At 66.2% G+C, this 113,653-nt stretch carries 105 protein-coding genes (2 of these 105 cut by a window edge); 80 read left to right on the top strand and 25 right to left on the bottom strand.

Annotated features, from left to right (window positions below):
• The 5 genes in view from SR870_RS15840 to SR870_RS15820 are tightly spaced (at most 60 nt apart) and all read left to right on the top strand, a layout consistent with a single transcriptional unit that may run on beyond the window.
• Positions 1 to 772, top strand: the 3' portion of a protein-coding gene (locus tag SR870_RS15840; RefSeq protein WP_322514497.1) for an ABC transporter permease. Its footprint begins 14 nt before the window's first position; 772 of the gene's 786 nt are visible here — the last part of the coding sequence; the start codon falls outside the window, past its left edge; it ends in the stop codon at positions 770 to 772.
• Positions 773 to 807: 35 nt separating this feature from the next.
• Positions 808 to 1,800, top strand: coding sequence for an ABC transporter substrate-binding protein (locus tag SR870_RS15835; protein ID WP_322514496.1), 993 nt, complete (start codon positions 808 to 810; stop codon positions 1,798 to 1,800).
• Positions 1,797 to 2,633 carry an ABC transporter ATP-binding protein gene (locus SR870_RS15830; protein ID WP_322514495.1) on the top strand — a complete coding sequence of 279 codons (837 nt, stop codon included), beginning with the start codon at positions 1,797 to 1,799 and terminating at the stop codon, positions 2,631 to 2,633. Before SR870_RS15835 ends, SR870_RS15830 begins: the two co-directional genes overlap by 4 nt.
• 60 nt (positions 2,634 to 2,693) lie before the next feature.
• Positions 2,694 to 4,367: a carbon-nitrogen hydrolase family protein gene (locus SR870_RS15825; RefSeq protein WP_322514494.1), complete on the top strand. Its 1,674-nt coding sequence runs from the start codon at positions 2,694 to 2,696 to the stop codon at positions 4,365 to 4,367.
• Positions 4,283 to 5,389: a LysR family transcriptional regulator gene (locus SR870_RS15820; RefSeq protein WP_322514493.1), complete on the top strand. Its 1,107-nt coding sequence runs from the start codon at positions 4,283 to 4,285 to the stop codon at positions 5,387 to 5,389. Before SR870_RS15825 ends, SR870_RS15820 begins: the two co-directional genes overlap by 85 nt.
• 34 nt (positions 5,390 to 5,423) lie before the next feature.
• Here SR870_RS15820 and SR870_RS15815 read toward each other — a convergent pair whose 3' ends face one another.
• Positions 5,424 to 5,921 carry a MarR family winged helix-turn-helix transcriptional regulator gene (locus tag SR870_RS15815; protein ID WP_416221088.1) on the bottom strand — a complete coding sequence of 166 codons (498 nt, stop codon included), beginning with the start codon at positions 5,919 to 5,921 and terminating at the stop codon, positions 5,424 to 5,426.
• Positions 5,922 to 6,014: 93 nt separating this feature from the next.
• Here SR870_RS15815 and SR870_RS15810 point away from each other — a divergent pair, with 93 nt between their 5' ends.
• From SR870_RS15810 to SR870_RS15755, 12 genes are all read left to right on the top strand, one after another.
• Positions 6,015 to 7,214 (top strand): substrate-binding domain-containing protein, encoded by a 1,200-nt coding sequence (locus SR870_RS15810; protein WP_416221168.1) that lies wholly within the window; start codon positions 6,015 to 6,017, stop codon positions 7,212 to 7,214.
• Positions 7,215 to 7,367: 153 nt separating this feature from the next.
• Positions 7,368 to 8,882, top strand: coding sequence for an amidase (locus tag SR870_RS15805; protein ID WP_322514490.1), 1,515 nt, complete (start codon positions 7,368 to 7,370; stop codon positions 8,880 to 8,882).
• A 32-nt stretch (positions 8,883 to 8,914) separates the two neighbouring features.
• Positions 8,915 to 9,772, top strand: a complete 858-nt coding sequence (locus tag SR870_RS15800) for a branched-chain amino acid ABC transporter permease (protein WP_322514489.1) — start codon at positions 8,915 to 8,917, stop codon at positions 9,770 to 9,772.
• Between the two features lie 4 nt (positions 9,773 to 9,776).
• The gene (locus tag SR870_RS15795) at positions 9,777 to 11,000 is read left to right on the top strand and encodes a substrate-binding protein (RefSeq protein WP_322514488.1); all 1,224 of its coding nucleotides are present in this window, start codon (positions 9,777 to 9,779) and stop codon (positions 10,998 to 11,000) included.
• A gap of 304 nt (positions 11,001 to 11,304) precedes the next feature.
• A complete protein-coding gene (locus SR870_RS15790) occupies positions 11,305 to 12,360 on the top strand; it encodes a branched-chain amino acid ABC transporter permease (protein WP_322514487.1) in 1,056 nt (351 codons plus the stop codon).
• On the top strand, positions 12,347 to 13,081 hold the full coding sequence (locus SR870_RS15785) for an ABC transporter ATP-binding protein (RefSeq protein ID WP_322514486.1): 735 nt from the start codon (positions 12,347 to 12,349) through the stop codon (positions 13,079 to 13,081). The genes SR870_RS15790 and SR870_RS15785 overlap by 14 nt, the downstream gene beginning before the upstream one ends.
• A complete protein-coding gene (locus SR870_RS15780; protein ID WP_322514485.1) occupies positions 13,074 to 13,775 on the top strand; it encodes an ABC transporter ATP-binding protein in 702 nt (233 codons plus the stop codon). The genes SR870_RS15785 and SR870_RS15780 overlap by 8 nt, the downstream gene beginning before the upstream one ends.
• Positions 13,776 to 14,194: 419 nt before the next feature.
• Positions 14,195 to 15,226: a class 1 fructose-bisphosphatase gene (locus SR870_RS15775; RefSeq protein ID WP_322514484.1), complete on the top strand. Its 1,032-nt coding sequence runs from the start codon at positions 14,195 to 14,197 to the stop codon at positions 15,224 to 15,226.
• 33 nt (positions 15,227 to 15,259) lie between these two features.
• A complete protein-coding gene (locus SR870_RS15770; RefSeq protein WP_011439847.1) occupies positions 15,260 to 16,135 on the top strand; it encodes a phosphoribulokinase in 876 nt (291 codons plus the stop codon).
• A gap of 34 nt (positions 16,136 to 16,169) precedes the next feature.
• Positions 16,170 to 18,185, top strand: coding sequence for a transketolase (gene tkt / locus SR870_RS15765; protein ID WP_322514483.1), 2,016 nt, complete (start codon positions 16,170 to 16,172; stop codon positions 18,183 to 18,185).
• 57 nt (positions 18,186 to 18,242) lie between these two features.
• Entirely contained in the window at positions 18,243 to 19,328 is a 1,086-nt protein-coding gene (fba, locus tag SR870_RS15760; protein ID WP_322514482.1) for a class II fructose-bisphosphate aldolase, read from the top strand.
• A 58-nt stretch (positions 19,329 to 19,386) separates the two neighbouring features.
• Positions 19,387 to 20,772 (top strand): ribulose-bisphosphate carboxylase, encoded by a 1,386-nt coding sequence (locus SR870_RS15755; RefSeq protein ID WP_322514481.1) that lies wholly within the window; start codon positions 19,387 to 19,389, stop codon positions 20,770 to 20,772.
• A 98-nt stretch (positions 20,773 to 20,870) separates the two neighbouring features.
• Here SR870_RS15755 and SR870_RS15750 read toward each other — a convergent pair whose 3' ends face one another.
• Positions 20,871 to 21,086, bottom strand: coding sequence for a hypothetical protein (locus tag SR870_RS15750; protein WP_322514480.1), 216 nt, complete (start codon positions 21,084 to 21,086; stop codon positions 20,871 to 20,873).
• Positions 21,087 to 21,417: 331 nt separating this feature from the next.
• On the opposite strand from SR870_RS15750, the gene SR870_RS15745 reads away from it, so the two are divergent.
• Both SR870_RS15745 and feoB read left to right on the top strand, forming a co-directional pair.
• Positions 21,418 to 21,699, top strand: a complete 282-nt coding sequence (locus tag SR870_RS15745; protein WP_322514479.1) for a FeoA family protein — start codon at positions 21,418 to 21,420, stop codon at positions 21,697 to 21,699.
• Between the two features lie 10 nt (positions 21,700 to 21,709).
• Entirely contained in the window at positions 21,710 to 23,590 is a 1,881-nt protein-coding gene (gene feoB, locus SR870_RS15740) for a ferrous iron transporter B (protein ID WP_322514478.1), read from the top strand.
• A gap of 8 nt (positions 23,591 to 23,598) precedes the next feature.
• On the opposite strand, the gene SR870_RS15735 is transcribed toward feoB, so the two are convergent.
• On the bottom strand, positions 23,599 to 24,444 hold the full coding sequence (locus SR870_RS15735; protein ID WP_322514477.1) for a xanthine dehydrogenase: 846 nt from the start codon (positions 24,442 to 24,444) through the stop codon (positions 23,599 to 23,601).
• Between the two features lie 346 nt (positions 24,445 to 24,790).
• Here SR870_RS15735 and SR870_RS15730 point away from each other — a divergent pair, with 346 nt between their 5' ends.
• The 32 genes from SR870_RS15730 to SR870_RS15575 all read left to right on the top strand — a co-directional run bounded on the left by SR870_RS15730 (position 24,791) and on the right by SR870_RS15575 (position 52,374).
• Positions 24,791 to 25,588, top strand: a complete 798-nt coding sequence (locus SR870_RS15730) for an SDR family oxidoreductase (RefSeq protein ID WP_322518283.1) — start codon at positions 24,791 to 24,793, stop codon at positions 25,586 to 25,588.
• Between the two features lie 291 nt (positions 25,589 to 25,879).
• Entirely contained in the window at positions 25,880 to 27,631 is a 1,752-nt protein-coding gene (nifA, locus tag SR870_RS15725) for a nif-specific transcriptional activator NifA (protein WP_322514476.1), read from the top strand.
• Between the two features lie 269 nt (positions 27,632 to 27,900).
• Complete coding sequence (locus SR870_RS15720) at positions 27,901 to 28,095, top strand: 4Fe-4S dicluster domain-containing protein (RefSeq protein WP_322514475.1); 195 nt, start codon at positions 27,901 to 27,903, stop codon at positions 28,093 to 28,095.
• A 163-nt stretch (positions 28,096 to 28,258) separates the two neighbouring features.
• Positions 28,259 to 29,815: a nitrogenase cofactor biosynthesis protein NifB gene (nifB, locus tag SR870_RS15715; protein ID WP_322514474.1), complete on the top strand. Its 1,557-nt coding sequence runs from the start codon at positions 28,259 to 28,261 to the stop codon at positions 29,813 to 29,815.
• Between the two features lie 23 nt (positions 29,816 to 29,838).
• Positions 29,839 to 30,060: a 4Fe-4S binding protein gene (locus SR870_RS15710; RefSeq protein WP_322514473.1), complete on the top strand. Its 222-nt coding sequence runs from the start codon at positions 29,839 to 29,841 to the stop codon at positions 30,058 to 30,060.
• Positions 30,061 to 30,069: 9 nt separating this feature from the next.
• Positions 30,070 to 30,426 carry a HesB/IscA family protein gene (locus tag SR870_RS15705; protein ID WP_322514472.1) on the top strand — a complete coding sequence of 119 codons (357 nt, stop codon included), beginning with the start codon at positions 30,070 to 30,072 and terminating at the stop codon, positions 30,424 to 30,426.
• 1 nt (position 30,427) lies between these two features.
• Complete coding sequence (locus SR870_RS15700) at positions 30,428 to 30,967, top strand: hypothetical protein (protein WP_322514471.1); 540 nt, start codon at positions 30,428 to 30,430, stop codon at positions 30,965 to 30,967.
• A complete protein-coding gene (locus SR870_RS15695) occupies positions 30,957 to 31,763 on the top strand; it encodes a 4Fe4S-binding leucine-rich repeat protein (RefSeq protein ID WP_322514470.1) in 807 nt (268 codons plus the stop codon). The genes SR870_RS15700 and SR870_RS15695 overlap by 11 nt, the downstream gene beginning before the upstream one ends.
• Complete coding sequence (locus SR870_RS15690) at positions 31,760 to 32,059, top strand: nitrogen fixation protein NifZ (protein WP_322514469.1); 300 nt, start codon at positions 31,760 to 31,762, stop codon at positions 32,057 to 32,059. Before SR870_RS15695 ends, SR870_RS15690 begins: the two co-directional genes overlap by 4 nt.
• Positions 32,059 to 32,316 carry a nitrogen fixation protein NifZ gene (locus SR870_RS15685; protein ID WP_322518282.1) on the top strand — a complete coding sequence of 86 codons (258 nt, stop codon included), beginning with the start codon at positions 32,059 to 32,061 and terminating at the stop codon, positions 32,314 to 32,316. Before SR870_RS15690 ends, SR870_RS15685 begins: the two co-directional genes overlap by 1 nt.
• A 12-nt stretch (positions 32,317 to 32,328) precedes the next feature.
• Positions 32,329 to 32,535: a putative nitrogen fixation protein NifT gene (gene nifT / locus SR870_RS15680; protein ID WP_322514468.1), complete on the top strand. Its 207-nt coding sequence runs from the start codon at positions 32,329 to 32,331 to the stop codon at positions 32,533 to 32,535.
• A gap of 2 nt (positions 32,536 to 32,537) precedes the next feature.
• Positions 32,538 to 32,825, top strand: coding sequence for a hypothetical protein (locus tag SR870_RS15675; RefSeq protein WP_322514467.1), 288 nt, complete (start codon positions 32,538 to 32,540; stop codon positions 32,823 to 32,825).
• An 11-nt stretch (positions 32,826 to 32,836) separates the two neighbouring features.
• Positions 32,837 to 33,739, top strand: a complete 903-nt coding sequence (locus SR870_RS15670; protein WP_322514466.1) for an SIR2 family protein — start codon at positions 32,837 to 32,839, stop codon at positions 33,737 to 33,739.
• A gap of 581 nt (positions 33,740 to 34,320) precedes the next feature.
• Positions 34,321 to 35,223, top strand: coding sequence for a nitrogenase iron protein (gene nifH / locus SR870_RS15665; RefSeq protein ID WP_322514465.1), 903 nt, complete (start codon positions 34,321 to 34,323; stop codon positions 35,221 to 35,223).
• A 65-nt stretch (positions 35,224 to 35,288) separates the two neighbouring features.
• Positions 35,289 to 36,752 carry a nitrogenase molybdenum-iron protein alpha chain gene (nifD, locus tag SR870_RS15660; RefSeq protein WP_322514464.1) on the top strand — a complete coding sequence of 488 codons (1,464 nt, stop codon included), beginning with the start codon at positions 35,289 to 35,291 and terminating at the stop codon, positions 36,750 to 36,752.
• 92 nt (positions 36,753 to 36,844) lie between these two features.
• Positions 36,845 to 38,404: a nitrogenase molybdenum-iron protein subunit beta gene (nifK, locus tag SR870_RS15655; protein WP_322514463.1), complete on the top strand. Its 1,560-nt coding sequence runs from the start codon at positions 36,845 to 36,847 to the stop codon at positions 38,402 to 38,404.
• Positions 38,405 to 38,455: 51 nt separating this feature from the next.
• The gene (gene nifE, locus SR870_RS15650; RefSeq protein WP_322514462.1) at positions 38,456 to 39,922 is read left to right on the top strand and encodes a nitrogenase iron-molybdenum cofactor biosynthesis protein NifE; all 1,467 of its coding nucleotides are present in this window, start codon (positions 38,456 to 38,458) and stop codon (positions 39,920 to 39,922) included.
• Position 39,923: 1 nt separating this feature from the next.
• A complete protein-coding gene (nifN, locus tag SR870_RS15645) occupies positions 39,924 to 41,318 on the top strand; it encodes a nitrogenase iron-molybdenum cofactor biosynthesis protein NifN (RefSeq protein WP_322514461.1) in 1,395 nt (464 codons plus the stop codon).
• 46 nt (positions 41,319 to 41,364) lie between these two features.
• Positions 41,365 to 41,763, top strand: a complete 399-nt coding sequence (gene nifX, locus SR870_RS15640) for a nitrogen fixation protein NifX (RefSeq protein WP_322514460.1) — start codon at positions 41,365 to 41,367, stop codon at positions 41,761 to 41,763.
• Positions 41,760 to 42,230 (top strand): NifX-associated nitrogen fixation protein, encoded by a 471-nt coding sequence (locus SR870_RS15635; RefSeq protein WP_322514459.1) that lies wholly within the window; start codon positions 41,760 to 41,762, stop codon positions 42,228 to 42,230. The genes nifX and SR870_RS15635 overlap by 4 nt, the downstream gene beginning before the upstream one ends.
• Positions 42,231 to 42,241: 11 nt before the next feature.
• On the top strand, positions 42,242 to 42,448 hold the full coding sequence (locus SR870_RS15630; RefSeq protein WP_322514458.1) for a CCE_0567 family metalloprotein: 207 nt from the start codon (positions 42,242 to 42,244) through the stop codon (positions 42,446 to 42,448).
• Between the two features lie 58 nt (positions 42,449 to 42,506).
• Positions 42,507 to 42,821, top strand: coding sequence for a ferredoxin III, nif-specific (gene fdxB, locus SR870_RS15625; protein ID WP_011501503.1), 315 nt, complete (start codon positions 42,507 to 42,509; stop codon positions 42,819 to 42,821).
• Between the two features lie 8 nt (positions 42,822 to 42,829).
• Complete coding sequence (locus SR870_RS15620; protein WP_322514457.1) at positions 42,830 to 43,540, top strand: nitrogen fixation protein NifQ; 711 nt, start codon at positions 42,830 to 42,832, stop codon at positions 43,538 to 43,540.
• A gap of 576 nt (positions 43,541 to 44,116) precedes the next feature.
• Positions 44,117 to 44,437: an iron-sulfur cluster assembly accessory protein gene (locus SR870_RS15615; protein WP_322514456.1), complete on the top strand. Its 321-nt coding sequence runs from the start codon at positions 44,117 to 44,119 to the stop codon at positions 44,435 to 44,437.
• A gap of 28 nt (positions 44,438 to 44,465) precedes the next feature.
• Complete coding sequence (gene nifU, locus SR870_RS15610; RefSeq protein ID WP_322514455.1) at positions 44,466 to 45,467, top strand: Fe-S cluster assembly protein NifU; 1,002 nt, start codon at positions 44,466 to 44,468, stop codon at positions 45,465 to 45,467.
• Positions 45,464 to 46,687, top strand: a complete 1,224-nt coding sequence (gene nifS, locus SR870_RS15605; protein WP_322514454.1) for a cysteine desulfurase NifS — start codon at positions 45,464 to 45,466, stop codon at positions 46,685 to 46,687. Before nifU ends, nifS begins: the two co-directional genes overlap by 4 nt.
• A complete protein-coding gene (nifV, locus tag SR870_RS15600) occupies positions 46,680 to 47,861 on the top strand; it encodes a homocitrate synthase (protein ID WP_322514453.1) in 1,182 nt (393 codons plus the stop codon). The genes nifS and nifV overlap by 8 nt, the downstream gene beginning before the upstream one ends.
• 160 nt (positions 47,862 to 48,021) lie before the next feature.
• On the top strand, positions 48,022 to 48,393 hold the full coding sequence (gene nifW, locus SR870_RS15595) for a nitrogenase stabilizing/protective protein NifW (protein ID WP_322514452.1): 372 nt from the start codon (positions 48,022 to 48,024) through the stop codon (positions 48,391 to 48,393).
• 351 nt (positions 48,394 to 48,744) lie between these two features.
• The gene (locus SR870_RS15590; RefSeq protein ID WP_322514451.1) at positions 48,745 to 49,590 is read left to right on the top strand and encodes an electron transfer flavoprotein subunit beta/FixA family protein; all 846 of its coding nucleotides are present in this window, start codon (positions 48,745 to 48,747) and stop codon (positions 49,588 to 49,590) included.
• Between the two features lie 24 nt (positions 49,591 to 49,614).
• On the top strand, positions 49,615 to 50,718 hold the full coding sequence (locus SR870_RS15585; protein WP_322514450.1) for an electron transfer flavoprotein subunit alpha/FixB family protein: 1,104 nt from the start codon (positions 49,615 to 49,617) through the stop codon (positions 50,716 to 50,718).
• Between the two features lie 12 nt (positions 50,719 to 50,730).
• On the top strand, positions 50,731 to 52,038 hold the full coding sequence (locus SR870_RS15580) for an FAD-dependent oxidoreductase (RefSeq protein WP_322514449.1): 1,308 nt from the start codon (positions 50,731 to 50,733) through the stop codon (positions 52,036 to 52,038).
• A 39-nt stretch (positions 52,039 to 52,077) separates the two neighbouring features.
• Complete coding sequence (locus SR870_RS15575) at positions 52,078 to 52,374, top strand: ferredoxin family protein (RefSeq protein WP_322514448.1); 297 nt, start codon at positions 52,078 to 52,080, stop codon at positions 52,372 to 52,374.
• 260 nt (positions 52,375 to 52,634) lie between these two features.
• Here SR870_RS15575 and SR870_RS15570 read toward each other — a convergent pair whose 3' ends face one another.
• The 3 genes from SR870_RS15570 to SR870_RS15560 form a co-directional block, all read right to left on the bottom strand.
• Positions 52,635 to 53,219, bottom strand: a complete 585-nt coding sequence (locus tag SR870_RS15570; RefSeq protein WP_322514447.1) for a DUF2478 domain-containing protein — start codon at positions 53,217 to 53,219, stop codon at positions 52,635 to 52,637.
• A 479-nt stretch (positions 53,220 to 53,698) separates the two neighbouring features.
• Positions 53,699 to 54,154: a cupin domain-containing protein gene (locus SR870_RS15565; RefSeq protein WP_322514446.1), complete on the bottom strand. Its 456-nt coding sequence runs from the start codon at positions 54,152 to 54,154 to the stop codon at positions 53,699 to 53,701.
• Between the two features lie 68 nt (positions 54,155 to 54,222).
• A complete protein-coding gene (locus tag SR870_RS15560; protein WP_322514445.1) occupies positions 54,223 to 54,492 on the bottom strand; it encodes a phosphopantetheine-binding protein in 270 nt (89 codons plus the stop codon).
• A gap of 342 nt (positions 54,493 to 54,834) precedes the next feature.
• Between SR870_RS15560 and SR870_RS15555 the strand changes: the two genes are divergently transcribed.
• Positions 54,835 to 56,052: an acyl-CoA dehydrogenase family protein gene (locus SR870_RS15555; protein WP_322514444.1), complete on the top strand. Its 1,218-nt coding sequence runs from the start codon at positions 54,835 to 54,837 to the stop codon at positions 56,050 to 56,052.
• A gap of 35 nt (positions 56,053 to 56,087) precedes the next feature.
• Entirely contained in the window at positions 56,088 to 57,026 is a 939-nt protein-coding gene (locus SR870_RS15550; protein WP_322514443.1) for an amino acid--[acyl-carrier-protein] ligase, read from the top strand.
• Between the two features lie 222 nt (positions 57,027 to 57,248).
• Here the strand turns inward: SR870_RS15550 and SR870_RS15545 are convergent, their stop codons facing one another.
• The 3 genes from SR870_RS15545 to SR870_RS15535 are packed head-to-tail and all read right to left on the bottom strand — an operon-like array spanning position 57,249 to position 59,587.
• The gene (locus tag SR870_RS15545; protein ID WP_322514442.1) at positions 57,249 to 57,980 is read right to left on the bottom strand and encodes an SDR family NAD(P)-dependent oxidoreductase; all 732 of its coding nucleotides are present in this window, start codon (positions 57,978 to 57,980) and stop codon (positions 57,249 to 57,251) included.
• Positions 57,973 to 59,355 carry a fatty acid--CoA ligase family protein gene (locus tag SR870_RS15540; RefSeq protein WP_322514441.1) on the bottom strand — a complete coding sequence of 461 codons (1,383 nt, stop codon included), beginning with the start codon at positions 59,353 to 59,355 and terminating at the stop codon, positions 57,973 to 57,975. Before SR870_RS15540 ends, SR870_RS15545 begins: the two co-directional genes overlap by 8 nt.
• The gene (locus SR870_RS15535) at positions 59,342 to 59,587 is read right to left on the bottom strand and encodes an acyl carrier protein (RefSeq protein ID WP_322514440.1); all 246 of its coding nucleotides are present in this window, start codon (positions 59,585 to 59,587) and stop codon (positions 59,342 to 59,344) included. Before SR870_RS15535 ends, SR870_RS15540 begins: the two co-directional genes overlap by 14 nt.
• A 106-nt stretch (positions 59,588 to 59,693) precedes the next feature.
• Here SR870_RS15535 and SR870_RS15530 point away from each other — a divergent pair, with 106 nt between their 5' ends.
• Positions 59,694 to 60,569, top strand: a complete 876-nt coding sequence (locus tag SR870_RS15530; RefSeq protein WP_322514439.1) for an acyl-CoA acyltransferase — start codon at positions 59,694 to 59,696, stop codon at positions 60,567 to 60,569.
• A gap of 40 nt (positions 60,570 to 60,609) precedes the next feature.
• Positions 60,610 to 62,289: a thiamine pyrophosphate-binding protein gene (locus tag SR870_RS15525; RefSeq protein WP_322514438.1), complete on the top strand. Its 1,680-nt coding sequence runs from the start codon at positions 60,610 to 60,612 to the stop codon at positions 62,287 to 62,289.
• Between the two features lie 307 nt (positions 62,290 to 62,596).
• Here SR870_RS15525 and SR870_RS15520 read toward each other — a convergent pair whose 3' ends face one another.
• Both SR870_RS15520 and SR870_RS15515 read right to left on the bottom strand, forming a co-directional pair.
• Positions 62,597 to 63,469 carry a branched-chain amino acid aminotransferase gene (locus tag SR870_RS15520; protein WP_322514437.1) on the bottom strand — a complete coding sequence of 291 codons (873 nt, stop codon included), beginning with the start codon at positions 63,467 to 63,469 and terminating at the stop codon, positions 62,597 to 62,599.
• Positions 63,470 to 63,546: 77 nt separating this feature from the next.
• Positions 63,547 to 65,364: a long-chain-acyl-CoA synthetase gene (locus tag SR870_RS15515; RefSeq protein ID WP_416221087.1), complete on the bottom strand. Its 1,818-nt coding sequence runs from the start codon at positions 65,362 to 65,364 to the stop codon at positions 63,547 to 63,549.
• Positions 65,365 to 65,639: 275 nt separating this feature from the next.
• Here SR870_RS15515 and SR870_RS15510 point away from each other — a divergent pair, with 275 nt between their 5' ends.
• From SR870_RS15510 to SR870_RS15500, 3 genes are read left to right on the top strand one after another with little or no spacing between them, the layout of a single operon-like run.
• A complete protein-coding gene (locus SR870_RS15510) occupies positions 65,640 to 66,944 on the top strand; it encodes an O-acetylhomoserine aminocarboxypropyltransferase/cysteine synthase family protein (RefSeq protein WP_322514435.1) in 1,305 nt (434 codons plus the stop codon).
• Between the two features lie 14 nt (positions 66,945 to 66,958).
• Positions 66,959 to 67,960, top strand: a complete 1,002-nt coding sequence (gene metA / locus SR870_RS15505; RefSeq protein WP_322514434.1) for a homoserine O-succinyltransferase MetA — start codon at positions 66,959 to 66,961, stop codon at positions 67,958 to 67,960.
• Positions 67,957 to 68,475: a flavin reductase family protein gene (locus tag SR870_RS15500; RefSeq protein WP_322514433.1), complete on the top strand. Its 519-nt coding sequence runs from the start codon at positions 67,957 to 67,959 to the stop codon at positions 68,473 to 68,475. The genes metA and SR870_RS15500 overlap by 4 nt, the downstream gene beginning before the upstream one ends.
• A 77-nt stretch (positions 68,476 to 68,552) precedes the next feature.
• Here SR870_RS15500 and SR870_RS15495 read toward each other — a convergent pair whose 3' ends face one another.
• Positions 68,553 to 69,905 (bottom strand): lipopolysaccharide biosynthesis protein, encoded by a 1,353-nt coding sequence (locus tag SR870_RS15495; protein WP_322514432.1) that lies wholly within the window; start codon positions 69,903 to 69,905, stop codon positions 68,553 to 68,555.
• A gap of 242 nt (positions 69,906 to 70,147) precedes the next feature.
• Here SR870_RS15495 and SR870_RS15490 point away from each other — a divergent pair, with 242 nt between their 5' ends.
• Positions 70,148 to 70,507, top strand: a complete 360-nt coding sequence (locus tag SR870_RS15490) for a hypothetical protein (protein WP_322514431.1) — start codon at positions 70,148 to 70,150, stop codon at positions 70,505 to 70,507.
• A 14-nt stretch (positions 70,508 to 70,521) separates the two neighbouring features.
• Here the strand turns inward: SR870_RS15490 and SR870_RS15485 are convergent, their stop codons facing one another.
• Together SR870_RS15485 and SR870_RS15480 are read right to left on the bottom strand one after the other, a co-directional pair.
• A complete protein-coding gene (locus SR870_RS15485) occupies positions 70,522 to 72,039 on the bottom strand; it encodes a hypothetical protein (protein ID WP_322514430.1) in 1,518 nt (505 codons plus the stop codon).
• A gap of 27 nt (positions 72,040 to 72,066) precedes the next feature.
• Positions 72,067 to 73,269 (bottom strand): glycosyltransferase family 4 protein, encoded by a 1,203-nt coding sequence (locus tag SR870_RS15480; RefSeq protein ID WP_416221086.1) that lies wholly within the window; start codon positions 73,267 to 73,269, stop codon positions 72,067 to 72,069.
• 423 nt (positions 73,270 to 73,692) lie between these two features.
• Here SR870_RS15480 and SR870_RS15475 point away from each other — a divergent pair, with 423 nt between their 5' ends.
• From SR870_RS15475 to SR870_RS15465, 3 genes are read left to right on the top strand one after another with little or no spacing between them, the layout of a single operon-like run.
• Entirely contained in the window at positions 73,693 to 75,759 is a 2,067-nt protein-coding gene (locus SR870_RS15475; protein WP_322514429.1) for an exopolysaccharide transport family protein, read from the top strand.
• Positions 75,756 to 77,093: a VpsF family polysaccharide biosynthesis protein gene (locus SR870_RS15470; protein ID WP_322514428.1), complete on the top strand. Its 1,338-nt coding sequence runs from the start codon at positions 75,756 to 75,758 to the stop codon at positions 77,091 to 77,093. The genes SR870_RS15475 and SR870_RS15470 overlap by 4 nt, the downstream gene beginning before the upstream one ends.
• A gap of 10 nt (positions 77,094 to 77,103) precedes the next feature.
• On the top strand, positions 77,104 to 78,426 hold the full coding sequence (locus SR870_RS15465) for a glycoside hydrolase family 5 protein (RefSeq protein WP_322514427.1): 1,323 nt from the start codon (positions 77,104 to 77,106) through the stop codon (positions 78,424 to 78,426).
• A 137-nt stretch (positions 78,427 to 78,563) separates the two neighbouring features.
• On the opposite strand, the gene SR870_RS15460 is transcribed toward SR870_RS15465, so the two are convergent.
• The 3 genes from SR870_RS15460 to SR870_RS15450 all read right to left on the bottom strand — a co-directional run bounded on the left by SR870_RS15460 (position 78,564) and on the right by SR870_RS15450 (position 81,986).
• Positions 78,564 to 79,481: a WecB/TagA/CpsF family glycosyltransferase gene (locus tag SR870_RS15460; protein WP_322514426.1), complete on the bottom strand. Its 918-nt coding sequence runs from the start codon at positions 79,479 to 79,481 to the stop codon at positions 78,564 to 78,566.
• A 239-nt stretch (positions 79,482 to 79,720) separates the two neighbouring features.
• Positions 79,721 to 80,704 (bottom strand): UDP-glucose 4-epimerase GalE, encoded by a 984-nt coding sequence (gene galE, locus SR870_RS15455; RefSeq protein WP_322514425.1) that lies wholly within the window; start codon positions 80,702 to 80,704, stop codon positions 79,721 to 79,723.
• 40 nt (positions 80,705 to 80,744) lie between these two features.
• On the bottom strand, positions 80,745 to 81,986 hold the full coding sequence (locus SR870_RS15450; protein ID WP_322514424.1) for an O-antigen ligase domain-containing protein: 1,242 nt from the start codon (positions 81,984 to 81,986) through the stop codon (positions 80,745 to 80,747).
• A 238-nt stretch (positions 81,987 to 82,224) separates the two neighbouring features.
• On the opposite strand from SR870_RS15450, the gene SR870_RS15445 reads away from it, so the two are divergent.
• Positions 82,225 to 83,190: a S1C family serine protease gene (locus SR870_RS15445; RefSeq protein WP_322514423.1), complete on the top strand. Its 966-nt coding sequence runs from the start codon at positions 82,225 to 82,227 to the stop codon at positions 83,188 to 83,190.
• A gap of 170 nt (positions 83,191 to 83,360) precedes the next feature.
• On the opposite strand, the gene SR870_RS15440 is transcribed toward SR870_RS15445, so the two are convergent.
• The gene (locus SR870_RS15440; RefSeq protein WP_322514422.1) at positions 83,361 to 84,449 is read right to left on the bottom strand and encodes a BMP family ABC transporter substrate-binding protein; all 1,089 of its coding nucleotides are present in this window, start codon (positions 84,447 to 84,449) and stop codon (positions 83,361 to 83,363) included.
• A gap of 137 nt (positions 84,450 to 84,586) precedes the next feature.
• On the opposite strand from SR870_RS15440, the gene SR870_RS15435 reads away from it, so the two are divergent.
• The 5 genes from SR870_RS15435 (at position 84,587) to SR870_RS15415 (ending at position 89,822) form a co-directional block, all read left to right on the top strand.
• Positions 84,587 to 84,871, top strand: coding sequence for a hypothetical protein (locus SR870_RS15435; RefSeq protein ID WP_322514421.1), 285 nt, complete (start codon positions 84,587 to 84,589; stop codon positions 84,869 to 84,871).
• A gap of 67 nt (positions 84,872 to 84,938) precedes the next feature.
• Positions 84,939 to 85,658: an isochorismatase family cysteine hydrolase gene (locus SR870_RS15430; RefSeq protein ID WP_322514420.1), complete on the top strand. Its 720-nt coding sequence runs from the start codon at positions 84,939 to 84,941 to the stop codon at positions 85,656 to 85,658.
• Positions 85,659 to 85,720: 62 nt separating this feature from the next.
• On the top strand, positions 85,721 to 86,212 hold the full coding sequence (locus SR870_RS15425; protein ID WP_322514419.1) for a hypothetical protein: 492 nt from the start codon (positions 85,721 to 85,723) through the stop codon (positions 86,210 to 86,212).
• Between the two features lie 455 nt (positions 86,213 to 86,667).
• Positions 86,668 to 88,254 (top strand): Do family serine endopeptidase, encoded by a 1,587-nt coding sequence (locus SR870_RS15420; RefSeq protein ID WP_322514418.1) that lies wholly within the window; start codon positions 86,668 to 86,670, stop codon positions 88,252 to 88,254.
• A gap of 254 nt (positions 88,255 to 88,508) precedes the next feature.
• Entirely contained in the window at positions 88,509 to 89,822 is a 1,314-nt protein-coding gene (locus tag SR870_RS15415; RefSeq protein WP_322514417.1) for a DUF2254 domain-containing protein, read from the top strand.
• A 15-nt stretch (positions 89,823 to 89,837) separates the two neighbouring features.
• Here the strand turns inward: SR870_RS15415 and SR870_RS15410 are convergent, their stop codons facing one another.
• On the bottom strand, positions 89,838 to 92,054 hold the full coding sequence (locus SR870_RS15410; RefSeq protein WP_322514416.1) for a trehalose-6-phosphate synthase: 2,217 nt from the start codon (positions 92,052 to 92,054) through the stop codon (positions 89,838 to 89,840).
• 225 nt (positions 92,055 to 92,279) lie between these two features.
• On the opposite strand from SR870_RS15410, the gene SR870_RS15405 reads away from it, so the two are divergent.
• Positions 92,280 to 92,699, top strand: coding sequence for a BA14K family protein (locus SR870_RS15405; protein ID WP_322514415.1), 420 nt, complete (start codon positions 92,280 to 92,282; stop codon positions 92,697 to 92,699).
• An 84-nt stretch (positions 92,700 to 92,783) separates the two neighbouring features.
• On the opposite strand, the gene SR870_RS15400 is transcribed toward SR870_RS15405, so the two are convergent.
• A complete protein-coding gene (locus SR870_RS15400) occupies positions 92,784 to 94,169 on the bottom strand; it encodes a hypothetical protein (RefSeq protein WP_322514414.1) in 1,386 nt (461 codons plus the stop codon).
• Between the two features lie 374 nt (positions 94,170 to 94,543).
• Between SR870_RS15400 and SR870_RS15395 the strand changes: the two genes are divergently transcribed.
• From SR870_RS15395 to SR870_RS15380, 4 genes are all read left to right on the top strand, one after another.
• Positions 94,544 to 95,413: an ADP-polyphosphate phosphotransferase gene (locus SR870_RS15395; protein ID WP_322514413.1), complete on the top strand. Its 870-nt coding sequence runs from the start codon at positions 94,544 to 94,546 to the stop codon at positions 95,411 to 95,413.
• A gap of 123 nt (positions 95,414 to 95,536) precedes the next feature.
• Entirely contained in the window at positions 95,537 to 96,298 is a 762-nt protein-coding gene (fabI, locus tag SR870_RS15390; protein WP_322514412.1) for an enoyl-ACP reductase FabI, read from the top strand.
• Positions 96,299 to 96,322: 24 nt separating this feature from the next.
• Complete coding sequence (locus SR870_RS15385; protein WP_322514411.1) at positions 96,323 to 97,741, top strand: bifunctional enoyl-CoA hydratase/phosphate acetyltransferase; 1,419 nt, start codon at positions 96,323 to 96,325, stop codon at positions 97,739 to 97,741.
• Positions 97,738 to 98,940 (top strand): acetate/propionate family kinase, encoded by a 1,203-nt coding sequence (locus SR870_RS15380; protein WP_322514410.1) that lies wholly within the window; start codon positions 97,738 to 97,740, stop codon positions 98,938 to 98,940. The genes SR870_RS15385 and SR870_RS15380 overlap by 4 nt, the downstream gene beginning before the upstream one ends.
• Positions 98,941 to 98,983: 43 nt before the next feature.
• Here SR870_RS15380 and SR870_RS15375 read toward each other — a convergent pair whose 3' ends face one another.
• Positions 98,984 to 99,901, bottom strand: a complete 918-nt coding sequence (locus SR870_RS15375) for a PaaI family thioesterase (RefSeq protein WP_322514409.1) — start codon at positions 99,899 to 99,901, stop codon at positions 98,984 to 98,986.
• Positions 99,902 to 99,987: 86 nt separating this feature from the next.
• Positions 99,988 to 101,949: a methyl-accepting chemotaxis protein gene (locus SR870_RS15370; RefSeq protein WP_322514408.1), complete on the bottom strand. Its 1,962-nt coding sequence runs from the start codon at positions 101,947 to 101,949 to the stop codon at positions 99,988 to 99,990.
• Positions 101,950 to 102,351: 402 nt separating this feature from the next.
• Here SR870_RS15370 and SR870_RS15365 point away from each other — a divergent pair, with 402 nt between their 5' ends.
• Together SR870_RS15365 and SR870_RS15360 are read left to right on the top strand one after the other, a co-directional pair.
• On the top strand, positions 102,352 to 102,675 hold the full coding sequence (locus tag SR870_RS15365) for a hypothetical protein (RefSeq protein WP_322514407.1): 324 nt from the start codon (positions 102,352 to 102,354) through the stop codon (positions 102,673 to 102,675).
• Positions 102,676 to 102,812: 137 nt separating this feature from the next.
• Complete coding sequence (locus SR870_RS15360) at positions 102,813 to 103,553, top strand: thermonuclease family protein (RefSeq protein ID WP_322514406.1); 741 nt, start codon at positions 102,813 to 102,815, stop codon at positions 103,551 to 103,553.
• Positions 103,554 to 103,724: 171 nt separating this feature from the next.
• Here SR870_RS15360 and SR870_RS15355 read toward each other — a convergent pair whose 3' ends face one another.
• Positions 103,725 to 104,792: a glycosyltransferase family 4 protein gene (locus tag SR870_RS15355; protein WP_322514405.1), complete on the bottom strand. Its 1,068-nt coding sequence runs from the start codon at positions 104,790 to 104,792 to the stop codon at positions 103,725 to 103,727.
• 279 nt (positions 104,793 to 105,071) lie between these two features.
• Between SR870_RS15355 and SR870_RS15350 the strand changes: the two genes are divergently transcribed.
• The 4 genes from SR870_RS15350 (at position 105,072) to SR870_RS15335 (ending at position 110,951) form a co-directional block, all read left to right on the top strand.
• Positions 105,072 to 106,829, top strand: coding sequence for an ABC transporter ATP-binding protein (locus SR870_RS15350; RefSeq protein ID WP_322514404.1), 1,758 nt, complete (start codon positions 105,072 to 105,074; stop codon positions 106,827 to 106,829).
• A gap of 64 nt (positions 106,830 to 106,893) precedes the next feature.
• The gene (locus SR870_RS15345; RefSeq protein WP_322514403.1) at positions 106,894 to 109,092 is read left to right on the top strand and encodes an amylo-alpha-1,6-glucosidase; all 2,199 of its coding nucleotides are present in this window, start codon (positions 106,894 to 106,896) and stop codon (positions 109,090 to 109,092) included.
• Between the two features lie 52 nt (positions 109,093 to 109,144).
• Positions 109,145 to 109,654 (top strand): PRC-barrel domain-containing protein, encoded by a 510-nt coding sequence (locus tag SR870_RS15340; protein ID WP_322514402.1) that lies wholly within the window; start codon positions 109,145 to 109,147, stop codon positions 109,652 to 109,654.
• Between the two features lies 1 nt (position 109,655).
• Positions 109,656 to 110,951, top strand: a complete 1,296-nt coding sequence (locus SR870_RS15335; RefSeq protein WP_416221167.1) for an MFS transporter — start codon at positions 109,656 to 109,658, stop codon at positions 110,949 to 110,951.
• Between the two features lie 23 nt (positions 110,952 to 110,974).
• Here the strand turns inward: SR870_RS15335 and SR870_RS15330 are convergent, their stop codons facing one another.
• Positions 110,975 to 111,175, bottom strand: coding sequence for a hypothetical protein (locus SR870_RS15330; protein ID WP_322514401.1), 201 nt, complete (start codon positions 111,173 to 111,175; stop codon positions 110,975 to 110,977).
• 488 nt (positions 111,176 to 111,663) lie between these two features.
• Positions 111,664 to 112,521, bottom strand: a complete 858-nt coding sequence (locus SR870_RS15325) for a VOC family protein (RefSeq protein ID WP_322514400.1) — start codon at positions 112,519 to 112,521, stop codon at positions 111,664 to 111,666.
• 119 nt (positions 112,522 to 112,640) lie between these two features.
• Here SR870_RS15325 and SR870_RS15320 point away from each other — a divergent pair, with 119 nt between their 5' ends.
• On the top strand, positions 112,641 to 113,653 hold the 5' portion of the coding sequence (locus tag SR870_RS15320) for an FAD-binding oxidoreductase (RefSeq protein ID WP_322514399.1). The gene runs 289 nt beyond the window's last position; the window shows 1,013 of its 1,302 coding nt (coding positions 1–1,013); the start codon lies at positions 112,641 to 112,643; its stop codon lies beyond the right edge, outside the window.

Raw genomic sequence — 113,653 nt, 5'->3', positions numbered from 1 at the left:
TTCGAAAATCACCGCAGCGAGAGTCCGTCGCGCCAGTGAACTGGCGATCGGCCCGATCCTGTTGTTCGGGGTTTGGTGGCTTGCGGCGCGCGGCGGCTGGGTCAACCGGGATCTTCTGCCGTCGCCGGTCGACACACTTCGCGATACTGCGGCCAACATCTGGTCCGGCAGCATGACCGAGGATTTCTGGAGCACGCTGGCTCGGGTCGCTTATTCGATCGCGATCGCGATCATTGCGGGCGTTCCGATCGGCATCGTGCTTGGCGCCAAGGCGACGGTGTATCGTTCGGTCGAGTTCATCATCGACTTCTTCCGCTCGACGCCGGCGACGGCGATGTTTCCGCTGTTCCTGCTGCTGTTCGGGCTCGGTGATCTCGCCAAGGTCGCCGTCGCGGCGTTCGCCGCCTGGCTGGTGATCGTGTTCAACGTCGCCTACGGCGTGATGAACGCCCGGCAGACGCGTATTCTCGCGGCACGTTCGATGGGCGCGTCGTCGCTCCGGATCTTCCGCGATGTGATCTTCTTCGAAACCCTGCCGCAGACCTTCATCGGGTTGCGCACGGCGGTGTCGCTGGCGCTGGTCGTGATCATCGTCGCCGAGATGTTCATCGGCGCCACCGACGGCATGGGCCATCGCATCATCGACGCGCAGATCTCCTACTCGCTCACCGACATGTACGGCTCGATCCTGATCGCCGGCGCGATGGGATACGGGCTCAATCTGATCCTGCTGTTTCTCGAACGTTCGGTCATCCACTGGTCGGGCAAATGACGACCCCTGCCGCCCCCGTTCACAAGGAGTCCAAGATGTCGAAATCAGTTCTGTTCGCCGCCGCGATGACGGCCGCGCTCTCGACCGTCAGCAGTGCGCAGGCCGCCTGCGACAAGATGGACAAGGTGACTGCGGCCTGGCTGCCGATCATGCAGACCACCGCTTATTACGTCGCGCTCGACCAGAAGCTGTTCGAGAAGGCCTGCATCGAGATCGACTCCAACAAAATGGAATCGCCGAACCAGATCATCGACGCGCTGATCGCCGGACGCGCCGATTTCGGACCGCCCGGCGCCGCGGCCGGCATCGCGATGATCGCGGAGTCGAAATTCCCCGGCAAGCTCAAGGTGTTCGGTCTGCAGGGCGGCGGCATCAAGGTGAACCGCATCAATGACGGCCTGATCGTCAAGCCGGACAGCGAGATCAAGAGCTTCGCCGACCTCAAGGGCAAGACGCTGGGCCACGTGCCCGGCATCCAGTGGCGGACGATCTCGCGCCAGATGGTGAAGGCCGCCGGCCTCGATCCCGACAAGGACGTCAAGCTGGTCGATCTCGCAGTCGCCATGCAGGTGCCGGCGGTGGTCGGCGGCACGGTCGACGCCACGCTGTCGCTGGAGCCGGTCGGCTCGATCGCGGTGGCGTCCGGCAAGGCCAAGCGCGCCATGACCAACCCGGTCGCCAGCGTCATCGCCGACCCGTTCTATTCCGGTGCCTCGGTGATGACGACCAAATTCATGACCGAGCGCCCGGACGTCGCCCGCCGCGTCGTGGCGGTGATCGATCAGGCGACCGACCTGGTGAACGCCGATTTCGTCAAGTACAAGGCGGTGCTGCCGGCTTACACGCCGATCAAGGTCGATCAGCTCGACCTGGTGGCGCAGCCTTATCTGCGTGGCTTCAAGGATCTCGACGACACCGACGTCAAATCCTATCAGGCGCTGGTCGACGTGTTCATCGCCCAGGGCGTCGTGCAGGGGCCGATCAACGTTCGCGAGAAGCTGCTGACCAAGGCGGATCTCGGCGAATGAGCGCGAGCAGCGTCCTCCAACTGCGGCCGAAGCAGATGACCGATACTGCACCGATGCCCGCCGCGCCGAAGCCCGGCCGGCAGGCGAAGATGACGATCCGCGGCCTGCGCAAGACCTTCAACGACGCCGTCGTCTACGACGGTTTCGACCTGGACCTGCCGCTCGGCCAGTTCATCTCGGTGTTCGGTCCGAACGGCTGCGGCAAGAGCACGCTGATCAACATGATCTCCGGGCTGATGCCGATGGATGCCGGAGAGGTGCTGTATGACGGCCAGCGGATCAGCGAGACGCGGATCTCCTACGTCTTCCAGAACTATCGCGAGGCGCTGTTTCCCTGGCTGAAGGCGATCGACAACATCCATTACCCGCTGAAGGTGATGGGCGTGCCGCGCGCCGAGCGCAAGCGGCGGATCGAGAAGCTGCTGGCGGAATTCGAGATCCGGATCGATCTCAACGCCTATCCCTACACGCTGTCGGGCGGCCAGCAGCAGACGGTGTCGATCCTGCGCGCGCTGGTGACGGAGCCGGAGGTGCTGTTCCTCGACGAGCCGTTCTCGGCGCTCGACTACGAGATGACGATGTCGATGCGCGAGCAGTTGCAGAAGATCTTCATGAAGACCAAGACCACGATGCTGCTGGTGTCGCACGACCTCGACGAGGCGATCGAGCAAGCGGACAAGCTGGTCCTGCTCACCCGGCGGCCGACCCAGGTCGCCGAGATCGTCGAGATCGGCCTGCCGTGGCCGCGCGACCGCGCCGTCACCACCGGCGACGACTTCATGGCGATCAAGCGCCACTGCCTCGATCGCTTCTGGCAGGAAGTGAAGAAATGACGGGCGCCGGCTGAGCCGGGCCCGACTAGTCCGAACCACCATCAGAATCTGGAGACTGACATGACGAAGCGCCGATTTCGCGCCGCTGCGGTGCAGACACTCGCCAAGTTGGGCGATTTCGACTTCAACATCGCGCTCGCGACCCGCTACGTCGAAGATGCGGTCCGCCAGGGCGCCGAACTGATCGTGTTCCCCGAATGCATGGACACCGGCTATCTGTTCGATTCGCCGGAGCATTGCCGCGAACTCGCCGAGACGTTGACCGACGGCCCGTTCGTCCAGGCGCTGGCGGCGCTGAGCCGCAAGCACGGCGTCTATATCGCCAGCGGCATCACCGAATGGGATCCGGTCAAAGAGAAGATCTTCAACACCGGCATCATGTTCGATCGCAAGGGCGAGGTCGCCTGCCACTATCACAAGCAGTTTCTCGCCACCCACGACCAGAACTGGTTCGCGTTCGGCGAGCGCGGCTGCCCGGTGGTCGACACCGACCTCGGCCGCATCGGTCTTTTGATCTGCTTCGACGGCCGCATTCCCGAGATCTTCCGCGCCATGGCGATGCAGGGCGCCGAAGTGATCGTCGACATGGCCAATTTCTTCGCGATGGACCAGGCCGACATGTGGGGCCCGGCGCGCGCTTACGAGAACGGCGTCTGGCTGGTGGCCGCCACCAAGGCCGGCTACGAGCGCTCGATCTATTATCCGGGCGGCAGCATGATCGTCGATCCGAAAGGGCGGGTGCTGTCCAAGGTGCCCTACGATACGCACGGCATGTCGATCGCCACCATCGATCTCGACGAAGCCGCCGACAAATCGATCTACACCGCGAACGACAAGATCGCCGATCGCCGCCCCGAGACCTACGGCATCATGGCGCTGCCGTATGAGCAGACGCCGGTCCATGGCGTCGCCGACCGTCCGCTGATCCCGTCGAAATCCGTCACCAAGGTGGCGGCCGTGCAGATTCACGTTACGCCGGACTGCAGCGTCGCGGAGGTGCTCGACATGGTCGACCACACCGCCAAGCTCGGCGCCAAGGTGCTGGTGCTGCCGGAATACGCATTCTCCGAGCACTACATCCTCTCCGTCGAGGAGGCGTCCGAGCAGGCCGACCGGACGGCGGAGAATCTGGCGGCAGTCGCGAAGATCGCCGCGCGCTACGGCTGCCTGATCGCGGCGCCGGTCATCGAGCGCGCCGCCGCCGGGCTCTATGTGACCACCGTGCTGATTGGCCCCGACGGCAAGGAGATCGGGCGCTACCGCAAGACACATCTCACCGCCGAAGAGCGCCGATGGGCGGTCGCGGGCTTCGACTATCCGGTGTTCGAGACGCCGTTCGGCCGCATCGGCGTGATGTCGGGCTACGACGCAGTGTTTCCGGAGACCTCGCGCTGTCTGGCGATCGGCGGCGCCGACATCATTCTGTGGCCCGCCGCGTTGCGCGAACCGTTCGAGCGCGAGCTGCTCGCCGTGCCGCGTGCCGAGGACAACCGTGTCGCGGTCGTGCTCGCCAACCGGGTCGACAGTCCGTATCCGGGCGGCAGCGTGGTGATCCCGCCGACCGGCTTCCCGCAATGGGACATCAACATCGCGGCGCCGCGGGTGATGAAGCTCGGCGCGGTGATGCCCAAGCACATCGATCTCGCCGTGTGCCGGCAGAAGCTGATGATCCCCAAGGTCGATATGTTTGCAAACCGCCTGGTGGAGACCTACGCTCCGATCGTAGCGGCCTAGTCGATCCGACGGGTGACCGGCCGATGACGGTCGCGCGATCGGCGCAGCAGCGCCGGTCGCCCCGCAGGACGGCAGAGAACGTGGCGAAGACACAACGCAAGATCCGCTATGACTGGAACGACGTCGTCTACTTTCTGGAGGTGGCCCGGCAACGCAGCTTGGTGCGCGCCGCGGCCAAGCTGAAGGTCGACCACACGACCGTCAGTCGGCGTATCCGGGAGCTCGAGCGAAGCCTGAATTCGACGTTGTTCAAGCGCAGCAAATCCGGCTTCAGCCTGACTGAAATAGGCATGCGGCTGCTGCAATATGCCGAGGGCATGGAAAGCCAGGCGAACTCGATCGTCGAGGCGATCGGCACCGACACCGCCGATGCGGGAGGCGCGGTCCGGATCGCGGCGATGGAAGGGATCGGCAGCTTCTATCTCACGCCCTGCATCGTCGACTTCAACAAGGTCTATCCGTCGATCCAGGTCGAACTGATCACCGATACCCGCCTGCTCGACCTCAGCCGTCGCGAGGCCGATGTTTTCGTGAGTTTCTTCCGGCCGCACGGCAAGCGGCTGTCGATCAAGAAGGTCGGCGAGTTTCGCATATCGCTGTATGCGTCCAATCGGTATTTCGAGGGTCGGAGCGATCCTCAGACCCTGAAGGAGCTCGAAGACCACGCGTTCATCGATTTCATCGAAGACCACATCTACAGCAAGGAGAACCGCTGGCTCTCCGATGTCTTGCGGCCGCCTCACACGATCTTCCGGAGCACCAGCCTGGTGGCGCAATCGATCGCCGTGTCGGCAGGACAGGGAATCGCGATGCTGCCGTCCTATGTGGCTTCGGGCCGCCCCGAACTTCGGCCCGTCATGCCGGAGTTGTTCACGACGCGCGATATCTGGCTTTCGGTCCACGAGGACCTGCTGCACATCGCCCGCATCAAGGCCGTCATCACCTTCCTGGAGGAACGTATCGAGGCCGACAGGATGTTCCTCAACTCGGTGAAGAACAAGCCGGGGCGCAGGCGATCGTGAGAGACGCAGGGTGAAGGGCGCGAGCGATCTGCCGTCAGGTCGCGGCGTCGATCAGGCTTTCGAGCAGCCGTTTCAATTCGGCGGTGGCCTTGTCGCCGTAATTCTCGGCGATGTGGGCTTCCTGGCTCAGCGCCAGCGCGTTGAGGCGCTGAGTCAACGCTTTGCCGCGCTCGGAGGAATACATCAGCACCTTGCGGCGGTCGTCCGGAGCCTGCACGCGATACACCAGCGAGTCCGACACCATGCGGTCGATCATCTTGGTCAGCGTCGGGTGGTTGAGCAACACTTCCTCGGCGAGGTCGCCCATCGAATGGCCCTTGCCGTCGGACAGCACCTTGAGGATGCGCCACTGCTCGACCGGAACGCCTTCGTCGCGCAGCCGCGCCTCGAGCTGCCGGTTGATCTCCCGGTTGGCCTGCGCCAGCAGATAAGCGAGATGTTCGGTGATCGGCGGGTTGGAACTGGGCGGTCTGGCCACGGGCTGAGACTTTATCGTTCGACTTGAATGAATCGGATGCTGCGTTTGCTGCATCTATATGCACATCAATTGTTGAATGTTCAATATTTTCGAATAGCATTGAAACCCGTGCGGGGTCGGACTTTCGCGGGACGCCCTGTGCCAAAAATGGGAGAGGGCGTGCTTTCGATCGGGGATCTCGGAGGCGGTGGCGCAGGATTTTCGCCGCCAATCGGTGTGCTTGAGAGGGCGTCTTCGCTCGCGGATGCGGCGTGGGTGGAAGGGCCGGGGGACGGCGCCGGAGCGGCGACTCGCCGGGCGCGCAACAAATTGCGGATCGCCAATTTCGTCACCTTCCAGGGCGCGCCGGGGATCTGGGGGCCGGCCTCGAGCAATGCCGCGCTGCTGGCGGCGGCCGAGATCAACAAACGCGGCGGGATTCTCGGGCGCGAAATCGAACTGGTGATGTGCGACGCCGGCGGTCCGATCGAGGACGTCGCGCGGCGGGTGGCGCAGGCGGTCGATTTCGACGACGTCGACATCGTGATGGGCTCGCATATCAGCGCGGTCCGCGTCGCGCTGCGCAAGGCGATCCGCGGCCGGGTGCCGTATATCTACACGCCGGTCTATGAGGGCGGCGAGCGCACGCCCGGCGTGATGGCGATCGGCGAGACGCCGCGCTGGCAGAGCCGGCCGGCGATCGACTGGCTCACCCGGGTCAAGAAGGCCCAGCGCTGGTATCTGATCGGCAGCGACTATGTCTGGCCGTGGCTGTCGCACCGCGCGGTCAAGAAATACATTCAGGATGCTGGCGGCCAGGTCGTGGGCGAGGAGTTCGTGCCGCTCGGCGAGGACGATCACGAGCGCCACCTCGCCCGCATCCGCGCGGCGCGCCCCGACGTGGTGCTGATCTCGCTGATCGGCGCCGACAGCGTCACCTTCAACCGCGCGTTTGCCGAATGCGGCCTGGCCACGCGCACGCTGCGGCTCGCCGGCGCGATGGACGAGACCGTGCTGCTCGGCATCGGCGCCGACAATACCGAGAACCTGTTCTGCGCCTCGGGCTATTTCGGGTGCTACGCGTCCAGCGCCAACGACGAGTTTCGTGCCGCCTGCGTACGGGCGTTCGGGCCGACCGCGCCGCCGATCGGATCGGTCGGTCAGTCCAATTACGAAGGCCTGCGCTTTCTCGAGGCCGTCGCCGACAAGGCGCAGACGCTGGCGGCGCGGCCATTACTCTCCGCGGCGAAGAACGTCGTCTACAACGGCCCCCGCGGCGCCGTGACGATCCGCGACGGCCGCGCGCGGATGACGATCCATCTCGCCGAAGCCGATGGCCTCGATTTCAAGCTGATCGGCACGTTCTGAACGACCGCATCGAGCGGCGCAGCCCGGGCGCAAAATAATACTTGAAATAGAAAATATTTCCGTATGTAGTATCCATGACGCGGCGGCCAGCGAGCCGCGGCCGGTCTTCCCCGGACCGGCGCCGCCGGTCGGACCATGCGCAGGAGGACAACCTTGGCAGTATCACTTCCCACACCCACGCAGCTTCTCGATGTCGCCGATCAGTGCGGCCTGTCGCTCACCGATGAAGACGTGATGTCCTTCCGCGCGCTGATGCAGCCGTCGGTCGACGCCTACAACGTCGTCGCCGCTCTGCCGGACGAAGTGCCGCTGGTGAAGTATCCGCGCACGCCCGGCTATCAGCCCGGCGCCGAGGAAAACCCGCGCAACGCCTGGTATCGCAAGGCGACCGTGAAGGGCGCCGCCTCCGGCAAGCTGAAGGGCAAGACCGTCGCGCTCAAGGACAACATCATGCTGGCCGGCGTGCCGATGATGAACGGCTCCTCGACGCTCGAAGGCTTCGTTCCAGATTTCGATGCGACCATCGTGATGCGGATTCTCGACGCCGGCGGCGAAATTCTCGGCAAGACGCATTGCGAACATTTCTGCATGTCCGGCGGCAGCCATACCGGCTCCAACGGTCCGGTGCACAATCCGCACAAGATGGGCTACTCGGCCGGCGGCTCGTCCTCGGGCAGCGCCGTGGTGGTCGCGCTCGGCGAGGCCGACATGGCGATCGGCGGCGACCAGGGCGGTTCGATCCGGATGCCGTCGTCGTTCAGCGGCACCTACGGCATGAAGCCGACCTGGGGCCTGGTGCCCTACACCGGCATCATGCCGATCGAAGTCTTCGTCGACCACACCGGGCCGATGACCGCGAATGTCGAAGACAACGCGCTGCTGCTGGAAGTGCTCGCCGGCGACGACGGCTACGATCCGCGCATCCGCGCGCCCAAGCTGCACGACTACACCAAGGCGCTGGGCCACGACGTCAAGGGCATGAAGATCGGCCTCGTCCGCGAGGGCTTCGAGCAGGCCGGCGCCGAGCCCGCGGTCAACGAGAGCGTGCGCGAGGCCGCCAAGCGCCTCGCGAGCCTCGGCGCGACCGTGGAGGAAATTTCCATCCCGTCGCATAATCTCGCCGCCGCGGTGTGGATGCCGATCGGCACCGAAGGCATGACCCAGACCATGATGTTCGGCGACGGCTACGGCCTCAGTCGGCCCGACCTGTATTCGACGGCGCTGATGAAGGCGCATCGCGGCTGGCGCGAGCAGGCGGATTCGCTGTCCGAAACCACCAAGATGATGCTGCTGTTCGGCACCTATATCAACAACACCTTCGGCCCGCGTTACTATGGCAAGGCGCAGAACATCTCGCGCCGCGTCACGGCCGCCTACGACCAGGCGCTGGCGAAGTTCGATCTGCTGCTGATGCCGACCACGCCGATGAAGGCGACGCCGCTGCCGGCGCCTGGCGCCAGCCGCGAAGAAATCATCGGCCGCGCCTTCGAGATGATCAGCAACACCGCGCCGTTCGACATCACCCATCATCCGGCGATGTCGATCCCGTGCGGCATGGTCGACGGCCTGCCGGTCGGGTTGATGCTGATCGGCAAGCATTTCGACGAGCCGACGATCTATCGCGCGGCGCATGCCTTCGAGCAGTCCGGCGACTGGAAGACGATGTGACAGGTCCGATCCCCGTCAGCCGGTAAGGTCGAATGGAAAACCTGCTCGTCGCCTTGTTCGAAATCCTGAGCTTCGGCGCCATCGTCGTGTTGGTGGTGCTGGGGCTCGGGATCATCGCCAGCATGATGGGGATCTTCAATTTCGCGCAGGGCGAGTTCGTCCTGCTCGGCGCCTACGTCACCTATCTGGCCTATACCGCGGGCCTTCCGGTGTGGCTCGGCATGGTGGCGGCGCCGTTCGTGGTCGGCGCGCTCGGCTTCGTGCTCGAACGACTGATCGTGCGCAGATTCTACGCCGCGCCGATCGTGGCGATGCTCGGCACCTATGCGCTCGGCCTGATCATCCGCGAGATCGTCCGCGGCCTGATCGGCGGTCTCTATATCTCGGTGCCGGAGCCGGTCGGCGGCTCGGTCGCGCTCGGCTCGATGCATTTCTCGACCTGGCGGCTGGTGATCATCGTCATCACCGCGCTGGTGATGGTGGCGAGCTATCTGTTGCTGTCGCGCACCTCGTTCGGCCTGCGGGTCCGGGCCTCGCTGGAGAATCCGGCGCTGGCGCGCGCATCCGGCATTTCCACCAACGCGATCTACGGCGCCACCTTCGCGTTCGGCGCGGCGCTGGCCGGGCTTGCAGGCGCACTGATCGTGCCGGTGTTCTCGCTGTTCGCCGATCTCGGCCTGCGCTTCCTGATTCAGGGCTTCGTCGCCGTGATGGTCGGCGGCATCGGATCGTTCGCGGGACCTGTCGCCGGCGCGGCGGTGATCGGCACGCTGTCGGCGGCGCTGCCGTGGGTGATCCAGCCGGTGATCGCGGACGTCCTCGTCTTCGTCCTCGCCATCATCTTCATCAAGTTCCGGCCACAGGGCCTCGTTTCGGGAAAAGGGATCTAGCCTGATGTCCAGCGACAGCAATCAAGGTTTCACGCGCCGCCGCTTTTTGTCCAATTTCGCCTTCGCCAGCACAGCGCTGGCCACCGGCGTCGGCAGCTGGGTGGTGCGGCCGGACTGGGCCAACGCCGCGGCCGCCCCGATCAAGGTCGGCATCGCCACCGATCTCACAGGCCCGATCGGCTATGCCGGCAATGCCGACGCCAACGTCGCCAAGATGGTGGTCAAGCAGATCAACGATGCCGGCGGCCTGCTCGGCCGGCCGCTCGAACTGTACATCGAGGACACCGCGTCCAACGAAGCCGTGGCGGTCGGCAACGTCCGCAAGCTGATCCAGCGCGACAAGGTCGATATGGTGCTGGGCGGCGTCACCTCGTCGATGCGCAACGCCATCAAGGACGTCATCGTTTCGCGCGGCAAGACGCTGTACATCTATCCGCAGCTCTACGAAGGCAAGGAGTGCACGGCGAACCTGTTCTGCACCGGACCGACGCCGGCGCAGCAGTGCGACGAATTCATTCCGTGGCTGATCAAGAACGGCGGCAAGCGCTTCGCGCTGCCCTCCGCCAACTATGTGTGGCCGCACACGCTCAACGTTTACGCCCGCAAGGTGATCGAGGCCAATGGCGGCGAGGTGGTGCTGGAAGAATACTATCCGCTCGACCAGATCGACTTCTCCTCGACCGTCAACCGCATCATCTCCAACAAGGTCGACGTGGTGTTCAACACCGTGATCCCGCCGGGCGTCGGTCCGATGTTCAAGCAGCTCTATGAAGCGGGCTTCCTCAAGAACGGCGGCCGGCTCGCTTGCGTGTATTACGACGAGAACACGCTTGGCATCAATCAGCCCGCCGAGATCGAGGGGCTGGCGAGCTGCCTCGATTACTTCAAGGCGGTCGCGAAGGACGATCCGGCCAGCGCCAAGATCCAGGCCGAATACGACAAGGCGTTTCCCGGCACCTTTCTGTTCGCGGCCGGCAGCGCCGCCACCGGCACCTATCGCGGCCTGAAGCTGTGGGAAGCCGCCGTCAAGGAAGCCGGCAAGATCGACCGCGACGGCGTCGCCGCCGCGCTCGACCACGCCAAGATCGCCGAAGGCCCGGGCGGCCCGGCCGAAATGGTTCCCGGCAAGCGCCACTGCAAGATGAACATGTACACCGCCGTCGCCAAGAACGGCAGCTACGAGATCGTCGAGCGCAGCAAGGGGCTGGTGGATCCGAAGGAATGCTGATGGCGAACGCGCCATACGCCGGTCGGCCTGCGCGTCTTCGGCTGGCACAGCCTGCGCCTCTCCCCGCGTGCGGGGAGAGGTCGGCACGCATCGTCAGATGCGAGCCGGGTGAGGGGGCCTCTCGACGCAGCCGAGCCGCTCAGGCTCTTGCGAGCCGGGCCTCTCTAGCTCTTTCCAACCGAACCGCTCGGACTCGCCGAGACGCCCCCTCACCCCGACCCTCTCCCCGCGCGCGGGGAGAGGGAGCAGTCGCGACAGCGCTCTGCCCGCACGCAGTCCTTCTCACCATCACCCTGGCGGATCGATGACCGAAACTTCTTCGACAGTCGCGCCGATCGCAGCCCCCCGGGCGGGACGCCGCCTGAAGGTGCTGCCGATCATCGAGCTTGTCGCGCTGGCGATCGGCCTGCTGCTGCCGTTGGTGCTGCAGGACTATCTCACGATATTCGGCACGCGGGTGCTGATCCTGTGCCTGTTCGCGCTGTCGTTCGATCTGGTGTGGGGCTATTCCGGCATCATGAGCTTCGGTCAGGCGGTGTTCTTCGGCTCGGCCGGCTACGGCGTCGCGCTGCTGGCGCGCGATCTCGACGTCACTTCGATGTTGCTGGTGCTCCCCGCCGGCGTCCTGATCGGGTTCAGCATCGCGCTCCTGATCGGCGGCTTCCTGCTGCTCGGGCGCAATCCCTCCAGCGTGATTTTCGTCTCGCTCGGGACGCTGACCGGCTCCTATGCGTTCGACCGGCTGGCGCGCGGCTGGTACTATCTCGGCGGCCAGAACGGCATCCCGTCGATCCCGCCGATGCATCTCGGCGGCTATGATCTCACCGAAGGGCCGGTCTTCTATTATTTCGTCCTGGGAATCCTGCTGCTGGTCTATCTCGGCTGCCGCTTCCTGACCAAGTCGCAGTTTGGACTCGCGCTTGCCGGCCTGCGCGAGAACGAGCAGCGCATCGCCTTTTTCGGCTACCAGGTGCAGCATATCAAGGCGATCATCTTCTCGCTCGCCGGCGCGATCGCCGGACTTGCCGGCAGCCTCTACGCCTTCCACGAAGGCTTCGTCTGGCCCAATATGCTCGGCGTGGTGATGTCGACGCAGGTGGTGCTGTATGTGCTGTTCGGCGGCTCCGGCACGCTGATCGGCGCGGTGATCGGCACCGTGGTGATCGAGATCGTGTCGTTCTGGCTGTCGAATTCCTATCAGGACATCTGGCCGATCATCCTCGGCTGCCTGATGCTGCTGGTGATCCTGTTCCGTCCGGCCGGCCTGGTCAGCCTGATCGTCAGTCACAGCGAGCGGATCGGCAGCTTCGGCCGGCCGCCGAAGCCGCACCGGAAGGAGCGCGACCATGGCGCTGCTTGAAGCGCGCGGCCTGAAGAAGGTCTTCGGCAAGCTCACCGCGCTGAATGGTGCCGAGTTGATCGTGCAGCCGAACGAGTTCCACGGCCTGATCGGGCCGAACGGCTCCGGCAAGAGCACGATGATGAAGTGCATCGCCGGCGCCGAGGTGCCGACTGAAGGCAAAGTCACATTCGACGGCCAGGACATCACTGCGGCAACCCCGGCCGAGCGCGCGCGCGCCGGCATGAGTTTGAAGTTCCAGATCACCAGCGTGCTGCCGGCATTGACGCTCTACGACAATGTCCTGCTGGCGCTGCAGGGCCAGACCGCGCTGACCAAACTGATGTTCTCGCGCACCCGCGGTGCGCTGCACGACAAGGTGATGGCGATGCTGGAGCAGTTCCGGCTGGTCGACCGCGCCGGCGAGCATGCGTCGGCGCTGTCGCACGGGCAGCAGCAATGGCTGGAGATCGCCATGGCGCTGGCGCCCGAACCGAAATTATTGCTGCTCGACGAGCCGACCGGCGGCATGAGCCTCGAGGAGCGCCGCGTCACCGGCGAACTGCTGGCGCCGATCAAGTCGCGCTGCTCGCTGGTGATCGTCGAGCACGACCTCGACTTCATCCGCGACATCTGCGACCGCCTGACCGTGCTCGATCAGGGCGCGGTGCTGAACAGCGGGACGATCGCGGAAATCCAGACCTGCCCCAAGGTTCAAGAGGTTTATCTGCGCCGTGCCTGAGGATCAGTATCTCGACATTCGCGATCTCGACGCCGGCTATGGCCGCAGCCAGGTGCTGTTCGGCGTGTCGATGACGGTGCCGTGGCGCGGCGGCGTCGCCATTCTGGGCCGCAACGGCGCCGGCAAGACCACGCTGATGAAGGCGATCATGGGCGAATTGCCCGTGAAGCGCGGCAGCGTCTCGCTCGACGCCCGCGACGTCACCAAGCTGCCGACCGAGCAACGCATCCGCGCCGGCTTCGGCTACGTGCCGCAGGATCATCCGGTGTTCGCGCGGCTGTCGATCCGCGACAATCTCGCGGTCGGCGCGCTGACCAACAAGGACAGCGGCGCGGTCGACCGGGTGCTGGAGATGTTCCCGAAACTCGGGCAACGGCTCGATCAGGCGGCCGGCACGCTGTCCGGCGGCGAGCGCAAGATGCTGGCGATCGGCCGGGCGCTGCTGTCGGAGCCGCGCGTGCTGCTGCTCGACGAGCCGACCGAGGGGGTGTGGATCGGCGTGATCGAGGAGATCACCGACCGGCTGATCGCACTGGCCAAGGAGATTGCCGTGGTCATCGTCGAGCAGCATCTCGATCTGGCGCTGCGGGTCGCCGACCGCGCCTATGTGCTGGATCGTGGACGGGTGGCGCTGACCGGAACCGCCGAGGACGTCCGCAACGACCCGCGCCTGCTGCAATATCTGGCGCCGTAGCGCCCGCGCCGCAGGATCGGCCCCGGCCCGCGCCGACGCCCCATCGAGCGGCGCGTATCAGGGCGCGTCATGATTGCTCCATTCTCGTTTGCCCGCCTGGCCCCACAACGGGGCCGCCTCCGATGTCGACGGATCGTTGCGGCCGTTCGCGGTCCAGCATGAAGCCCATCCGCTGATGAGCGGCGACGCATCCTGATGTCGTGTTTCTGATTTAGATCACGGCGGGCGACATTCACTGCATGCATGGATGACGATGAACGCTCACTCTGCGGTATTTAGATAGGGTGGCGCGATATAAGATTTCTTGCGGCGGTAGCAAGGAAAATAAAATTTCTCTTATGCTGTGGTTGAGCCCACAACCCCCGGGTGATGGGCTCACTGCGACAAGTTGGCCGGGTGGCGTGGTTGGGGGTTTAGGGATGGATCAGGGTCAGACGTTATCACGTCTCTTAGACTCGTACGGGACGGACCCGCGCACGCGCGCGGTTGCCGCGGCAGTCGGCGCAATCGCCGAAGCGTCGATCGAAATCTCTGACCTGATCGGGCAGGGCGCGCTGGCCGGGATCACCGGCGCGGCGCATGGCGCGAGCAATGCGGACGGCGACGTCCAAAAGGATCTCGACGTCCGCGCCGAGGCTGCCATCGTCGCGGCGCTGAAGAAGGTTCCCTACGCGGCATTGGCCTCCGAGGAGTCCGACACGCTGCTGATGGGCGACCCGCAGGCACCGATCTCGATCGCCTACGATCCGCTCGACGGCTCGTCGAACATCGACACCAACATGACGGTCGGGACGATCTTCTCGGTCATTCCGAACGAGGCGGGCGTGGCGCCGTTCACCGCGCCGGGCAGCTGCCAGCTCGCCGCCGGCTTCGTGGTCTACGGACCGCAGACCTCGCTGGTGCTGACGCTCGGCGACGGCGTCGACATCTTCACGCTCGACCGCGCCGCAAAGACCTATCGGCTGATCCGCGAGCGCGTTCAGGTGCCGGCCGACACCGCCGAATACGCCATCAACGCCTCGAACCATCGCCACTGGGAGCAGCCGGTGCGCGACTTCGTCGACGAGTGTCTGGCCGGATCCGACGGCCCGCGCGCCAAGAACTTCAACATGCGCTGGATCGGCTCGCTGGTGGCGGAGGCCTATCGCATTCTCACCCGCGGCGGCGTCTTCCTGTATCCGGCGGATTCGCGCCCGGGCTATGGCGAAGGCAGGCTGCGTGTCCTCTACGAGACCCATCCGATGGCGTTCGTGATGGAGCAGGCCGGCGGCGCGGCGTCCACCGGCCGCGAGCGCGTGCTCGAGGTCGTTGCGAGCTCGACCCATCAGCGTTCGCCGCTGATCATGGGGTCGAGCGACAAGGTTCATCGCATCGTCGAGCTGCACCTCGATCCCAGCGCGGCCTCACGGACGGCGCCGTTGTTCGGGCGCCGCGGCCTGTTCCGGACCTGAACGAAGTCCCCAAATTGTTGGAAATGTGAATCCATGTCTCGTAAGCATCCGATCATCTCCATCACCGGCTCCTCCGGCGCCGGCACCACCTCCGTCAAGCGAACGTTCGAGCAGATCTTCCGCCGCGAGAACGTCAACGCCGCCTACATCGAGGGCGACGCGTTTCACCGCTACAACCGCGTCGACATGCGCACCAAGATGGCCGAGGAGGCCGCGCTGGGAAACCGGCACTTCAGCCATTTCAGCCCCGAGACCAATCTGTTCGAGGAACTTGAGACGACGTTCCGCGACTACGCCACCACCGGCACCGGCAAGACCCGCACCTACGTTCATGACGACAAGGAAGCCGCGGTCCACGGCGTAGCCCCCGGCAATTTCACCGACTGGCACTCGCTGCCGGCGGATTCCGATCTGCTGTTCTACGAAGGTCTGCACGGCGCGGTGATCACCGAGAAGGTCAACGTTGCGCAACACGCCGACCTCAAGATCGGTGTGGTGCCGGTGATCAATCTGGAGTGGATCCAGAAGCTGCACCGCGACCGCGCCGATCGCGGCTACACCACCGAGGTGGTGACCGACACCATCCTGCGCCGGATGCCGGACTACGTGCACTACATCGTGCCGCAATTCGCCGAGACCGACATCAATTTCCAGCGCGTGCCGACGGTCGATACGTCGAACCCGTTCATCGCGCGATGGATTCCGACTGCCGACGAGTCGATGGTGGTGATCCGCTTCAAGGACCCGCGCGGCATCGATTTCGCCTATCTGCTGTCGATGATCCAGGGCAGCTTCATGTCGCGCGCCAATTCGATCGTGATCCACGGCGCCAAGCTCGATTTGGCCATGCAGCTCATCCTGACGCCGCTGATCATGCAACTGGTCGACCGCAAGCGGGGCGTGAAATAAACATGCGTCATCATTCCACTTCCGGGAGGCCGGCTTGAATATCTCCGCACGCGAACTCCACGACCAGGTCGGCCACGCCGAGATGGCCAATGCGATCCGCTTCCTCGCCATCGATGCGGTCGAGAAGGCGAAGTCCGGCCACCCCGGCATGCCGATGGGCATGGCGGATGTCGCCACCGTGCTGTTCACCCGCTTCCTGAAGTTCGACGCTGCCGATCCGGCCTGGCCCGATCGCGACCGTTTCGTGCTGTCTGCCGGCCACGGCTCGATGCTGCTCTACGCGCTGCTGCATCTGACCGGCGTCGAAGAGGTCACGATCGATCAGCTCAAATCCTTCCGGCAGTGGGGCTCGAAGACCCCCGGCCATCCCGAATACGGCCACACCAAGGGCGTCGAGACCACCACCGGCCCGCTCGGTCAGGGTCTCGCCACCTCGGTCGGCATGGCGCTCGCCGAGCGGATGCTGAACGCGCGCTACGGCGACGCGCTGGTCGATCACTATACCTATGTGATTGCCGGCGACGGCTGCCTGATGGAAGGCGTCAGCCACGAGGCGATCTCGCTCGCCGGGCACCTCAAGCTCAACAAGCTGATCCTGCTGTGGGACGACAACCACATCTCGATCGACGGCGACACCTCGCTGTCGTGTTCGGACGATCAGCTCGCGCGCTTTGCCGCGTCGGGCTGGGCCACGACGCGCGTCGACGGCCACGATCCGGAGGCGGTGGCGGCCGCGATCGAGCACGCCAGGCAGAGCGACCGGCCGTCGCTGATCGCCTGCCGCACCAAGATCGGCTTCGGCTCGCCCAAGGTCGAGGGCACCGAAAAGGCGCACGGCGCGCCGCTCGGCGCCGACGAAGTCGAGAAGACCCGCGCCGCATTGAACTGGCCGCACGCGCCGTTCGAAATTCCGGATGCGATCGTCGCGCGCTGGCGCGAGGCGGGCAGCCGCGGCAAGGCCGCGCATCAGGCCTGGGCCGAGCGGCTCGGCGGCGTCGATGCCGCGACCCGCGCCGGCTTCGAGAGCGTGCTGGCCGGCAAGCTCTCTGCGGACTACGAACCGGCGCTGAAGGCGCTGATCGCCGGCTTTGCGGCGGAGCAGCCGTCGATCGCCACAAGGCAGGCGTCGCAACTCACCATCAACGCGCTGGTGCCGGCATCGCCGAACCTGCTCGGCGGATCCGCCGACCTGACGCATTCCAACCTCACCCACGCCAAGGGCTCCGCGTCGGTCAAGCCCGGTGCCTATGGCGGCGCTTACCTGCACTACGGCATCCGCGAATTCGGCATGGCGGCGGCGATGAACGGCATCGCGCTGCATGGCGGCTTCATTCCCTATGGCGGAACCTTCCTGGTGTTCGCCGATTACAGCCGGCCGGCGATCCGGCTCGCGGCGCTGATGGGCATCCGCGTCATCCACGTCATGACCCACGATTCGATCGGCCTCGGCGAAGACGGCCCGACCCATCAGCCCGTCGAGCACGTCGCGTCGTTGCGGGCGATCCCGAATCTGCTGGTGTTCCGTCCGGCGGATGCGATCGAGACCGCGCAGGCCTGGGACTGTGCCCTGAAGCAGACGAGCCGGCCCTCGGTGCTGGCGCTGTCGCGGCAGGCGCTGCCGATGCTGCCGCGGCCCAATGGCGTCGCCGACAATCAGGTTTCGCGTGGCGCTTATTTGGTCATCGATCCCGCCGAACGCGATGTCACACTGATCGCCACCGGCTCGGAAGTATCGCTGGCGCTGGAAGCCGCCTGCAAGCTCGAGGGTGAGGGCATCAAGGCCGCGGTGGTCTCGGCGCCCTGCTTCGAACTGTTCGCCGAGCAGGACGACGCTTACCGTGCGACCGTGCTCGGGACTACGCCGCGGATCGGCATCGAGGCGGCGCGCGACATCGACTGGCGGCGCTGGATCGGCGACGGCGGCGCGTTCGTCGGCATGACCGGCTTCGGCGCCTCGGCGCCGGCGCCGGTGCTGTACCAGAAATTCGGCATCACCGCGGATGCGGTCACGGAGGCGGCCAAGGCCGCGATCGCCCGCAGCAAACATTGATCGACATGACACCGATCAACACCGGATCGTTCTTCAACATTTAAGACAGGAGCCATCATGGCGCGTATCACCTTGAGGCAATTGCTGGATCACGCCGCAGAGCACGGCTACGGCGTGCCCGCGTTCAACATCAACAACATGGAGCAGGGGCTCGCGATCATGGAGGCGGCGGCCGCGGTCGACGCGCCGGTGATCATCCAGGCCTCGCGCGGTGCGCGCTCCTACGCCAACGACATCATGCTGGCGAAGATGATCGACGCGCTGGCGGAGATGTATCCCGACATCCCGCTGTGCATGCATCAGGATCACGGCAACGACGAAGCCACCTGCGCCACCGCGATCAAATACGGCTTCACCTCGGTGATGATGGACGGCTCGCTCAAGGCCGACGCCAAGACCGCGGCGGATTATGAGTACAACGTCGACATCACCCGCCGCGTCACCGATATGGCGCATTGGGTCGGCGCCTCGGTGGAAGGCGAGCTCGGCGTGCTCGGCTCGCTCGAGCACGGCGGCGGCGAGCAGGAAGACGGTCACGGCGTCGAGGGCAAGGTCAGCCGCGAGCAATTGCTGACCGATCCGGATCAGGCGGTCGACTTCGTCCGCGCCACCAAGGTCGACGCGCTGGCGATCGCGATGGGCACCTCGCACGGCGCCTACAAGTTCTCCCGCAAGCCCGACGGCGACGTGCTCGCCATGAAGGTGGTCGAGGAGATTCACCGCCGGCTGCCGAACACCCATCTGGTGATGCACGGCTCGTCGTCGGTGCCGCAGGATCTGCAGGAAGCCTTCAACAAATACGGCGGCGCGATGCCGCAGACGTTCGGTGTTCCGGTCGAGGAGATCGTCCGCGGCATCAAGCACGGCGTCCGCAAGGTCAATATCGACACCGATTGTCGCCTCGCGATGACCGGCGTGTTCCGCAAGATCGCGACCGAGCACAAGGCCGAGTTCGATCCGCGCAAGTTCCTCAAGCCCGCAATGGACGCGATGCGCGATCTCTGCAGGCTGCGCTTCGAGCAGTTCGGCACCGCCGGCAACGCCTCAAAGATCAAGGTGATCCCGCTGTCGGAAATGGCCAAGCGCTACAAGTCCGGCGCGCTCGATCCGCAGATCGGCCAGGTGGCAAGAGCCGCAGAGTAGTTCGGAACAATCGGGAGCGGCCACCGGCCGCCCCGCACTCGCCATTCAGGAGACCACGATGGACCAGTCGAGCCGCTACGCCAACCTCAACCTCAAAGAAAGCGATCTGATCGCCGGCGGGCGGCATGTGCTGTGCGCCTACATCATGAAGCCGAAGGACGGCTTCGGCAATTTCCTGCAGACCGCCGCACATTTTTCGGCCGAATCCTCGACCGGCACCAATGTCGAAGTCTCCACCACCGACGACTTCACCCGCGGCGTCGACGCGCTGGTCTATGAGATCGACGAAGCCAAGCAACTCATGAAGATCGCCTACCCGATCGAACTGTTCGATCGCAACGTGATCGACGGCCGCGCGATGATCGCCTCGTTCCTGACGCTGACGATCGGCAACAACCAGGGCATGGGCGACGTCGAATACGCCAAGATGCACGATTTCTACGTGCCGCCGGCTTATCTGCGGCTGTTCGACGGTCCGTCGACCACCATCAAGGATCTGTGGCGCGTGCTCGGCCGGCCGGTGGTCGACGGCGGCTTCATCGTCGGCACCATCATCAAGCCGAAACTCGGCCTGCGGCCGCAGCCCTTCGCCAATGCCTGCTACGATTTCTGGCTCGGCGGCGACTTCATCAAGAACGACGAGCCGCAGGGCAACCAGGTGTTCGCGCCGTTCAAGGAGACGGTGCGCGCGGTCGACGACGCGATGCGCCGCGCTCAGGACAAGACCGGCGAGCCGAAGCTGTTCTCGTTCAACATCACCGCCGACGATCACTATGAAATGGTCGCGCGCGGCGAATACATCCTCGAGACCTTCGCCGACAACGCCGACCACGTCGCCTTCCTGGTCGACGGCTACGTCGCCGGCCCCGCCGCGGTGACCACGGCGCGCCGCGCCTTCCCGAAGCAGTATCTGCACTATCATCGCGCCGGCCATGGTGCGGTGACCTCGCCGCAGAGCAAGCGCGGCTACACCGCCTTCGTGCTGTCGAAGATGGCCCGGCTGCAGGGCGCCTCCGGCATCCACACCGGCACGATGGGCTTCGGCAAGATGGAAGGCGAGGCGGCCGACCGCGCGATGGCCTACATGATCACCGAGGACTCGGCCGACGGTCCGTTCTTCCATCAGGAATGGCTCGGCATGAATCCGACGACGCCGATCATCTCCGGCGGCATGAACGCGCTGCGGATGCCCGGCTTCTTCGAAAATCTCGGCCACTCCAACCTGATCATGACCGCGGGCGGTGGCGCCTTCGGTCATATCGACGGCGGTGCGGCGGGCGCCAAGTCGTTGCGGCAGGCCGAGCAGTGCTGGAAGGCCGGCGCCGATCCGGTGGAGTTCGCCAAGGATCATCGCGAATTCGCCCGGGCCTTCGAGAGCTTCCCGCAGGACGCCGACAAGCTGTTCCCGAACTGGCGCAACTCGCTGAAGCTCGCAGCCGCCTAAGCTGTTCCTGCAATCGCGATGTCAAACGGCCCGCCTCGCGCGGGCCGTTTCGTTGCGATGGATGCTCGGGGGCGCTACTCAATTCCCCCTTTTCCGGGTCAGAAGCGCCGGGCGATCAGCAAACACAGCAGAACCGACCCCGACGATGCGAACACCGTCGCCATGTTGGCGAGGTTCTGGGCGATCATGGTCGTCAGCGACGTGGTGCAAACCGTCACCTGCTTCGGCTTGCGTCGGCTTTGAGAGGCCCGCTTCTTCGACGCCATTTCCATTCCCGAAACGATGCCCTCGCCGCCGAAATCGCGGCAGGGCATAATTGACCATCGTGTCTGACCTTCGCATGGCTGCAGCCCCCGAACCCTTAATCGCGTTCGGATGGGAATGCGTGTTCACACTGCATGGTTTACAAAATCCCATGTGGCACGCGCCCGGTCGGCCGTCGCATTCCCACAGCCACCGACGTCCGCGCGCGGCTCACGACGGGGAAACGATCGGAAACGGCGTCACATTTGTGCTGGATCAATCCAATCTTCGCCAGTTCCGGCTTAGATGCGAATTGATAGCGCCTGTTACAATCGTTCTAAACTCCGATCGACGCAGCGCTGAATCTCTTGACCTCCGCGGCGACGATTGGAAGAACGGGCGATGACCTCAAAGCTGCATCACAACGGCCACCAGCCCATCCTGCTCGGCAATGCGCGGCGCGGTTATCGCGGCATTGTCCAGGCAATCGATTCGGAGAAGGTGGCGTCCGCGCTGCAGCCAGTCGAGCTCGAAAGCCGGCTGATCGAGCTGGGTTTCGTCGAGGGCGCCAAAGTCGAGGTGCTGCACGAAGGGATCATCGGCCGCGATCCGATCGCCGTGCGTGTGGACAATATCACGATCGCCGTCCGGCGACGCGAGGCGATGGCCGTCGTACTGATGTGACGATTGCGCGATGAGCTCGATCGAAAGCCACCCCTTCAACCTCGCGCTCGTGGGAACGCCGAACAGCGGCAAGACCTCGCTGTTCAACGCGCTGACCGGCAGCCGCCAGAAGGTCGCGAACTATCCCGGCGTGACGGTCGAACGGAAGGCCGGCGTGTTCACCACGCCCGGCGGTCGCATCGTCAGCATCCTCGACCTGCCGGGGACATACTCGCTGCGCGGCCGCAGCCCCGACGAGGAGATCACGCGCGACGTCGTGCTCGGCCGTCGGCCGGGTGAGATCGTGCCGGATCTGGTTCTCTGCGTCGCCGATTCCACCAATCTCCGGCTGACGTTCCGGCTGATGCTCGAGCTCAAGGCGACCGGCCGGCCGCTGATGCTGGTGCTGAATATGTTCGACATCGCGACGCGTCGCGGCGTCACCGTCGACCTCGAAAAGCTGTCCGAGCGACTGGGCATTCCGGTCGTGACCTCGATCGCGGTCCGCAAGGGCGGCACCGTCGATCTGCTGAAGCGGACCGACGAATTCGCCGGGCACATTGGCGCCGAGCCGACCGCAAACGACTGGCGGCCGCTGACCACCGCGGAACTGCGGGCTCTGCAGCGCGAGGCCGACCAGATCATCGCCGAATGCGTCAGCCTGCCGGCCCGGCCGCATACGCTGACCGCAAAGGTCGATTCCGTCGTCCTGCATCCGGTTGCCGGCCTCGCGATCCTGCTGCTGATCCTGTTCGTGATGTTCCAGGCGGTGTTTTCCTGGGCGCAGCCGCTGATGGAACTGATCGCGGACGGCTTCGGCGCGCTCGGCGATTTCGTCAGTGCGACGATGCCGGAAGGATTGTTGCAGAGCTTCCTGCAGAACGGCGTGATCTCCGGCGTCGGCAGCGTCATCGTGTTTCTGCCGCAGATCATGATCATCTTCCTGTTCATCCTGCTGCTGGAAGATCTCGGCTACATGGCCCGCGCCGCGTTCCTGATGGACCGCATCATGGGCGGCGCCGGGCTGCACGGCCGCGCGTTCATTCCGCTGCTGTCGAGCTTCGCCTGCGCGATCCCCGGCATCATGTCGACGCGGGTGATCGACAATCGCCGCGACCGGCTGACGACGATCCTGATCGCGCCGCTGATGACGTGTTCGGCGCGGATCCCGGTCTACACCCTGATCATCTCCGCCTTCATTCCGGCGCAGCAGGTGTTCGGCTGGATCAATCTGCAGGGCCTGGTGATGTTCGGCCTGTACACCGCGGGCATCGTCAGCGCCCTCGCGGTGTCGGCGCTGATCAAGTTCTTCATGTGGCGCGACTACGAGCCGGCGCCGTTCATGCTGGAACTGCCGGACTACAAGCTGCCGCGGGTGAAGAGCGTGGCGATCGGCATCTATATCCGCGCCAAGATGTTCCTGCAGCGCGCCGGCACCACGATCTTCTCGATGATGGTGCTGATCTGGTTCCTGGCGTCGTTCCCGCGGCCGCCGGCGGGGGCGACCGAGCCGGCGATCGACTACAGCCTGGCTTCGATGATCGGGCACGCGATCGAGCCGGTGCTGGCCCCGTTGGGCTTCAACTGGCAGATCGGCGTGGCGCTGATCCCGGGCATGGCCGCGCGCGAAGTCGCGGTGGCGGCGCTCGGCACCGTGTACGCCATCGAGGGCGGCAAGGAAGCCGCAGACCAGATCGGCCAGGTGCTGGCCTCGAAGTGGAGCCTGGCCACCGCGCTGTCGCTGCTGGCCTGGTTCGTGTTCGCGCCGCAATGCGCCTCGACGCTCGCCGTGATCAAGCGCGAGACCGGAAGCTGGCGCTGGATGGGCGTGACCTTCATCTACATGTTCGCGCTGGCCTATGTCGCGAGCCTGATCACCTACAACGTCGCGGTCGCGTTCGGCGCGGGCTGAGGCCTGCTCTACACCGGCTGGGTGATGGTCGGATCGCTGGGCGTTCTCTCGGTCTCGATCGCCAGGCAGACCGCCTTTGCGATCGTCCGGCCGCGGCCGTCGATGCCGGTCCATTGCGCGTGCCGGCCGCGCGGATCGATCTCCAGCAGCTTCACCTGAGCCGGCACGTCGCTGCCGTCCCGGACGATGCCGCGAACGATGCCGTCGCACGGCGCGCGGACCGCTTCACCGGACAGATGGCCGAGCACAAAGCCCTTGAAGACGCGGCTTCCGATTTCGACCGGCGTATGCCAGCGGCCGCTGGTCTGCGAATACTGAAACCGCTCGGCGCCGGCATCACCCAGCGGGCTGGCAACGCCATCGGCGGCGTCGGTCCAGCCTTGGGCGACGATGAGTCCGCTACGGCCGGGCCGGGTCTCGATCGCGATGTCGCAATTGACGTGCGCCGCAAAGCCGGGGCCGAGGCCGATGCTCGACCGCGCGAGGCGGCGCAGGTCCGGCTTCACCTGGTGCTTCTGCAGCCGCGCGTCGACCAGGACATCGATGCTCGCCACCGACAGCAGGTCGGTGAGCACCAGCCAGGACACCTGGATCGCCTGCGGCTGCCGTCGCGCCTTGAGAATCTGCACGCCGTCGTCAGCGCGCGCGCCCGCAATGCCGTCGACCGACACCGGATCGCCATACAGCGCGTCGTGAAACGACATCCGGCGCCGGATCACCGGCGGAAACGGGTCGTGCGACATCACCACGAAGTAGCCGGCGCGGTGCAGGTGCACCGCCACCGCAGAGGCGATCTCGCTGGTGCCGAGCACGATCGCAAACGGGCGGCGGTTGTGGTGGATCGGCTGATGCATGCGGGTCCTGGATGTCGCGAAAGGTCGATCAGCCGGCAACTAAGCAAAGCTCGGACCAATGTGCGGAACTGCCGAAACTGTCGACGGGTACCGGCAGAATCCCAAGGGGTGTCGGAAACATCACGCTTTGTCGTGCCGGTCACGCTTCGCAGTGTCGGTCTCATGACATTGGCTGGCAACAAAGCGGCGAATATCGTTTGAAAGCCGATGGAGCGTCCCTTGGCCCATTTCGTGCAAAGCCCGGTCAATGAAACAAGCGATGGAGGCGCCCGTGCACAGCGAGCCGTTGCAGGCCGAACGGCCAGGACATCCGGGGGGCCATGGACCGGAATCCGGCGGGCAGGGGATGCCGGCCGCCGGCGGCGGAGCCTGTCCGTTTCACAACGATCAACATCAGGCCCGGACAGGCAAGCAGAAGACGCTGGTGCTGACCGGCGCCTCCCGTGGCATCGGCCACGCCACCGGGAAGCTGTTCTCCGATGCCGGATGGCGGATCATCACCTGCTCGCGTCAGCCGTTCTCGGATGATCGCTGTCCGTGGGCTACCGGGATGGAAAACCATGTCGCCGTCGAACTGGCCGATCATCGGGCGCTGCCGCGCGCGATCGACGAACTCAAGGAGAAGCTGGCGGGAGGGCCGCTGAGCGCGTTGATCAACAACGCCGCGATCTCGCCGAAGAGCGCGGAGGGCGAACGGCTCACCTCCCTGAATACGCCGGTCGGAACATGGATGAGCGTGTTCCACGTCAATCTGCTGGCCCCGGTGATGCTGGCGCAAGGCCTGTTCGACGAATTGCGCGCCGGCAGCGGCTCGATCGTCAACGTCACCTCGATCGTCGGCTCGCGCGTGCACCCGTTCGCCGGCAGCGCCTATGCGACGTCGAAGGCGGCGCTGACCTGCCTCACCCGCGAGATGGCGCACGACTACGCACCCTATGGCATCCGCGTGAATGCGATCGCGCCGGGCGAGATCAAGACCGATATCCTGTCGCCTGAAACCGAAGCGATGCTGGCGCCGACTATCCCGATGCGCCGTATCGGGACACCGGAAGAAGTTGCAAAGGTGATGTTTTTCCTTTGCTCGGATGCCGCCAGCTATGTCACTGGCGAGGAAATCCACATCAACGGCGGCCAGCGCGTCTAGCGAATAGCTCGCAATTAGTTCGTCGGTATCTTTGTCGTCTGGACGCGACTGCGTGTCTTTTCATCGATTTGTTTTGCGCTGCATCAATGCGAAGCGTGGCTGTTTTCGCTGGTAACTAAGTAATCAGTGCATATTCATACACTTCCGCTCTGGCGACGAACTGTGCAGATACCGCTATCAACTTCCTCAGTGATGCAGCCAAGTTGAGCACGACATCTGGTTGAGGATCATACACAATCTCGTAATGCTCCGGAACTAAGGGGGGAACTCTCAGGAGCGATGGAGATAGCAATGGCTCAGCGCGAAGTACGTCTTGTCGAGAGCGAGCAATCGCGGCAGCCTATGAACCAGAACCCGATACCTCTGAGTGAGATTGCGCTCACCGGAATTTTTGAGATTTCCAAAATCCTCACGGCGCCGGCGCGGCTCGAAGTCACGCTCGCCAATGTGGTCAATCTGCTGCAGTCCTTTCTGCAGATGCGAAACGGTGTCGTTTCGCTGCTGGCCGACGACAGCGTCCCCGACATCACGGTCGGCGTCGGCTGGAACGAAGGCAGCGACAACCGCTATCGTGCGCGCCTGCCGCAGAAGGCGATCGACCAGATCGTGGCGACGTCGGTGCCCTTGGTCGCCGACAACGTGTCCACGCATCCGATGTTCTCGGCCGCCGACGCGCTCGCGCTGGGCGCCACCGACGAGACCCGCGTGTCGTTCATCGGCGTTCCGATCCGGATCGATTCGCGCGTCGTGGGCACCCTGACCATCGATCGGGTTCGCGACGGGCAGTCGAACTTCCGGATGGACGCCGATGTGCGCTTCCTCACCATGGTCGCCAATCTGATCGGCCAGACCGTGAAGCTGCACCGCGTGGTGGCGCGTGATCGCGAACGGCTGATGGCTGAGAGCCATCGCCTGCAGAAAGAGTTGTACGAGCTGAAGCCGCAGCGCGAGCGCAAGCGCGTGCGCGTCGACGGCATCGTCGGCGAAAGCCCGGCGATCCGCACGCTGCTCGCCAAGGTCAGCATCATTGCCAAATCGCAGTCGCCGGTGCTGCTGCGCGGCGAGTCCGGCACCGGCAAGGAGCTGATCGCCAAGGCGATCCACGAATTATCGGCGCGCGCCAACGGGCCTTTCATCAAGATCAATTGCGCCGCGCTGCCGGAATCGGTGCTGGAATCCGAACTGTTCGGCCACGAGAAGGGGGCGTTCACCGGCGCCATCGCCTCGCGCAAGGGCCGGTTCGAACTCGCCGACAAGGGCACCCTGTTCCTCGACGAGATCGGGGAGATCTCCGCGTCGTTCCAGGCCAAGCTGTTGCGCGTGCTGCAGGAGCAGGAATTCGAACGGGTCGGCGGAAATCAGACCATCAAGGTCAATGTCCGGATCGTCGCGGCCACCAACCGCAATCTCGAAGAGGCCGTCGCGCGCAAGGAGTTCCGCGCGGATCTGTACTACCGCATCAATGTCGTGCCGATGATCCTGCCGCCACTGCGCGACCGGCCGACCGATATTCCGCTGCTGGCAAGCGAGTTTCTGAAGAACTTCAACAAGGAGAACGATCGCGAGCTGCAATTCGAGCCGCACGCGCTGGAATTGCTGAAGGCCTGCTCGTTCCCCGGCAACGTTCGCGAACTCGAAAACTGCGTGCGGCGTACGGCGACGCTGGCGATGGGCCCGGAAATCAACGACAGCGATTTCGCCTGCCATCAGGACGAGTGCCTGTCGGCGATCCTGTGGAAGGGCCACGCCGAACCCGCGCCGGTGCGGCCGCGGCCGCAGATTCCGCTGCAGGTCATGCCCCGCAAGGCGCCGCTCGAAGTTGTGGCGACGCGCGAGCAAGTGACTGCGCCGGCCGATCCGGGGTCGGCGTCGATCCTGGCCGAATCGGCCAATGGCGCACCGATGTCGGAACGCGAACGACTGATCAGTGCAATGGAGCGCTCCGGCTGGGTCCAGGCGAAGGCCGCGCGCCTGCTCGGACTGACGCCGCGCCAGATCGGCTACGCGCTGAAGAAGTACGACATCGAGCTCAAGCACTTCTGACAGCGTCTCCGCGGGAAGTTGGTACTGGTTCGCGTTGACAATCGCATCTGGTCATCGAGAGCTTCGGTCCTGATCGTGATCAGACCGAAGCTCTCGTCGATTTTGGGCTCCGCTCCGACCTGTCAGACTTGCGACAAGTGTCAGGCCCCCGACACCGCCGGCCTGGCGGTCGTTGCCGGATAATCCTTTAAAATCAACTACAAGGCCAACTGGCACGGGGCTTGAAAGACAGTGGTTCAGCACAACGTCTGTGAACCCAGGAGTGCCTCATGGCCTACAAGATCATCACCTCTCAGTGCACCGTCTGCGGCGCTTGCGAGTTCGAATGCCCGAACGCCGCGATTTCGATGAAGCGCGGCACCTATGTGATCGACGCCGTCAAATGCAGCGAATGCGAAGGCCACTTCGACAAGCCGCAATGCGTCGCGGTGTGCCCGGTCGACAATACCTGCGTGCCGGCCTGATCGACCTTCGACCGAAGGACGAGCCGGCGCCTTGACCGCCGGATGCCGTCTTTGATGGATCGCCGCGCCCGCAGTTGATGTCTGAACAACGTCGCCGGCTCGGTTGCAGCACCCCATCCCACGGACATGCCGCTGATTGTGCGGCGATCGAACGAGGCCGGACATGAGCAAGCTGCTGCAACTACACGATTTCGGTGCATCGAGCGCGACCTCGTTCGAGGCGTTGCGGAGCAGCGCAACTCAGACCGGCTGCAGCACGACGGGCGGCAACGGCAAGTCGGGCTGCGGCTCGGCGGCGGGACAGGGCGATCTGCCCCCGGAGATCTGGGAGAAGGTCAAGAACCATCCCTGTTACAGCGAGCAGGCGCATCACCATTTCGCCCGCATGCATGTCGCGGTCGCGCCGGCGTGCAACATTCAATGCAATTACTGCAATCGCAAGTATGATTGCGCCAACGAGTCGCGTCCGGGTGTGGTCAGCGAGAAGCTGTCGCCGGAACAGGCGGCCCGCAAGGTGATCGCGGTCGCGTCGACGATTCCGCAAATGACGGTGCTCGGCATCGCCGGCCCCGGCGACGCGCTGGCCAATCCGGCCAAGACATTCAAGACCTTCGAGCTGGTGACCGCAACGGCGCCCGACATCAAGCTGTGCCTGTCGACCAACGGGCTGATGCTGCCCGATTACGTCGAGCAGATCGTCGCGATGAACGTCGATCACGTCACCATCACCATCAACATGATCGATCCGGAGATCGGCGCGCAGATCTATCCGTGGATCTTCTACAACCACCGCCGCTACACCGGCGTCGAGGCGTCGAAGATTCTCAGCGAGCGGCAATTGCTCGGGCTCGAGATGCTCACCGCGCGCGGCATTCTGGTGAAGGTCAATTCGGTGATGATCCCGGGGATCAACGACCGGCACCTGATCGAGGTCAACAAGGCGGTGAAGTCGCGCGGCGCCTTCCTGCACAACATCATGCCGCTGATCTCCGAGCCGGAACACGGCACGGTTTTCGGTCTCGAAGGCCGCCGCGGACCGTCGGCGCAGGAGCTCAAGGCGCTGCAGGACGACTGCGAAGGCGAGATGAACATGATGCGGCATTGCCGGCAGTGCCGCGCCGACGCGGTCGGCCTGCTCGGTGAGGATCGCAGCGCCGAATTCACCACCGACAAGGTGATGGAGATGGAGGTCGAATACGATCTCGCCGCGCGCCAGGCCTACCAGGCCAAGGTCGAGGCCGAGCGCGACGCCATCGCGGCCGCCAGGCAGCGCGAACTGGCGACGCTCGCCGACGAGACCGCCACCATCAAGATCCAGGTCGCGATCGCCACCAAGGGCGGCGGCGTGATCAACGAGCATTTCGGCCACGCGCACGAATTCCAGATCTACGAGGTCTCGACCGCCGGTGCCAAGTTCATCGGCCATCGTCGCGTCGATCTGTATTGCGAGGGCGGCTACGCCAGCGAGACCGGCATCGAGCCGATCCTCAAGGCGCTGAACGACTGCACCGCGGTACTGGTCGCCAAGATCGGCCTGTGCCCGAAGGATTCGCTGGCCGGCGCCGGGATCGAGGCGGTCGAGGACTACGCTTTCGAATATATCGAGCAGTCGGTGATCGCCTATTTCAAGAACTACCTCGAACGCGTCGGCAAGTCGGAGATCAGCCACGTCGCCCGTGGTGACGCCGATATCCGCCAGGGCGCGTTCGTCGCGAGCTGAGGCCAGGGCAGCGGGCACCGAGCATGGCTTACAAGATCGTCGCGTCGCAATGCACCTCCTGCTCGGCCTGCGAGCCGGAATGCCCCAACGTCGCGATCACCGAGAAGCGCGGCGTGTTCATGATCGACCCGTCGAAATGCACCGAATGCATCGGCCATTTCGACGTGCCGCAATGCGTCGCGGTGTGCCCGGTCCACGGCACCTGCGTGATCGACAATTCCGTTCCGCGCGCCAGCGCTGCTTGAGGTGACATTATGGACCTTAATCTGACGCCCTCGGCCGAGAAGTTCATCCGCCGGATGGTCCGGCTCAGCGGCGGCGCCGGCGGCTTCCGTCTCGCCGTCAGCTCCGGCGGCTGCTCCGGCCTGTCGGCCGCGTTCGATATCGAAGCATCGCCGCGGCCCGGCGATCAGGTCGTCGAGCATGGCGATCTTCGGCTGTTCATTCCCGAGGACAGCGGCAAGCTGCTCGAAGGCGTCGTGATCGACTTCATGGAAACGCCGACGTCCAGCGCCTTCATCTTCCACGATCCGAAGCCGTCGAACTGCCAGTGCTCCGGCGGCACCGTCGAAGCGCCGAAGCAGAATCTGCATCAACTCCGCGAGTTCTGAAATGCCGGATGTCCTGCACAGCGAGCTGACGATGTCCGGACCCGAGCAGTCGCTGCTCGGCGGCGCGTTGCTCGGTGCGGGGCTGCCGGCCGAGGCGCAGCGGCATCTCGAACTGGCCGGACGCGACTATCAGAGCGAGGCGATCGCCGAGCAGCATCTGCGCGAGGCCCAGGCGTTGGCGCCCGATCACGCCGCCGTGCTGATCGGGCTGTACCGCTTCTATTTCTACAAAGGCCGGCTCGATGAGGCGCTGCGCGTCGCCGAGATCTGCCTGGCGAAGGCGGCGCGCGACAACGGGCTCGACGCCGACTGGCGCAAGGTCCGGCGCACCGACGCCGAATTTTCCAGCTTCGCCGCCATCCTGCCGCGGTTCTATCTGTTCGCGCTGAAAGCCTATGCGTACTTGCGGATGCGGGTCGGCGATGTCGACGAAGGCCACGCCGCGATCGAGAAGCTGCTCGAACTCGACCCGTCCGACAAGGTCAATGCCGGCGTGCTGCACGACGTCTGGCGGCGGATAGGGGAGGTCGATGACGACTGACATCGACGAGGCCCTCGACTGGCAAGGCAACGAGGTCGATTGCGCGTCTTGCCCGCACCGCGAGCTGCTGTCGGCCGGCCGTTGCGAACTGAAGAAGGCCTGCGTGCAGGATCGCTATGCGCGGCGGCTGGAGCGCTTCTTCCAGCAGAATCGTGCGCTCGCCGACGATTATCTGATGCATCCCTATTTCGAAACCCGCGCGGTCGCGGCCGGCTACGCCACCGTGTTCCTATTGCCGCGCCTGTTGCAGGACCCCGACGAGACCGTGCGCTGGAGCGCGGCGCGGCGGCTGCCGAAGCGCTATCTGCTGCCGCTGCGCACCGACCCGCATCGCGAAGTGCGGATCCGCATCGCCTCGGTGCTTTCCGACGAGGATCTGCGGCCGATGGTCAACGACAGCGACTACTACGTCCGTCAGATCGTGGCGAAACGGGCGTCGCCCGGGTTGCTGCCGCTGCTGGTGCTCGATCCCGACAGCGGCGTCCGCCGCGAAGTGGCGCGCCGGATCGGCCCGGAATGGCTGGCGCAGATCGCGATCGACAAGGACGGCGACGTCCGGCTCGAGGCGGCGCGGCGGATGTCGCCCGGCCGGCTGCTGGCGATGATCGACGATCCAGACTGGCGGATTCGCTACGAAGTGGCGAGCCGCATCGACACTTACGAACTGACCGAACTGCTCGACGATCCCGACCCGCTGGTGCGCGAGCTGGTCCGCAGCCGCACCGGCTTCACCGGGCCGGCGCGATCGGTTTCGTCCCAACCCCATGCAACGCCCGTGACGGAGTCGACACCATGAATATCAGCCGCGACAGCGACATCGTCGAACTCGATGGTCCGCCGGAATTCGAATACGGCCAGAAGGTTAGGGCGAAGATCAACGTCCGTAACGACGGCACTTTTCCGGGCAAGGAAATCGGCGACGTGCTGGTGAAGAAGGGCGACGAGGGTTACGTCGTCTCGATCGGCACGTTCCTGCAGCAGTTCTACATCTACGGCGTCGACTTCGTGGCCCAAGGCCGCATCGTCGGCATGAAGCGCAAGGAGCTGATCTCGGCCGAGGTCGAGCAGCCCGCCTCGCAGCAGGTCGCGTGATGGGGCCGGAGCCGAAATATCAATGGGGTCAACCGGTTCGCGCCGAGATCGACCTCTTCAACGACGGCAGCTTTCCGGACGCGCCGCTCGATGCGCTGCTGGTGAAGAGCGGCGATGCCGGCGAGATCGTCCGGATCGGACTGCACGAAGAGACTCAACGGCCGGTCTATCTGGTTGAATTCGCAGGCAATCGCGTCGTCGGCTGCCTCGAGGACGAAATCGCCCCGCTCGCGCCGTCGCGCGCCGGCCAAATGTAAGGACTTGAATCGATGAAAGTAATGATCCGCAGATCGGAGCAGGGCAAGCTTTCGGCCTATGTGGCCAAGAAGGATCTCGAAGAGGCGATTATCGATATGGAAAACCCGGACTTGTGGGGCGGTAAAGTCACGCTGGCGAATGGCTGGCAGCTCGAACTACCGGCGATGGCGGCCGATACCCGGCTGCCGATTACCGTCGAAGCCCGCAAGCTGGCCTGATCATGGCGCTTTCCGCCGACGATCTCACCCGGCTGGACGCGCTGCTCGGCGACACGGAGGCTTGCGGCAAACTGGTGGCAAACCTGCGGCAGCATTTTCCGGGCCTGTCGCTGACCCAATGCGACGCCTCCGACGTCGATCATGAGCAACCGTTTCGCGTCTGTCCGCAACTGAGCCTCTACCTGGTCGACAGTTCGGATCACTGCTGGACGATCACCGGCGATCCCGCCCGGGCGACCGGCCTGGTCGTCGCGTATCACAAAGCCGCCGCGCCATCGCGGGCGTCGTGAAGGAGACCGCTATGCCGGCCCAACTGCTCGATGACGTCGCCGCGGCCTTCGCGCGAGGCAAGGCCATTCCCTATCTCGGCTGCGGCGCGCTCGCGCTCGGCGGCGAGGCCTGTCCGATTCCGGCGACTCCGCTGGAGTTGGTGGCGCGGCTGACCGCGAAGACGACGGTGCCGCACAAGGTCCGCACCAATCTCACCGGCGCGGCGCAGTACATCGAGAATTTCAAGCACCGCAAGACGCTGTCGTCGCTGATGACCGAAGCCTTTCGCGCCTCGGCCACGCCGAACCAGTTGCACCGGATGCTGGCGGCGATTCCCGATCTGCCGTTGCTGGTGCATGCCTGGTATGACGACGTGCCGCAGAAGGCGCTCGCGGGTCGCGCCGATTGGGGCATGGCGCAGGGCGTCAGCCAGACCGAGCATCACGGCCGCTGGATCAATTACTATCGCCCCGACGGCAGCGAGGCGACCGGGCCCGATCCGAATGTCGTCGAGGGCGAAATGCCGCTGTTCGCGCCGACGCCCGACGAGGCGCAGGCCTGGGCGACGCTGCTGTATCAGCCGCTCGGCTCGGTGGCGCCGGCCACCAACTATCTGGTGTCCGACAGTGACTTCGTCGAGGTCCTGACCGAGATCGACATTCAGACGCCGATCCCGTTTTCGGTGCAGGAGCTGCGCCGCGGCCGGCATTTCCTGTTCATGGGCTGCCGCTTCGACAATCAGCTCGATCGTCTGTTCGCGCGTCAGATCATGAAGCGCTCCTCGGCGCGCCACTGGGCGGTGTTGCCCGACACCCTGACCCGCAACGAAGAGCGCTTCCTCGAAGAGCAGGCCATCGAGCGGATCGACTGGCCGCTGGCGAAGTTCGTCGCGGCGCTGGCGCCGATGCTGCAGGACCAGAGCCTGCCGGCGTAGCTCGTCTCACTCACCACACGCATCCTTCGCGTCATGGCCGGGCTTGTCCCGGCCATCCACGTCTTGGCCACAGAGCGCAGAAGACGTGATGCCCAGCCTAAGGCCGGGTATGCCGACGCGGCCGAGCAGTCGGCGTCTCCGTCATTGCGAGCGAAGCGAAGCAATCCAGGCCACATCCGTGGCGTGGATTGCTTCGTCGCTGTCGCTCCTCGCAATGACGGGGCGATGGCGGAACGCCAATTGCGACGATCTCTCGTGTAGCCCCGCCACCGGTATCAGTTTGTTTCGTTTCTAACAGCCAATCCCCGCGATGTCGGCCGACGGCGCCGCATGTCGGATTCGAAACATCTGCGTAGGACATCCCCGATTGTTCGCTATCCGCTCGTAAACGCTCGCCTTTTCGTTCGCCGCAGCGATTGGCACGGCGGTTGCAAAACAGGGATCAGCAAGGCGAGGGATGTTGGCTGAGCAGTCTCAGCGAAGGGCAACATCCGCTTCTGAGCCGTGCGACGGTTTTAACGGAATGAGGCTGCGCGGTTCGCGCACATCGATCAACGGCTCGAGAACAACGGAGAGAAAACATGGCGGCACTTCGGCAAATCGCATTTTACGGCAAGGGCGGCATCGGCAAGTCGACCACCTCGCAGAACACCCTCGCGGCGCTGGTCGAGCTCGGTCAGAAGATCCTGATCGTCGGCTGCGACCCCAAGGCGGACTCCACCCGCCTGATCCTCAACACCAAGATGCAGGACACCGTGCTCAGCCTCGCCGCTGAAGCGGGTTCGGTCGAGGACCTCGAACTCGAAGACGTGATGAAGATCGGCTACAAGGGCATCAAGTGCACCGAAGCCGGCGGTCCGGAGCCGGGCGTCGGCTGCGCCGGCCGCGGCGTCATCACCGCGATCAACTTCCTGGAAGAGAACGGCGCCTATGAGGATGTCGACTACGTCTCCTACGACGTGCTCGGCGACGTGGTCTGCGGCGGCTTTGCGATGCCGATCCGCGAGAACAAGGCCCAGGAAATCTACATCGTGATGTCCGGCGAGATGATGGCGCTGTATGCCGCCAACAACATCGCCAAGGGCATTCTGAAGTACGCCTCGTCGGGCGGCGTCCGCCTCGGCGGCCTGATCTGCAACGAGCGCCAGACCGACCGCGAGCTCGACCTCGCCGAAGCGCTGGCCGGCCGGCTCAACTCCAAGCTGATCCACTTCGTGCCGCGCGCCAACATCGTGCAGCACGCCGAGCTGCGCCGCCAGACCGTGATCGAATACGCGCCCGACAGCCAGCAGGCGCAGGAATATCGGCAGTTGGCCAACAAGATCCACGCCAACTCCGGCAACGGCACGATCCCGACGCCGATCACCATGGAAGAGCTGGAAGGCATGCTGCTCGACTTCGGCATCATGAAGACCGACGAGCAGGCGCTCGCCGAGCTCGCCGAAAAGGAAGCCGCCAAGGCCGCGGCCGCCGCAACCGCCTGATCCATCAGCCGGGCCGGCCGCCTCGCGCGGCCGGCTCCCCGGCGGCCCCTAACCGAGGAACAACGATGAGCACCGCAGTCGCAGAATCCCCCGCGGACATCAAGGAACGCAACAAGCAGCTGATCGGCGAAGTCCTGGAAGCCTATCCGGACAAATCCGCCAAGCGCCGCGCCAAGCACCTCAACACCTACGAGGCCGAAAAGGCCGAGTGCTCGGTCAAGTCCAACATCAAGTCGATCCCGGGCGTGATGACGATCCGCGGCTGCGCCTACGCCGGCTCCAAGGGCGTGGTGTGGGGTCCGATCAAGGACATGGTCCATATCAGCCACGGCCCGGTCGGCTGCGGCCAGTATTCCTGGGGCTCGCGCCGCAACTACTACAAGGGCGTCACCGGCATCGACACCTTCGGCACGATGCAGTTCACCTCCGACTTCCAGGAGAAGGACATCGTCTTCGGCGGCGACAAGAAGCTCGGCAAGATCATCGACGAAATTCAGGAGCTGTTTCCGCTGAATCGCGGCATTTCGGTGCAGTCGGAATGCCCGATCGGTCTGATCGGCGACGACATCGAGGCGGTCTCCAAGGCCAAGACCAAGCAGTATGACGGCAAGCCGATCATCCCGGTGCGCTGCGAAGGCTTCCGCGGCGTGTCGCAGTCGCTCGGCCACCACATCGCCAACGACGTGATCCGCGACTGGGTGTTCGACAAGGCCGGCGACAAGGTCGCCACCTTCGAATCGACCCCCTATGACGTCGCGATCATCGGCGACTACAACATCGGCGGCGACGCCTGGGCCTCGCGCATCCTGCTCGAGGAAATGGGCCTGCGGGTGATCGCGCAGTGGTCCGGCGACGGCACCATCGCCGAGCTGGAGAACACCCCGAAGGCGAAGCTGAACATTCTGCACTGCTACCGCTCGATGAACTACATCACGCGGCACATGGAAGAGAAGTTCGGGATCCCGTGGGTCGAGTACAATTTCTTCGGCCCGACCAAGATCGAAGCCTCGTTGCGCGAGATCGCCGCGAAGTTCGACGACAAGATCAAGGAAGGCGCCGAGCGCGTCATCGCCAAGTACAAGCCGCGGATGCAGGCGATCGTCGATCGCTATCGTCCGCGCCTCGAAGGCAAGAAGGTCATGCTCTATGTCGGCGGCCTGCGTCCGCGCCACGTCATCGGCGCCTACGAAGATCTCGGCATGGAAGTGGTCGGCACCGGCTATGAATTCGGCCACAACGACGACTATCAGCGCACCACCCACTACGTGAAGGACGGCACGCTGATCTACGACGACGTCACCGGCTACGAATTCGAGAAGTTCGTCGAGAAGGTCCGGCCCGATCTGGTCGGCTCCGGCATCAAGGAAAAGTACATCTTCCAGAAGATGGGTGTGCCGTTCCGCCAGATGCACTCGTGGGACTATTCCGGCCCGTATCACGGCTATGACGGCTTCGCCATCTTCGCCCGCGACATGGACATCGCCATCAACGCCCCGATCTGGAAGCTGACCAAGGCGCCTTGGAGCTGAAGGTTCTGAGCTGAACCAACTCGTCACACAGGCTTCCGGTGCGATCCACCGGAAGCCCCGTGTCCCCGAATTCCTTGGGAAAGAACATCAACATGACCGAGACCGTAGAAAAGATCCGGGATCATTTCGATCTCTTCCATCAGCCCGAATACGCGGACATGATGGACAACAAGCGCAAGCAGTTCGAAAACGCCGTCGGCGAAGCCGAAGTGGCGCGCGTGTCGGACTGGACCAAGACCAAGGAATATCAGGACAAGAACTTCGCGCGTGAAGCCCTGGTCATCAACCCGGCCAAGGCCTGCCAGCCGCTCGGCGCGGTGTTCGCCGCGGTGGGCTTCGAGAAGACGCTGCCGTTCGTGCACGGCTCGCAGGGTTGCGTCGCGTATTATCGCAGCCACTTCTCGCGGCACTTCAAGGAGCCGACCTCCTGCGTCTCGTCGTCGATGACCGAAGACGCCGCGGTGTTCGGCGGCCTCAACAACATGATCGACGGCCTGGCGAATTCCTACGCGCTGTACAAGCCGAAGATGATCGCGGTGTCGACCACCTGCATGGCCGAAGTGATCGGCGACGACCTCAACGCCTTCATCAAGAACGCGAAGGAAAAGGGCTCGGTTCCGCAGGACTTCGACGTCACCTACGCCCACACCCCGGCGTTCGTCGGCAGCCACATCACCGGCTACGACAACACCATGAAGGGCGTGGTCGAGCATTTCTGGGACGGCAAGTCCGGCACCACGCCGAAGCTCGAGCGCCAGCCCAACGAGTCGGTCAACTTCCTCGGCGGTTTCGACGGCAACACCGTCGGCAACATCCGCGAGGTCAAGCGGATCTTCGAATTGATGGGAGTCGACTACACCATCTTCGGCGACAACAGCGACGTCTGGGACACCCCGGCCGACGGCGAATTCCGGATGTATGACGGCGGCACCACGCTGGAGCAGGCCGCCAACGCCATCCACGCCAAGGGCACGATCTCGATGCAGGAATTCTGCACCGAAAAGACGCTGGCGACGATCGCGGCGCACGGCCAGGAAGTGGTCGCGCTCAACTCACCGATCGGCATCACCGGCACCGACCGCTTCCTGCAGGCGGTGTCGCGGATCACCGGCAAGGCGATCCCCGAAGCGCTGACCAAGGAGCGCGGCCGGCTGGTCGACGCCATCGGCGACTCCTCGGCGCACATCCACGGCAAGAAGTTCGCGATCTTCGGCGATCCGGACCTGTGCTACGGCCTGGCCGAATTCATCCTCGAGCTCGGCGGCGAACCGACCCACATCCTCGCCACCAACGGCAACAAGAACTGGGAAGCCAAGGTCAACGAACTGCTGGCGTCCTCGCCGTTCGGCACGAACTGCAAGGTCTATGCCGGCAAGGATCTCTGGCACCTGCGCTCGCTGCTGTTCACCGAGCCGGTCGACTTCATGATCGGCAACACCTACGGCAAGTATCTCGAGCGCGACACCGGCACGCCGCTGATCCGCATGGGCTTCCCGGTGTTCGATCGCCACCACCATCACCGCTCGCCGATCTGGGGCTACCAGGGCACGATGAACGTGCTGGTCAAGATCCTCGACAAGATCTTCGACGAAATGGACAAGGCCACCAACATCGCCGGCAAGACCGACCTGTCCTTCGACATCATCCGCTGATGCCGAAGGCGATACCAAAGTCTCGGACTACCTGATCCTCAGGAGCGTCGCATGAGCCGTCTCGCAGACAAGATCCAAGATGTCTTCAACGAGCCCGGCTGTGCGGACAATCAGGCCAAGTCCGAGAAGCAACGCAAGAAGGGCTGCAGCAAACCGCTGCAGCCCGGCGGCGCGGCCGGCGGCTGCGCTTTCGACGGCGCCAAGATCGCGCTGCAGCCGATCGTCGACGTCGCCCATCTGGTGCACGGCCCGATCGCCTGCGAAGGCTCGTCCTGGGACAATCGCGGCACCAAATCGTCGGGCTCGAAGCTGTATCGCACAGGCTTCACCACCGACATGAGCGAGAACGACGTCGTGTTCGGCGGCGAGAAGCGGCTGTTCCGGTCGATCAAGGAAATCATCGAGAAGTACGACCCGCCGGCGGTGTTCGTGTATCAGACCTGCGTGCCGGCGATGATGGGCGACGACATCGTCGCGGTCTGCAAGGTGGCGGCCGAGAAATTCGGCAAGCCCTGCATCCCGATCATCGCGCCGGGCTTCGTCGGCCCGAAGAATCTCGGCAACAAGCTCGCCGGCGAGGCGATGCTCGACTACGTGATCGGCACCCAGGAGCCGGAAGTCACCACCGCCTACGACATCAACATCATCGGCGAATACAACGTCGCGGGCGAGCTGTGGCAGGTCAAGCCGCTGCTCGACGAACTCGGCATCCGCATCCTGTCCTGCCTGTCGGGCGACGCGCGCTATCACGAGGTGGCGCAGTCGCATCGCGCCCGCGCCGCCATGATGGTGTGCTCGACCGCGATGATCAATGTCGCCCGCAAGATGGAAGAGCGCTACGGCATTCCGTACTTCGAAGGCTCGTTCTACGGCATCACCGACACCTCGGATTCGCTGCGCCAGATCGCCAGGCTGCTGATCGCGCGCGGCGCCGACGCCGAGCTGATGGACCGCGTCGAGGCGCTGATCGCGCGCGAGGAGGCGAAGGCCTGGGCCGCCATCAAGGCCTATACGCCGCGGCTCGCAGGCAAAAAGGTGCTGCTGATCACCGGCGGCGTGAAGTCGTGGTCGGTGGTGCTGGCGCTGCAGGAAGCCGGGCTGACCATCGTCGGCACCAGCGTCAAGAAGTCGACCAAGGAGGACAAGGAGCGGCTCAAGGAGATGAGCCCCGACGTCCATCTGATCGACGATCTGCGGCCGCGCGAAATGTACAAGATGCTGAAAGAGGCGCAGGCCGACATCATGCTGTCGGGCGGGCGCTCGCAATTCGTCGCGCTGAAGGCGCGGATGCCCTGGATGGATATCAACCAGGAGCGCTCCTACGCGTACTGTGGCTATGTCGGCATCGTCGAGATGGTGCGGCAGATCGACAAGGCGCTGTCGAACCCGATCTGGGACCAGGTCCGCTCGGCGCCGCCGTGGGACGAAGTGAGCTGGGAAACCCGCGCCGACGCCGCCAATGCGGCCGACGACGCTCAGCGCGCCGCCGAGGCCGCGCCCGCCGCAAAGGTGGCGTGAGATGGCCGAGGTTGTGACATCGACGAAAGTCGTCACGTCAAGCAAGGCTTGCACCGTCAATCCGCTGCGGATGAGTCAGCCGCTCGGCGCGGCGCTGGCCTTGATGGGGCTGCGCAATGCGATGCCGCTGCTGCACGGCTCGCAGGGCTGCACTTCGTTCGGGCTGGTGCTGTTCGTGCGGCACTTCCGCGAACAGATCCCGATGCAGACCACCGCGATGAGCGAAGTCGCCACCGTGCTCGGCGGCTTCGAGAATGTCGAGCAGGCGATCGTCAACATCGTTGGCCGCACCAAGCCCGACGTGATCGGGATCTGCACCACGGGCGTCACCGAGATCAAGGGCGACGATCTCGACGGCTTCATCAGGGACGTCCGCCGCAAGCATCCGGAACTCGCGCACGTCGCGCTGGTGCCGGTGTCGACGCCGGACTTCAAGGGCGCGTTCGAGGACGGTTTTGCCGCCACGGTCGCCAAGATCGTCGAGCTGCTGGTCGAGGCGCCTGCGCCCGGCGCGGCGCGCGATCCGGCACGGCTCAACGTGCTGGCCGGCAGCCACCTCACGCCGGGCGACATCGACGAGCTGCGCGACATCATCGAGGCGTTCGGCCTCGTGCCGACGTTCCTGCCGGATATCTCCGGCTCGCTCGACGGCCATCTGCCGGAGGATTTCACCCCGACCACCCATGGCGGCGTGTCGGTAGCCGAAGTCGCGGCGATGGGCGGCGCGGCGCACACGCTGGCGCTCGGCGAGCAGATGCGCAAGGCGGCGGCCACGCTGGAAGCCAAGGCCGGCGTGCCGTTCACGCTGCTGCGGCGGCTCACTGGATTGGCGGCGGGCGACGAGCTGATGGCGACGCTGGCCAAGATCAGCGGCCGGCCGGTGCCGCAAAAATATCGCCGGCAGCGCAGCCAGCTCGTCGACGCCATGCTCGACGGGCACTTCTATTTCGGCGGCAAGCAGGTCGCGATCGGCGCCGAGCCCGACATGCTGCTGAATATCGGCGGCTGGCTCGCCGACATGGGCTGCAGCGTCGCCGCCGCGGTGACCACGACGCAATCGCCGGCGCTGGCGCAGGTGCCGGCCGACGAAGTGCTGATAGGTGATCTGGAAGATCTGGAGACCCGCGCCGAGGATTGCGATCTGCTGGTGACGCATTCGCACGGCCGTCAGGCGTCGGAGCGGCTCGGCGTGCCGCTGTTCCGCGTCGGCATTCCGATGTTCGACCGGCTCGGCGCCGCGCATCAGGTCGCGGTCGGCTATCGCGGCAGCCGCGATCTGATCTTCGCGATCGGCAATCTGTTCATCGCCGCCATCAAGGAACCGCATGTCGACGACTGGCGCAGCGCCGCGATCGGCGATCGGGATCAGGCCGATGCGGCGGCTACGGCTCATTAGTTCGGACCAGAAGGAGACTGTCGATGCACAGCAACGGAGGCGCGGCATGAAGGTCGCATTCGCCACCCAGGATCTGACGCGCGTCGACGCGCATTTCGGCTGGGCCAGGAACCTCGCGATCTACGAGGTCACCGCCGAGGACTATCGCTTCGTCGAGGCGGTGCAGTTCGCCGAGGAGCAGGAAGACGGCAACGAGGACAAGCTCGCGGCCAAGATCGACGCCATCCGCGATTGCGCGATCGTGTATTGCGCGGCGATCGGCGGCTCGGGTGCGGCGCGCGTCGTCGCGGCGCAGGTGCATCCCCTGAAGCTCGCGCAACCGGAGCCGATCGCCGAACTGCTGGTCAAGCTGCAGGGCGTGCTGCGCGGCGTGCCGCCGCCGTGGCTGCGCAAGGCGCTGCTGAAGGGCGAAGAACGCAAGCTCGATTTCGCGGACGAGGTATGACCATGACCGAAGTAGCAGCCACTGCCGACGCCGCGCTCGACTCGCTGTTCGTCAAGGAACTGGTCAAGCAGCTCCGCGCCCAGGACACCCACGGCGTCTGGGAGAGCAAGTCCGATCTCAAGCTGCTCGAACCCTTCATCATCGACAAGGCCAAGCGCCGCGAGATCCCGCTGATGGGCGATCCGGATCCGGAGACGCTGTGGCGGCTCGAGCTGTTCTACAACGCGGTGGCGCTGTCGATCGAGCGCGAGACCAGGATCATGGTGTCGCCGATGATGAAGATGCATCACGAAGGCTTCGGCCGGATGATCCTCAGCGCCGGCCGGCTGATCGTCGTCAACAAGCACATGCGCGACGTCCATCGGTTCGGCTTCGACAATCTCGGCAAGCTCGCCGAGGACGGCGACAAACTGGTCGATGCCGGCGTCGAGATGATCCGGAAATTCCCCGAGGTCGCGGCGCTCTGAAGGAAACAGCCATGTCCGATATCGATGCGCTGAAGGCCGAAATCAAGAAACTGTCGGCGCGCGCCACGACGATGAAGATGAATCTGCACGATCTGTCGGAAGAGCTGCCGATCAGTTGGCAGAACATCATGACCGTCGCGCAGCAGACCCACGATGCCTATGCGGCGCTCGAAGCCGCGCGAAAGACCTTGAAGGAGCTGGAAGCCAAGGCTGCGTGAGCGCGGCCGCAGCGACAGCCCGAACCGCGCGGCGAAGGCCGCGCCAGGAGCGATTACCATGACGATCTTTTCATCCCGCGACGGCAAGCCGTGGGAACCGACCTACATCACCGCGATCGATGGCGACAAGTGCATCGGCTGCGGCCGTTGCTACAAGGTCTGCTCGCGCGACGTGATGCACCTGATGGGCGTCAACGAGGACGGCGAACTGGTCGGCTGCAGCCTCGAGAACGACGACGATGACGACGAGGAATTCGTCCGCAAGGTGATGGTGCTCGACAAGGCCGGCAATTGCATCGGCTGCTCGGCCTGCAACCGGGTCTGTCCGAAGGATTGTCAGACCCACGTCAAGGCCAGCGAACTCGGGCTCTAGGAGCGATCATGATCGGCGCGGCGAAGCAGCAGGCAGACGTGGCGTCGGCGGCGAAGCTGCCGCTGCGCGTCGCCGCGTCCGGCTTCGCGTCGTCGCCGGCGATCGTGTATCGGGCGCTGACCGGCGGCCTGCCGGCCGATGCATCGATCGATGACGACCACGCGTTCGATCGCCACGTGCTGGCGTCGATCCTGTCGGCGGCGATGGCCGAGCCCGGCCCGATCAACGCGCGCTGCGGCCTCGGCGCCGACGATTTCGTCGCGCTGGTGACCGCGTTCTTCCCGCACATCTCGGTGCTGCTGTCGGTGCTCGCCTCGGGCGAGCCCGACGCCGACGAGGAGGCCGCGATGGTGCGCGATCTTCTGCTCGCGCATCGCTCGACGCCGGGCGAGGTCGGGCGCTGGCTCGCCACGATGGTGGCGCGCCGGGCGATGGAGCCGGATCACCTCTGGGAAGATCTCGGCCTGCGCGACCGCACCGAGCTGACGCGGCTGTTGATGCGGCACTTCGGCCCGCTGGCGCGCGACAACACCCGCAACATGCGCTGGAAGCGGTTCTTCTATCGCAAGCTCTGCGAGGACGACGGCATGGTGATGTGCAGCGCGCCGGTGTGTTCGCAGTGCAACGACTTCGCCGAATGCTTCGGCGACGAGAGCGGCGAAAGCCGGATGGCCGGCCGCCGGCGCGAGATCGAACAGCGCGCGGCGGGCGTGGCGTGAGATGGGCTTCACCCTCCCCTGGAGGGGGAGGGTCGCGAGCGTAGCGAGCGGGGTGGGGTGGCGAAGAGTTCTTCCGCCGTGCCCGCGGCTCACCCCACCCCGTCACGCATCCCGCTACGCGGGCTGCGCGCCGACCCTCCCCCTCCAGGGGAGGGTGAAGAACGCTCCGGCGCGGTCACTCTCCAATTTCCATATGCGATCCGACACCCGCAGGCGCAGGGCGATCGATGAAAATTTGCGGTCACGACGCGCTTCACCCTCCCCTGGAGGGGGAGGGTCGCTCGCGTAGCGAGCGGGGTGGGGTGGCGTCGTTGTCGAGTGCCGTGCTCGCGGCTCACCCCACCCCGTCGTGTACCGCGCTACGCGCGCTACCCGCCGACCCTCCCCCTCCAGGGGAGGGTGAGGAGTGAGCTGCGATCGATTGTCGGAAACCGTCGCCTTCGCGACCATGTCGCAACCCTGACATTGGTCGCGGTGATCAAAAATAGACAGCAAAAACAGCGCCTTTTTGCGTCGCCGCAGGCTGGCACGGCGGTTGCAATTGCTCATGTCGGACCCAATGCACGGAGGCCGATCATGATCAATCTGACCGAACAAGCCGGTAACGCCGTCAAGGCTGCGATGTCTCGCGCCGGCAAGACCGAAGGCGGACTACGCATCATGGTCGAGGCCGGCGGCTGCGCCGGCTACAAATATCTGATCGGGCTCGACCCCGCGCCGCGCTCCGACGACGCGGTCGTCGAAGCCGGTGGCGTCATGGTGTTCGTCGATCCCGACTCGCAGCCGCTGCTCAACGGCATGACGATCGACTTCGTCGAGAGCCTCGAAGGCTCCGGCTTCACCTTCGACAATCCCAACGCCGAGAACAAATGCGGCTGCGGCAAGTCGTTCGGCTGAGGTCCCCTTCAAGCCACGGAGTGTCGTCATGCTCGATCATCTCGCCAGGCTCGACGAACACGTTTCCAGTCCGCGCAATGCCGGCGTGCTGCCGCAGGCCAACGCGGTCGGCTCGTTCGGTACGCTGCGCTGGGGCGACGCCGTCAAGCTGATGCTGCGGGTCGATCCGCAGACCGACCGGATCGAGCAGGCGCGGTTTCAGGCGTTCGGCTGCAGCTCGGCGATCGCGGCGTCCTCCGCCGTCACCGAACTGATCGCCGGCAAGACGCTCGACGAAGCCGGCGGCTTCGGCGCGGCGGATATCGCGGACTATCTCGGCGGCTTGCCGCCGGAGCGGATGTATTGCGCGGTGATGGGCTACGAGGCGCTGCAGAAGGCGATCGGGTCCTATCGGGGCATTGCCGAACTCGGCGAAGCCGACGCTGCGCCGTCCTGCAAATGCCTCGGCGTCAGCCAGATGATGATCGAGCGCACCATCCGCTTCAACCGGCTGACCAGCGTCGAGGAAGTCACTCACTACACCAAGGCGGCGGGGAGCTGCAGCTCGTGCTTCAAGCAGGTCGAAGGCCTGCTGGCGCGGGTCAATGCCGACATGGTCGAGGACGGGCTGATCGAGTCCCGCGAGGCGTATCGGCTCGGCTCGACGCCGCAACGCGCGGTCGATCTCAAGCCGCACGGCGCGCCGCAGCCGGCGACCAACATTTTCGCCGCCAAGGCCGCGCCGGCGCATCTGCGCGCCGCGCCGAAGAGCCCGCCGCCGCGTCCGGCGCCCGCGCCCGTCGCCGCCGGGGTCGGCGTCGATGCGCCGTCGCAAGCGACGCTGATCGCGCAGGCGCTCGACGAATTGCGGCCGCATCTGCAGCGCGACGGCGGCGACTGCGAACTCGTCAGTTTCGAAGACGGCATCGTCTATGTCCGGCTGTCGGGCAATTGCGTCGGCTGTCAGCTCTCCTCGGTGACGCTGTCCGGCGTTCAGGCCAGGCTCGTCGACAAGATCGGCCGGCCGCTACGCGTGGTGCCGGTGTCATGACGGAGTCCCGCGTCGCACAGCCGCCGACCAACATCGTCTATCTCGACGCCAACGCCACCACGCGCACCGATCCGCGCGTGGTCGATGCGATGCTGCCGTTCTTCTCCGGCTATTTCGGCAATCCGTCGTCCAAGCACGCGCTCGGCGGCCATGCGGCGCGCGCGGTGAAGCACGCCCGCGAGCAGTTGCAGGCGCTGGTCGGCGCCGCGCATCCGCACGAGCTGATCTTCACCTCCGGCGGCACCGAGAGCGCCAACACCGCGATCCTGTCGGCGCTGGAAGCCGCGCCGCGGCGGCGCGAGATCATCACCACCGCGGTCGAGCACCCCGCCGTGCTGTCGCTGTGCGCCTGGCTGGAGAAGCACAAGGGCATCCGCGTCCACGTCGTCCCGGTCGATCGCAACGGCCACCTCGACATCGTCGCCTATCGCGAGGCATTGTCCGATCGCGTCGCGCTGGTGTCGATGATGTGGGCCAACAACGAGACCGGCGTGATCAATCCGGTCGCCGATCTGGCCGAACTCGCCAAAGAGGTCGGCGCGCTGTTCCACACCGATGCGGTGCAGGCGGTCGGCAAATGCCCGATCGAACTGCAGTCCACCGCGATCGACATGCTGTCGCTGTCGGGACACAAGCTGCACGGCCCGAAGGGCATCGGCGCGCTGTATGTCCGCAGCGGCGCGGCCTTCAAGCCGCAGATCAAGGGCGGCCAGCACGAGCGCGGCCGCCGCGCCGGCACCGAGAACGTGCCCGGCATCGTCGGCCTCGGCATGGCGGCCGAACTCGCCGCCGAGGCGATGGCCGACGAGGACATCCGGGTGCGCGGCCTGCGCGACCGGCTGGAGCGCGAGATCCTGGCGCGCGTCGATCATTGCGTCGCGGTCGGCGCCCGCGCGGAGCGGCTACCGAACACCTCGAATATCGCGTTCTCCTATATCGACAGCGAAGCGGTCGTCACGCTGCTCGACCGCGCCGGCATCGCCGCCTCGATGGGCTCGGCGTGTTCGACCGGCTCGTTCGAGCCGTCGCATGTGCTGATGGCGATGAAGGTCGCCGAGGACACCGTGCGCGGCGGCGTGCGGTTCTCGCTGTCGCGCGACAACAGCGACGACGATATCGACCGCGCGCTCGCCGTCATCCCCGGCGTGGTCGCGAAGCTGCGCGCGATCTCGCCGTTCGACGCCGATGACGGACCTTTGCTCGGGCGCGCCCATGCTTGATATCACCGGACCCGCCTCCGCACCGAAGGCCGTCGCGACGCCGGTCGTGCTCAACGACACCACGCTGCGCGACGGCGAACAGGCGCCGGGCGTCGCGTTCTCGGCCGCCGAAAAGCTCGCGATCGCCCGCGCGCTGGCGCAGGCCGGCGTGCCGGAAATCGAGGCCGGGACGCCGGCGATGGGCCCGGACGAGATCGCGGCGATCCGCACCATCGTCGAGGCCGGGCTGCCGCTGACGACGATCGCCTGGTGCCGGATGCGCACCGACGATGTCGACGCGGCGCTGGCGTCGGGCGTGGCGATGGTCAACGTCTCGGTGCCGGTCTCCGATGTGCAGATCGCCGCCAAGCTCGGCGGCCAGCGATCGAACGCGATCGAGACCGTCAAGCGTGTGGTCGGCTATGCCCGCGATCACGGCCTCGACGTCGCGGTCGGCGGCGAGGATTCGTCGCGCGCCGATCCGGAGTTTCTGGCGCAGGTGATCGCCACCGCGAAGGCGGCGGGCGCGCGGCGGTTCCGGATCGCCGATACGCTCAGCGTGCTCGATCCGTTCAGCAGCTACAAATTGCTGGCGTCGCTGCGCGCCACCACCGATCTCGAACTGGAATTCCACGGCCACGACGATCTCGGCCTCGCCACCGCCAATACGCTGGCGGCGCTGCAGGCCGGCGCCAGCCACGCCTCGGTCACCGTGATCGGGCTCGGCGAGCGCGCCGGCAACGCGCCGCTGGAGGAGGTCGCCGTCGCGCTGAAGCAGCTCTACGGCCGCGACACCGGCATCGTGCTGTCCGAACTCGGCCATGTCGCCGATGTGGTGGCGGCCGCCGCGGCGCGGACGATTCCGCTCAACAAGGCGATCGTCGGCGAACACGTCTTCACCCACGAATCCGGTATCCATGTCGACGGCCTGCTCAAGGACCAGCGCACCTATCAGTCGCTCGATCCGGTGCTGCTTGGGCGCGCCAACTGCATCGTGATCGGCAAGCATTCCGGCCTGTCGGCGATCATTTCGTCGCTGGCCAAGCTGAATTTGCCGGCGACGGCCGAGGAGGCGCAGGGCATTCTGGCGCAAGTGCGCCTGCACGCCGTCGCCCACAAGGGGCCGGTCGGAAACGAGACATTGACGGCGATCTGGCGTGAGGTTCACGACCGCACGCTGCCGAACTGCGCCTGAGTGACCAGATTGGCGATGAGGTCCTTCGTCATTGCGAAAAGCGCAGCGACGAAGCAATCCAGAGGCTCGGTGCATGGCGCTGGATTGCTTCGTCGGCTTCGCCTCCTCGCAACGACGGAGCTGAGGGCTTCACCGCAAGCCACATCCGAAGGAGAATGACATGAGCGCGACCCAGGCCACTTCCCAACACAGCGACCCCCAAGCGCCGGCCGAGATCATCGGACAGTTGCAGCGCGCTGCCTCGGCGGAGGAGTTCTTCCAGCTGCTCGACGTCGCCTACGATCCGAGCGTCGTCAATGTGGCGCGGCTGCATATCCTGAAGCGGATGGGCCAGTATCTCGCCGGCGAGGATCTCGACGGCCTGCCGGTGCCGGAAGCGACCGCGCGCTGCAAGGCGGTGCTGGAGCGCGCTTACGCCGACTTCGTCGCATCGTCGCCGCTCGATCAGCGCGTCTTCAAGGTGCTCAAGGACGCAGTGGCGCCGAAATCGCCGCGTCGGCCGGCCTTCGTCTCGCTCGACGATTTGAAATAGCCGCCAGCAAGTTTTTTCACCAAAGATCGTACGCATCCTTCCGTCATGGCCGGCCTTGTGCCGGCCATCCACGTTCTTGGTGCTGTCGTGCGCTGACGTGGATGGCCGGGACGAGCCCGGCCATGACGGGGCTGGATATTCCGGGCGTCCTTATCGAAAGCGCTGTCGCCTTCCTGACAAGTGTCACACTTGTCGGGTCGCGTTCATCGAGAACCATTCCAAGGCGTTCGCCGGTCCGGCGCAAACCGTTGCTTTATCGGTCGAATTTCGCCGGCGGAAAAGTTGGTACGAGGCTTGCTGATGTCCCTGTGTCAGGCTGATGTCGTCGTGTCAGCAAGCGCGGAGCTCACCATGCATATCGTCGTCTGTATCAAGCAGGTCCCGGACTCGGCGCAGATCCGCGTCCATCCGGTCACCAATACGATCATGCGCCAGGGCGTGCCGACGATCATCAACCCGTATGATCTGTTCGCGCTCGAAGAGGCGCTGCGGCTGCGCGACAAATTCGGCGGCGAGGTCACGGTGCTGACGATGGGGCCGCCGTCGGCCGAGGATTCCTTGCGCAAGGCGCTGACCTTCGGCGCCGATCGCGCGGTGCTGCTGACCGATCGTTTCTTCGCCGGCGCCGATACGCTGGCGACCAGCTACGCGCTCGCTTCCGCGATCCGCAAGATCGGCGCCACCTATGGCGAGCCCGACATCGTGTTCACCGGCAAGCAGACCATCGACGGCGATACCGCGCAGGTCGGCCCCGGGATCTGCAAGCGGCTCGACTTCCTGCAGCTCACTTACGTCTCCAAGGTGGCGTCGCTGGATCTCGCCGGCCGCAGCATCGAGGTCGAGCGCCGCTCCGAGGGTGGCGTCCAGGTGCTGCGCAGCCGGCTGCCCTGCCTGATCACCATGCTGGAAGGCACCAACGAGGTGCGTCGCGGCACCATGCTGAACGCGCTGACCGCGGCGCGCGCCGAGGTGGTGAAGTGGAGCGCCCAGGACGCCGGCGTCGAGGACATCTCCAAATGCGGCCTGCGCGGTTCGCCGACCGTGGTCAAGCGCGTGTTCGCGCCGACCGCGCGTTCCGAGAAGGCCGTGGTGGTGGAGCCGGCCGGCCGGCCGCCCGCGGAGGCGCTGATCGACGAGATCTTCAAGCTCCGGCCGAAACTCGAAGCCGACATGTTCGAGCTCGCGCGTGGATTTTGACAACACCCATTTGAAAGCAGTCTCATGAGCCAGCCAGCAAAGCCTGCCCCGCCCGCCGGACGCGCCAACGCCAAGAAAGAGCTGTCCGAACATTTCAAGCAGTACAAGCACGTCTGGGTGTTCGTCGAGCAGGAGCGCGGCCACGTCCATCCGGTGTCCTGGGAGCTGATGGGCTCCGGCCGCCGTCTCGCCGACAAGCTCGGCGTCGAACTCGCCGCGGTGGTGATCGGCCCGGCCGGCGAGGCGACCAGCGCGGCGGCCGCGGAGGCGTTCTGCTACGGCGCCGATCTCGCCTACATCGTCGCCGACGACGTGCTCACCGACTATCGCAACGAGTCCTACACCAAGGCGCTGACCGATCTGGTCAACACCTACAAGCCCGAGATCCTGCTGCTCGGCGCCACTACGCTCGGCCGCGACCTCGCCGGCGCCGTCGCCACCACGCTGCTGACCGGCCTCACCGCCGACTGCACCGAGCTCGAGGTCGACGCCGACAATTCGCTCGCCGCGACCCGGCCGACCTTCGGCGGTTCGCTGCTGTGCACGATCTACACGCTGAACTTCCGGCCGCAGATGGCGACCGTTCGGCCGCGCGTGATGGAGATGCCGGAGCGCGTCGAGAAGCCGGTCGGCCGCATCATCGAATTCCCGCTCGGCATGGTCGAGGACGACATCGTCACCAAGATCCTGGCGTTCGTGCCGGATCGCGACAAGGCGACCTCGAACCTGGCCTACGCCGACATCGTCGTCGCCGGCGGCATGGGCCTCAACTCGATGGAGAACTTCCAGCTGGTGCGCCAACTCGCCGGCGTGCTCGGCGCCGAGTATGGCTGCTCGCGGCCGCTGGTGCAGAAGGGCTGGGTCTCGGCCGACCGCCAGATCGGCCAGACCGGCAAGACCATCCGGCCGAAGCTCTACATCGCGGCGGGCATTTCCGGCGCGATCCAGCATCGCGTCGGCGTCGACGGCGCCGACCTGATCGTCGCCATCAACACCGACAAGAACGCGCCGATCTTCGACTTCGCGCATCTGGCGATCGTCACCGACGCGATCCGGCTGTTGCCGGCGCTGACCGAAGCATTCCGCAAGCGGCTGTCGCCGCACACCCGCGATCGCATCGCAAGCTAACAGGAGTTCGCCATGATCGAGGAACGTTTCGACGCGATCGTGGTCGGCGCCGGCATGGCCGGAAACGCCGCCGCGCTGACGATGGCCAAACGCGGCATGAAGGTGCTGCAGATCGAGCGCGGTGAATATCCCGGCTCGAAAAACGTCCAGGGCGCGATTCTCTACGCCGACATGCTGGAGAAGCTGGTGCCGAACTTCCGCGAGGATGCGCCGCTCGAGCGTCATCTGGTCGAGCAGCGGTTCTGGATGATGGACGAGCGCTCGCATACCGGGCTGCATTATCGCTCGGACGACTTCAACGAAGAGAAGCCGAACCGCTACACCATCATCCGCGCGCAGTTCGACAAATGGTTCTCCGGCCAGGCGCAGGAAGCCGGCGCCATCGTGCTGTGCGAGACCACCGTCAAGGAACTGGTCAAGGACGCCTACGGCAAGGTGATCGGCGTGATCACCGACCGCGAGGGCGGCGAGGTCCATGCCGACGTCGTCGTGCTGGCGGAGGGCGTCAACGGCCTGCTCGGCACCAAGGCGGAGCTACGCGACCGGCCGGCGCCGGACAACGTCGCGCTCGCCGTGAAGGAAATGCACTTCCTGCCGCGCGAGACCATTGAGGCGCGATTCAATCTGAAGGGCGACGAGGGCGTGGTGATCGAGGCGGCGGGCACGATCTCCCGCGGCATGACCGGGATGGGCTTCGTCTACGCCAACAAGGAATCGGTTTCGGTCGGCATCGGCTGCCTGGTGGCGGATTTCCAGAAGACCGGCGAGACGCCCTACGATCTGCTCGAACGCTTCAAGAAGCATCCCTCGATCGCGCCGCTGATCGAAGGCTCCGAGGTCAAGGAATATGCCGGCCACCTCATTCCCGAGGGCGGCTACAAGGCGATCCCGCAGCTCTATGGCGACGGCTGGGTGGTGGTCGGCGACGCGGCGCAGCTCAACAACGCGCTGCATCGCGAGGGCTCCAATCTGGCGATGACCTCCGGCCGGATCGCCGGCGAGGCGATCTTCCAGGTCAAGTCGCGCAAGGATCCGATGACCAAGGAAAATCTCGCGCTCTACAAGAAGATGCTGGACGACAGCTTCGTCATCAAGGATCTGAAGAAGTACAAGGATATGCCGGATCTGCTGCACATCCAGTCGCAGAACTTCTTCCTGACCTATCCGCAGCTCATCAACAAGGCGCTGCAGAACTTCGTGCGGGTCGACGGCACGCCCAAGGTCGACAAGGAGAAGGTCACCATCAAGTCGTTCGTGTCGGCACGATCCTGGACCGGCCTGTTCGGCGACGCCTTCCGCTTCGCGCGGGCGTGGCGATAGTCGACGACAGCGACGAACTCAAACGCGGAGAGCGAGACAATGACGGTGGAAGCCCCGATCCGAGTCGAAGACAAGCTGTTCCAGAACCGCTATCTGGTCGACGTCGGCAACGCTCACATCAAGGTGAAGCCGCACACCAAGCCGTCGGCGGAATTGCTGGCGCTGATCAAGGTGTGTCCGGCGCATTGCTACGAGCTGAACACCAACGGCCAGGTCGAGGTAACGCCCGACGGCTGCGTCGAATGCGGCACCTGCCGGGTGATCGCCGAAGGCAACGGCGACATCGAATGGAACTACCCGCGCGGCGGCTACGGCGTGCTGTTCAAGTTCGGCTGATCCTTCATTCCGTCATGGCCGGGCTCGTCCCGGCCATCGACGTTTCTTTCCCGTGAGAGCCGTTCTGTTTCCGATGGAATCAGCACGGGCATTCCGAGCAGCTCACCACAGCACAGCCTCATGGTGAGGAGGCGCGCAGCGCCGTCTCGAACCATGCGCCGCAAGGCACCTTGGCATCATCCTTCGAGACGCCCGGCTTCGCCGGGCTCCTCAGGATGAGGAGTCATCCCATGTGGCAGGGGCCATATCGCTTCAATCAATCAGGCGGCCGAGTTGAGGGCCAGCGGCGCGCCGATGCGGCTGCGCTGGGACGCTAAGCCGCGCCGCGCCAGCCATTGCTGCACCCGCGGCGAGTCGATCATCGCCTCTTCGGCGAGCCCGTTGGTGAATTCCCGCCAGCGCTCGAGCCGGCGCTCCGGCACGCCGACCAGCACCGGGATGCCGAGTTCGACCGCCTCGGTGATCGCGTCGCCGAGCCCGCCGCCGTCGGCCTCGAGCTGGCCGAACTTGTTGACGATCAGCAGTTCCGGGCACTTCTGAAACGCGGCCGATATCAGCGCGGCGGCGTCCTGGATCGCCAGCGGATCGACCCGGCAACCGCTCGATTGCGGCGTCTGGTCTTCGGCGAGTTGCAGGATGATCCGCGAGGCCAGTTCCTCGACCTCCATGTCGCAGCGCGGGACGCTGTCGCGCGTCGCGTGATACGGGACGATCCCGGCGACGGCGACGCCCGCGCTCCGCAGCCGATAGCCGAGGTCCGAGATCATGCGGCAGGCAGCCGCGCCATCCGAATACACGACCGCGAGAATCGACGGCCTGCCAGTCCTGCCGAGAGTGAACCCCATCGCTGCCCGCTGTTCCCCAATACGACTTTCGCATAGTAGAATGTCAGAAAGGGCAGCGCCGGGCTTTGCGGCAAATCAATCCCAGTCGCGCCCGGCCGCGGACCGGCCGGCGGCGACCATCGGTGCGATAGCGTGCTGATCGCGCGCGGCGGCGGCGGCTTGCTGATCCTCGCAGCTACGACCAGAGCGGGCCGCATCATCTGCGCCCGCCCGTCGTCGATGCGTATCCTCAGCCTGCGAAGGTGCCGCTTGCACGTTGTTCAATTCGCAATTCACTCCGTCATGGCCGGGCTTGTCCCGGCCATCCACGCCTATCTTTGCGGCTTCCGCTGCAGGACGTGGATGCCCGGCACAAGGCCGGGCATGACGTTGAAGCAAGATTGCCTGACTTCATTGGCTGCATTGTTCGGCCAGACTCTCAGCATGAGGAGTCAGTGAACTGGCAACGGCCCTATGGCTTCAAGCAATAGATGAAACGCTTAGTTGGCGCCGAGTAGCGACTGCACCGGGCGCTGGCTCGACGGCAGCAGCAGCGAGCGCAGCTTGGCGAATGCGCGGACCGCTAATCCGACCAGCTTCGGCTGGGTTCGGCGGCAGAACGCGATTTTGCGGACGTGGCCCTCGACGTGCCAGCGCGCGCTGGCGCCGTCCTTGAAGAAGATCACGTCGCCCGGCCCGTAGCGGGTCGCCGGCATGCCTTCGCTTTCGATCACCACCGAGCCTTCGAGAATGCAGATGGTCTCGTCGATGTCGTAGTGCCAGTCGAACCTGCCTTCGGTGCACTGCCAGATGATCGTCGAGGCCATGCCGTCGGCGCTGCGCGACAGCGTCGCGTTGGTCGCGGTCGGATTGCCCTCGATGATCCAGGACGGCTCGATCGGAGCCGGCTTCAGTTCGACATCGGTCTTGGAGGTGAGGATCAGGTTCGTGGACATCGGGTCGACTCCTGGTGGGATGTGCTACGTTGACTGTGCTGATCGATCTGCATCCGGCGCCGGCGCGATCAGGCCGCCTGCATCTGCAGACGCGAAAGCACGAGGCGCTCGATGGTCTCGACCGATGTGAAATTCTCGGGCGTGATATCCGACTGCGGCAGCGTCATGTCGAACAGGGCTTCGACGCCGAGCATCAGGTTCACCATTTCCATCGAGGTGAGGCCGGCGTCGGCGAGGCGCGTATCGGGCTTCACGCCGCCGGGCATCGCATTCTGCGCGAGGATCGACTCGACCAGCGCGAGGATCCTGTTCTGAACCGTGGCGTCCGTGCCCTGCATCGCAACCTCCTGATCGTTGTTGGTGTCGGCGCCGCGCGTCGTCGCGGTGCATCGTGTTTCATTCGAGATGTAAGCGCAGAAAATTAGCGGAAACAATCGCGGCGGATTGCCGGCCGCGACGATTCGAATTTTAACGCTAACGGGAAACCGGAGAATTGCGCCTATTGGTGCAATCCCGGATTAACCGTCGGATTCGAATCCAAATTGATTCACTTTGATAGTTCTCGACGGGCGCGGCCGCCCTCCCATAGCTTGCAGCCGCGATCGCCGACCAACAGAGGCGCGAACCATCAGCGCCGTCGCGATCGAGCCCGTCCAAGGCCCCGAGGAGCGACCGACGTCATGGCGATCATCACAGACAACAGCGTCCGCAATGCCGCGACCGTTCCATTCCGGCGCGAAACCGTCCCGCTGTCGCAGCGCGTGGCACAGGTCGCCGCGATCGCGGCCGCCGATGCCGATAGCGTCGACAAACAATCGCGGTTTCCGCGCGCGGCGATCGACGCGGCGAAGGCGCATGGCCTGCTGGGCGCGCAGATTCCGGTCGAATTCGGCGGCGAGGGCGCGACCATCCACGACGTCACCGAGATGTGCTACGCGCTGGGACGCGCCTGCGCCTCCACCGCGATGATCGTCGCGATGCATCAAACCAAGGTTGCGTGCCTGGTGCGGCACGGCCGCGGCGGCGACTGGCACGAGCAGTTGATGCGACGGATCGCCGCCGAACAGATGCTGCTGGCGTCGTCGACCACCGAAGGCAACAACGGCGGCAACATCCGCGCCAGCGCCGCGGCGATCGAGGTGACCGACGCCGGCGTATCGCTGGTCCGCAACGCCACGGTGATTTCCTACGGCGCCGAAGCCGACGGCGTGATGACGATCGCGCGGCGGGCCTCCGAGGCGGCTGCGTCGGATCAGGTGCTGGTGGTGTTCACCAGGGACGACTACACGCTGACGCCGACGCTGGGCTGGGAAACCCTCGGCATGCGCGGCACCTGCAGCGCCGGCTTCGAACTGAAGGCCAATGGCCTCGCCGCCCAGGTGTTCGCCGAGCCGTATGAACGCATTCACGCGCAGACCATGACGCCGGTCGCGCATCTGTCGTGGTCGTCGGCCTGGGCCGGCATCGCGGCGGCCTCGGTCGAGCGGGCGCAAGGCTTCATCCGCAAAGCGGCGCGCGGCGCGGGCGGCCAGATGCCGCCGGGTGCTACGCACTACAACGGCGCGAAGATGTCGCTGCTGAAGCTGCGCGCGCTGATCGCCGCCAATCTCGACGCCTATGCGGCGCACGAATACGACGAACGCGGCCTCGGCTCGCTGGAATTCCAGTCGGCGATCAACCTGCTGAAGGTCGAGGCCTCCGATCTCGCGGTGGCGACGGTGATGAGCGCGCTGCGCGCCTGCGGCCTGTCCGGCTATCGCAACGACGGCGATTTCACCATCGGTCGGCATCTGCGCGACGTGCTGTCGGCGCCGCTGATGATCAACAACGACCGCATCCTCGCCAATATCGCCACCGCCAGCCTGATGAGCGCGGTGCCGGCGAGCCTGCGCGACTGAACGCACCGTCACCGATCTTTCGAGGAGGCCACCTCATGAACGTCGCGATCCGCAAGGTTCCGTCCCAAGCCGAAGCGAAGCCTGTCGATGCGCTCGATCATCTCGCCGAGCAGCTGTTCCATCGCATGGGCGCCGACGGCGTCTATGCCCGCACCGCGCTGTACGAGGGCGTGGTCGAGAAGCTCGCGGCGCTGATCTCGCGGCATCGCGAGGCCGGCACCGAAGTGATGCGGTTTCCGCCGGTGATGAGCCGCGCTCAGCTCGAGAAGTCCGGCTATCTGAAGAGCTTCCCGAATCTGCTCGGCTGCGTCTGCGGTCTGCACGGCAGCGAGCAGGAGATCAACGCGGCGGTGAGCCGGTTCGACGCCGGCGGTGACTGGACCAGTTCGCTGTCGCCGGCCGATCTGGTGCTGTCGCCGGCGGCCTGCTATCCGGTGTATCCGATCGCCGCGAGCCGCGGCCCGCTGCCGGCCGGCGGTCTGCGCTTCGACGTCGCCGCCGATTGTTTCCGCCGCGAACCGTCGAAGCATCTCGACCGGCTGCAATCGTTCCGGATGCGCGAATATGTCTGCATCGGCACGTCGCAGGACGTCGCCGATTTCCGCGAGCGCTGGATGGGCAAGGCGCAGGCGATCGCCCGCGACCTCGGCCTCGCCTTCCGCGTCGACACCGCCTCCGATCCGTTCTTCGGCCGCGTCGGCCAGATGAAGGCGATCAGCCAGCAGCAGCAGGCGCTGAAATTCGAACTGCTGGTGCCGCTGCGCTCGGAAGACCAGCCGACCGCCTGCATGAGCTTCAACTATCACCGCGAGCATTTCGGCGTCACCTGGGGCATCGACGATGTCGCCGGCCAGCCCGCCCACACCGGCTGCGTCGCCTTCGGCATGGATCGTCTCGCGGTGGCGCTGTTCGCGACGCATGGGATCGACACGGCGGCGTGGCCGGCGGGCGTGCGGGAGATGCCGGCGCTGTAAGTCCGCGGATTGAGCCTCGGTCTCAGCGTTTGTCATTCCGGGGCGCGCGAAGCGCGAACCCGGAATCTCGCCGCAAGCAAACCCTCTCCCTTGTCATTCCGGGGCACGCAGCGAAGCTGCGTGAACCCGGAATCCGACACGAGCAGAACATCTCGGGATTCCGGGTTCGCGTAGCTGTGCTACGCGCCCCGGAATGACGACGGGGGGTGAACCGCCCCGGGACTACGCCGTGTTCCCGGCGTCGATGGTCTGCACCGCGCCGGTGATGTTGCGGCCGCCGTCGCCGAGCAGGTACTCTACCATGCGGGCGACGTCGTCGACCTCGGGCAGGCGGCGGAGCGCGCTGCGGCCCGCGATCTTGTCGCGGCCGTCGCCGGCGAGGCCCTTGGTCAGTTCGGTGTCGATGAAGCCCGGCGCGATCGCGTTGACGGTGATGCCGAGCCGCCCGACTTCGCGGGCGAGCGAGCGGGTGAAGCCGAGGGTGGCCGCCTTGGTGGCGCCGTAGACCGACAGGCCGTTGTAGCCGGTCGAGCCGATGATCGACGACATGTTGACGATGCGGCCGCCGCCGTCGGCCATCATCTGGCGGACGACGTATTTGGTCAGCACGATCGGCGAGGTGACGTTGATGCGGATCAGCGCCTCGATCTGCGTGTTGTGCATCGTCGCCAGCACGCCTTCGGTGCCGATCCCGGCGTTGTTGATCAGCCCGTAGATCGAGCCGAACTCCTGCCGCAGGCGCTTGACGAAATCCGGAATGGCGTCGATCTCGCCGAGATCGAACGCCTTGAAATGGATCGCGCCGGGGCCGGGCGCGGCGGCGGCGATCGCCGCGCTTAGTTCCTCGCTCTCCCGCCGCGCCACGGCGACGACGCCGTAGCCGGCCGCGGCGAGCCGCTGCGCGATCGAAAGCCCGATGCCGCGGCTGCCGCCGGTGACCACCACCTTACGCATGGCGGGCCAGCTTGCCGGAGGCGGTGACGTCGAGCTGCTGGACGAAGTTCACCATCGCCGGGACCTTGTGGGGCGGCAGCGACGCCTTGCAGTCGGCGAGGATCGCGTCGCGGATCTCGCCGGTGCGGCCGGAATCGGAGACGCTCGCCAGCATCACGTCGGCGACCACCAGCGCGCCGGTGATCGGGCTGCGCCGCGCGCGAATCCGCGACATCCGCACCGCGGGGTGGCGGTTGATCACGGCCTCGACTTCCTCCGGATGCACCTTGAGGCCGCCGACATTGATGATGCCGTCGCGCCGGCCGACGAAGTAATAACGATCGTCGCGCAGTTCGACCATGTCGCCGGTGTCGACGAAGCCGTCGGAATCGGTCAGCATCGGCGCGCTGCGCCCGACATAAGTATGCGCGGTGCGCCCGGACCGGATCCGCAGCGAGCCGTCGATCACCTGCATGTCGACGCCATTGGGGCCGGCGCCGATCATCGCGGCGGGAAAGCCCTCGCGGCCGTCATTGACGGCGAAGCCGACGCCGGCCTCGGTGGAGGCGTAAGCATGGCCGATCGAGGCGCTCGGGAAGGCGCGGCGCAGGCTGTCGAGCACCGCCTGATCGGCGATCTCGCCGGACAGCCGGACGTAGTCCGGGCTGAACGACGCCAGCGCGGCGCTCATCAGCGCCTTGCGCCAATGCGACGGCGTGCCGGAAATATGCGTGACGCCGCGCGCGGCGAGCCGTGCGAGATGATCCACGATCGCCTCGCCGGGGGAGGACAGCACCATCGAGCCGCCGCCGAGCACGGCGCGGAGGAAGATCTGCAGCCCGCCATAACGGCGGATGTCGTAGAACGTCGCCCAGGTCGGCGGCGCGCCTTGTGCGGGGCCGTCGGCGACGATCGCGCCGGTCAGCGCCGCCAGCGTATGCGCCACGATCTTCGGCGCGCCGGTGGTGCCGGAGGTCAGCATCAGCCATTGGGTGGCGTGCGTGAGTTCGATCGGCGCGGCAGGCCGCAGCGGCAAAGCGGCGGTGACGATCAGCTCGACGCCGAGATTTCCCCAGCGCGCCGGATCGTCGGTGACGACGGCGTCGACCTGCGCGTCGGCGATCAGCGACGGCGCATGCTTCATGTCGAAATCGGGCGGGCACAACAGCATGCGGCGCGCGACGCCGTCGAGCTCGATCATCGCGATGCCGCTGATCAGTTGCGTCGACAGCGACAGCACCACGGAGCGGCCCGCCAGCTCCGGCAGCCGTCCGCCGAGCGCGGTGCCGTGCGCGATCTCCGCCAGCGCTACGCTGTCGGTCGGGTCCGAGAGCGTGCGGTCGCTCGGGCCGGCTGCGAGATAGTTGCGCAGCGCAACGGGTTCACGCCGGGACATTCTCGTAGGCCTCGATGAAGTCGCCCAGCGTCACCGGAAAGATCGCGTCGTCGGCGGCGGTGAACGGATCGATGCCGAGCTGGTCTTCCAGCCGTGCGACCAGGATGGCGAAGCACAGCGAATCGAAGCCGGACTGGTGTAGTACGAGATCGTCCGTCAGCTCCGGCAGCTTGCGATTCTGCTCAGCGGCGATCTCCCGCATCATCGTGACAATCGTTAACCGTACAGACATCGATATTTCGCCTTCCTGTTCGATCCGTGAGACAACTACCATATGGCTCAAAGATGAATTGAATCTACGTGCCGAGCCGTCAAATCGGGTCGATTGGTAAACGACGATGGATGCCCGCAAAGTTCGCTGCCGCGAGATCGTCGAGGCGGATATCGAAGCCGTTTCGGAGTTGCTGACGTGCGGTTTCGCCGGCCGCACGCGCGATTACTGGCTGCGCGGCCTGCACCGGCAGGGTGAACGCGAAGTTCCGCCCGGATGCCCGCAATACGGTTATTTGCTCGAAAGCGACGGGCGGCCGGTCGGCGTGCTGCTGCTGCTCTACACGCAACGGATCGAGGCCGGCGAGCCGAACATCCGCTGCAACGTATCGAGCTGGTACGTCGCGCCGGAATTCCGCAACTATGCGACGCTGCTGACGTCGATGGCGCAGAAGCACAAGCACGTCACCTACATCAACATCTCGCCGGCCGCCAACACCTGGCCGATCATCGAGGCGCAAGGATTCCGCCGCTATTGCAGCGGCATGTTGTTCTCGGTGCCGCTGCTGTCGCGCGGCGAGCGCGGCATGACGGTCGAAGTGGTGACCGGCGCGACGGCCGCCGTCGCAGGCCTGCCCGAGGCCGAGCTCGACCGGCTGCGCAGCCACGCCGATTACGGCTGTCTGTCGCTGGTGTGCCGGATCGGCGGCGAGGCGATCCCGTTCATCATGCTGCCGAAGCGGATGAAGAGCGGCCGGTTTCCGATGCCGGCGATGCAACTGGTGTATTGCCGCGACATCGCCGATTTCGTGCGCTGCGCGCGCGCGCTCGGCGGCTTCCTGATCCGGCGCGGCCGGCCGCTGGTGGTGGTCGACGCCAACGGCCCGGTCGCGGGACTGACCGGCATCTACACCGAGACGCGTGGACGCAAATACTTCAAGGGCCCGAACCCGCCGCGGCTCGCCGACCTCACCGAGACCGAGCTCGTGCTCTACGGGCCCTGACCCGAAGCCGGGCGCCGCAACGAGAACACAGGGAAACGCCATGCATCAACCGCTCAAGAGCCGCACTGCCGCCGAGGCGCTGGTCGATCAACTGGTGATCAACGGTGTCAGGCACGTGTTCTGCGTGCCGGGCGAGAGCTTCCTGCCGGTGCTGAACGCGCTGCGCGATCGCGACATCACCATCACGGTCTGCCGCCACGAGGGCGGCGCGGCGATGATGGCGGAGGCGATCGGCAAGGTCACCGGGCAGCCGGGCGTGTGCTTCGTCACCCGCGGCCCGGGGGCCACCAATGCGTCGGCGGGCATCCACGTCGCACGGCAGGACTCGACGCCGATGATCATGTTCGTCGGCCAGGTCGAGCGCGGCGTCAAGGAGCGCGAGGCGTTTCAGGAACTGGACTATCGCGCCGTGTTCGGCAGCATGACGAAATGGACCACCGAGATCGACGATCCCGATCGCGTCACCGAGCTGGTGTCGCGTGCGTTCTACACCGCGACCAGCGGCCGGCCGGGGCCGGTGGTGATCGCGCTGCCGAAGGACGTGCTGAGCGAGCGCGTCACGGTGGCCAATGCGCCGGCGTTCAGGCCGGTCGAAACCTCGCCCGGCGACGAGGAGATGGAAGAGCTGGCGGCGCTGCTCGCCGGCGCGGAGCGGCCGCTGATCGTGCTCGGCGGCAGCCGCTGGAGCCTGAAGGCGCGCGAGCAGATCGAGCGGATCGCGACACGCACCGGGCTGCCGGTCGCGACCAGCTATCGTCGCGGCACGCTGTTCGATCCGCTGCATCCGCGCTACGCCGGCGACCTCGGGCTCGGGCCCAATCCGAAGCTGGTGGCGCGCGCCCGGGCGGCCGATCTGCTGGTGCTGATCGGCGGGCGGCTCGGCGAAATCCCGTCGCAGGGCTATGCGCTGCTCGACAGCCCCGCGCCGCTGACGAAGCTGGTGCATATCCATCCCGGCGCCGAGGAGCTCGGCCGGGTGTATCGCCCGCAGCTCGCGATCCACGCCTCGCCGGCGCGCTTCGTCGCGGCGTTGGCGAAACTCGACATCGTCGCGCGACCGGAATGGCAGGAGGCCGCCGACGCGGCGCATGCCGACTATCTCGCCTGGACCGAGACCGCGACGCCGCAACCCGGCGACGTCAATCTCGGCGAGGTGATGACTTGGCTGCGCGACAACGTGCCGGCCGACACCATCCTGTGCAACGGCGCCGGCAACTACGCGTCTTGGATTCACCGGTTCTATCGCTTCCGCAACTACATGACGCACGTCGCGCCGACCTCGGCCTCGATGGGCTACGGCATGCCGGCCGCGATCGCGATGCAGCGGCTGTATCCGGAACGGCTGGTGCTGTCGGTCAATGGCGACGGCGACTTCCTGATGAGCGGGCAGGAATTCGCCATCGCCGTGCAGTATCGGCTGCCGATCGTCGTGGTGGTCTGCGACAACGGCATGTACGGCACCATCCGGATGCATCAGGAGCGCGAGTTTCCGGGCCGCGTCGCCGCCACCGAGCTGCACAATCCGGATTTCGCCGCCTATGCGCGCGCCTTCGGCGGCTTCGGCGCCAATGTCGAGAAGACCTCGGATTTTCCGGCGGCGTTCACGGCGGCGCGCGCCTCGGGCCTGCCGTCGATCATCCATCTGAAGATCGACCCCGACGCGATTCTGCCCGGCGCCACGCTGTCCGGCATCCGCGAGGCGGCGCTGGCGAAGGCGTGACGGACGGCCTGTTCGCCACCATCGAGCGGACTCACCCAGTCCTCTCATGCGTCATTCCGGGGCGCTCACGCCGTGAGCGAACCCGGAATCCCGAGGTGGGTCGGCACGGCGGATGAACAGCTCCGGATTCCGGGTTCGCGCCTTCGGCGCGCCCCGGAATGACCCGTGCATTGAGTGGTCCGCGCTCTGCGCGGCGCGGCGGGCCTCGAAGGATGAGCCGCTCACTCCGTCGCCGCATCCTTCGAGGCTCGCTACGCTCGCTCCTCAGGATGACGCTTCCAGCGCGCGTGGATGACGCTTGCGGCGCTCACCCGTGCGCGAACTCCCAATACAGCTTGCGCGCTTTGGCGAACATCGGCCCCGGCTGCAGCGCGCGGTCGTCGATCTTCACGATCGGTTGCACCTTGGCGAAATTGCCCGAGGCGAAGATTTCGTCCGCGGTCTCGAAGTCGCGATAGGTCAGCGTCGATTCGACCACGGTGACGCCGTCGCCGCGCAGCAGTTCGATCACCCGCTGTCGCGTCACGCCGTTGAGGAACGTGCCGTTCGGGGCCGGCGTGTAGACCACGCCGTCCTTCGCCATGAAGATGTTGGAATTGCCGAGCTCGGCGATGTTGCCCAGCATGTCGCGCATCAGGCAATTGCCGAAGCCGCGGCTCTGCGCCTCGATCATCGCCCGCGAATTGTTCGGATAGAGGCAACCGGCCTTGGCGTCCACCACGGCGCAATCGGCGCTCGGCTTGCGGAACGGCGACAGCGTGATCGACAGCCCGGTCGGCTTCGGCATCGGCGCTTCGTAGATGCACAGGCACCAGTTGGTCGTCTCCGGATCGAACAGCACGCCGCCGCCGGCGCCGGTCTGCGGCCAGTACATCGGCCGGATGTAGAGTTCGGCGTCGGCGTCGAACCGCTTCAGCCCGTCCTGCACCAGGCCGTGCCAGGTCTCTTCGTCGATCATCGCCTTGAGCTTGAAATTGGTCGCCGACCAATTGACCCGCGCGATGTGGCGGTCGAGATCGGGCGTCACGCCTTCGAAGGCGCGGGCGCCGTCGAACACCATCGAGCCGAGCCAGGCCGCGTGGGTGCGCGGCCCCATGATCGGCACGTTGCCGTCGTGCCAGTCGCCTTCGAAGAAGGTCCAGGTCCTGGAGAAGCTGATCGGTGCGGGTGCCGGAGTCATCGTGCTGATCCATCGTTCGAGCGGTCGAGCCGCGCCTGAAAACTCATTCCAACGTTCCTGCTCGTCGGGCGCGGGCCTCAGAGCCGCAGCTCGCCTGCGGCGATGCGGCGGTGCAGGTCGGCGCCGAGCGCGACGTAGCGCGCGGTCTGCGCCGCGCCGACATAGAGCGGATCGTTGACCACGCGTGGATCGAATCCGTCGCGGATCAGATCCTGCTTGTTCTGCTTGAAGGTGCCGGTGATCTCCAGCGCCGGGCGGAGCCGCACGAACAGTGGGCGCGCATAAGACGGCAGCCGATCCGCCAGATGGCGATGCAGCGCGTCGATATCGAACCGCTCGTCGACCACCACCGCGGCCATGCCGGCGCGGCCGTCGTGCTGCGGCACGCTCACGCCATAGACGCTGGCGTCGATCACGCCCGGGCAACTCGTGATCACTTCGGCGACTTCGCTGGCCGCGACGTTCTCGCCCTTCCAGCGGAAGGTGTCGCCGATGCGGTCGACGAAATGGAAGAAGCCCTTGTCGTCGAGCATCATCAGATCGCCGGTGCGAAACCAGGCGTCGCCCTTGGCGAACACGTCGCGTAGCACCTTGTTGTCGCTTTCGGCGTCGCTGGTGTAACCCTCGAACCGGCCGCCGCTGGCGGCGGCCTCGCCGATCCGGCCGATCGCTTCGCCCGGCTCATTGCGCGCGCAGCGGATGCACAGCCCGTCGTCGCCGCGAAGCGGAAGCCCGGTGACGACGTCGAACCTGACGATCGCGGCCGGAAAGCGATGCGCCAGAAACGACGGAATCCGGCCGATCGCGCCGGGCTTGCCCTCGACATTGTAGAGCGAGAAATTGCCTTCGGTGGAGGCGTAGAATTCGAGAATGCGTGGGATCGCGAAGCGGTCCTGGAACGCCTCCCAGATGTCGCCGCGCAGCCCGTTGCCGCAAGCCAGCCGCAGCCGGTGGCCGGTGTCGCGCGCCGACGGCGGCGCCTGCAGCAGATAGCGGCAGAGCTCGCCGATATATTGAAACAGCGTGCAGTCCCAGCGGACGATATCGTCCCAGAACCGGCTTGCCGAGAATTTCTCGGCGATCACCACCGAGCCGCCGGCCATCAGCATGCTGCCGGTGGCGACCACGCCGCCCACGCTGTGATAGATCGGCAGGCAATTGTACATCCGGTCGTCGGGCCCGGCGTCGGTGAGCCCTGCGAACCAGCCGGCCCAGCTCATCACCCGGCGATGCGTGACGCGGGCGGCCTTCGGCAGCCCGGTGGTGCCGGAGGTGTAGATCAGCAGCGCCAGATGCTCGATCGAGACGTCGCGCCGTTCGTGCGGCGCCAGCGGGCCGCCGTCGAGCGAGGCGAGCGCGTGGTCGATCGAACCTTCGTCGCCGCCGCCATGCGTCCATACGCGTGGGCTCGATGCGAGCTGCCCTCGGGCACTCGCGAAGGCGTCCGCCAGTACGTCGCCGACGATGATGTGGGTCGGCTGCGCGACCTCGATGCAATGCGCCAGCGAGGCGCCGACGAGCTGGGTGTTGATCAGCGCCGCGACGCCGCCGACCTTGGTGATGCCGAGCCAGGCCGCCAGCGTGTCCGGCCGGTTCGGCATCAGCAGGCACACCACGTCGCCGATCCCGATTCCGTTCGCCAGCGCCCAGCGCGCGTAGCGGTCGACGCGTTGCGCCAGCGCCGCGTAGCTGAAGGATTCGCGATCCGACACGACCGCCGGCTGCTCCGGCGCGCGGGCGGCCCATTCGTCGATCACGGATGCGAGCAGCCGTCGCGGTTCGGTCTCGATCCGCGACGTCATCTCGATCGCCCGCAGCCAGCTCTTGGCGACGGAAGGCTTCGCGCGCGCCTCCGGCACCGTGTCCGCCATCGCAGGTCTTGCTTGGAAATTCATCAACGCGAGCCCGACAACATCGAGAAAATTGTCGACGCAACTTACGCGAATGCGATCGAAGATCGAGTGTCGGGGCGAGCACAAAGCGTCGGCAAGGTAAACGAACTCCGATGCGTCGGATTCGATTCAAATTGTCATCGATTTATCATCTGAAATTAGGGTTAGTTTGTCGTCATTTTCGAAATTTGTTGTCGATTAAAGATCTCCGCTCTAGCAAAGACGACGCCCACGGACTGCGCGAGAAGTCGCAGCCTCGGCAATGCGGAGGTGAGCCCATGCGTAGCGAGACGATTGCCATTCACGCCGGCTACGATCCCGATCCGACCACCAAGGCGGTCGCGGTCCCGATCTATCAGACCGCCTCCTACGCGTTCGACAGCGCCGATCACGGCGCCGCTCTGTTCAATCTCGAGACCGAAGGCTATCGCTATTCGCGGATCGCCAACCCGACCAGCGCCGTGCTGGAGAAGCGCGTCGCCGAGCTCGAGGGCGGCGTCGGCGCGCTCGCCGTCGCCAGCGGCCAGGCGGCGCTGCACTACGCGTTCGTCAACGTCGCCGATCACGGCGGCAACATCGTCTCGGTGCCGCAGCTCTACGGCACCACGCACACGCTGCTGTCGCACATCCTGCCGCGCCAGGGCATCCACGGCCGCTTCGCCGACAGCGACCAGCCCGACGCGATCGAGCGGCTGATCGACGAGAACACCCGCGCGGTGTTCTGCGAGACCATCGGCAACCCCGCCGGCAATGTCTGCGACATCGAGCGCATCGCCGAGGTGGCGCATCGGCACGGCGTGCCGCTGATCGTCGACAACACGGTGGCGACGCCGATCCTGCTGAAGCCGTTCGACTACGGCGCCGACATCGTGGTGCATTCGCTGACCAAGTTCCTCGGCGGCCACGGCACCACGCTCGGCGGCATCATCGTCGACAGCGGCCGGTTCGACTGGGCGGCGCAGCCGCAGCGCTTCCCGGCGTTCAACCAGCCCGATCATTCCTATCACGGCATGGTCTATGCCGAGCGGTTCGGCCCGACCGCCTATATCGAGCGCGCCCGCAGCATCTATCAGCGCACGATGGGCTCGGTGCTGTCGCCGTTCAACGCGTTCCTGCTGCTGCAGGGCATCGAGACGGTGGCGCTGCGGATGGAGCGCCATGTCGAGAACGCCCGCAAGGTGGCGGAATTCCTGCGCGACGACCCGCGCGTGGAATGGGTGAACTACACCGGATTTCCGGACAGCCCGTATTACGAGCTGGTGCAGAAATATCTCGGCGGCCGGGCGTCGTCGCTGTTCACCTTCGGCATCGCAGGCGGCCTCGAGGCCGGCAAGACGTTCTACGATTCGCTGAAACTGATCACCCGGCTGGTCAATATCGGCGACGCCAAATCGCTCGCCTGCCACCCGGCATCGACCACGCATCGGCAGATGTCCGCCGAGCAGCAGCGCATCGCCGGCGTGCTGCCGGAGACGATCCGGCTGTCGATCGGCATCGAGCACATCTCCGACATCATCGCCGACCTCGATCAGGCGCTGGCGCAGGCCGGCGGCCGGCGAACGCAACTGATCGCGGCGGAATAGTGCGGCGAGGCGGCGTGTCCCTGCTGTTCGACAACGTCGATCCGATCGACAGCCCGACGCTGGTCCCGCTCGGCCGGAACGACGGCGGCGGACAACGCGGCGGCTCCGAACGTCCCGCGGCGATCGAGATCGGTCTCGTCAACAATATGAGCGACGCTGCGCTGCGCGCTACCGAGCGGCAGTTCGCGCGCCTGCTCGAGGTGGGCGCGGGCGATCGTCCGGTGCGGCTGCACTGCTTCTCGCTGCCCTCGGTGCAGCGCTCGCCGGCGGCGCGTCACCGCATCGACAGCCTCTATGCCGGCATCGCCGACCTCGGCCACACCAAGCTCGACGGCCTGATCGTGACCGGGGCCGAGCCGCGCGCCGCCACGCTGCGCGAGGAGCCGTATTGGGACGAGATGCGCGCGCTGGTCGACTGGGCCGAGGCCAACACCCGCTCGACGATCTGGTCGTGCCTCGCCGCGCACGCGGCGGTGCTGCATCTCGACGGCATCGAGCGGCAGCGATTGCCGAAGAAATGCTCCGGCATCTATGCGGGCGAGCGATTGCAGGACGATCCGCTGCTGGCCGGTCTGCTGGCGCCGATGAAGGTGCCGCATTCGCGCCTGAACGACCTGCCGGCGGACCGGCTCGCCGCGAGCGGCTACGAGGTGCTGACGCAGGCGCGCGATGCGGGCGTCGACGTCTTCGTGCGCCGCGGGCGCAGCCGTTTCGTGTTCTTCCAGGGCCACCCCGAATATGACGTCGCCTCGCTGCAGCGCGAGTATCTGCGCGACATCGGCCGCTTCCTCACCGGCGAGCGCGACGCCTATCCGGAAATTCCGGTCGATTACTTCGATATCGAAACCGAGGCCGCGCTGAACGCGTTGCGCGTCGAAGCCGAGGCCGGGCGCGATCCGGCGCTGATCTCCAGGCTGCCGCATTTGGCGCTGCGCGCCGGAATCGCCGACGACATCGAGGCCGCCGCGACGACGATCTTCCGCAACTGGCTCGATTCCCTCGCAGGCCGATCATGAACGTCCGGCCCGCCTCGCTGCATCGCGCGTCCGCCGCCGACGGCTTCAAGGCGGCGATGCGGCATCTCGCCGGCGGCGTCGGCATCGTCACCAGCGGGCAGGGCGCGGAGCGCAACGGCGTCACCGTGACGTCGGTGAGTTCGCTCTCGGTCGAGCCGCCGTCGCTGATCGTCTGCATCAACCGGAGCTGTTCGATCATGCCGGTGCTGCGCGATCAGGGGACGTTCGGCGTCAATATCCTCGCGGCCGGCCATCGCGAGCTGGCTGATCGCTTCGCCGGCCGCCACGGCGTCCGCGGCGCGGAACGATACGACAGCGGCGACTGGATCGAACTGGTGACCGGCGCGCCGCTGCTGAGCGATGCGTTGGCGGCGATCGACTGCACGGTCGACAGCATCATCGACTGGAACAGCCACGCGCTGGTGATCGGCCGGGTCGACGCGGTGCAGCTCGGCGACGGCGCGCAGGCGCTGGTGTATTGGCGCGGCGGCTATCTCGACATCGGCGGCGAGTAGCCGCCGTCACGCCGCGCCCGCGCCCCGCCTCGGGCCGATGCAATCTCTTCAGAACCAAAAGCCGCCGCCGCTCCGGCTCATTCCGGGCGCAGCGACACCGGGCCGCGCCGCAGCCGCGTCAGCAGCCGCAGCACCGAGCCGTCGATTCCGGTGGTGCTGATGGCGGAGCTGCGCAGCAGCACCGCCATGGTGACGAACGAGATCGTGGTCGCCGCCACGGCGCCGGGAATGCCGAACATCGGGATCAGCACGAAGAAGCCGACCGCGCGCATCAGCACCGTGCCGCCGATGATCGCGAGATAGCGGCCTTCGTGCCCCGTCAGCATCAGGATCGAGCCCGACGGGCCGGTGGCCGCGACGGCGGCCGTTCCCGCGGTGAGCAGCGCCAGCATGCCGTAATACGAGACGTAGTCGGGGTTGAAGGCGTACAGAATCCAGTGTCCGCCGCCGAGCACCACCAGCAGGCCGCCGACCACGATGGTCAGCGTCACCAATGCGACCGAGTCGAGCAGGCTGTCGAGTTGCCGGTGCTGCTGATTGTAGTACAGATGCGGAATATGCCGGGTCGAGAAGATGTAGACCGCGCCGGTCGCCATTGCGAAGGCGTTGGCGATTCGCGTCGTCACGAAATACGCGCCGGCGATCGACGGCGTCGTCAGATAGCCGATGATCACGACGTCGGCATATTGATTGGCGGCTTCCAGCCCGCCGGACACCCACAGCTTGGCCGAGCGGGTGATCCATGTCCGGAGATCGAAGCTCGCGCGCGAGCGGCCGAGCGCCGGGAATTTCGTCCGGACCCTGCGTCGCAGCAGGATCATCTGCACCAGCACCGTGAAGGCGGACGCGCCTGCCATCGCCAGGAAAATTCGATAGATCTCGATCGGAGCGCCGAGCAGATAGCATCCGATCAGATAGGAGATCGGGCACGCCGCCACCAGCAGATAGGTGAGGCCGTCGCCGACGCCGACCCCGACTGCGCTGCGCGTGACGTGCGCCGAGGTCAGCATCAGCGAGTAGGACACCAGATAGAGCGTGGCCGACAGCGCCAGCGTCGTATCGTGCTCCGCGGCGAACCAGAAATAGAACGGCAGACCGATCATCGCGACGCCGGCGAAGCAGGCGAGCGCGCTGAATGTCATCGCGCCTTTCAGCATCCCCTCGTCGCCGGCGGCGCCGAATTCGCTCCACGAGCGCATCACGAAGATCTGCTGGCCGAATGTCGCGATTACGCTGAGCAGGCCGGCTGCGCTGAACAGCATCGAGTAGGTGCCGAAATCGTGCCTGCTCAGCATCCGCGCCGCGAGCGTCACCAGCGCCAGATTCACCACCGTGATCGCGACGCGCAACGCGAACGCGCCGGACATCGCGCGAACCGTCGAGTCGTTGCGAAGCTGGATGACCTTGCCGATCGCGACGCTGAACTTCACTCTCACTCAACCTGGTCGGTGCGATACTGGTACGGATGCCGCGCGTTCGCCGGATTGCCGGTCTACCTTATGCGCCGGCGCTCTGGCGTATGACGGTAACTTACCCTATCTGGGGACCGATCGTGAAAATTCGAAATGATATTTGCGTGTGAGGTTAAGACTGAGCCGTGGTTCCAGTTCGCTTAGCAATGGCGGAATTCTCGACTTGTTAACCATACACGATCCGATGCGACGAGGACTTGATGACTGAACTTTCGGTAAGGTACGCAACTGTGCTGCGCGGAGCGGCGTGGCTCAGCCTGGCGTTCATCGCGATGGCGACGCTCAGTCCGCTCGGTCTTCGGCCGACGACGGGTTGGCCGCCCTCGATCGAGCGATTTCTCGCGTTCGCCGTGGTCGGCGGTTTGTTCGCCGCGGCCTATCCGCGTTACATCCTGTTCGCCGCCGCGATCGTGCTCGGCGCGGCGATGCTGTTCGAAATCCTCCAGGTCCTGGAGCCCTCGCGGCACGGCCGCCTGTTCGATGCCGGCGTGAAGCTGTCCGGCGGCACCGTCGGGCTGATCGCCGGCTGGCTGATGGTGCGGTGGATGCCGCGGCATTGACGCGCTATGCAGCCTCAGCGGCTTTGGGCGTCGGCCACGGTGCCGAGCTTGTCGGGCAGCCGTAGCGCTTCGATCTTCGGCTGGATGATGGTGCCGTCGATCAGTTCGAGCCGCCCGCATCGATTCAGCGTGTGCAGCTTGCGGCCCGGCCAGCGCGGCCCGGGCGAGATGGTGTGGTGCACGGTCTGGGCGAAATCCGTCGGCGACAATGCGGTGATTTCGGCGAGACCGAGCGCGCCGCCGTAGCCGTTGGTGCAATCCTGCACCGGCCGCCACAGCCGGCCGTTGCGTTGGACGAAATGCCCTCCCGGCCGCGTGGCGGCGCGATCGACCAGCACCGGCCGTTGCGCGTGCGGCGTCCAGCGCCCGAACAGATTGTCCGCATAGTAGATCGACAGCGTGTCCGAATAGCCGCCGGCGCCGTCGCGCGTCGCGCCGAACATGTAGTGAAGCCCGTCGTGCTGCACGATCGTCGCGTCGGCGAGTTCGACGCCCGACAGCAATGTCGCCTGCCGCTCCCAGCGATCCGGAAACCGCACGCATTTGTAGATGTTCACCTCGTGCTTGGCGCTGCTTTCGGGGATCATCCACAATTCGTCGTCGTGGACGATCAGGAACGGATAGGACAGGTGCCAGGGCTCCTCGAGCACGGGGATCGCCGTGCCGATCGGCCCGTCGTCTCCGAATTCGATCGCCGCGATGGTGCCCTTGCCGACGCGATGGTCGAGATCTTCGAAGAACACGAAGGTGCGGCCCTTCCAGGTGATCGGAAACGGGTCGGCGTAGAACCGGTTGCCGGGGCTCGGCACCGCGCGCCAGGCCGGGCCGGAGAGATCGGCGGAAGCCCAGATGCCGGCATCGTCGGTGTTGCGCCATCCGATCCGCCAGTGCGGGGAATAGCAGCACAGCCGGTAGATGCGCCTGACGAGATGTGCCGCGAGGCCGCGCAGAACATAGGCGGAGGGCGTTCGCAGGCTGCGCCGTCGAGCGGATTTGGGTGGCGCGGTCGTGCGCGGCCCGCATTCGATCACGCCCTTCAGCAAGGTCGCGGTTCGCGCCATCACGGTGTCGAGCGCGCCGCCGAGGCCGTCGGCGGTCTCCGCTGAGGGTTTGCCGGACCACACGATCGCGCCGCTGACCTCGTCGAGAATTTCGATCAGCGGCAGATCGTCGCCGAGAATTGCGGCCAGCGCGGCGTCCTCGCCGGCGGCGCCCTCGAACAGCGGCCGGAGATAGAGTTGCGCCGCACGCGACGAATCCCGCGGCATCGCGGTGAAGTCGATCACGATGTCGGCGCTCTGCGGCGGCGGGCCTTCGCTCTTCAGCGCCGGATCGGCATCCGCGCCGCACGGCCGGCCGCGCCGCAGCAGCATCCGTTCGATCTCGAGCAGCGATTCGAGCCCGGCCGCCCGGCGCGCATCGGTCCGCACCCAGGCGATCTGAAGTTTGCGCTGATCGGAGCCGAGCAGCGCGATCAGATGGCGCATCCACCGGCGCGGGCGCTGGTCGTCGAAACGGAGCTCAACGATCACGGCGCGTTCCTCCGCTCCGATGCCGGGTCACGTCGCGTCCTCGATGAGGCGAACATATTCGTCCACCATGGCGTCGACCGAGTAGCGCGACTTCAGCCCGTCGCCGGCGCGGCGAAGTCGCGCGCTGAGCGCGTCGTCGTCGAGCACCCGGGCGACCGCGTTCGACATCGCGGCCGGGTCCGACGCATCGACGAACAGCGCCGCCGGTTCGCCCTCGACCGACAGCACTTCGCGCAGCACCGGCAGATCGTTGGCGACCACCGGCACGCCGGCGTGGGCGGCCTCGACCGCGGCGAGGCCGAAGGTCTCGGCGAGCGACGGAAACACGAAGACGTCCAGGCACGCCAGGAAGTTCGCGACCTGCTCGGGAGAGATCTCGCCGACGAAATGCACGCGGTCGGCGACGCCGAGGCCGTCGGCGATGTCGCGTAGTCGTGCTTCGTCGGGGCCCTGGCCGGCGAGAGCGAGCGTCCAGTCCGGCCGTTGCGCCAGCACGCGCACGGCCGCGTCGAGCTGCTTGAGCGGATGCAGCCGCGCCGCCGAGCCGAGAACGACGGCGTCCGGCCTCAGTCCGAATTCCCGGCGCGCGTCCGCCTTGCTCAGCGTCGCGTGCTTCTGGTCGAAGCCGTGCGGAACGTGCTGCAGCCGCTTGCGATAGCTTTCCGGATAGCGCGAATAATCGCGCAGCATGTCGTGCGAATTGACCGTGATGGTCTTGAAGACTCCGAGCTGGCCCATGATCCGGTCGATGCCGCGCAGCCAGGCCGGCATTGTCAGCCGCGCCGACACCTGATTGGCGATCACCGGCCCCGGGCCGGCCAGCCGCGCGGCGACCCCGCCGATCGCATTGCCGTAGTGCTGGAAGGTCAGAACGATATCGGGGCGAAGCCGCCGGATGCGCGCATGCAGCGCGCCGAGGAAGCGCAGGAACGACAGCGGATCGCCCGGCCGGCGCGGCGCGCAGTAGGTCGTCTGCGCCGGCTCGTCGAACGAGCGCGACTGACGGAAGAAGAACAGATTGTGGACGTCGTAGCCGCGCGCCGCGAGGCCGGCGCCGACCAGCCGCGAGATCTCCTGGGCGCCGGCGTTCTCGGCCTGGGTCTGGATCACGACCACGCGCGTGCGTCGCGCCGGCGCGGCCTCCGCGACCGGCGCAGGCCGTCGCGCGATATCAGCGCCGCCTTCGTGAATCCGCGCGTGTTCGGTCCGGTCGTCCGTGGTGATCGTCATGGCCAAAATTTTCAGCAACTCGCTTCAGTTTTCATTGTCGACGTCGCCGCATGCGCGCTGCTGGTTAACGAAGCGTGTACGCCGCGCGCGTCCGCCTTTTACACGTTTCCAAGCATTTCGGGGGGCGGTTCCGGCGGAAGCGGTTAATGGTGTGATCTGTCTCCGGTGGGATCGATCATGATCGTCGGCGCCGCGTTAACCTTTCGCTAACTCCGTGCTCTTGTGCGGAGGCGTAACCGCCGATTAACCGTAGTTCTTTACTTTGTAGTCAGTGTGCGAAGGCGGCTCGGGCTTCCAGTTCGCCGCATGCGTCGCTCCGCCGCTCGACGGCCGCGCGAGGCTTGCGGCACGAGGCCGCGCTTCCATCATCGGCCGGCGCGGCGGATGATCCGAGTATGTAGACAAGCGAGTGTGTACCGCATCATGTCGCCCAGGCCGTCCTCACCCACCATCCCCGAAGGCCGCGATTCCGACGGGGTCGATTTCAGAAACGTCGTCGGCATTCTGGCGCGGCGCAGGAACTGGGTGTTCGGCGTTCCGCTGGCGCTGTGCGCGCTGGTCGTCGCCTATCTGCTGGTCGCGCATCCTGCCTACACCGGCACCGCGCAGGTGTTCGTCGACCCGCGCGATCAGTACACGCCGAAGGACGATCCGCTGCAGAATTCGGTTCCCGGCGACGGCCTGCTGCTGGTCGAGAGCCAGCTCAAGATCATCACCTCGAACGAGGTGCTGAACCGCGTCATCGAGCAGATGAACCTGCAGAACGATCCGGAGTTCAACGGCGAGCGCGTCGGCCTCGGCCGGCTGGTGAAGGCGCTGATCGGGCTCGGCAAGCCGGAGGATCGCGCGCTGGTCACGCTGCGAAATCTGCGGAAGAAAGTCACCACGCGGCGGATCGACCGCTCCTTCGTGATCGACATTCTGGCGTCGGCGGACACCGCGCCGCGCGCGGCGGCGCTCGCCAATGCGGTCGCGACCTCGTATCTCGAAGAGCAGGCCGGCGCCAATTCGGCGTTCCAGCGCCGGACCTCGGAGGCGATCTCGGCGCAGCTCGGCAAGCTGCGGCAGGAGGTCAAGCGCGGCGAGGAGGCGGTCGCCGCCTACAAGGCCGCCAACAATCTGGTCGGCGCGCGCAGCCGGATGGTGAGCGAGCAGCAGCTCGACGAAGCCAACACCCAATTGACCAACGCCAAGACGAGGCTCGCCGATGCGCAGGCCCGCGTGCGGCTGATCGAAACCATCGAGCACGGCGACGCCGGCCTCGACGCGGTGCCCGAGGCGATGCAGTCGGCCGCGATCGTGCAGTTGCGCGGGCGGCTCGCCGACGCGTCGCGCGAAGAGGCGCAGCTCGCGCAGATCGACGGCCCCAATCATCCGGCGCTGCAGGCGGCGCGCGCGCAGGTCCGCGACGTCCAGGCGGCGATCCAGCGCGAATTGAAGACGATCGCGCGATCGGTCCGCAACACCTACGCCAGCGAACGCACCAATGTGCAGACCCTGCAGGCCAATTTCGACGCGCTGAAGACGCAGTCGCAGGCCAACGAAAAGCTGCTGGTGCCGCTGCGCGAACTCGAGCGCAAGGCGGAGTCGAGCCGGATCGTCTACGAGAGTTTCCTCGCCAAGGCCAAGACCGCCGAGGAGCGGCAGGGCATCGACACCACCAACATCCGGCTGATCTCCCGCGCCACGACGCCGGAGAACAAGAGCTGGCCGCCGGCGATGATCATGCTCGCCGCCGCGATCTTCGCCGGGCTCACCATCGGCATCGCGCTGGCGCTGGCGCGCGATTACTTCGATCGTCAGGACCGTGGACCGGAGCCGGACGCCGTCGCCGAACCCGACGTTCCGGCGCGCGCCGCGGCCGAGCCGGCGCCGGCGTTCCGCCCCGCGGTGATCGCGCAACATCACGCCGGCCGGCTGAGCGCGCTGAGCGAGGATCTGCTCGCGGCGCCGCAGGGCCACACCATGGTGCTGGTGCAGGTGCAGCGCGCCGCCTGGCTCGACGACGTCGCGCTGCAGCTCGCGCGCGCAGTGATCGCCAACGAGATGGACGTGATGCTGGTCGACGCCGATCTCGCGCGGCACCGGACGACGTCGCGGCTCGGCTTCGACAAGGCGCCCGGCCTGCGCGACGTGATGGCCGGAATCGCCGCGATCAACGAGGTGGTGCAGTTGCACAAGCCGACCGCGATGCGGATCGTGCCGGTCGGGCTGTCGGCCGTCGCCGAGCGCGACCCGCGCGCCCGCCAGGCGCTGTCGCTGGCGTTCCGGCAGTTGCGCGACTTCGACCGCGTCATCGTCGACGGCGGCGAGATGGGATCGACCGCGTCCGAATTCGGTCTGTACTATTTGGCCGACGAAGTCGTGTTCCTGGCGCAGGGACCCGGCGGCAAGAGCGAGGACGCCGCCATCCTGGTCGATCTGCTGAAGCTGCGTCAGGTGAAGGCGCGGGTCGTCTTCGTCGAGCCGGACGTCTCGGTGGCGGCATGACCATGGGCGGTCACGGCGCGCCGCATCCGCCGGTCGCGTTCGCGCCCGCCGCCCCGGCCGCCTCGACGATCCGGCTGCGGCTGCCGTTCGCGCCACCGCTCGTCCAGAAAATGATGGCGGTCTATATCGTGCTGCTGTTCGTGGTGTCGGCCAACGTGCTCGACCTGATCGGCTACGACTACAGCGCGATCGGCGGTTCGCCGATCACCAAGATTCACGTCTCGACCTATTTCATCGTGCTGCTGTTCGCGGTGTTCCTGATCACCTATCCGCAGAAGGGCGATCTCGCGCGCTATTATCTCGCGACCAGGCTCGGCACGATCTTCTTCTTCTGCGCCGCCACCTTCGCGGTGATCAACATCGTCGTCGACGGCCGCAACGGCTTCGGCATGTATTTCGACACCGACCTGCATCTGTTCCTGTGCGCCATGCTGCTGCCGTTCGTGACGCCGGACAACATGGACCGGCTCGAGCGCTTCCTGCACTGGTTCTTCCTGGTCAATGCGGTGCTGGCGGTGGTCGAGCTGGCGATCGGGTTCAACATCTTTCCGCTGATCACCTATTCGCCGGACGGCATGACGACGGTCGAGCCGCGGGCGACGGCGTTTCTCAGCCACCCGCTGCACGCCGCGACCATCACCTGCGTCTACATCGTCAGCCTGCTGTGCGGCGCGGGCAAAGCGCTGCGGCCGAATCTGCGGATGCCGATGATCCTCCTGCAATGCGCGGCGTTGCTAGCCTTCGGCGGGCGTACCGCGTTCCTGCTGACCGGACTGATCATGGCGGGCATGCTGCTGTGGGGAATGTTCCGCGTCGCGGCAGGCATGAAGGTGTCGCAGCGCGGCCTGATCGTCCTGTTCTCGATCATCCCGGTCGGGATCGCGGCGATCGCAGTGCTGGCGGCGATCGGCGCGTTCGATCCGCTGCTCGACCGCTTCACCGAGGACGGCGGCAGCGCGCGCACCCGCTGGCTGATGGTGCCGCTGCTGTTGTCGTTCGATTGGGGCGACCTGTTGTGGGGCGCGCATACCGACTATGTGCGGTCGCAGGTCTATTCGTACGGGCTGGAATGGGGCGTGGAAAACCCGTTCATCCAGATGAGCGTGTTCCAGGGCGTCATCGTCGCGTCGCTGATCATGCTCGGCATCCTGCTGCTGATGTGGGAGGCGTATCGGCGGATGACCGCGAAGGCGGTCTTTCCGATCGCGGTCTTCTTCTTCCTGTGCAGCACTTTCGGCTCGTTCGCCGGGCGGTTCTTCACCTTCGCGATCTTCCTGATCGTGGTGGCGACGTTGTTCCGCCGGCCGGATGCGCCGCCGAACTATGTGAGCTGAGGAGGGCGCGATGGACGCCGCCGTGCCGAACCACCTCGCCGATCCGCCGGCGATCGTCCGGCAGGCCGCCGATCTGCAGCCGGCGGGCCGCGGCGGCATGCTGCTGCCGCGCGGCTGGCTCAGCACGCGCGGCAGCCAGATCATCGACGATGCCGGCCGGCCGATGCGGATCGCCTCGATCGGCTGGAACGGCACCGAAGGGCCGCCCGGCGCGGCGCCGTCGGGGATCTGGAAGGTCAGCTACCGGACCGTACTGGATTCGATCGTCGCCGCTGGCTTCAATGCGGTGCGGATTCCCTGGACCGATATCGGCCTGACCACGCCGCTCAACGGCTACAGCGACCGGCTCGGCTGGATCAACACCACGCTCAATCCGGAACTCCTGGCGAGCGACACGCCGAACGCGCAGGGGCGCTATCGCTACGGCACGACGCTGGTGGCGTTCCGGCGCATCGTCGACTACGCGCAGGACATCGGCCTCAAGGTGATCTTCAATCACCACACCAATCAGGGCACCGCCGGGCAGCAGCGCAACGGGCTGTGGTTCGATCTCGGCCCGGGCACCGACAACACCGACGGCCTGGTGCCGGGCCGGGTCACGGCGGAGCAATTCAAGCAGAACTGGCTGTTGGTGGCGAAGACCTTCGCCAATAATCCCACCGTGATCGGCTACGATCTGCACAACGAGCCGAACGGCGATCGCGGCCGCATCACCTGGGGCGGCGGCGGGCCGACCGACATCAAGGCGATGTGCGAGGACGTCGGCTCGGCGATCCAGGACGTCGAGCCGCGGGTGCTGATCATCTGCGAAGGCCCGGAAACCTACAGGCCGCCGCCGGAATCCTCGGGCATGGATCCGCGCCATGCCGCCCCCGCGGGCAATCTCACCGCGGCGGGCGCCAATCCGGTGCGGCTGAAGATTCCGAACAAGCTGGTGTACTCGATCCACGAATATCCGGAAGAGATCGCCGACACCAAGCGCTGGGGCATTCCCGAAACCGGCAAGGGCTTCATCGACCGGATGAACCACACCTGGGGTTATCTCGTTCGCGACGACATCGCGCCGGTGTGGATCGGCGAGATGGGCGCGTCGCTGCGCACGCCCGAGACCCGCGAATGGGCGCGCAATCTGATCGACTACATGAACGGCAAATACGGCGGCGAGGGCGGCCCGACGTTTTCGGGCGATCAGCAGCCGGTCAGCGGAAGCTGGTGGCTGATCGGGCCGTCGAACGATCCGCCGTTCGGCCTGCAGACCGAATGGGGCGTCGGCCATTATCGACCGGATCAGATCGCGATCACCGACGAGATGCTGATGCGGCCGCGCAAGTAGAGCAGGTCAGCCGCTGAAGCCCGTGTCCGTCATGCCCGGCCTTGTGCCGGGCATCCACGACCTGCAGTGGTGCTGGGTCCGAAGACGTGGATGGCCGGGACAAGCCCGGCCATGACGACATCGATCAGTGAACCGCATCACCGCGTCTGCGTCAGCAGCAGATACATCGCGTAGGGGTTGGTCTTGAGATAGCGCATCCCGAGCCGGCGCGGCTCGAGCGCCATCCGCCACAGCCATTCCAGGCCGATCCGCTGCATCCACTGCGGCGCCCGCGGCTTCGATCCCGACAGGAAGTCGAACAGGCCGCCGGAGGTCTTGATGACGCCGATCGTGGTGAGGCGGTGACGATGCCTGGCGATGAACACCTGCTCGCGCGGCACGCCCATCGAGATCCAGAGAATGTCCGGCGCGAGTTCGGAGATCCGCTCACAGGCGGCGATCTCTTCCGCCTCGTCGGCGAAGTATCCGTTGCGGCGGCCGACCAGGCGGACGTCGGGATATCGCCTCGCGACCAACTCGGCGGCGCGCTGGTTCGAGGTCTCGTCGGCGCCGAGCATGAACATCGTGGCGCCGCGCGCGCCGGCTTCGCGCGCGACATCGTGGAACAGGTCGGTGGTGGCGACGCGTTCCGGCAGCGGCACGTCGCATTTGAAACGCGAGACGAAGACGTGCGGCATGCCGTCGGCATGGATCGCATCGGCCTGCAGAAACATCGCGTGCTGGGACGGATCGACCGCACAGCGATAGGTCACCTCGCCGTTGGTCGAGGTCATGTAGGCGGGATGGCGCCACAGCCCGCGGCGCTTCAGCGCCTCGTCGACCATCGCGGTCGCGGTCTCGGCGCGGTCGGCGACCACGATCGGCAGCCCGCCGATGACGTTGCGCTTCCATTGCGGAAATCGGTTGCGCCGGCGATCGCCCGCGACGCGACGCTCGCCGAACGTCAGATCGGCGAGCGAGTCGGGGATCGAGAACGGCGCGACGCGGCGATCCGAATCCCGTCGTTCGCCGGGCGCATGGTTCGGCTCTCGGCCGGCAACTTGCACGTGGGGCATTGCGGATTCCGCTGGTCGATGCTGGTTCAAGACGCGCTGTTCGATCATTTCGAATAGAACAATTAGCTCATCTTAACGGCCGTGCAATCGCTGCTTAACCGCATCCGTTCAACAAGGTAAAACGGTTAACTGCCCGGTTGAAAATAGGCCGGCAATTTCGCCCGGATGTCCCGCGATGTGGCAGGCCTGTGCCGGCGCGGGCCGGCGTGCCGCGATGACGCATCGGCGGACGCACCGCCTCAGGCGGGGAGGCGGCGTTCCCAGGCGAGCGCGTGGCGGACGATGGTCTCGAGATCGTCGTAGCGCGGCGTCCAGCCCAGCAGGCTCTTCGCCCGATCGTTCGCGGCCACCAGCGCCGCGGGGTCGCCGGCGCGGCGGCCCTTGATGCGGACCGGGAAATCGACGCCCGAGACGCGCTTCACCACGTCGATCACCTCCAGCACCGAATAGCCGTTGGCGTAGCCGATGTTGCAGGTGACGCTGGGTTTGCCGGCGCGCAGATAGCGCAGCGCGTCGAGATGGGCCGCGACGAGGTCGGCGACATGGACGTAGTCGCGGATGCAGGAGCCGTCCGCGGTCGGATAGTCGGTGCCGAACACGTCGAGGCCGTCGCGCTTGCCGAGCGCGGCCTGCACGGCGATCTTGATCAGATGCGTGGCGTTCGGCGACGACTGACCGGCGCGGCCGTCGGGATCGGCGCCGGCGACGTTGAAGTAGCGCAGCGCCGCGTAGCTCAGCGGATGGGCGCGGGCGACATCGCCGAGTATCCATTCGACCATCAGTTTCGAACGGCCATACGGATTGATCGGCTGCGTCGGCTGATCCTCGCCGATCGGATTGCGGTCGGGCTCGCCATACACCGCCGCGGTCGACGAGAACACGACATGCGGAATCTTCCGCTGCACCGCGCAGTCGATCAGCGTGCGGGCGTTGGCGGTGTTGTTGCGATAATAGGCCAGCGGGTTCGCCACCGATTCCGGCACCACGACGCTGGCGGCGAAATGGATGATCGCTGCTATCGGGTGGCGCTCCATGATGTCGCCGACGAAGCCGGCATCGCCGACCGAGCCCTGAAAGAACGGCACGCCTGCGGGCACGGCGCCACGCAGCCCGGCCGAGAGATCGTCGATCACCAGCGGCCGTTCGCCGGCGGCCTGCAGCGCCAGCGTCATATGGCTGCCGATATAGCCGGCGCCGCCGGTGACGAGGATGTAACTGTCCATGTCGGGCTTCTCGTCGCTGCGTTTCACAGGGTCGCGGATGTCAGGGCCCGGCGTTGCTCTGGAACCGGATGCGACTGCTCGCAATTGCGACGCCCCAGGTCAAGCCGATCAGCATGAAATAGTGCCGCCAGTGATCGGTATCGATAATGAAGCTTTCCAGTAGCGTCACGATCAGGGTCGCGACGATGGCGATGTAGGTGCGCTGCCACGGCGTGCGGACGAAGACGTTGCGCAGGCCGTAGGCCGCGGTGATGAACACCAGGGCCGGATACAGGATGCCGCTGATCCAGCCGCCGGACATGAAGGCGTTGAGGAACGAATTGTGGGTGTCCTCGGGAAAGAACCGCCGGAACTGCAGCGGCCCGATCCCTGTCGGATAGTCCAGCGCCATGCCGGCGCCGAGCAGATGCCGGCCGAACCGGCCGAACCGGCCGCTGTCGTAGGGCTGCGAGAAGCTGGCGCGCTCCTTGAACAGCGCGTCGATCCGGTCGAACGACAGCAGCACCGCGATCGCCGCGACCAGCAGCAGGCCGGCGAGCGCCGCCAGCATCACGATCCGCAGCCGCCGCTGCTGCGTCGGCGCGGTGACGAACATCAGCGCGATCGTCAGCATCGATGCGCCGGCGAGCGTGCCCCAGGCGGCGCGCGAGAACGCCAGGAAGATCGCCAGCGCGATGATGCCGAACGCGATCGCATTGCGCATCGCGCTCCAGAACGAGCCTTCGATCACCCGCTGCAGCGCGTAGACCGCCGGAAAGATCAGGAACGCGCCGAGCACGTTCGGGTCCTTGAAGGTGCCGCGCGCGCGCCCCGCATAGGTCAGCAGATCCGTGGCGCCCGGGATCAGGTTGAAATAGCCGGCGATCCCGGCCAGCGACGCGATCAGCCCGCCGACCAGATAGCCTTTGGCGAGCGCCTCGATCCGGTCGCCGGTGTTCTCGAGCGTCACCAGCGCGAAGAATATCGCGGTGATCGCCATGTACCACGACGTCAGCAGCCAGTTCAGGATGATCGGATCGTCGAGAAGGGAGCTGGCGCCGACGGTGTAGCCGAGCTCGACGCCGATCAAGAGCGCGATCGGCACGATCAGCGCCGGCGTGATCCGCAGGCCGGAGGCGAAGAACACCACGATCGACAGCAGGATCGCGAATTCATACGGGCTCGGCTCGATGAAGACGATCGCGCCGCTGGCGCCGACGAACCACAGCAAAGCGAGCTGCAGGGCTCGCAGCCGTGGCGCCGTCGCCGGGGAAGGGGCGGCCGTGATGGCAAAGTCGGTCATCGCTGCAACCTTGCGTCGACGGCTGGAACAGTCCGTGTTTGCGGGCGCACGGCACGCGGTGCGGAGGCGCGCGGTCGCTCGCATCGGGCTGTCCGCCTCGCGGCGAGTGTAGGAAACCGAGATTAACGCTGGATTATCGCGAAGCGCGGCGCGGGGGCAGGGCGCGGCCCGTCGGCTTGCAATTGGCCCCCGGGGTGCCGATATTTCCGGTTGCGCTGATGCACAATGGAGACGCCGGATGCCTTCCTTGCCCGAATGGAATGTGCCGGCCGCGATCCGGCCGCGCGCTTCGGACTTTCCGTTCGACCTCGACCGCGTGCTGTCGGCAGTGCTCGGCCTGCACGCCATCATTCCGCCCGACGCGTTCACCGCGAACACGCTCGGCACCGAACGCGCCGGCAACGCCGTCCTGATCGACGACGGCTTGCTGCTGACCATCGGCTATCTGATCACCGAGGCGGAGACGGTCTGGCTGCATCTCGGCGACGGCCGGGCGGTCGAGGGCCACGCGCTCGGCATCGATTCCGACAGCGGCTTCGGCCTGGTGCAGGCGCTCGGCGCGATCGACCTGCCGCCGCTGCGGCTCGGCAATTCCAGCGCGGCGAAGACCGGCGATCGCGTGATCATCGGCGGCGTCGGCGGCCGCGTTCGGTCGGTCGCGGGGCGGATCGCGGCGCGGCAGCCTTTCGCCGGCTATTGGGAATATCTGATCGACGACGCGATCTTCACCGAACCGTCGCATCCGAACTGGGGCGGCACCGGATTGATCTCCGCCGCCGGCGAGCTGATCGGCATCGGCTCGCTGCAGATCGAGCGCAGCGGCAGCGACGAGCACTACAACATGGCGGTGCCGATCGATCTCTTGAAGCCGGTGCTGGGCGATCTGCGCAAATTCGGCCGGGTCGACAAGCCGCCGCGGCCGTGGCTCGGGCTGTATTCGACCGAGATCGAGGACCGGATCGTCGTGGTCGGGATCGCCCCGAAGGGGCCCGCCGCGCGCGCCGAATTGAAATCGGGTGACGTGATTCTCGCCGTCGCGGGCGACAAGGTGACGAGCGAGGCCGAATTCTATCGCAAGGTGTGGGCGCTCGGCGAAGCCGGCGTCGAGGTCCCGCTGACGCTGTTCAGCGGCGGCGCCACCTTCGACGTCGTGCTGCATTCGGCGGATCGCGCCAAGTTCCTCAAAGGGCCGCGGATGCATTGAGGGCCGGCGCGGCGCCACATTGCTCGTGAGCCGTCATCCCCGCGAAGGCGGGGATCCAGTACTCCGGAGCATCTGCGGCGAGCGCACGTCGATGAGCTGGCGCTCTGGAATACTGGGTCAGCCGGGCGATGACGGCGCGGCGGTCCGCGACGCTCGCCAGTCTCGCGGGACTACTTGCCCGGCACCTTGTCGTCGATTCCCTCGACGAAGAAATTCATGCCGAGGATCTGGCTGTCGTCGAGGCGGTCGCCGCCCTTGCACTCGATGTCCTTGCCGTCCTGGTCGCGGATCGGGCAGGCGAACGGCTTGATGTTGCCGTCGATGATGCCGGCTTCGGTCTCGGCCGCGAGCTTCTTCACGTCCTCCGGCATGTTGGTGTAGGGCGCCATCAGGATCATCCTGTCCTTCAGCCCGCCCCAGGTCGCGCCCGACTTCCACTCGTTCGCGAACACCGCCCGGACGCGCGCGAGGTAGTACGGCGTCCAGTCGGCGACGATGCCGGTGAGCTGGGCCTTGGGCCCCAGCTTGATCATGTCGGCATTCTGCGCGAAGGCCAGCGCGCCGCGCTCGTTGGCCACCTGCATCGCCGCCGCGCTGTCGGTGCTCTGCATGATCACGTCGGCGCCCTGATCGAGCAGAGCCTTCGCGGCGTCCGCTTCCTTGCCGGGATTGAACCAGGAGCCGACCCAGACGATCCTGATCCTGATGGCCGGGTTGATCTTCCGCGCCGCCAGCATCGTGGCGTTGATGTCGGAGATGACCTCCGGCACCGGGAACGAGCCGACATAGCCGATCACGCCCTTCTTCGACATCTTCGCGGCGATCGTCCCCTCGATGGTCCGCCCCTCGTAGAATCGGCCCGAATAGGTCGCGACATTGGCCTCGCGCCTGGTGCCGGTGGCGAGCTCGAATCTCACATCGGGATATTTCTTCGCGACCTTGATGGTCGGCTCCATATAGTCGACCGAGGTGCTGAAGATCAGCCTGTTGCCGGCGCGCGCGAGCTGCTCGATCGAGCGCTCGGCGGCCGGGCCCGCGCTGACGTTTTCGAGGGAGGTGGTCTCGACCCTGTCGCCGAATTCCTTGACGATCGCCTTGCGCGCCTGGTCGTGCTGATAGGTCCAGCCGAAATCGCCGACCGAGCCGATATAGACGAAGCCGATCTTGAGCCTGGCGGGCTGGTCCTGCGCCGCGGCGCCGGTCGCTGCTGCGCAGCCCGCCGCCAGAATCAGAACCGCGGCTGCAATCGACGCTCTCATCGGTTTCTCCAGTTTCGCCCGCGGCCGGGCCCACCTACGCAGACCGCCCAACCTACCCGAAAAATGCCGCCGGCGCGATGCGTCATCCGATCGTCGGCTTCACGCGCTACGCCAAAACCTGTACCAAGGGAATCAGAATGGCTGTTCGCTTGATCATCTTCTGGCTGGTGTTGGCCGCGGGCTTCGGCTGGGCCGCGTGGTTCGTCGCGCGCGCGCCGCGCCGGGCGCTGTGGGTGCGGATCGGCGTCGCCGCCGTGCTGCTGGTCGCCTGCGCCGTGTCGTTTCTGATGTACGGCGCCGATCTGGAAAAGAACCTTGGCTCCGTGATCCTGTATTTTGTGGTGTGGAGCTCGGTGTTCGGCCTGTCGGCCGCCTGCGCCGGCACCATTCTCGGCACCCTGGCCGCCTTGCTGATCGGCTGAGCGCCGCCTTCATCCGCTCCGCCCGTTGCTCTATGCTGCGATCGATTCCGATCGCGGAGCAAGAACGATGGCCAGCACGATTTCTTCAGCCTCCGCCACGATCGCCGCCGAACCGGCGCCGATCGCGCTCGACTGGGCGGCGACCGCTCTACTGATCATCGACATGCAGCGCGACTTCCTGGAGCCGGGCGGCTTCGGCGAGACGCTGGGCAACGACGTCTCGCGGCTCGGCCGCGCGGTCGGGCCGATCGCGTCGGTGCTGGCGGCGGCGCGGGCGATGGGGCTGCTGGTGGTTCACACCCGCGAAGGCCATCGGCCGGACCTCGCCGATGCGCCGCCGGCCAAGCTCGAGCGTGGCGCGCCGTCGCTGCGGATCGGCGACCCCGGGCCGATGGGCCGGATCCTGATCCGCGGCGAGCCGGGCCACGACATCATCCCTGCGTTGTATCCTCGCGAGGATGAGATCGTGATCGACAAGCCCGGCAAGGGCGCGTTCTACGCCACCGAACTCGGCGACATCCTGCAGAAATACGGCATCGAAAATCTGCTGGTGTGCGGCGTCACCACCGAGGTCTGCGTCAACACCACGGTGCGCGAAGCCAACGACCGCGGCTATCGCTGCGTGGTCATCGGCGACGGCTGCGCGTCGTACTTTCCCGATTTTCACGACGCCGGGCTCGCCATGATCAAGGCGCAGGGCGGTATCTTCGGATGGGTTGCGGACTCCGCCGCGGTGCTCGCGGCGATGGCGCCGATCGTCGATGACCGGGCGATCACCGGCAATTGACGAAACCGGAACGGTCCTTCGCGGTTGTTTCCCCCGGCGTTCGCACTGAAAGGAACCAACATATGAGAACTCATTCCGCTGCGCGGCTTCTGTCCGTTGTCGTACTGTCGGGCTCGTTCGCGATGCTCTCCACCACGAGCTTCGCAGCCGGCGCGTTCGACGGCATGGCCGGCTATTGGGACGGCAGCGGCAAGGTGGAGCTGTCCGACGGCTCGGCCGAACGCATCCGCTGCCGCGCGTCCTATGCGGTGGCCGGCGGCGGACGTCTGCTGCAACAAACCCTGAAGTGCGCCAGCGCGAGTGCAAAGTTCGACATCACCAGTCATGTCGAGGAAAGCGGCGGCCGGATCTCCGGGACATGGACCGAAGCGAGCCGCAACGCCAATGGGCAGGTCACCGGCACGGCGCGCGGCGGGCGCGTCGACGCGCAGGTCGGCGGCCCGGGTTTTTCGGCCGCGCTGTCGGTCGCGACCCGCGGCGCGTCGCAATCGGTGTCGATCGTGCCGCAAGGTACCAATGTGCGCAACGTCTCGGTGTCGCTACGCAAACGCTGAGGCGCGGTGCGAGGAGCAGGCACGCGCTGCCGCTCCATCACGTCCCGAGTTGATACCAATGACAACACCCACGTCATGCCCGGGCTTGTCCCGGGCATCCACGTGTTGGGACCGTGCGAGGCGATAAGACGTGGATGGCCGGGACGAGCCCGGCCATGACGAAGACACGGATTTCCAAAGACTACGGATTCAAGCTGCTTCAGCTGAGTGAGTTCGCTGGCTGCCGCGTTGGGTCTGCCTGCTTCGTTGCGCTCCGTCCGCCTCTCTCGATCTCCTGCTCTTCATGAAATTTCGGACAGGTCGTTCGCGCGCGCCGCGTAGTCGTGGACGCATCGATCTCATTCGGCGGCCCTCTCTGTCCAAAGATTAATTCGCCAAACAGCTTCGCGTAATGTCGGCTCTCTATATTCCAGCGAGTAGTTCACGCCCCGTTCACCACTCACTGGAGCCTCGCCATGAATCAAAATGAGACGGATCGCAACGACATCGACTACACCCCGAAATCGGATTTGCAGCTCCGCCGGATCATGAAGCCGCGGCGCTTTGCTCTGCTGGCGTCCGCCGCAGCCCTGAGCGCGGCTCTGGTCACCGGCGGATATATGACGCACGAGTTTCCGTCGTTCGCGTCGCCGGCGCTCGCGGCCGAAGCCGCATCGCCCTCCGGTGCGCCCGCCGGCTTCGGCGATCTCGTCAGCAAGGTGAAGCCGGCGGTGATCTCGGTGCGCGTCAAGATCGACGAGGACAGCCGCACCACGCCGCTGATCCGCAACGACGGCAGCGACGACAACGGCAATCAAGGCATGGATCGCGACCTCGACCAGCAGCTCAGTCCGTTTCTCCGGCAGTTCGGCTTCCGCGGCCAGCAGGGCGTGCCGCAGCGCCATCACATGGTCACCGGCGAAGGCTCCGGCTTCTTCATCTCGCCGGACGGCTATGCGGTGACCAACAACCATGTCGTCGATCACGCCAAGTCGGTGCAGGTCACGACCGATGACGGCACCGTCCACACCGCCAAGGTCGTCGGCACCGACAAGAAGACCGATCTGGCGCTGATCAAGGTCGACGGCAAGAACGACTTCACTTACGTGAAATTCGCCGATCAGCCGGCGCGGGTCGGCGACTGGGTGGTCGCGGTCGGCAATCCGTTCGGTCTCGGCGGCACCGTCACGGCCGGCATCGTCTCGGCGCGCGGTCGCGACATCGGCTCCGGCCCGTATGACGACTACGTCCAGATCGACGCGCCGATCAACAAGGGCAATTCCGGCGGGCCGGCGTTCGACACCAGCGGCAACGTCATCGGCGTCAACACCGCGATCTATTCGCCCTCCGGCGGCTCGGTCGGCATCGGCTTCGACATTCCGGCGGCGACCGCCAAGCTCGTCATCGCGCAGTTGAAGGACAAGGGTGTGGTGACGCGCGGCTGGCTCGGCGTGCAGGTGCAGCCGGTGACCGCCGAGATCGCCGACAGCATGGGGCTGAAGCAGGCCCGCGGCGCGCTGGTCGACAGCCCGCAGGACGGCAGCCCGGCCGCCAAGGCGGGGATCGCCGCCGGCGACGTCATCACCGCGGTCAACGGCGCGGAGATCAAGGACTCCCGCGCGCTGGCGCGGACCATCAGCATGATGGCGCCGGGCAGCTCGGTGAAGCTCGACGTGCTGCACAAGGGTGACAGCAAGACGGTGACGCTCAGTCTGGCCGAGATGCCGAACGAGAGCGCGAAAGTCGCCGACAGCGGCGATGCCGGGCGCGAGTCCGGCCGGCCCTATCTCGGCCTGCGCGTCGCGCCGGCGGGCGAGGTCGCCGGATCCGGCCAGAAGGGCGTCGTCGTCACCGGCGTCGACCCGCAAGGCCCGGCGGCCGATCGCGGCCTGCGCAGCGGCGACGTCATCCTCGACGTCGGCGGCAAGGCGGTCGCCAATTCCGGCGACGTCCGCGACGCGCTGAAGCAGGCCAGCGAGCACGGCAAGAAGACCGTGCTGATGCGGGTCAAGACCGCGGATTCCGCCGCGCGCTTCGTCGCGGTGCCGATCGCCAAAGGCTGATCGTCAAGAACCGATCGAACTCGGCATCACCCGAAGGGCGGCCGCGAGGCCGCCCTTTGTTCGTGCCGCACGCCCAATGCGAAGCCGACGGGTGCGATGTCGTCGGCGCAGGCGTCTTCGATCCGGAGATGGAACTTTTCGGCGGGCCGCCACTTGGTCGGTTCCGAATTAACGTATCGGGAGTCGATGCCCGCGTCGGTCGGCGGCCACGTTGATCGACGCGACCGGGCTCGAGCCGAACCGACGGGATTGCCGTGAACGCGCGCCTTCGCAAGCTCTACGACGATGTCGCCGACACCTTCTGGCTGTTGCCCGCCTTGCTGGTGCTGCTCGGCTCGGTCGCGGCGTTCGGCCTGGTCGAGATCGATCGCAACGGCGGCGTGCCGGCCTGGTTGCTGGAGAACTGGCTCTACAACGGCGGCCCCACCGGCGCGCGCACCCTGCTGGGCGCGGTGGCGTCGTCGACGATCGGCGTCGCCGGCACGGTGTTCTCGATCACCATCGCGGCGCTGTCGCTGGCCGCGGGGCAGATGGGGCCGCGGCTGCTGCGCAACTTCACCCGCGACCGCGGCAACCAGATCACGCTCGGCATCTTCCTCGGCACGTTCTGCTACGCGCTGATCGTGCTGCGCAGCGTCCGCACCGCGGACGAGGGCGCCTTCGTTCCCCACCTCGCGCTCGGCGTCGGAATCGCGCTCGCCTTCGTCTGCGTCGCCACGCTGGTGTATTTCGTCGATCACATGGCGAGCCGGATCAACGTCGACACCGTGATCGGCCTGGTCAGCGACGACGTGCGCAACGTGATCAGCGAGCTTGCGGAGCACGAGCCGCAGCCGGTGCCGCCGCCGCCTCCGCCCGCGCATTGGCGCGACGCCGAGCCGATCCGCGATCGGCGCGCCGGATATCTGCATCATCTCGACGACGACGGGCTGGCGACCTGGGCGTGCGAACAGGAGGCCGAGATCCGCCTGCTGATCCGTCCCGGAGACTATGTCTTTCCCGGTGCGCCGATCGCGCTGATCAAGCCACCGCGCGAGGGCGCGGAACAGGCCGTCCGCAACGCGACGGCGCTCAGCCAGACGCTCACATCGTCGGACGATCTGCGCTTCGCGGTGCGGCAACTGGTCGAGGTCGCGGTGCGCGCGCTGTCACCCGGCATCAACGATCCCAACACCGCGCTCAGCGTGCTCAACCGGCTCGGCGCCGCGCTGTGCGAAATGCAGCCTCTGCAGTTACGAAACGGCGTTGTGGTCAAGCAGGGGCGCATCGTGCTGGTGGTGCCGCACGTGCAGTACGACGAGCTGGTCGACGCGATGTTCCACATGATCCGGCAGAACGCCGCCGGCAATCCCTCGGTGCTGATCGGGATGCTCGACGTGCTGACCCAGGTGGCGAGCGTCGAGCGCGATCCGCCGCGGCTCTCCAGCGTGCGCAAACATGCCGACCTGGTGATGGCCGACGCCGAGCGCGAGGTCGGCTCGAGGGACGATCTCGCGGATGTGCGCAGCCGCTATCGGGCGTTCATGGATGTCGTCGAACTCGGCCCGCTCGGTCCGTTCAGGCTGTAGCGACGCGCTCTGCGCTCAGCCTTCGGCGAGATCGAGAATGCGCTGGCGGCGGCGGCTGGTGGCGGCGTCGATCAGCATCCGGCCGGCCCAGCGGTACACGTTCCACTCGCGGATCTGCTGACGCATCGCGCGCATCCGCTCCTGCTGCTCGTGCTCCGGCATCCGCAGCGCGGTGTCGAGCGCGGTCGCCATTTCGTGGACGTGATACGGATTGACGATCAGCGCTTCGGATAGTTCGCGCGAGGCGCCGGTGAAGCTCGACAGCACCAGCACGCCGCGCTCGTCGTCGCGGGCGGCGGCGAATTCCTTGGCGACGAGATTCATGCCGTCGTGCAGGCTGCTGACGATGCAGACGTCGGCGGCGCGGAACAGCTTGAATACTTCGCGCGCGCTGTGATGCCGGATCAGCAGCACGATCGGCTGGTAGTCGTTCGTGCCGTGCCGGCGGTTGATGTCGTCGGCGAGCGCCACCGCGTCGTCCTGCAGCGTGCTGTAGCTCGACAATTTGCTGCGCGTCGGCGCGGCCACCTGGACGAACACCAGCCGCCGCTTCCATTGCGGCTGGCGGGTCAGCAGATCGTCGACCGCTTTCATGCGGTCGAGAATGCCCTTGGTGTAGTCGAAGCGCTCGATGCCGACCGCGATCTTGACGTCGGCGGCGAGACCGAGCTGCTGGCGCACCTCGCTGCGGCAGGTTTCGACCGGCGGCTGGCCGTCCAGCGCCGCCGGCGGCCATTCGATCGAGATCGGATAGGCGCGCACCATGGTTTCATGGCCCGACAGCGTGACGGTGGCGTGCTCGCGGTCGATCCGGCTCTCGACGAAGCGGTCGACGGTCTCGAAGAAATTGTTGCAGTGAAACTGGGTGTGGAAGCCGAGGATGGTGGAGCCGAGCAGGCCGTCGATGATCTGCTCCTTCCACGGACAGATGCTGAAGGTCTCGGCGTTCGGCCACGGGATGTGCCAGAAGGTGATGATGGTCGCCTTCGGCAGCCGATCGCGGATCATCCGCGGCGCCAGCGCGAAGTGATAGTCCTGCACCAGCACGATCGGATTGTCGGTCCGGGCCTCCTGGACGACGGCGGCGGCGAAGCGCTCGTTGATCTGCTGATAGGCCTTCCAGTCGGATTCCCGGAACGACGGCCGCACGAAGGCGATATGGCACAGCGGCCACATGCCTTCATTGGCGAAGCCGTAATAGAAGCCGTCCTGTTCCTCGTCGGTGATCCAGATCCGGCGGAGTCGGTAGGACGGATGATCGGGCGGCACCTCGATGCGGTCGTGGGAGTCGACGGTGTCGCGGTCGGCGTTGCCGCTGCCATGCGCGATCCAGGTGCCGCCGCAGGCGCGCATCACCGGCTCCAGCGCCGACACCAGGCCGCTCGCCGGAATCTGCACCTCGATCCGGTCGCCGTCGCGATTGTGGATATAGGGCTCGCGGTTCGAGACGATCAGCACTTCGGCGTCGGGCAGCGTCGAATGCAGCAATTGCTGTAGAGTCGCCGGCGACCATTCGATCTGCGCCGAGGAGATCGAATGGCGGCCGGTTTCGACTTCGCTCAGCAGCTTCTTGATCTGCAGGTCGATCGCCGACGGGTCGCGCGTCGGCCGTTGCGGCGCCGCGCCGGAGCGGACGTCGTCGACCGCGCGCCGCAACGCGTTCATCCAGCCGCGCAGCACCACCAGGACGAAAATCGCCGCGCCGCCGGCGATCATCAGCGCCACGCCGACCAGCGCCGCGATCATGAAGCCCTGGGCTTCGTTGGAGCGGACGTCGACGAAGCTGAGATCGTGCAGGATGATCAGATAGGATTTGTGCGCCCGCTCGACGACCGGGAAGGCGGCGACCATGACCCGGCGACCGTCGATCACGATGGTGGAGAAGCTCACGCCCTCCGAACGTGCCACCTTCTCACAGGAGAACGTCTTCGGCATCAATTTGGTCGGCGCGATCAGCCGGCCCTGATCGCTGCACAGCGCGACGGCGAGGATCCGCTGATCGAGCGCGACCGCCTCGAAGCTCACCGAGAGCTGAACCACATTGTCGTCGGCCATCGCGCCGACGACCTGATGCTGGATCGCGTTGTAGACCAGCCGCGAGCGCGCCTCGACGTCGCTGCGCGACCATTGCTCGACCAGGCGCTTGGAAAACGGCGCGATCGCCAATCCGAGAAGCAACGTCACCAGCAGGCCGAGACCGAGATATTTCAGAGCTGCCATATAGCGCGGCATCGACCGAAGTTCCCCCATGCGACCCGCTGCTGTTTACACCACGCGCCCCGCCGCGTCAGTCACGAATGATTCTCGGCAGAAAACCCGATCCCCCGTTCCATCGATGCGTTAGGTACGATGGGGCACGCAATGCGGGCGAATTGTCGCTGCAGGCGGGGAAAAACGGAACGCCGCGGATGGGCGGCCGTTAGCCCGGCAGACGCACATGAGGAAAGGAATTCGAAGATGAAGATGTCACATATGCTGCCGGCCATGGCGCTGATCGCTGGATCGCTGGCAGTCGCGACGGTCCCGGCTGCGGCCGCGCCGCTGATGGCCGCGGCGAAGCCCACCGTCACCACGTCCAACGTCGAGCAGGTTCAGTATCGCGGTCATCGCGGCGGCTGGCACGGCGGCCCGCGCTACGGCCACCGCGGCTATGGCTACGGTCATCGCGGCTACGGTCACCGGGGCTATGGTTATGGGGCCGGTGCGGCGCTCGGCGGTCTCGCCGCCGGCGCGATCATCGGCGGTGCGATCGCCAACAGCCAGGCGCAGGCCCGCGGCGGCGACGCGGTGGCGTATTGCTCGCAGCGCTTCCGGTCCTACGATCCGGCGTCGGGCACCTATCTCGGCTACGACGGCAATCGCCATTCCTGCCCGTAACGTCAGGGCATGACGAAATCGATCAGCCGCTCGGGATCTCCCGGGCGGCTTTTTGATGTGCGGAGATCGGTGATCAGTCGGTGATCAGTCCGCGGCTTCGTCGCCGTCTGCGTTGCGGCCGTCGATGAAGTACTTGATCGCGGCGATCAGCACCACGAAGGTCGCGATCCAGACGAGCCGCGCGCCGTAGCGGTCGTGCGGGCCGGAGATCACGCCGCAGATCAGCGCATTGCCGAGCAGCGCAGTGGCGACGAAGCCGGCGAACAGCGTCACGTCGTCGAGCTCGCGCCGCCAGGCCGCGCGGCCGAGGATCACGAGCAGCAGCGCCATCGAGCCGAGCGCCACCGGGATGTGCACCCAGTTCACCGCGTTGAAATTGATGTCCCAATGCTGTTGCCGCGCCGCGCGCATCGTCGTGGACTGATCGGGCAGATAGCGCTCGATGATGCCGTAGGTGTGCGGCAGCCAGCCGTTGGTGCCTTCGCCGGTGCCGACATGCACGAGCTGGTCCCAGGTCGCCTTGGCGGCGGCCTTGGCCTGCAGCCACGGATAGGCCTTCAGCGCCTCGCGCGAGATGAACTCCATCTCGCCGCTCAGCCCCTCGAAGCGGCCGAGCTTGTCGAACATGTTGTTGCCGCCCCACAGGAAGTCGTCGCCGGTCGGCGGCAGTTCGTTCTTGTAGGGGCAGAGCTTGAGCTTCACGGTGGCGCAATGGTCGTCGAGATAGCGCTTGACGAGGCCGTCCTGCAGCATCCGGCCGAACGCGACGCTGGAGCCGCCCGGCGTCCAGGCCACGGTGCCGGACAGCGCGTAGTTGGTGGCGAGCAGCAGCAGCGAGCCGGCGACGATGGTGATGCTGCCCTGCGCCAGTCCGACGGCGGAGAGCCGGCCACGCAGGAACGGCAGCAGCAGCCAGCCGGCGCAGCACAATCCGGTCAGCACGCCGAGCGTGGCGCTGTGGGTGGCGGCCGCAAAGGCGGTGAAGGCGATCAGCAGCGCCTTCTCGAGTCCCGAGGTGCGGTCGCGGCAGGCGACCAGCAGGTACAACGTCAGCACCGCGAGACCCGCGAAGATGTCGGTCAGCAGCATGCTGGTGATCCACGGCAGCGCCGTGGTGGCGACCAGCGCGACGCCGATCGCGGCGAGCCGGAACGGCCGGGTGATACCGAACACCCGCAGCGTCAGTTGCAGGATCCACAGCACGGCGATCGCCTGAAAGCCGAGGTTGATCCAGAACTGCGAGGATTCGCCGAGATGCAGATAGATGCCGTAGCTCGTCGACCGGCTCGGCACCAGGTAGCCCTCGTACCAGCGCGCCAGATAGCCGCCGGTGTCGTACTGGAGCAGCGGGTAGCCGTTCCACAAAGCGGGCGCGAGCAGCAGCAGCGGCAGCGCGAACATCGCGATCCGCGCCGATGTGGTGCGGCGCGACTGCGCGGCGATGAGCTTGGTCTGAACGGACGTTTCCATGTCGTTGAGTCTTGTCAGCCGTTGAATGCGGCGATCGCTCGGCTGGATCTGGCAGGCGCGTGGTTGTGGCCTTGCCGGCCCCTCGCTCGCAGCACCATACTCATTCCCGACGATCCTACAAGAAGGGCGAGATCAGCAGCTCGGCCGTCCGGCCGGTCATTGCGTCAAATTGAGGTCGCTTTGTGTCCGGCCCGCTCGCCGGATGGCTCCCTGATCAGACCAAACGGGTATACGCTACCGATCATGAACGAACACTGACTATTGTGGCCGACGTCGTCCGGGCCTGATCGGCCGCTGCCCGGTTGCGATGGCCGGCCATTTGTTTCGCCGGGCAGGCCGGACAGAGGCCCGGACGCGGAGTCGAAAGGACCGGAATGAAGATCAAGACCAAGCAGTTTCGCGTCGAGGAAGGCGCCAAAGTCGATCTCGATCAATGGCCCACGCTGGTCGAGCCGGCCTACGAGTCCAAGGAGAACTACCAGGAGATGCTGCGCAGCCATGTGGTGCGGTTGGCCGAGCAGCAGAAGCTGCTCTACGCCAGCAACCGGCATGCGATCCTGCTGATCTTCCAGGCGATGGACGCGGCCGGCAAGGACGGCGCGATCCAGCATGTGATGTCCGGGGTCAATCCGCAAGGCTGCCAGGTGTTCAGCTTCAAGCATCCGAGCCCCGCCGAGTTGAAGCACGACTTCCTGTGGCGGACCACGCGGGACCTGCCGGAGCGCGGCCGGATCGGCATCTTCAACCGCTCCTATTACGAGGAGGTGCTGATCGTCCGCGTCCACCCGAATATTCTGCTGAGCGAGGCGGTGCCGAACGGGACCAATTTCGGCAAGCAGTTCTGGCACAAACGCTATCGCTCGATCCGCGATCTCGAGCAGCATCTGCACGCCAACGGCACGCGGATCGTCAAATTCTTCCTGCATCTGTCGAAGGAGGAGCAGCGCAAGCGCTTCCTGGCGCGGATCGACGAGCCGGACAAGAACTGGAAGTTCAGCGTCGCCGACGTCGAGGAGCGCAAATATTGGGACGATTACATGGACGCCTATGCGCATTGCCTCAGCGAAACCAGCTCCGAGGATGCGCCGTGGTATGTGGTTCCGGCCGACGACAAGCACAACACCAGGCTGATCGTGTCGCAGATCATTCTGGAAACGATCGAAGCGCTGAAGATGTCGTATCCCGAGACCTCTCCGGCGCGGCGGAAGGAACTGATGAAATTGCGGAGCCAGTTGCTGAAATAGGCTGCGTGCCGGCTTTCCGCCGGGGTGCGGCATCTCACCATGGATCGATGGTCGAAGCGCGTCGGTCACGCCAATGACACACCGTCCGGGTTAGGGGAGTGCCCACAACGCGGTAAGGAAGACATGACGCTAAAAGGTAAAAAGGGGCTAGTGGTCGGGATCGCCAACGCCGACAGCATTGCCTTCGGCTGCGCCCGGGCCTTTCGCGACGCCGGCGCCGAGCTCGCCGTCACCTATCTCAACGACAAGGCGAAGCCCTATGTCGGGCCGCTCGCCGAGCAGTTGCAGAGTCCGATCGTGCTGCCCTGCGACGTCCGTGAGCCGGGCCAGCTCGAGGCGGTGTTCGCACAGATCGGCGAGACCTGGGGCCGGCTCGATTTCCTGCTGCATTCGATCGCCTTCGCGCCGAAGGAGGATCTGCACGGCCGGGTGGTGGATTGCTCGCAGGCCGGCTTTGCGATGGCGATGGACGTGTCCTGCCATTCCTTCATCCGGATGGCCAAGCTCGCCGAGCCGCTGATGCGGGACGGCGGCTGTCTGTTGACGGTCACTTTCTACGGCTCCGAGAAGGTGGTCGAAGACTACAATCTGATGGGGCCGGTGAAGGCGGCGCTGGAAAGCTCGGTGCGCTACATGGCGGCCGAGCTGGCGGTGAAGCGCATCCGCGTCCACGCGCTGTCGCCGGGGCCGCTGAAGACCCGCGCCGCCTCCGGCATCGCCCGCTTCGACGAAATGCTGGAGCGGACCCGCGCCCGCGCGCCTGCGCACAATCTCGTCGGCATCGAGGACGTCGGCCAGGTCGCGACCTTCCTGGTCAGCGACGGCGCACGCGCGCTGACCGGCAACATCGAATACATCGATGCCGGATATCACGTCGTCGGCTGATCGTCCGGCCGCCTGGAGACCATCATGGAGCAGATACAGAACCGCACCTTCGACGAGATCGCGGTGGGCGACACCGCGAGCCTGGTGCGGACGCTGACCTATCGCGATATCGAAGTGTTCGCGGTGATGTCGGGCGACGTCAATCCGATGCATGTCGACGCCGCCTTCGCCAAGAGCGATCACTTCCATCAGGTGGTGGCGCACGGCATGTGGGGCGGATCGCTGATCTCGACCCTGCTCGGCACGCAATTGCCCGGCCCCGGAACGATCTATCTCGACCAGTCGCTGCGCTTCGTCCGCCCGGTGCTGCTCGGCGACACCGTCACCGTCTGCGTCAAGGTGAAGGAGAAGAACGAGGCGAAGAAGCGGCTGCTGCTGGACTGCAGCGCCACCAATCAGAAGGGCGAGGAGGTGATCGTCGGCCTCGCCGAGGTGATCGCTCCGGTCGAGAAAATCTCGCGCCCGCGCGTGCAACTCCCCGAAATCGATCTGCATCCGGCGGCGCGGCGGCACGAGCGGCTGATCGAGATGACGCAGGGGCTGCAGCCGCTGCGGGTCGCGGTGGTGCACCCGGTCGATACGCCTTCGCTGCTCGGCGCCGTCGAGGCGGCGCACGCCGGCCTGATCGTGCCGGTGCTGGTCGGGCCCGCCGCGCGGATCCGCGCCGCCGCGGTGCAGGCCAATCTCGACCTGTCGGCTTTCGAGATCGTCGCCACCGAGCACAGCGACGCCGCGGCTGCCGAAGCCGTGGCGCTGGCGCGCGCCGGCAAGGTCGAGGCGCTGATGAAGGGCGCGCTGCACACCGACGAGATGATGCGCGCGGTGGTCGATCCGGTCCGCGGCCTGCGCACCGCGCGGCGCATCAGCCACGTCTACGCGATCGACGCGCCGGACTATCCGCGGGCGCTGTTCGTCACCGACGCCGCGATCAACATCTATCCGACGCTGACCGACAAGCGCGACATCATCCAGAACGCGATCGATCTGGTGCATGCGCTCGGCATCGCCCAGCCGAAAGTGGCGATCCTGTCGGCGGTCGAGACCGTCACCGAAAGCATCCGCTCGACGCTGGATGCTGCGGCGCTGTGCAAGATGGCCGAGCGCGGCCAGATCACCGGCGGCATCCTCGACGGCCCCTTGGCGTTCGACAATGCGGTGTCGGCCGAAGCCGCCAAGACCAAGGGCATCGTCTCGCCGGTCGCCGGCTTCGCCGATATCTTCGTGGTGCCGGACCTCGAGGCCGGCAACATGCTGGCCAAGCAGCTCGAATATCTGGCGCGCGCGCATGTCGCCGGCATCGTGCTCGGCGCGCGGGTGCCGATCGTCCTCACCAGCCGCGCCGACAACACGCTGGCCCGGCTCAGCTCCTGCGCGATCGCCCTGCTGGTCGCGCGCCACAGGACTGCGGCGCTGCCGAGCGTGTCGTCCGGAGGCGCCGAATGAACGACATGATGCTGGTGCTGAATGCCGGCTCGTCGAGCGTCAAATTCGCCCTGTACGAGGCGCATACCGAGCCGACGCAGGAGTGCCTGATCTGCGAGGGCGGCATCGGCAGCCTCGGCCATCGCCCGCACCACAAGGTGGTCGATCGCCACGGCGCGACCGTCCACGACGCCTATCTGGCCGACGGCGCCGGCCATGAGGAGGCGATCCGAACCCTGATGGGCTGGATCGCGCAGCGCTTTCCCGAACGGCGGCTCGCCGCGGCGGGGCACCGCGTGGTGCATGGCGGCGATCTGTTCGACGCGCCCGTCCGCGTCGATGCCGGCGTGATCGAGCGGCTGCGCAGCTTCATTCCCTTGGCGCCGCTGCATCAGCCGCACAGCATCGCGGCGATCGAGTCGCTGGCGAGGCTGGATCCCCGGCTGCCGCAGATCGTCTGTTTCGACACCGCGTTCCACCATCGCCTGCCCAACGTCGCCACATGGTTCGCGCTGCCGCGCGACCTCATCGCGCAGGGCATCCGCCGCTACGGCTTTCACGGCGTGTCCTACGAATACATCGCCAGCGCGCTGCCGGGCGTGGCCGGGCCGGGCGTCGCCGACGGTCGCGTCGTGGTCGCGCATCTCGGCGCCGGCGCCAGCATGTGCGCGATGCGCGGGCGCAAGAGCGTGGCGACCACGATGGGCTTCACCGCGCTCGACGGCTTGATGATGGGCAGTCGCACCGGCGTGCTCGATCCCGGCGTGGTGCTGTATCTGCTGGAGCAGAAGGGCATGACGCCCGCCGAGATCAGCGATCTGCTGTATCGCAAATCTGGCCTGCTCGGTGTCTCCGGCATCAGCGACGACATGCGCACGCTGCTGGCCAGCGACGATCCGCGTGCCGGCGAGGCGATCGCTCTGTTCGTCTATCGCATCGGCCGCGAACTCGGCTCGCTCGCCGCCGCGCTCGGCGGGCTCGACGCGGTGGTGTTCACCGCCGGCATCGGCGAGCGCTCTGCCGAGATCCGCAAGCGGGTATGCGCCCAGGCGGAATGGCTCGGCGTCACGCTCGACGACGCAGCCAATGCGGGCGTGTCCGGTGCCGGGCGGATCAGCAGCGCGGCCAGCAAGGTGTCGGTCTGGGTGATTCCGACCGACGAGGACCTGATGATCGCCCGCCATGTCTGGCGGCTGATCGAAGGCGGGCGGACGGCCTGATGCGCGATGTCGGCGCGCACGCCGATCAGGCGAGGCGCACCATTCAGCCAGCCGTCGCCCGCAGCTTGAAATGGCCGTAGCAGGACGCGATCGGCTTCGAGGGATCGGCCTGATAGGCCTGCGCCTCGAAGGCGACGACGCGGCGGCCCTGCTTGACGATCGAAACCCTGGCGTAGGTGTCCAGCGGGCGGCCGGAGCGCAGATAGTTCACCGTCAGGCCGATCGGCTTCGGCGCGGTGGACAGCCCGATCTCGCGGTGGACGCTGACGATCGCCGCCGTTTCCAGGAACGCGCCGATCACCCCGCCGTGCAGCGCCGGCAGAATCGGATTACCGACCAGCTTCGGATCGTAGGGCATCACCGGCTGCGCGTTCGCGTCGACGCGGATGCCGAGGAAGCGCGCGTAAGGGCTGATCGCCAGCGGCCCGTCGGCGCCGTCGGGATCCTCCGGGGCTTCGAGCGGCGGCAGCGTCTCGAAGCTCACCTTCGGCGTCTGTCGCAGCATGTCGGTGTGGTTGGCGCCGATCATGAACATCGCGGTGGCGCTGGCGATCGGGTCGGCCTCGGAATCCTGATAGGCGGTGGCGCGCACGAAGGCGATCGAGCGGGTGACGTGGTAGCAATGCGCGTGCGCGCGGATCGCCTGCCCGGGCGTCGCGGGCCGCAGATAGTCGATGCGCAGGTCGAGCGTGGCGATCGCCGGCGTGCTCGGCAGCGCGAGCTGCACCGCCATGCCGCAGCTCTCGTCGAGCATCGCGGTGACGACGCCGCCATGGATGACGCCGGTGCGGGTGTCGCCGACGAACACCGGATGGTACGGCAGGCTGCTCCAGGCCTCTCCCGGTTCGAACCGGTCGAGCTGCAGGCCGAGGATGCCGCCGTGAATCGAGCGGCGGAGCTGGATCATGCGCGCTTTGTCGGCGAAGGACATCGCGCGCGGTTCGTTGGCATTGTCGGTCATGATGCCGGTCTTGTAGCAAGCGATCCTGCCCACGGGAAGCGACCCGGAGTCGGACCCGCCATGCCGGCGGGCCGGGACGGCGCCGTTCAGGCGGCGCGGATCGAATGCAGGAAGTTCTCGACTTCCTTCTTCAGGCAGTTGCTCTCTTCCGACAGCGAATGCGCCGCGGCGAGCACGCTGGTGGAGGCGAGTTCGGTCTCGGTGGCGCCGTGCTGCACCTCGGCGATATTGACGCTGACCTGGTGGGTGCTTTCGGCGGCGTGGTGGACGTTGCGCGAGATTTCCCGGGTGGCGACGCCCTGCTGTTCGACCGCCGCCGCGATCGCCCCCGCGATCTCGGACAGTCGGGTGATGGTCTGGCCGATCGAACCGATCGCCGCCACCGATTCCCCTGTCGCGCTCTGGATGCTGCCGACGTAGCGGGCGATGTCGCTGGTGGCGGTCGCGGTCTGCTCGGCCAGCGCCTTGACCTCGGCGGCCACCACGGCGAAGCCGCGGCCGGCCTCGCCGGCGCGCGCGGCTTCGATCGTGGCGTTGAGCGCCAGCAGATTGGTCTGGCCGGCGATCTTGTTGATCAGTTCGACCACGCTCTCGATCTGCGCCGCGGCGCGCGACAGCTCGGCGACGTGGGCATTGGTGGTCTCGGCCTGGCTCACCGCGTCGCGGGCGATCTGCGCCGATTCCCGGACCTGGCGGCCGATCTCGCCGACCGACGAGGTCATCTCCTCGGTGGCGGAGGCGACCGATTGGACGTTGGTGGACGCTTCCTCCGACGCCGCCGCGACCGCGGTGGCGATGTCGAGCGAGCGGTCGGCGGTGGCGGTCAGCGCGCCGGCGGAGGCTTCGAGTTCGGTCGAGGCCGACGACACCGTCTCGACGATGCGGCCGACCGCGGCCTCGAACGATTCGGCGAGGCCGTGCATCTCCTCGCGGCGCTGCGCCGCCTGGCGTCGCCTCAGTTCGGATTGTTCGGCTCGCATCCGCTCGGTCTCGATCATGTTGGCCTTGAATACGCCGACCGCGTCGATCATCTGGCCGACCTCGTCGCCGCGCTTGTGCGGCGGCAACCCTATCGACAGATCGCCGCCCGCGAGGCCGCGCATCGCCTCGCACAGCGACAGGATCGGTCGCGAGATGCCGCCGGCGATGACGAAACCGGCGACCGCCGCCAGCACCAAGGCGACAATCGAGGCGAGACCGGCGAGCAGATAGGCGTTGGTGGCGGCGGCCGCGTATTCGCTGTTGTCCATCGCGATCTCGATGGCGCCGATCGGCCGGCCGGAGAAATCCTTCACGGGGCCGAGCAGCATCGCCACCGGCTTGCCGCCGGCGTCCTGGCCCTGCCGCGTCCCCACGGCGCCGCTCGCCGATGCCCGGATTTCGGCGGCGGAGAAGTAGCTCTGCCCGCCGATCGTGCCGATCGCCGGGGCGAGGGAGCCGTCCGGCCTGGCCAGATGCAGCGCGATGTCGACGCCACGCTCCTGCTTGAACTTGTCGAAGAAGCCCTGGCCGAAGGTCAGGCCGAATTCGACGGTGCCGGCATGCTTGCCGTCATGCGCCACCGGCACGACGCCGCGGATGCCGAGCCCGGCGACCCCGGACTCGAGGCCGACGATCGGCTTGCGCTCGCGATTGGCCTCGACCACGGTCTTGCGGAAGCCCGACAGATCGTCGCCGAATTTCTGGGCCTGGTGGATGCGGGCGAACGACGTCGCCGGCGGCACGTGAAACTGGAACTGATCGACGCCGTATTGCGATTTGAGAAACGGAAAGCCCGCCAGGAAGAGGTCGAACAACCCCTGGCGGTCGCCCCGCGCCAGCGCCTGCTGGGCGCTGGGCATCGATGCGACGACGGCGCTCATCGCCGCGGCCTGCCGCGCCTCCTGGGCGAGTTGCGAGATTACCGCGTCGTAGTGGCCGCGCAGTTCGCGGTCGTCGGCGCGGCGGATGATGTCGCCGATGGTGGTGATCGATCCGATCAGCAGGACGGCCGCGGTCAGCACCGAAGCGGCGATCAAAGCGAGCGTGATGCGCGTACGAAGACTCATGACGGCGATTCCGGATTGCGCCGCAGCCTTCGGCAACCCAGTGCTCCCGGTGGGAGGCTGGTGACGGCGCGGGCGTGCCAAAAGGGTCAGGGAATGAGCAGTGCCGACAGCATCCTGGATCGGGGTGAATTTGCGATACGCGTTCGGACACGGTCTTGGTTGACGCGGCGTCCGTGCCACAGTTTGAACGAGCCGCTCCCGGCCCGTTGCATCGGCCCGGACAATTCGAGTCGAATTGTTCCGATTGAGATTGCCGGGCAAACCTCGCCCAGTCGTTAATACGGCGGCTGGTACGAGTACGGGCCGCAGGTCGAGCGGCCGATCCGGCCTGCAAGCCGTCTGCAGGCTTTGTTTACGATATCGTGCGAGCGTGCTGCATCGGTTCGGTTCGGAGTAGCGTCGGTGCGTACAGTCCGGTTTCTGGTTCCTTTGGTTGCGGGTCTGGTGACAGCCACGGCGGCGATGGCCGCGGACTATCCGCCTCCGACCTATCGTCCGGCTTACCGCTCCGCGCCCGCGCCGGTCACCTATTACGCGCCGCGGCCGATCGGGATTCCGCAGGCGCCGCCGGTGATCTGGGTCGAGGCGCCGCCGCAATACGTCCAGCATCTGGTTCCGACCGGCGCCTGTGGCGGCTGCGGGCCGCAATACAGGGCGGTCGGCGAATGGCGCCGGACGCCGCCGCCGGCGTTCTGGGACTCGATCTATCGCGACTACGGCTACTGATCGACCCCACGCCGTCGATCCGATGCCGCTCCGGGTGGACGATGATCGCCGCAGGCGATCGTCGTGAATTGCGCTATGGCATTCTGATAGGGCCGCGATAAAACATGCCGCGGGAAGCCGAAGGCGCGGAGCGGGGCATGGTTGCGGTCATCGTTGCATTGGTATTGCTGTTCGGCGCGCCGGCCTTTGCGGCCGACGTGGTCGTCAAGGACGCTGCGACGCTGCAGCTCGGCGGCGCCACCTATCGGCTCGAGGGCGTCGACGCCCCCGAGCTCGACCAGCGTTGCCTGAGCGAATTCGCCGATCCCTCCGCCTGCGGGGTCGAGGCCCGCGACGCCGCTGCGAAGCTGATCGCCGGCCGCAACGTCACCTGCCGCGATCTCGGCCCCGATCCGGTGTTCAAGGGACGCCGAATCGGCGCCTGCACCATCGCCGGCGACGATCTCGGCCTGAGCCAGCGGCTGGTGCAGGCCGGGCTCGCATTCAATTCCGATTCCAATGGCCGCTTCGCTGCCGATCAGTCCAAGGCGATGGACGATCACACCGGCTTGTGGAAAGGCTGCTTCGTCGCGCCGCAGAACTTCCGGCGATGGGACAAGGACGCGCCGCTGCGCGGCGCCGCCTGCCGCGACGATCGCCAGGCCGAGACCCGTTCGGCGCTGTTTCCCGAGATGCCGGCGAGGCCGGAAGGCTGCACCATCAAGGGCAAGCTCGCCAAGCGCGCCCGCATCACCGGCAATGTCGGCGTCTATCAGTTGCCGGGCTGCCCGAGCTACGCCACCCTGATCAAGCTGAACCGCTGGTTCTGCTCGGAGGACGACGCCCGGGCCGCCGGCTTCCGCAAGGCGTATAACTGCCGGATCGGGGCCAAGCGCTGACACGCGCGCCGGGGACCTGCGGGGTCGTCCACATCCACAAACCGTCATGGCCGGGCTCGTCCCAGCCATCCACGTCTTGTTTCTCGATACGCGGTAAAGAGATGGATGCCCGGCACAAGGCCGGGCATGACGACTGAGTGAGAAAGTTCAGCTCGACGAAACGTCGGGCCGCTACTCGGCCGACACCAGCTTGATCCGCGGCGGCTTCGCCTTCGCGACCAAGCCGCGATACGCCGCGAGATAATCGAGCGCCATCCGCCGCGCGGTGAAACGCTCCTCGAACCGGGCACGGATCGCAGAGCGGTCGAGATCCGCGAGCTGATGCACGGCCGCCACCGCGCTGGTCTCGTCCTCGACGATGAAGCCGGTCAGTCCGGTTTCGATGATCTCGGGAACGGAGCCGCGATTGTAGGCGATCACCGGCGCGCCGCAGGCCATCGATTCGATCATCACCAGGCCGAACGGCTCCGGCCAGTTCAGCGGCAGCAGCAGGCCGAGCGCGCCCGAGAGGAATTCCGATTTCTGGTGATCGCCGATCTCGCCGACGAACTCGATCAGCGGATGATGCAGCATCGGCTCGATCACCTGGTCGAAATAGTCCTGATCGGCGCGGTCGACCTTGGCGGCGATCTTCAGCGGGATGTCGGCGCGGATCGCGATCCGGATCGCGCGGTCGACGCCCTTCTCCGGCGCAATTCGTCCCAGCACGGCGAGATAGTCCGTCTTGCGCACCAGCGGCTTCAGAAGATCCGCCGGCAGCCCGTGATGGATGGTGCGGATCCAGTTCGCCTTGGGAACGGGGCGCCGCTGCGAATCCGAAATCGAAACCACCGGGACGTCGGAGAAGGTCGAGAACACCGGCTGATGTTCGGGAAGGTCGAGACGGCCGTGAAGCGTGGTGAGGAAAGGTGTCGGCTGGCGGTGGAAGAGGGACCAGGGATAGTAATCGAGGTGAAAATGCAGGAGGTCGAATTCTTCGTTGTCACAACGTCGTCTGACCTGCTCCAGCATCACCATATGGAGGGCGTTCGGATCGCGGACCGCGCCGTCGAGGCGGAGCGCGCGAGGCCATGTGGCCTCCAGTTTTGCCGTCGTCGTCGAATCGCCGCTCGCAAACAGTGTCACGTCATGTCCGAGAGCGACGAGCTCCTCGGTCAACCAATGCACGACTCTCTCAGTGCCGCCGTAAAGCTTGGGCGGAATCGCCTCCGTCAGCGGAGCAACCTGCGCGATGCGCATCGACTGGTCTCCTATGTTTACTGTTTGTTGGAGCTTTGAACATGGGTTTCGGCGATAGGACGTCGACTTCAATCGAGTGGCACCGGCATTGCCGCGACGGGAACGATTTCGCAGATGCGAAGTTCCTTTGGAGCGTTAAGCTTCTTCCACGTTCCCGTCTCGTTAGTGCCACATCTCGGTGTCCTGTTGCGCTCCGTGCATGGAACTCGGTCGCCGTCGCCCGCGTAGTGATCTATCGCGCGCGACCTTGGCGAAGATGCGTTGAGGAGAGGGACTTTTATGGACACGCTTTCGGGTTACTCTCGGCGTCCCTTTGCCTTCATCCTGCGCTATGTCGCCCAACGTCCAGGCACTCATTCGATCATTCTCGGCAGCGTTCTGCTCGCAGTCGCCTGTTCGGTGGGCACGCAATACGGCGTGAAGTATCTGGTCGACGGCCTCACCAAGGGCCAGTCCGGCGTGGTCTGGCTCGGCTTCATCTTTCTGGTGTCGTTGATCGCCGCCGACAATCTGTTGTGGCGGGTCGCGAGCTGGGTCGCGAGCTTCACCTTCCCGGGCGTCACCGCCGATCTGCGGCGCGATATGTTCAGGCATCTGACCGGCCATGCGCCGAGCTACTTCTCCGATCGTCTGCCCGGCATGCTGTCGAGCCGCATCACGGCGACGTCGAATGCGGTGTTCACGATCGAAAACATGTTCGTCTGGAACGTGATGCCGCCGTTCGTCGCGACCTTTCTGGCGATCGCGCTGATCTCGACCGTCAGCGTGAAGATGGCGCTGGCGTTGTCGATCGCCGCGGCGCTGTTGATGGCGCTGGTGTTCAAGCTCGCCGCCGACGGCAAGCCTCTGCACGACGAATTCGCCGACAAGGCCGCCACTGTCGATGGCGAAATGGTCGATGTCATCAACAACATGCCGCTGGTGCGGGCGTTCTGCGGGCTGGGCTACGAGCACGCCCGGTTCGAAAATACGGTCAATCTCGAGGTCAATGCCCGCGGCCGCAGCCTGCGCTATCTGGAGCGGCTGCGGTTGCTGCACGCCGTGATCACCGTGATCCTGACGGTGGCGCTGCTGGCCTGGGCGATTCAATTGTGGCAGCGCGGCGGCGCCTCGACCGGCGACGTGGTGCTGATCTGTACGCTCGGCCTGTCGATCCTGCACGCCACGCGCGACCTCGCGGTGGCGCTGGTCGACGTCACCCAGCACGTCGCGCGGCTGTCCGAGGCGGTCGCGACGCTGCTGGTGCCGCACGAACTCAGCGATCATCCCGAGGCCGAACCGCTGGTGCGGGCCGGAGCGGCGATCACTTTCAACAATGTCTCGTTCCAATATCCCGGAGGCTCGAAGGTGTTCGATCGCTTCACCTTGCGGCTGAACGCCGGCGAGCGTGTCGGATTAGTCGGCGCGTCCGGTGGCGGCAAGTCGACGCTGTTCGTGCTTCTGCAGCGTTTCTACGACGTCGAGAGCGGCAGTATCACCATCGATGGTCAGGATATTTCACGCGTCACCCAGCACAGCCTGCGCGACGCCATCTCGGTGGTCCCGCAGGACATTTCGCTGTTCCAGCGCTCGATTCGCGACAACATCCGCTACGGCCGGCCCGGCGCGACCGACGAGGAAGTGCTGCGCGCCGCAGTCGCGGCGAGGTGCGATTTCGTCGAAACGCTGCCGGAAGGGCTCGACACCATGGTCGGCGATCGCGGCGTCAAGCTGTCGGGCGGTCAGCGCCAGCGGCTGGCGATCGCGCGCGCCTTCCTGAAGGACGCGCCGATCCTGCTCCTCGACGAAGCGACCGCGGCGCTCGATTCGGATTCTGAAGAAGCCATTCGCGAGGCATTGGCTCGGCTGATGCATGGGCGTACGGTGATTGCGATCGCGCACCGACTCGCGACCTTGCGCCATTTCGATCGGGTCGTCCTGATGCAGGGCGGCCGGATCATCGAAGAAGGGGCGCCGGAACGGCTGATGCAGGGCCAGGGCCCGTATCGTGACCTGGTTGCGCGCGAGATCAGCCGGCTGGCGACGAATGTCGCCTGAAACCGTCGCGTTTGCGTCTCCTGCGACTTCGGTCGCGTCGTCTAGACGCAGTTAGGGTCGATCGATGCTGTCCGACGTGATCCCGCTATCAATTCCCGAAGACGCTGTCGCTCCGGCGGCGGAATCGCCGTTCTACATTCCGATGACCGGCCCGTCGCGCCCGCGCACCGCGCTGAAACACGACGACACCTTCCTGGTGCTCGACAGCCACGGCGATATCGGCGCGGCGGCCGGCGGCAGCGACGGGCTGTTCAACGCCGATACGCGCTATCTCGCGCGGCTGCAGCTCCGCCTCGACGACATGCAGCCGCTGCTGCTCGGCTCCAATCTGCGCGACGACAATTCGGCGCTCACCGTCGACCTCACCAATCCGGACATCTATCGCAACGGCCGCCTCGTGCTGGCGAAAGATCTGATGCACATCGTGCGCACGATCTTCCTGTGGCGCGGCACGGCGTTTCAACGGATCGGGCTGCAGAACCACGGCGATGCCGAAGCCAGCTTCGAGCTCTCGCTCGATTTCGACACAGACTTCGCCGATCTGTTCGAGGTGCGCGGCAGCGTCCGGCGGCGGCGCGGCGAGCGCGTGAGCCGGCGGTTGTCGCCGTGCGACGTCGCGTTCGACTATCGCGGGCTCGACGACACCAGCCGCGGCACCGCGATGCACTTCGATCCGGCGCCGGCGCGGCTCGAGGTCAACCGCGCGGTGTATCAGTTCACGCTGGCGCCGCAGCAGACGGCGTCGGTATTCCTGGCCGTGAGTTGCAACAGGCCGGCGACGCAGAAGCTGATGCCGTTCTTCCAGAGCCTGCTGGCGCATCGGCGCGAGATGCGGCAGGCGACGCTGGGCGTCACCACCGTCGAGACGTCGAACGACATCTTCAATGAGGTGCTGTGCCAGGCGATGGCCGACCTCAACATTCTCACCACGGAGACGCCGCAGGGCCGCTATCCGTATGCGGGCATTCCCTGGTATTCGACCACATTCGGCCGCGACGGGCTGATCACCGCGCTGCAGATGTTGTGGATCGACCCGCGGATCGCGCGCGGCGTGCTGCGCCGGCTCGCGGCGCATCAGGCGACCACAGTCGATCCGCTCAACGATGCCGAACCGGGCAAGATCCTGCACGAGATGCGCGGCGGCGAGATGGCGGCGCTGCGCGAGGTGCCGTTCGCGCAATATTACGGCAGCGTGGATTCGACGCCGCTGTTCGTGATGCTGGCGGGCCTCTATGTCGAGCGCACCGGCGACGATGCGACGCTGAAGGAATTGTGGCCGGCGATCGAGAAGGCGCTCGGCTGGATCGACGGCCCCGGCGATCCGGATCGCGACGGCTTCGTCGAGTATCAGCGCGCCACCGATCAGGGTCTGCAGAATCAGGGCTGGAAGGACTCCTACGACGCGATCTTCCACGCCGACGGCAAGCTCGCCGAGGGCAGCATCGCGCTGGCCGAAGTGCAGGGCTACGTGTTCGCCGGCAAGCGGCTCGCCGCGCTCTGCGCCCATCGGCTGGGCCTGGTGGCGCGGGCCGAGCAGCTCGAACGGCAGGCCGAGCAGCTCGCGGCGCAGTTCGAGCGGGCTTTCTGGTGCGAGGAGCTCGGCACCTATGCGCTCGCGCTCGACGGCGCCAAGCGGCCCTGCAAGGTGCGCAGCTCCAATGCCGGGCAGTTGCTGTTCACCGGCATCGTCCGGCCCGATCGCGCGCGGCTGGTCGCGACCGATCTGATGCGGCCGCATTTCTTCTCCGGCTGGGGCATCCGCACCATCGCCTGCGGCGAGGCACGCTACAATCCGATGTCGTATCACGACGGCTCGATCTGGCCGCACGACAACGCCCTGATCGTGCTCGGGCTCGCCCGCTACGGTTTCAAGGCCGCGGTCGAGAGAGTGTTCAAGGGGCTGTTCGAGGCCGCGTCCTATATGGAGCTGCGCCGGCTGCCGGAATTGTTCTGCGGCTTCCAGCGCGAGCGCCGCCGCGGCCCGACGCTGTATCCGGTGGCCTGCGCGCCGCAGGCCTGGGCGAGCGCGACGGCGTTCACGTTGCTCGAGGCCGCGCTCGGCGTGCAGTTCAACGCCGACCGCCGCGAGATCCGTCTGGTCAATCCGCGGCTGCCGGCGTTCCTCAACGAGGTCGTGTTGCGCGATCTGCGTCTCGGCGATTCCAGCGTCGATCTGCGGATCCGGCGGCACGGCGAGGGCGTTTCGATGGAGGTGCTGCGCACCGACGGACGCGTTCAGGTTTCGATCGTCCTGGCCCGCTGAGGGCCGCGGTCGGTTCGCTCAGGCGCCCGGCGCGCCATCGTGGAGAGGCTCGATGCACATCCGGTTCAGTGCTGCGTTCGTCATCGTGGTGATCACCAGCGTCGTCTCGGCGGGACTACGCGCCGATCCGGCCGAGCCGGCGAAACCGCCGGAGCCGCCCAAACAGGCCGAGCCGGTCAGGCCGGCCGCCCCGGCGAAGGCCGATCCGCCGTCGGTGACGGTGATCAGTTCCGACGATGCCCGCGGCGTGCTCGGCCGCGAAGTCCGCAGCGCCGCCGACGAGGACATGGGCCGCATCGTCGATATCGTGGTCGACAAGGACGGCAAGCCGCGCGCCGCCATCATCGATTTCGGCGGCTTCCTCGGCGTCGGCAGCCGCAAGATCGCGGTGGACTGGGCCGCGCTGAAATTCGCCGCGATTGCCAGGAAGGAGGACAAGATCTCGCTGGGGCTGACGCGCGATCAGGTCCGCGCGGCGCCGGAATACAAGGACGATCAGCTCGTCGTGGTGCTCGGCGCCTCGGGCAAGCTGTCGCCGCTCGAGTTCGGCCCGGAGAAGTAGGCTGGGCACGCCGCTTCCCGATCACGAGGCCGCGCCGCGCGCCGACGATAGCGCCGCGCGCGAGGTTGCGCCGGATCCACCGCGCGCGCCGTCGCAACAGAGCCAGCGCGGGCTCGACTGGTTCATCTTCTTTCTCGCCGACGTGCAGACCGGTTTCGGCCCGTTCATCGCGGTGTATCTCACCACGCAGAAATGGACCCAGGTCGAGATCGGGCTGGTGCTGTCGGTCGGCGGCATCATCTCGCTGATCGGGCAGATGCCGGGCGGCGCCATCGTCGACGCCGCGCGCGACGAACGGAAGGTCGCAGGCTTTGCGGTGGCGGCGATCGGCGTCGCGGCGCTGGCCTATGCGGCGATGCCGATCTTTCCGGTGGTGATGCTGGCCGCGACGCTGCACGCGGCCGCGAGCTGCGTGCTCGGGCCGTCGATCGCGGCGATCAGCCTCGGGCTGGTCGGCCGCTATGCTATTGGAGAACGTCTCGGCCGCAATGCGCGCTGCGCTTCGCTCGGCAATGGCGTCGCCGCCGCGGTGATGGGCACGGTCGGCTATCTGCTGTCGAGCCGCTCGGTGTTCTTCGTCACCTGCCTGCTGGTGATCCCGACGCTGATCGCGTTGTCGCGGATCAGGGGACATGAAATCGACTCCGCCCAGGCGCATGGCGCGGCAGCGCGGCAGGCGCCGGCGGGCTTTCGCACCGCGGGCCTCGCGAGCCTGCTGCGGCAGCGGCCGTTGCTGGTGTTCGCCGGCGCGATGCTGACGTTGCAACTCGCCAATGCGGCGATGCTGCCGCTGATGGCGAGCGCCGTCACCACCCGCTCGAGCGACTCCGCGCCGGCGCTGATCGCGTTCTGCATCGTGGTTCCGCAGGCGATCGTCGCGCTGTTCTCGCCGACGGTCGGGCGCCTCGCGCAATCGATCGGCCGCAAGCCGCTGCTGTTCGCCGGCTTCGGCGCGCTGGCGATCCGCGGGCTGCTGTTCGCGACCGTGACCGATCCGTATCTGCTGGTCGCGGTGCAATTGTTCGACGGCGTCACGGCGGCGGTGTTCAGCGTGCTGGTGCCGCTGATCATCGCCGATGTCGCGTTCGGCAGCGGCCATTTCAGCTTCGCCCAGGGCGTCGTCGGCACCGCCAGCGGCATCGGCGCGTCGCTCAGCACCGTGACCGCCGGCTTCGTCGCGGACAAGTTCGGCAGCCCGGCGGCGTTCACCGGGCTGGCCGCGGTCGCTGCGGTCGGATTCCTCGTGGTGTGGCTGCTGATGCCGGAAACCCGGCGGGTCGAGCCGGCGCGGGACTGAGGCCCGCGTCGGCACTCAGCGCGTCACGCCGCGGCTCTGCGCAGGCTGCGGCTCTCCTCGGCGCAGCGCATCGCGGCCTTGTGCGCAGCGACCAGCGAGCCGAACGACTGCCGCTCGAGGCTGTCGAAGTCGCGATGTGCGGCGAAGAAGCAGAAATTGCGGCCGTCGCGGACGACGATGCCCGCGGTGCGTGAGCTCACTTCGATGACGTAGGCGTCGGACATGATCAGTCACTGGCAAAGCCAGCGCTCCCGGAAATCTGCGATCGATGAATGGTGATGACGCTTGCGCGCTTTGGACGTCAGTCGAGTGAGCCTCGACAGCGGCAGCAACGCAGACAATCGGCAGATAGTTCCGTTCCGCTCGCGTGATTCGTGCGACCTTCGGTCATGCGTGCATCTCCAACAATCAGGAGCCCACGAACCACGTCGTGGCGCTTTAGCGATTCAATCCGCGGCGCAAGCTGCTCCGTCAAATCCCGCGATTCGACCCGAACCGGATCGAACACGGAAATCCTGCCAGATGTCGGCGTGCAGTCAATCGGTTCAGGAAAATAAGTGCGTTATGCCCTGCAGGGTTGCATCGGCGAAACGTCGCGGACGGGACGATTTCGTCGCGGAGAATTTTGTGTCGGATCAATGCAGGCCGTCGACGCGCGTGCGCGTCGCGGTGCGGATCGAAGCTGCGACCGCGGGGCGGTCGAGCGGTGCGCTCAGCGCGCGACGAACACCAGCAGCACGCCGTTGGCCGCACGCGGCGGCACCACCAGACGGTCGCCGATCCTGACGCCGGCGGCGCCGATCGCCTGTTCGGTCGCGGCCAGATCGGCGACCGCGATGATCAGCCCGGCGCCGCCGCGCTCCGGCACGCCGTCGAGCGACACGCCGGGATATTGCTGCGCCAGCACATCACGCGCCACGAAGGCGAATTCGGCGCGGTCCGAGCCGGACGGCACCACGACGCTGCCGTCGGGTTCGGAAAACTGCTCGCCGTCGATCAGCCGCAGCAGGTGGCGGGCGTCGCTCTCCGGCCGCGGCGCGGTGACGATCACCCGGACGAGACCGGTCGCGCCGTTGGCGTGGCGCTGCAATTCCGGAATCCACACGGTATCGCGGGTGTGGTGCTGGCAGGCGAAGATCCGCAGCCCGGCGGGCGCCTCGGTCAGCGGCCACTGGAAGATGCTGAACCGCGCCTCGCCCTCGCCGCCGCCCGGCAGCGGCACCGGCCGGCCGAAATCGATCGGCCCGACGGCGTCGAGCCCGAGGTCGCGCAGCTCGTCGGCGCCCTTGGCCGCATCGGTGGTGGTGAAGGCGATCCGCTCGATGCCGTCGCCGCGTTCGGCGAGAAAGGCGCGGCTCGGCGCGTTGTGCTCGGTCGGGCTCAGAATGCCGAGCAGCTCGATATAGTCCTGCCCGAACATGATGGTGTAATTGCCGGAGCCGAGCGCGGGGCTGTGGGTGCCGCGCGGCGACAGCGTGAAGCCGAGCCGCTGCCAATTAGCCGCAGCCGCATCCAGATCGCCGACCATGACCACGGCGTGATCGATTCCAATGACATATTGCAGTGACACGCTGGCTCAACTCCCCAAAATTCTTGCATATAAGGCTAGCGAGATCGCCGCGGTGCCGCAACCCGACGCAGGTCGGATGCCCGATCAGGCGCTGTTGAAATGTTGGAAGGAATCCGAGCATGACGACTGAATTCCGCTGGCCGGACTCACTCTGGCATGCGGTGACGCCGCCGGGGCCGGAGCTGCCCGAGCTGCGCGGCACTGAAGCGGCCGATGTCGTGGTGATCGGCGCCGGCTTCAGCGGGCTGTCGACCGCGCTGCATCTGCGCGAGGCCGGCATCGACGTCGCCGTGGTCGAGGCCGCCGAGCCGGGCTGGGGCGCGTCCGGCCGCAACAACGGCCAGGTGATCCCGACGCTGTCGCGGCCCGATCCGGAGGACATCGTCGCCAAGCACGGCGCCGCCGGCGAGCGGCTGGTGGGCCTCATTCGCGACAGCGCCTCGATCCTGTTCGACGTGGTGAGGCGCCACGGCATCGACGCCGAGCAGGAGCAGAACGGCTGGGTGCAGCCGGTGCATTCGCCGGGGCGGATCAAGATCGCCGAGCGCCGCGTCCGGCAATGGTCGAAATTCGGCGCGCCGGTCGAATTGCTGTCGCGCGACCAGATCCGCGCCATGCTCGGCTCCGACGCCTGGTTCGGCGGCTTCCAGAACAGGACCGGCGGCCATATCAATCCGCTGGCGCTGGCGCGCGGGCTGGCGCGCACCGTGCTGGCGCAAGGCGGCCGCATCTTCGCGCGCTCGCCGGCGCTGAGCATCGAACGGCAGGGCGACCGCTGGATCGTCACGACCGCGCAGGGCGAACTCAGCGGCCGCGCGCTGGTCGTCGCCAGTAACGCCTATACGGGCGAATTTTCGAAGACGCTGGCGCCTTCGATCGCCGGCGAGGTGATGCCGGTGCGGTCGTGGCAGATGGCGACGCAGCCGCTTAGCGACAACGTGCGCAAGAGCATGATCCCGGGCCGGCAGGCGATGTCGGATACGCATGGCGAGCTGATCTTCGGCCGGTTCGACGCGCGCAACCGCTTCGTCACCGGCGGCGCGATCATCCGGCCGTTCAATCAGGCCGCGACCTTGCGGGCGCGGGTCGGCAAGCGGCTGCAGAATCTATGGCCGCAGATCGGCGAGGTGCG

It is taken from the genome of Rhodopseudomonas palustris, assembly GCF_034479375.1.
Lineage (GTDB): Bacteria > Pseudomonadota > Alphaproteobacteria > Rhizobiales > Xanthobacteraceae > Rhodopseudomonas > Rhodopseudomonas palustris_M.
Note: the sequence above shows the minus strand (reverse complement) of the source record. Positions and strands in the feature narration are given on the sequence as shown.

What these genes read in the sequence shown, in the direction of transcription:
- SR870_RS15835 (WP_322514496.1), top strand. Translation starts at nt 808, where the DNA reads ATGTCGAAATCAGTTCTGTTCGCCGCCGCGATGACGGCCGCGCTCTCG.
- SR870_RS15830 (WP_322514495.1), top strand. Translation starts at nt 1,797, where the DNA reads ATGAGCGCGAGCAGCGTCCTCCAACTGCGGCCGAAGCAGATGACCGAT.
- SR870_RS15825 (WP_322514494.1), top strand. Translation starts at nt 2,694, where the DNA reads ATGACGAAGCGCCGATTTCGCGCCGCTGCGGTGCAGACACTCGCCAAG.
- SR870_RS15815 (WP_416221088.1), bottom strand. Translation starts at nt 5,921, where the DNA reads ATGCAGCAAACGCAGCATCCGATTCATTCAAGTCGAACGATAAAGTCT.
- SR870_RS15810 (WP_416221168.1), top strand. Translation starts at nt 6,015, where the DNA reads ATGGGAGAGGGCGTGCTTTCGATCGGGGATCTCGGAGGCGGTGGCGCA.
- SR870_RS15800 (WP_322514489.1), top strand. Translation starts at nt 8,915, where the DNA reads ATGGAAAACCTGCTCGTCGCCTTGTTCGAAATCCTGAGCTTCGGCGCC.
- SR870_RS15795 (WP_322514488.1), top strand. Translation starts at nt 9,777, where the DNA reads ATGTCCAGCGACAGCAATCAAGGTTTCACGCGCCGCCGCTTTTTGTCC.
- SR870_RS15790 (WP_322514487.1), top strand. Translation starts at nt 11,305, where the DNA reads ATGACCGAAACTTCTTCGACAGTCGCGCCGATCGCAGCCCCCCGGGCG.
- SR870_RS15785 (WP_322514486.1), top strand. Translation starts at nt 12,347, where the DNA reads ATGGCGCTGCTTGAAGCGCGCGGCCTGAAGAAGGTCTTCGGCAAGCTC.
- SR870_RS15775 (WP_322514484.1), top strand. Translation starts at nt 14,195, where the DNA reads ATGGATCAGGGTCAGACGTTATCACGTCTCTTAGACTCGTACGGGACG.
- SR870_RS15770 (WP_011439847.1), top strand. Translation starts at nt 15,260, where the DNA reads ATGTCTCGTAAGCATCCGATCATCTCCATCACCGGCTCCTCCGGCGCC.
- fba (WP_322514482.1), top strand. Translation starts at nt 18,243, where the DNA reads ATGGCGCGTATCACCTTGAGGCAATTGCTGGATCACGCCGCAGAGCAC.
- SR870_RS15755 (WP_322514481.1), top strand. Translation starts at nt 19,387, where the DNA reads ATGGACCAGTCGAGCCGCTACGCCAACCTCAACCTCAAAGAAAGCGAT.
- SR870_RS15750 (WP_322514480.1), bottom strand. Translation starts at nt 21,086, where the DNA reads ATGCCCTGCCGCGATTTCGGCGGCGAGGGCATCGTTTCGGGAATGGAA.
- SR870_RS15745 (WP_322514479.1), top strand. Translation starts at nt 21,418, where the DNA reads ATGACCTCAAAGCTGCATCACAACGGCCACCAGCCCATCCTGCTCGGC.
- feoB (WP_322514478.1), top strand. Translation starts at nt 21,710, where the DNA reads ATGAGCTCGATCGAAAGCCACCCCTTCAACCTCGCGCTCGTGGGAACG.
- SR870_RS15735 (WP_322514477.1), bottom strand. Translation starts at nt 24,444, where the DNA reads ATGCATCAGCCGATCCACCACAACCGCCGCCCGTTTGCGATCGTGCTC.
- SR870_RS15730 (WP_322518283.1), top strand. Translation starts at nt 24,791, where the DNA reads ATGCCGGCCGCCGGCGGCGGAGCCTGTCCGTTTCACAACGATCAACAT.
- nifA (WP_322514476.1), top strand. Translation starts at nt 25,880, where the DNA reads ATGGCTCAGCGCGAAGTACGTCTTGTCGAGAGCGAGCAATCGCGGCAG.
- SR870_RS15720 (WP_322514475.1), top strand. Translation starts at nt 27,901, where the DNA reads ATGGCCTACAAGATCATCACCTCTCAGTGCACCGTCTGCGGCGCTTGC.
- nifB (WP_322514474.1), top strand. Translation starts at nt 28,259, where the DNA reads ATGAGCAAGCTGCTGCAACTACACGATTTCGGTGCATCGAGCGCGACC.
- SR870_RS15710 (WP_322514473.1), top strand. Translation starts at nt 29,839, where the DNA reads ATGGCTTACAAGATCGTCGCGTCGCAATGCACCTCCTGCTCGGCCTGC.
- SR870_RS15705 (WP_322514472.1), top strand. Translation starts at nt 30,070, where the DNA reads ATGGACCTTAATCTGACGCCCTCGGCCGAGAAGTTCATCCGCCGGATG.
- SR870_RS15700 (WP_322514471.1), top strand. Translation starts at nt 30,428, where the DNA reads ATGCCGGATGTCCTGCACAGCGAGCTGACGATGTCCGGACCCGAGCAG.
- SR870_RS15695 (WP_322514470.1), top strand. Translation starts at nt 30,957, where the DNA reads ATGACGACTGACATCGACGAGGCCCTCGACTGGCAAGGCAACGAGGTC.
- SR870_RS15690 (WP_322514469.1), top strand. Translation starts at nt 31,760, where the DNA reads ATGAATATCAGCCGCGACAGCGACATCGTCGAACTCGATGGTCCGCCG.
- SR870_RS15685 (WP_322518282.1), top strand. Translation starts at nt 32,059, where the DNA reads ATGGGGCCGGAGCCGAAATATCAATGGGGTCAACCGGTTCGCGCCGAG.
- nifT (WP_322514468.1), top strand. Translation starts at nt 32,329, where the DNA reads ATGAAAGTAATGATCCGCAGATCGGAGCAGGGCAAGCTTTCGGCCTAT.
- SR870_RS15675 (WP_322514467.1), top strand. Translation starts at nt 32,538, where the DNA reads ATGGCGCTTTCCGCCGACGATCTCACCCGGCTGGACGCGCTGCTCGGC.
- SR870_RS15670 (WP_322514466.1), top strand. Translation starts at nt 32,837, where the DNA reads ATGCCGGCCCAACTGCTCGATGACGTCGCCGCGGCCTTCGCGCGAGGC.
- nifH (WP_322514465.1), top strand. Translation starts at nt 34,321, where the DNA reads ATGGCGGCACTTCGGCAAATCGCATTTTACGGCAAGGGCGGCATCGGC.
- nifD (WP_322514464.1), top strand. Translation starts at nt 35,289, where the DNA reads ATGAGCACCGCAGTCGCAGAATCCCCCGCGGACATCAAGGAACGCAAC.
- nifK (WP_322514463.1), top strand. Translation starts at nt 36,845, where the DNA reads ATGACCGAGACCGTAGAAAAGATCCGGGATCATTTCGATCTCTTCCAT.
- nifE (WP_322514462.1), top strand. Translation starts at nt 38,456, where the DNA reads ATGAGCCGTCTCGCAGACAAGATCCAAGATGTCTTCAACGAGCCCGGC.
- nifN (WP_322514461.1), top strand. Translation starts at nt 39,924, where the DNA reads ATGGCCGAGGTTGTGACATCGACGAAAGTCGTCACGTCAAGCAAGGCT.
- nifX (WP_322514460.1), top strand. Translation starts at nt 41,365, where the DNA reads ATGAAGGTCGCATTCGCCACCCAGGATCTGACGCGCGTCGACGCGCAT.
- SR870_RS15635 (WP_322514459.1), top strand. Translation starts at nt 41,760, where the DNA reads ATGACCATGACCGAAGTAGCAGCCACTGCCGACGCCGCGCTCGACTCG.
- SR870_RS15630 (WP_322514458.1), top strand. Translation starts at nt 42,242, where the DNA reads ATGTCCGATATCGATGCGCTGAAGGCCGAAATCAAGAAACTGTCGGCG.
- fdxB (WP_011501503.1), top strand. Translation starts at nt 42,507, where the DNA reads ATGACGATCTTTTCATCCCGCGACGGCAAGCCGTGGGAACCGACCTAC.
- SR870_RS15620 (WP_322514457.1), top strand. Translation starts at nt 42,830, where the DNA reads ATGATCGGCGCGGCGAAGCAGCAGGCAGACGTGGCGTCGGCGGCGAAG.
- SR870_RS15615 (WP_322514456.1), top strand. Translation starts at nt 44,117, where the DNA reads ATGATCAATCTGACCGAACAAGCCGGTAACGCCGTCAAGGCTGCGATG.
- nifU (WP_322514455.1), top strand. Translation starts at nt 44,466, where the DNA reads ATGCTCGATCATCTCGCCAGGCTCGACGAACACGTTTCCAGTCCGCGC.
- nifS (WP_322514454.1), top strand. Translation starts at nt 45,464, where the DNA reads ATGACGGAGTCCCGCGTCGCACAGCCGCCGACCAACATCGTCTATCTC.
- nifV (WP_322514453.1), top strand. Translation starts at nt 46,680, where the DNA reads ATGCTTGATATCACCGGACCCGCCTCCGCACCGAAGGCCGTCGCGACG.
- nifW (WP_322514452.1), top strand. Translation starts at nt 48,022, where the DNA reads ATGAGCGCGACCCAGGCCACTTCCCAACACAGCGACCCCCAAGCGCCG.
- SR870_RS15590 (WP_322514451.1), top strand. Translation starts at nt 48,745, where the DNA reads ATGCATATCGTCGTCTGTATCAAGCAGGTCCCGGACTCGGCGCAGATC.
- SR870_RS15585 (WP_322514450.1), top strand. Translation starts at nt 49,615, where the DNA reads ATGAGCCAGCCAGCAAAGCCTGCCCCGCCCGCCGGACGCGCCAACGCC.
- SR870_RS15580 (WP_322514449.1), top strand. Translation starts at nt 50,731, where the DNA reads ATGATCGAGGAACGTTTCGACGCGATCGTGGTCGGCGCCGGCATGGCC.
- SR870_RS15575 (WP_322514448.1), top strand. Translation starts at nt 52,078, where the DNA reads ATGACGGTGGAAGCCCCGATCCGAGTCGAAGACAAGCTGTTCCAGAAC.
- SR870_RS15570 (WP_322514447.1), bottom strand. Translation starts at nt 53,219, where the DNA reads ATGGGGTTCACTCTCGGCAGGACTGGCAGGCCGTCGATTCTCGCGGTC.
- SR870_RS15565 (WP_322514446.1), bottom strand. Translation starts at nt 54,154, where the DNA reads ATGTCCACGAACCTGATCCTCACCTCCAAGACCGATGTCGAACTGAAG.
- SR870_RS15560 (WP_322514445.1), bottom strand. Translation starts at nt 54,492, where the DNA reads ATGCAGGGCACGGACGCCACGGTTCAGAACAGGATCCTCGCGCTGGTC.
- SR870_RS15555 (WP_322514444.1), top strand. Translation starts at nt 54,835, where the DNA reads ATGGCGATCATCACAGACAACAGCGTCCGCAATGCCGCGACCGTTCCA.
- SR870_RS15550 (WP_322514443.1), top strand. Translation starts at nt 56,088, where the DNA reads ATGAACGTCGCGATCCGCAAGGTTCCGTCCCAAGCCGAAGCGAAGCCT.
- SR870_RS15545 (WP_322514442.1), bottom strand. Translation starts at nt 57,980, where the DNA reads ATGCGTAAGGTGGTGGTCACCGGCGGCAGCCGCGGCATCGGGCTTTCG.
- SR870_RS15540 (WP_322514441.1), bottom strand. Translation starts at nt 59,355, where the DNA reads ATGTCCCGGCGTGAACCCGTTGCGCTGCGCAACTATCTCGCAGCCGGC.
- SR870_RS15535 (WP_322514440.1), bottom strand. Translation starts at nt 59,587, where the DNA reads ATGTCTGTACGGTTAACGATTGTCACGATGATGCGGGAGATCGCCGCT.
- SR870_RS15530 (WP_322514439.1), top strand. Translation starts at nt 59,694, where the DNA reads ATGGATGCCCGCAAAGTTCGCTGCCGCGAGATCGTCGAGGCGGATATC.
- SR870_RS15525 (WP_322514438.1), top strand. Translation starts at nt 60,610, where the DNA reads ATGCATCAACCGCTCAAGAGCCGCACTGCCGCCGAGGCGCTGGTCGAT.
- SR870_RS15520 (WP_322514437.1), bottom strand. Translation starts at nt 63,469, where the DNA reads ATGACTCCGGCACCCGCACCGATCAGCTTCTCCAGGACCTGGACCTTC.
- SR870_RS15515 (WP_416221087.1), bottom strand. Translation starts at nt 65,364, where the DNA reads ATGAATTTCCAAGCAAGACCTGCGATGGCGGACACGGTGCCGGAGGCG.
- SR870_RS15510 (WP_322514435.1), top strand. Translation starts at nt 65,640, where the DNA reads ATGCGTAGCGAGACGATTGCCATTCACGCCGGCTACGATCCCGATCCG.
- SR870_RS15500 (WP_322514433.1), top strand. Translation starts at nt 67,957, where the DNA reads ATGAACGTCCGGCCCGCCTCGCTGCATCGCGCGTCCGCCGCCGACGGC.
- SR870_RS15490 (WP_322514431.1), top strand. Translation starts at nt 70,148, where the DNA reads ATGACTGAACTTTCGGTAAGGTACGCAACTGTGCTGCGCGGAGCGGCG.
- SR870_RS15480 (WP_416221086.1), bottom strand. Translation starts at nt 73,269, where the DNA reads ATGACGATCACCACGGACGACCGGACCGAACACGCGCGGATTCACGAA.
- SR870_RS15475 (WP_322514429.1), top strand. Translation starts at nt 73,693, where the DNA reads ATGTCGCCCAGGCCGTCCTCACCCACCATCCCCGAAGGCCGCGATTCC.
- SR870_RS15470 (WP_322514428.1), top strand. Translation starts at nt 75,756, where the DNA reads ATGACCATGGGCGGTCACGGCGCGCCGCATCCGCCGGTCGCGTTCGCG.
- SR870_RS15465 (WP_322514427.1), top strand. Translation starts at nt 77,104, where the DNA reads ATGGACGCCGCCGTGCCGAACCACCTCGCCGATCCGCCGGCGATCGTC.
- SR870_RS15460 (WP_322514426.1), bottom strand. Translation starts at nt 79,481, where the DNA reads ATGCCCCACGTGCAAGTTGCCGGCCGAGAGCCGAACCATGCGCCCGGC.
- galE (WP_322514425.1), bottom strand. Translation starts at nt 80,704, where the DNA reads ATGGACAGTTACATCCTCGTCACCGGCGGCGCCGGCTATATCGGCAGC.
- SR870_RS15450 (WP_322514424.1), bottom strand. Translation starts at nt 81,986, where the DNA reads ATGACCGACTTTGCCATCACGGCCGCCCCTTCCCCGGCGACGGCGCCA.
- SR870_RS15445 (WP_322514423.1), top strand. Translation starts at nt 82,225, where the DNA reads ATGCCTTCCTTGCCCGAATGGAATGTGCCGGCCGCGATCCGGCCGCGC.
- SR870_RS15440 (WP_322514422.1), bottom strand. Translation starts at nt 84,449, where the DNA reads ATGAGAGCGTCGATTGCAGCCGCGGTTCTGATTCTGGCGGCGGGCTGC.
- SR870_RS15435 (WP_322514421.1), top strand. Translation starts at nt 84,587, where the DNA reads ATGGCTGTTCGCTTGATCATCTTCTGGCTGGTGTTGGCCGCGGGCTTC.
- SR870_RS15430 (WP_322514420.1), top strand. Translation starts at nt 84,939, where the DNA reads ATGGCCAGCACGATTTCTTCAGCCTCCGCCACGATCGCCGCCGAACCG.
- SR870_RS15425 (WP_322514419.1), top strand. Translation starts at nt 85,721, where the DNA reads ATGAGAACTCATTCCGCTGCGCGGCTTCTGTCCGTTGTCGTACTGTCG.
- SR870_RS15420 (WP_322514418.1), top strand. Translation starts at nt 86,668, where the DNA reads ATGAATCAAAATGAGACGGATCGCAACGACATCGACTACACCCCGAAA.
- SR870_RS15410 (WP_322514416.1), bottom strand. Translation starts at nt 92,054, where the DNA reads ATGCCGCGCTATATGGCAGCTCTGAAATATCTCGGTCTCGGCCTGCTG.
- SR870_RS15405 (WP_322514415.1), top strand. Translation starts at nt 92,280, where the DNA reads ATGAAGATGTCACATATGCTGCCGGCCATGGCGCTGATCGCTGGATCG.
- SR870_RS15400 (WP_322514414.1), bottom strand. Translation starts at nt 94,169, where the DNA reads ATGGAAACGTCCGTTCAGACCAAGCTCATCGCCGCGCAGTCGCGCCGC.
- SR870_RS15395 (WP_322514413.1), top strand. Translation starts at nt 94,544, where the DNA reads ATGAAGATCAAGACCAAGCAGTTTCGCGTCGAGGAAGGCGCCAAAGTC.
- fabI (WP_322514412.1), top strand. Translation starts at nt 95,537, where the DNA reads ATGACGCTAAAAGGTAAAAAGGGGCTAGTGGTCGGGATCGCCAACGCC.
- SR870_RS15385 (WP_322514411.1), top strand. Translation starts at nt 96,323, where the DNA reads ATGGAGCAGATACAGAACCGCACCTTCGACGAGATCGCGGTGGGCGAC.
- SR870_RS15380 (WP_322514410.1), top strand. Translation starts at nt 97,738, where the DNA reads ATGAACGACATGATGCTGGTGCTGAATGCCGGCTCGTCGAGCGTCAAA.
- SR870_RS15375 (WP_322514409.1), bottom strand. Translation starts at nt 99,901, where the DNA reads ATGACCGACAATGCCAACGAACCGCGCGCGATGTCCTTCGCCGACAAA.
- SR870_RS15370 (WP_322514408.1), bottom strand. Translation starts at nt 101,949, where the DNA reads ATGAGTCTTCGTACGCGCATCACGCTCGCTTTGATCGCCGCTTCGGTG.
- SR870_RS15360 (WP_322514406.1), top strand. Translation starts at nt 102,813, where the DNA reads ATGGTTGCGGTCATCGTTGCATTGGTATTGCTGTTCGGCGCGCCGGCC.
- SR870_RS15355 (WP_322514405.1), bottom strand. Translation starts at nt 104,792, where the DNA reads ATGCGCATCGCGCAGGTTGCTCCGCTGACGGAGGCGATTCCGCCCAAG.
- SR870_RS15350 (WP_322514404.1), top strand. Translation starts at nt 105,072, where the DNA reads ATGGACACGCTTTCGGGTTACTCTCGGCGTCCCTTTGCCTTCATCCTG.
- SR870_RS15345 (WP_322514403.1), top strand. Translation starts at nt 106,894, where the DNA reads ATGCTGTCCGACGTGATCCCGCTATCAATTCCCGAAGACGCTGTCGCT.
- SR870_RS15340 (WP_322514402.1), top strand. Translation starts at nt 109,145, where the DNA reads ATGCACATCCGGTTCAGTGCTGCGTTCGTCATCGTGGTGATCACCAGC.
- SR870_RS15330 (WP_322514401.1), bottom strand. Translation starts at nt 111,175, where the DNA reads ATGTCCGACGCCTACGTCATCGAAGTGAGCTCACGCACCGCGGGCATC.